Origin of the sequence: Siphonobacter sp. BAB-5405, from assembly GCF_002872335.1 — a bacterium.
Lineage (GTDB): Bacteria > Bacteroidota > Bacteroidia > Cytophagales > Spirosomataceae > Siphonobacter.
In genome coordinates this window covers 230,685-342,356 of record NZ_NJAG01000045.1, presented here as the reverse complement: position 1 = coordinate 342,356, position 111,672 = coordinate 230,685, and the positions used below count along the sequence as shown (strand labels likewise).

The 111,672-nt window shown below is 48.9% G+C and carries 90 protein-coding genes, 4 pseudogenes and 1 riboswitch (1 of these 95 cut by a window edge); of the genes and pseudogenes, 47 read left to right on the top strand and 47 right to left on the bottom strand.

Annotated elements, in window-relative coordinates:
- Positions 1 to 450 precede the first annotated feature (450 nt).
- The 9 genes from cas2 to cas6 form a co-directional block, all read right to left on the bottom strand.
- Complete coding sequence (gene cas2 / locus BWI97_RS24120) at positions 451 to 714, bottom strand: CRISPR-associated endonuclease Cas2 (protein WP_094816049.1); 264 nt, start codon at positions 712 to 714, stop codon at positions 451 to 453.
- 72 nt (positions 715 to 786) lie between these two features.
- Positions 787 to 1,797: a type I-B CRISPR-associated endonuclease Cas1b gene (gene cas1b, locus BWI97_RS24115; RefSeq protein WP_094816047.1), complete on the bottom strand. Its 1,011-nt coding sequence runs from the start codon at positions 1,795 to 1,797 to the stop codon at positions 787 to 789.
- Positions 1,798 to 1,837: 40 nt separating this feature from the next.
- Positions 1,838 to 2,344, bottom strand: coding sequence for a CRISPR-associated protein Cas4 (cas4, locus tag BWI97_RS24110; protein ID WP_102203131.1), 507 nt, complete (start codon positions 2,342 to 2,344; stop codon positions 1,838 to 1,840).
- A 9-nt stretch (positions 2,345 to 2,353) separates the two neighbouring features.
- On the bottom strand, positions 2,354 to 4,681 hold the full coding sequence (locus BWI97_RS24105) for a CRISPR-associated helicase/endonuclease Cas3 (protein ID WP_102203130.1): 2,328 nt from the start codon (positions 4,679 to 4,681) through the stop codon (positions 2,354 to 2,356).
- Entirely contained in the window at positions 4,665 to 5,348 is a 684-nt protein-coding gene (gene cas5b / locus BWI97_RS24100; RefSeq protein WP_102203129.1) for a type I-B CRISPR-associated protein Cas5b, read from the bottom strand. The genes BWI97_RS24105 and cas5b overlap by 17 nt, the downstream gene beginning before the upstream one ends.
- Positions 5,348 to 6,277 carry a type I-B CRISPR-associated protein Cas7/Cst2/DevR gene (gene cas7i / locus BWI97_RS24095; RefSeq protein WP_233208001.1) on the bottom strand — a complete coding sequence of 310 codons (930 nt, stop codon included), beginning with the start codon at positions 6,275 to 6,277 and terminating at the stop codon, positions 5,348 to 5,350. Before cas7i ends, cas5b begins: the two co-directional genes overlap by 1 nt.
- Positions 6,226 to 6,420: a hypothetical protein gene (locus tag BWI97_RS28120; protein ID WP_199182084.1), complete on the bottom strand. Its 195-nt coding sequence runs from the start codon at positions 6,418 to 6,420 to the stop codon at positions 6,226 to 6,228. Before BWI97_RS28120 ends, cas7i begins: the two co-directional genes overlap by 52 nt.
- 8 nt (positions 6,421 to 6,428) lie before the next feature.
- Complete coding sequence (cas8a1, locus tag BWI97_RS24090; protein WP_102203128.1) at positions 6,429 to 7,850, bottom strand: type I-B CRISPR-associated protein Cas8b1/Cst1; 1,422 nt, start codon at positions 7,848 to 7,850, stop codon at positions 6,429 to 6,431.
- Positions 7,851 to 7,899: 49 nt separating this feature from the next.
- Positions 7,900 to 8,694, bottom strand: a complete 795-nt coding sequence (cas6, locus tag BWI97_RS24085) for a CRISPR-associated endoribonuclease Cas6 (protein WP_102203127.1) — start codon at positions 8,692 to 8,694, stop codon at positions 7,900 to 7,902.
- 129 nt (positions 8,695 to 8,823) lie between these two features.
- On the opposite strand from cas6, the gene BWI97_RS24080 reads away from it, so the two are divergent.
- Positions 8,824 to 9,822: a YafY family protein gene (locus BWI97_RS24080; protein ID WP_158242832.1), complete on the top strand. Its 999-nt coding sequence runs from the start codon at positions 8,824 to 8,826 to the stop codon at positions 9,820 to 9,822.
- A gap of 74 nt (positions 9,823 to 9,896) precedes the next feature.
- Here the strand turns inward: BWI97_RS24080 and BWI97_RS24075 are convergent, their stop codons facing one another.
- The 4 genes from BWI97_RS24075 to BWI97_RS24060 all read right to left on the bottom strand — a co-directional run bounded on the left by BWI97_RS24075 (position 9,897) and on the right by BWI97_RS24060 (position 13,125).
- Positions 9,897 to 10,421: a DUF3997 domain-containing protein gene (locus BWI97_RS24075; RefSeq protein WP_102203125.1), complete on the bottom strand. Its 525-nt coding sequence runs from the start codon at positions 10,419 to 10,421 to the stop codon at positions 9,897 to 9,899.
- Positions 10,422 to 10,509: 88 nt separating this feature from the next.
- A complete protein-coding gene (locus BWI97_RS24070; RefSeq protein ID WP_094816026.1) occupies positions 10,510 to 11,118 on the bottom strand; it encodes a hypothetical protein in 609 nt (202 codons plus the stop codon).
- Positions 11,119 to 11,512: 394 nt separating this feature from the next.
- The gene (locus BWI97_RS24065; RefSeq protein ID WP_102203124.1) at positions 11,513 to 12,757 is read right to left on the bottom strand and encodes a DUF4153 domain-containing protein; all 1,245 of its coding nucleotides are present in this window, start codon (positions 12,755 to 12,757) and stop codon (positions 11,513 to 11,515) included.
- 29 nt (positions 12,758 to 12,786) lie between these two features.
- Positions 12,787 to 13,125, bottom strand: a complete 339-nt coding sequence (locus BWI97_RS24060) for a potassium transporter KefB (RefSeq protein ID WP_102203123.1) — start codon at positions 13,123 to 13,125, stop codon at positions 12,787 to 12,789.
- Positions 13,126 to 13,993: 868 nt separating this feature from the next.
- Here BWI97_RS24060 and BWI97_RS24055 point away from each other — a divergent pair.
- The 6 genes and pseudogenes from BWI97_RS24055 (at position 13,994) to BWI97_RS24030 (ending at position 22,306) form a co-directional block, all read left to right on the top strand.
- Positions 13,994 to 16,252: a S9 family peptidase gene (locus BWI97_RS24055; RefSeq protein WP_199182083.1), complete on the top strand. Its 2,259-nt coding sequence runs from the start codon at positions 13,994 to 13,996 to the stop codon at positions 16,250 to 16,252.
- Positions 16,253 to 16,280: 28 nt separating this feature from the next.
- A pseudogene (locus BWI97_RS24050) lies at positions 16,281 to 17,992 on the top strand (DUF885 family protein).
- A gap of 36 nt (positions 17,993 to 18,028) precedes the next feature.
- Positions 18,029 to 20,746 (top strand): DUF5695 domain-containing protein, encoded by a 2,718-nt coding sequence (locus BWI97_RS24045; protein WP_199182082.1) that lies wholly within the window; start codon positions 18,029 to 18,031, stop codon positions 20,744 to 20,746.
- 138 nt (positions 20,747 to 20,884) lie between these two features.
- A complete protein-coding gene (locus tag BWI97_RS24040) occupies positions 20,885 to 21,217 on the top strand; it encodes a helix-turn-helix transcriptional regulator (RefSeq protein WP_102203121.1) in 333 nt (110 codons plus the stop codon).
- Positions 21,214 to 21,687: an SRPBCC domain-containing protein gene (locus tag BWI97_RS24035; RefSeq protein WP_102203120.1), complete on the top strand. Its 474-nt coding sequence runs from the start codon at positions 21,214 to 21,216 to the stop codon at positions 21,685 to 21,687. Before BWI97_RS24040 ends, BWI97_RS24035 begins: the two co-directional genes overlap by 4 nt.
- 52 nt (positions 21,688 to 21,739) lie before the next feature.
- Positions 21,740 to 22,306: a DUF4256 domain-containing protein gene (locus BWI97_RS24030; protein ID WP_102203119.1), complete on the top strand. Its 567-nt coding sequence runs from the start codon at positions 21,740 to 21,742 to the stop codon at positions 22,304 to 22,306.
- A gap of 258 nt (positions 22,307 to 22,564) precedes the next feature.
- Here BWI97_RS24030 and BWI97_RS24025 read toward each other — a convergent pair whose 3' ends face one another.
- Positions 22,565 to 24,919: a glycoside hydrolase family 127 protein gene (locus BWI97_RS24025; RefSeq protein ID WP_102203118.1), complete on the bottom strand. Its 2,355-nt coding sequence runs from the start codon at positions 24,917 to 24,919 to the stop codon at positions 22,565 to 22,567.
- 522 nt (positions 24,920 to 25,441) lie between these two features.
- Here BWI97_RS24025 and BWI97_RS24020 point away from each other — a divergent pair.
- From BWI97_RS24020 to BWI97_RS24005, 4 genes are all read left to right on the top strand, one after another.
- Complete coding sequence (locus BWI97_RS24020; RefSeq protein WP_102203117.1) at positions 25,442 to 27,118, top strand: arylsulfatase; 1,677 nt, start codon at positions 25,442 to 25,444, stop codon at positions 27,116 to 27,118.
- Between the two features lie 328 nt (positions 27,119 to 27,446).
- Positions 27,447 to 27,926: a hypothetical protein gene (locus BWI97_RS24015; protein ID WP_146011011.1), complete on the top strand. Its 480-nt coding sequence runs from the start codon at positions 27,447 to 27,449 to the stop codon at positions 27,924 to 27,926.
- A gap of 334 nt (positions 27,927 to 28,260) precedes the next feature.
- The gene (locus tag BWI97_RS24010) at positions 28,261 to 29,220 is read left to right on the top strand and encodes a bestrophin family protein (protein WP_102203115.1); all 960 of its coding nucleotides are present in this window, start codon (positions 28,261 to 28,263) and stop codon (positions 29,218 to 29,220) included.
- Positions 29,221 to 29,323: 103 nt separating this feature from the next.
- Positions 29,324 to 29,632 (top strand): hypothetical protein, encoded by a 309-nt coding sequence (locus tag BWI97_RS24005; protein WP_094815999.1) that lies wholly within the window; start codon positions 29,324 to 29,326, stop codon positions 29,630 to 29,632.
- Between the two features lie 128 nt (positions 29,633 to 29,760).
- On the opposite strand, the pseudogene BWI97_RS24000 reads toward BWI97_RS24005, so the two are convergent.
- Positions 29,761 to 31,511 (bottom strand): annotated as a pseudogene (locus BWI97_RS24000) (glycoside hydrolase family 15 protein).
- A gap of 191 nt (positions 31,512 to 31,702) precedes the next feature.
- Between BWI97_RS24000 and BWI97_RS23995 the strand changes: the two are divergent.
- Positions 31,703 to 33,823 (top strand): alpha-amylase family protein, encoded by a 2,121-nt coding sequence (locus BWI97_RS23995; protein WP_102203114.1) that lies wholly within the window; start codon positions 31,703 to 31,705, stop codon positions 33,821 to 33,823.
- Positions 33,824 to 33,989: 166 nt separating this feature from the next.
- Here the strand turns inward: BWI97_RS23995 and BWI97_RS23990 are convergent, their stop codons facing one another.
- Together BWI97_RS23990 and BWI97_RS29335 are read right to left on the bottom strand one after the other, a co-directional pair.
- Complete coding sequence (locus BWI97_RS23990) at positions 33,990 to 34,838, bottom strand: iron-containing alcohol dehydrogenase (RefSeq protein ID WP_369826660.1); 849 nt, start codon at positions 34,836 to 34,838, stop codon at positions 33,990 to 33,992.
- A 13-nt stretch (positions 34,839 to 34,851) separates the two neighbouring features.
- Positions 34,852 to 35,148, bottom strand: coding sequence for an iron-containing alcohol dehydrogenase (locus BWI97_RS29335; RefSeq protein WP_369826654.1), 297 nt, complete (start codon positions 35,146 to 35,148; stop codon positions 34,852 to 34,854).
- 467 nt (positions 35,149 to 35,615) lie between these two features.
- Between BWI97_RS29335 and BWI97_RS23985 the strand changes: the two genes are divergently transcribed.
- The 12 genes and pseudogenes from BWI97_RS23985 (at position 35,616) to BWI97_RS23940 (ending at position 51,001) form a co-directional block, all read left to right on the top strand.
- Positions 35,616 to 36,308 (top strand): YetF domain-containing protein, encoded by a 693-nt coding sequence (locus BWI97_RS23985; RefSeq protein WP_094815991.1) that lies wholly within the window; start codon positions 35,616 to 35,618, stop codon positions 36,306 to 36,308.
- Positions 36,309 to 36,327: 19 nt separating this feature from the next.
- The gene (locus BWI97_RS23980) at positions 36,328 to 37,026 is read left to right on the top strand and encodes a DUF421 domain-containing protein (RefSeq protein ID WP_102203113.1); all 699 of its coding nucleotides are present in this window, start codon (positions 36,328 to 36,330) and stop codon (positions 37,024 to 37,026) included.
- Positions 37,027 to 37,064: 38 nt separating this feature from the next.
- A complete protein-coding gene (locus BWI97_RS23975; protein WP_094815987.1) occupies positions 37,065 to 38,666 on the top strand; it encodes an alpha-amylase family glycosyl hydrolase in 1,602 nt (533 codons plus the stop codon).
- 55 nt (positions 38,667 to 38,721) lie between these two features.
- Entirely contained in the window at positions 38,722 to 40,569 is a 1,848-nt protein-coding gene (gene treZ, locus BWI97_RS23970) for a malto-oligosyltrehalose trehalohydrolase (protein WP_102203112.1), read from the top strand.
- A gap of 286 nt (positions 40,570 to 40,855) precedes the next feature.
- Positions 40,856 to 42,984, top strand: a pseudogene (glgX, locus tag BWI97_RS23960) (glycogen debranching protein GlgX).
- Positions 42,985 to 42,986: 2 nt separating this feature from the next.
- Entirely contained in the window at positions 42,987 to 44,831 is a 1,845-nt protein-coding gene (gene treZ, locus BWI97_RS23955) for a malto-oligosyltrehalose trehalohydrolase (RefSeq protein ID WP_102203111.1), read from the top strand.
- Positions 44,824 to 47,652, top strand: a complete 2,829-nt coding sequence (gene treY / locus BWI97_RS23950) for a malto-oligosyltrehalose synthase (RefSeq protein WP_369826653.1) — start codon at positions 44,824 to 44,826, stop codon at positions 47,650 to 47,652. Before treZ (BWI97_RS23955) ends, treY begins: the two co-directional genes overlap by 8 nt.
- A complete protein-coding gene (gene malQ / locus BWI97_RS29330) occupies positions 47,568 to 48,935 on the top strand; it encodes a 4-alpha-glucanotransferase (protein WP_369826659.1) in 1,368 nt (455 codons plus the stop codon). The genes treY and malQ overlap by 85 nt, the downstream gene beginning before the upstream one ends.
- A gap of 243 nt (positions 48,936 to 49,178) precedes the next feature.
- Positions 49,179 to 49,418, top strand: coding sequence for an SMI1/KNR4 family protein (locus tag BWI97_RS29325; protein ID WP_369826657.1), 240 nt, complete (start codon positions 49,179 to 49,181; stop codon positions 49,416 to 49,418).
- Between the two features lie 458 nt (positions 49,419 to 49,876).
- Entirely contained in the window at positions 49,877 to 50,335 is a 459-nt protein-coding gene (locus BWI97_RS28550) for an AraC family transcriptional regulator (protein WP_233207996.1), read from the top strand.
- A 97-nt stretch (positions 50,336 to 50,432) separates the two neighbouring features.
- A complete protein-coding gene (locus tag BWI97_RS27460; RefSeq protein WP_146011010.1) occupies positions 50,433 to 50,666 on the top strand; it encodes a hypothetical protein in 234 nt (77 codons plus the stop codon).
- Between the two features lie 2 nt (positions 50,667 to 50,668).
- Positions 50,669 to 51,001: a hypothetical protein gene (locus tag BWI97_RS23940; RefSeq protein ID WP_146011009.1), complete on the top strand. Its 333-nt coding sequence runs from the start codon at positions 50,669 to 50,671 to the stop codon at positions 50,999 to 51,001.
- Here the strand turns inward: BWI97_RS23940 and BWI97_RS23935 are convergent.
- Both BWI97_RS23935 and BWI97_RS23930 read right to left on the bottom strand, forming a co-directional pair.
- The gene (locus tag BWI97_RS23935) at positions 50,998 to 51,909 is read right to left on the bottom strand and encodes an AraC family transcriptional regulator (protein WP_102203109.1); all 912 of its coding nucleotides are present in this window, start codon (positions 51,907 to 51,909) and stop codon (positions 50,998 to 51,000) included. The genes BWI97_RS23940 and BWI97_RS23935 overlap by 4 nt on opposite strands.
- A 2-nt stretch (positions 51,910 to 51,911) precedes the next feature.
- Entirely contained in the window at positions 51,912 to 52,730 is an 819-nt protein-coding gene (locus tag BWI97_RS23930) for an SDR family oxidoreductase (protein WP_102203108.1), read from the bottom strand.
- Between the two features lie 599 nt (positions 52,731 to 53,329).
- Here BWI97_RS23930 and BWI97_RS23925 point away from each other — a divergent pair.
- The 6 genes from BWI97_RS23925 to BWI97_RS23910 all read left to right on the top strand — a co-directional run bounded on the left by BWI97_RS23925 (position 53,330) and on the right by BWI97_RS23910 (position 57,217).
- Positions 53,330 to 53,872, top strand: a complete 543-nt coding sequence (locus tag BWI97_RS23925) for a hypothetical protein (protein WP_133163412.1) — start codon at positions 53,330 to 53,332, stop codon at positions 53,870 to 53,872.
- Positions 53,873 to 53,952: 80 nt separating this feature from the next.
- On the top strand, positions 53,953 to 54,198 hold the full coding sequence (locus tag BWI97_RS23920; RefSeq protein ID WP_102203106.1) for a hypothetical protein: 246 nt from the start codon (positions 53,953 to 53,955) through the stop codon (positions 54,196 to 54,198).
- A 263-nt stretch (positions 54,199 to 54,461) separates the two neighbouring features.
- Complete coding sequence (locus BWI97_RS28545; protein WP_233207995.1) at positions 54,462 to 54,857, top strand: hypothetical protein; 396 nt, start codon at positions 54,462 to 54,464, stop codon at positions 54,855 to 54,857.
- The gene (locus BWI97_RS28540) at positions 54,842 to 55,027 is read left to right on the top strand and encodes a hypothetical protein (RefSeq protein ID WP_233207994.1); all 186 of its coding nucleotides are present in this window, start codon (positions 54,842 to 54,844) and stop codon (positions 55,025 to 55,027) included. The genes BWI97_RS28545 and BWI97_RS28540 overlap by 16 nt, the downstream gene beginning before the upstream one ends.
- Positions 55,021 to 55,521: a 3-oxoacyl-[acyl-carrier-protein] synthase III C-terminal domain-containing protein gene (locus BWI97_RS28535; protein ID WP_233207993.1), complete on the top strand. Its 501-nt coding sequence runs from the start codon at positions 55,021 to 55,023 to the stop codon at positions 55,519 to 55,521. The genes BWI97_RS28540 and BWI97_RS28535 overlap by 7 nt, the downstream gene beginning before the upstream one ends.
- Positions 55,522 to 55,609: 88 nt before the next feature.
- A complete protein-coding gene (locus tag BWI97_RS23910; RefSeq protein ID WP_094815965.1) occupies positions 55,610 to 57,217 on the top strand; it encodes a Na+/H+ antiporter in 1,608 nt (535 codons plus the stop codon).
- Between the two features lie 58 nt (positions 57,218 to 57,275).
- On the opposite strand, the gene BWI97_RS23905 is transcribed toward BWI97_RS23910, so the two are convergent.
- Both BWI97_RS23905 and BWI97_RS23900 read right to left on the bottom strand, forming a co-directional pair.
- Positions 57,276 to 58,412: an acyltransferase gene (locus BWI97_RS23905; protein ID WP_102203105.1), complete on the bottom strand. Its 1,137-nt coding sequence runs from the start codon at positions 58,410 to 58,412 to the stop codon at positions 57,276 to 57,278.
- A gap of 238 nt (positions 58,413 to 58,650) precedes the next feature.
- A complete protein-coding gene (locus tag BWI97_RS23900; protein ID WP_199182081.1) occupies positions 58,651 to 59,004 on the bottom strand; it encodes a helix-turn-helix domain-containing protein in 354 nt (117 codons plus the stop codon).
- A 118-nt stretch (positions 59,005 to 59,122) separates the two neighbouring features.
- Between BWI97_RS23900 and BWI97_RS23895 the strand changes: the two genes are divergently transcribed.
- The 3 genes and pseudogenes from BWI97_RS23895 (at position 59,123) to BWI97_RS23885 (ending at position 64,135) form a co-directional block, all read left to right on the top strand.
- Positions 59,123 to 59,866, top strand: a complete 744-nt coding sequence (locus tag BWI97_RS23895; RefSeq protein WP_233207991.1) for an SDR family NAD(P)-dependent oxidoreductase — start codon at positions 59,123 to 59,125, stop codon at positions 59,864 to 59,866.
- A 624-nt stretch (positions 59,867 to 60,490) separates the two neighbouring features.
- Positions 60,491 to 62,841: pseudogene (locus tag BWI97_RS23890) on the top strand (GH92 family glycosyl hydrolase).
- 196 nt (positions 62,842 to 63,037) lie between these two features.
- Positions 63,038 to 64,135 carry a serine hydrolase gene (locus tag BWI97_RS23885; protein ID WP_102203104.1) on the top strand — a complete coding sequence of 366 codons (1,098 nt, stop codon included), beginning with the start codon at positions 63,038 to 63,040 and terminating at the stop codon, positions 64,133 to 64,135.
- Positions 64,136 to 64,358: 223 nt separating this feature from the next.
- On the opposite strand, the gene BWI97_RS23880 is transcribed toward BWI97_RS23885, so the two are convergent.
- From BWI97_RS23880 to BWI97_RS23870, 3 genes are all read right to left on the bottom strand, one after another.
- Positions 64,359 to 66,635 (bottom strand): response regulator, encoded by a 2,277-nt coding sequence (locus tag BWI97_RS23880; RefSeq protein ID WP_102203103.1) that lies wholly within the window; start codon positions 66,633 to 66,635, stop codon positions 64,359 to 64,361.
- A gap of 211 nt (positions 66,636 to 66,846) precedes the next feature.
- Entirely contained in the window at positions 66,847 to 67,458 is a 612-nt protein-coding gene (locus tag BWI97_RS23875) for a peroxiredoxin (RefSeq protein ID WP_102203102.1), read from the bottom strand.
- A gap of 505 nt (positions 67,459 to 67,963) precedes the next feature.
- Positions 67,964 to 68,506 carry a T9SS type A sorting domain-containing protein gene (locus BWI97_RS23870; RefSeq protein WP_102203101.1) on the bottom strand — a complete coding sequence of 181 codons (543 nt, stop codon included), beginning with the start codon at positions 68,504 to 68,506 and terminating at the stop codon, positions 67,964 to 67,966.
- Positions 68,507 to 68,664: 158 nt separating this feature from the next.
- On the opposite strand from BWI97_RS23870, the gene BWI97_RS23865 reads away from it, so the two are divergent.
- Entirely contained in the window at positions 68,665 to 69,018 is a 354-nt protein-coding gene (locus tag BWI97_RS23865; RefSeq protein WP_102203100.1) for a helix-turn-helix domain-containing protein, read from the top strand.
- 240 nt (positions 69,019 to 69,258) lie between these two features.
- Here BWI97_RS23865 and BWI97_RS23860 read toward each other — a convergent pair whose 3' ends face one another.
- The 5 genes from BWI97_RS23860 to BWI97_RS23835 form a co-directional block, all read right to left on the bottom strand.
- A complete protein-coding gene (locus tag BWI97_RS23860) occupies positions 69,259 to 70,302 on the bottom strand; it encodes an LLM class flavin-dependent oxidoreductase (protein ID WP_199182080.1) in 1,044 nt (347 codons plus the stop codon).
- A 1,129-nt stretch (positions 70,303 to 71,431) separates the two neighbouring features.
- The gene (locus BWI97_RS23850) at positions 71,432 to 71,764 is read right to left on the bottom strand and encodes a hypothetical protein (protein WP_102203098.1); all 333 of its coding nucleotides are present in this window, start codon (positions 71,762 to 71,764) and stop codon (positions 71,432 to 71,434) included.
- A gap of 678 nt (positions 71,765 to 72,442) precedes the next feature.
- Positions 72,443 to 72,907 (bottom strand): MarR family winged helix-turn-helix transcriptional regulator, encoded by a 465-nt coding sequence (locus tag BWI97_RS23845; protein ID WP_102203097.1) that lies wholly within the window; start codon positions 72,905 to 72,907, stop codon positions 72,443 to 72,445.
- The gene (locus tag BWI97_RS23840) at positions 72,891 to 73,337 is read right to left on the bottom strand and encodes an EVE domain-containing protein (protein WP_102203096.1); all 447 of its coding nucleotides are present in this window, start codon (positions 73,335 to 73,337) and stop codon (positions 72,891 to 72,893) included. Before BWI97_RS23840 ends, BWI97_RS23845 begins: the two co-directional genes overlap by 17 nt.
- A gap of 10 nt (positions 73,338 to 73,347) precedes the next feature.
- A complete protein-coding gene (locus BWI97_RS23835) occupies positions 73,348 to 73,710 on the bottom strand; it encodes a VOC family protein (protein ID WP_094815939.1) in 363 nt (120 codons plus the stop codon).
- Positions 73,711 to 74,083: 373 nt separating this feature from the next.
- Between BWI97_RS23835 and BWI97_RS23830 the strand changes: the two genes are divergently transcribed.
- Complete coding sequence (locus BWI97_RS23830) at positions 74,084 to 74,707, top strand: alpha-ketoglutarate-dependent dioxygenase AlkB (protein ID WP_102203095.1); 624 nt, start codon at positions 74,084 to 74,086, stop codon at positions 74,705 to 74,707.
- Positions 74,708 to 74,971: 264 nt separating this feature from the next.
- Here the strand turns inward: BWI97_RS23830 and BWI97_RS23825 are convergent, their stop codons facing one another.
- Together BWI97_RS23825 and BWI97_RS23820 are read right to left on the bottom strand one after the other, a co-directional pair.
- The gene (locus BWI97_RS23825) at positions 74,972 to 75,766 is read right to left on the bottom strand and encodes a DUF2490 domain-containing protein (RefSeq protein ID WP_102203094.1); all 795 of its coding nucleotides are present in this window, start codon (positions 75,764 to 75,766) and stop codon (positions 74,972 to 74,974) included.
- Between the two features lie 430 nt (positions 75,767 to 76,196).
- A complete protein-coding gene (locus BWI97_RS23820) occupies positions 76,197 to 77,036 on the bottom strand; it encodes a helix-turn-helix domain-containing protein (RefSeq protein ID WP_158242831.1) in 840 nt (279 codons plus the stop codon).
- Between the two features lie 220 nt (positions 77,037 to 77,256).
- Between BWI97_RS23820 and BWI97_RS23815 the strand changes: the two genes are divergently transcribed.
- The 7 genes from BWI97_RS23815 (at position 77,257) to BWI97_RS23785 (ending at position 87,994) form a co-directional block, all read left to right on the top strand.
- Positions 77,257 to 78,888, top strand: coding sequence for an alpha-L-fucosidase (locus tag BWI97_RS23815; RefSeq protein WP_102203092.1), 1,632 nt, complete (start codon positions 77,257 to 77,259; stop codon positions 78,886 to 78,888).
- Positions 78,889 to 78,896: 8 nt separating this feature from the next.
- A complete protein-coding gene (locus tag BWI97_RS23810; RefSeq protein WP_102203091.1) occupies positions 78,897 to 79,241 on the top strand; it encodes an L-rhamnose mutarotase in 345 nt (114 codons plus the stop codon).
- A 432-nt stretch (positions 79,242 to 79,673) separates the two neighbouring features.
- Positions 79,674 to 82,034 carry a SusC/RagA family TonB-linked outer membrane protein gene (locus BWI97_RS23805; protein WP_199182079.1) on the top strand — a complete coding sequence of 787 codons (2,361 nt, stop codon included), beginning with the start codon at positions 79,674 to 79,676 and terminating at the stop codon, positions 82,032 to 82,034.
- Positions 82,035 to 82,077: 43 nt separating this feature from the next.
- Entirely contained in the window at positions 82,078 to 82,803 is a 726-nt protein-coding gene (locus BWI97_RS28115; protein WP_199182078.1) for a hypothetical protein, read from the top strand.
- A 23-nt stretch (positions 82,804 to 82,826) separates the two neighbouring features.
- The gene (locus BWI97_RS23800) at positions 82,827 to 84,461 is read left to right on the top strand and encodes a RagB/SusD family nutrient uptake outer membrane protein (protein ID WP_102203090.1); all 1,635 of its coding nucleotides are present in this window, start codon (positions 82,827 to 82,829) and stop codon (positions 84,459 to 84,461) included.
- Between the two features lie 215 nt (positions 84,462 to 84,676).
- Positions 84,677 to 85,699, top strand: coding sequence for an aldo/keto reductase (locus BWI97_RS23795; RefSeq protein WP_102203089.1), 1,023 nt, complete (start codon positions 84,677 to 84,679; stop codon positions 85,697 to 85,699).
- A gap of 798 nt (positions 85,700 to 86,497) precedes the next feature.
- Positions 86,498 to 87,994 (top strand): TlpA disulfide reductase family protein, encoded by a 1,497-nt coding sequence (locus BWI97_RS23785; protein ID WP_102203087.1) that lies wholly within the window; start codon positions 86,498 to 86,500, stop codon positions 87,992 to 87,994.
- A 425-nt stretch (positions 87,995 to 88,419) separates the two neighbouring features.
- Here the strand turns inward: BWI97_RS23785 and BWI97_RS23780 are convergent, their stop codons facing one another.
- The 5 genes from BWI97_RS23780 to BWI97_RS23760 all read right to left on the bottom strand — a co-directional run bounded on the left by BWI97_RS23780 (position 88,420) and on the right by BWI97_RS23760 (position 96,693).
- Positions 88,420 to 89,850 (bottom strand): sulfatase, encoded by a 1,431-nt coding sequence (locus tag BWI97_RS23780; RefSeq protein ID WP_102203086.1) that lies wholly within the window; start codon positions 89,848 to 89,850, stop codon positions 88,420 to 88,422.
- A 1-nt stretch (position 89,851) separates the two neighbouring features.
- Entirely contained in the window at positions 89,852 to 91,399 is a 1,548-nt protein-coding gene (locus tag BWI97_RS23775) for a RagB/SusD family nutrient uptake outer membrane protein (protein ID WP_233207989.1), read from the bottom strand.
- A gap of 78 nt (positions 91,400 to 91,477) precedes the next feature.
- Positions 91,478 to 94,897, bottom strand: a complete 3,420-nt coding sequence (locus BWI97_RS23770; RefSeq protein ID WP_102203084.1) for a TonB-dependent receptor — start codon at positions 94,895 to 94,897, stop codon at positions 91,478 to 91,480.
- Positions 94,898 to 95,037: 140 nt separating this feature from the next.
- Positions 95,038 to 96,018, bottom strand: coding sequence for a FecR family protein (locus BWI97_RS23765; RefSeq protein WP_102203083.1), 981 nt, complete (start codon positions 96,016 to 96,018; stop codon positions 95,038 to 95,040).
- Positions 96,019 to 96,111: 93 nt separating this feature from the next.
- Positions 96,112 to 96,693 (bottom strand): RNA polymerase sigma-70 factor, encoded by a 582-nt coding sequence (locus BWI97_RS23760; RefSeq protein WP_102203082.1) that lies wholly within the window; start codon positions 96,691 to 96,693, stop codon positions 96,112 to 96,114.
- A 241-nt stretch (positions 96,694 to 96,934) separates the two neighbouring features.
- Here BWI97_RS23760 and BWI97_RS23755 point away from each other — a divergent pair, with 241 nt between their 5' ends.
- Complete coding sequence (locus BWI97_RS23755) at positions 96,935 to 98,107, top strand: hypothetical protein (RefSeq protein ID WP_094815909.1); 1,173 nt, start codon at positions 96,935 to 96,937, stop codon at positions 98,105 to 98,107.
- Positions 98,108 to 98,253: 146 nt separating this feature from the next.
- On the opposite strand, the gene BWI97_RS28525 is transcribed toward BWI97_RS23755, so the two are convergent.
- Both BWI97_RS28525 and BWI97_RS28520 read right to left on the bottom strand, forming a co-directional pair.
- Entirely contained in the window at positions 98,254 to 98,673 is a 420-nt protein-coding gene (locus BWI97_RS28525) for a zinc-binding dehydrogenase (protein WP_233207988.1), read from the bottom strand.
- Complete coding sequence (locus BWI97_RS28520) at positions 98,667 to 99,194, bottom strand: NAD(P)-dependent alcohol dehydrogenase (RefSeq protein ID WP_233207987.1); 528 nt, start codon at positions 99,192 to 99,194, stop codon at positions 98,667 to 98,669. The genes BWI97_RS28525 and BWI97_RS28520 overlap by 7 nt, the downstream gene beginning before the upstream one ends.
- 486 nt (positions 99,195 to 99,680) lie before the next feature.
- Between BWI97_RS28520 and BWI97_RS23745 the strand changes: the two genes are divergently transcribed.
- Positions 99,681 to 100,178, top strand: coding sequence for a cupin domain-containing protein (locus tag BWI97_RS23745; RefSeq protein ID WP_102203081.1), 498 nt, complete (start codon positions 99,681 to 99,683; stop codon positions 100,176 to 100,178).
- 6 nt (positions 100,179 to 100,184) lie between these two features.
- Here the strand turns inward: BWI97_RS23745 and BWI97_RS23740 are convergent, their stop codons facing one another.
- From BWI97_RS23740 to BWI97_RS23725, 4 genes are all read right to left on the bottom strand, one after another.
- On the bottom strand, positions 100,185 to 101,165 hold the full coding sequence (locus BWI97_RS23740) for an AraC family transcriptional regulator (protein ID WP_102203080.1): 981 nt from the start codon (positions 101,163 to 101,165) through the stop codon (positions 100,185 to 100,187).
- A gap of 464 nt (positions 101,166 to 101,629) precedes the next feature.
- A complete protein-coding gene (locus tag BWI97_RS23735) occupies positions 101,630 to 103,732 on the bottom strand; it encodes a TonB-dependent receptor (RefSeq protein ID WP_255403197.1) in 2,103 nt (700 codons plus the stop codon).
- Between the two features lie 79 nt (positions 103,733 to 103,811).
- Positions 103,812 to 104,441 carry a cytochrome c biogenesis protein CcdA gene (locus tag BWI97_RS23730; protein WP_094815899.1) on the bottom strand — a complete coding sequence of 210 codons (630 nt, stop codon included), beginning with the start codon at positions 104,439 to 104,441 and terminating at the stop codon, positions 103,812 to 103,814.
- Positions 104,442 to 104,549: 108 nt separating this feature from the next.
- Positions 104,550 to 104,806, bottom strand: a riboswitch (cobalamin riboswitch).
- 61 nt (positions 104,807 to 104,867) lie between these two features.
- The gene (locus BWI97_RS23725) at positions 104,868 to 105,416 is read right to left on the bottom strand and encodes a hypothetical protein (RefSeq protein WP_094815897.1); all 549 of its coding nucleotides are present in this window, start codon (positions 105,414 to 105,416) and stop codon (positions 104,868 to 104,870) included.
- Positions 105,417 to 106,167: 751 nt separating this feature from the next.
- On the opposite strand from BWI97_RS23725, the gene BWI97_RS29025 reads away from it, so the two are divergent.
- Positions 106,168 to 106,293 (top strand): hypothetical protein, encoded by a 126-nt coding sequence (locus BWI97_RS29025; RefSeq protein WP_255158029.1) that lies wholly within the window; start codon positions 106,168 to 106,170, stop codon positions 106,291 to 106,293.
- A 19-nt stretch (positions 106,294 to 106,312) separates the two neighbouring features.
- Here BWI97_RS29025 and BWI97_RS23715 read toward each other — a convergent pair whose 3' ends face one another.
- The 3 genes from BWI97_RS23715 to BWI97_RS23710 form a co-directional block, all read right to left on the bottom strand.
- Complete coding sequence (locus BWI97_RS23715; protein WP_102203078.1) at positions 106,313 to 107,398, bottom strand: glycosyltransferase family 1 protein; 1,086 nt, start codon at positions 107,396 to 107,398, stop codon at positions 106,313 to 106,315.
- Positions 107,399 to 107,596: 198 nt separating this feature from the next.
- Positions 107,597 to 107,731, bottom strand: a complete 135-nt coding sequence (locus BWI97_RS29020) for a hypothetical protein (protein ID WP_255158028.1) — start codon at positions 107,729 to 107,731, stop codon at positions 107,597 to 107,599.
- 64 nt (positions 107,732 to 107,795) lie between these two features.
- Positions 107,796 to 108,878: an acyl-CoA desaturase gene (locus BWI97_RS23710; RefSeq protein ID WP_102203077.1), complete on the bottom strand. Its 1,083-nt coding sequence runs from the start codon at positions 108,876 to 108,878 to the stop codon at positions 107,796 to 107,798.
- A 536-nt stretch (positions 108,879 to 109,414) separates the two neighbouring features.
- On the opposite strand from BWI97_RS23710, the gene BWI97_RS23705 reads away from it, so the two are divergent.
- Positions 109,415 to 109,825, top strand: coding sequence for an N-acetyltransferase (locus BWI97_RS23705; protein WP_102203076.1), 411 nt, complete (start codon positions 109,415 to 109,417; stop codon positions 109,823 to 109,825).
- Positions 109,826 to 109,883: 58 nt separating this feature from the next.
- Here BWI97_RS23705 and BWI97_RS29320 read toward each other — a convergent pair whose 3' ends face one another.
- Positions 109,884 to 110,030 (bottom strand): winged helix-turn-helix transcriptional regulator, encoded by a 147-nt coding sequence (locus BWI97_RS29320; protein WP_146011008.1) that lies wholly within the window; start codon positions 110,028 to 110,030, stop codon positions 109,884 to 109,886.
- A gap of 190 nt (positions 110,031 to 110,220) precedes the next feature.
- Between BWI97_RS29320 and BWI97_RS23700 the strand changes: the two genes are divergently transcribed.
- The gene (locus BWI97_RS23700; protein ID WP_102203075.1) at positions 110,221 to 111,342 is read left to right on the top strand and encodes an NADH:flavin oxidoreductase; all 1,122 of its coding nucleotides are present in this window, start codon (positions 110,221 to 110,223) and stop codon (positions 111,340 to 111,342) included.
- 234 nt (positions 111,343 to 111,576) lie between these two features.
- Here the strand turns inward: BWI97_RS23700 and BWI97_RS28505 are convergent, their stop codons facing one another.
- On the bottom strand, positions 111,577 to 111,672 hold the end of the coding sequence (locus tag BWI97_RS28505) for a PepSY domain-containing protein (RefSeq protein ID WP_233207986.1). It continues 129 nt past the right edge of the window; 96 of the gene's 225 nt are visible here — the last part of the coding sequence; its start codon lies beyond the right edge, outside the window; its stop codon occupies positions 111,577 to 111,579.

Below are 111,672 nucleotides of genomic sequence, written 5' to 3'. Positions count from 1 at the left end.
GGGTCGAATATTTCAATTCCACTCTGGTACGATTAAGATTTTTAAAGAGCTCGTTGATTACGATACGTTTTGCCATTTCAATTCCACTCTGGTACGATTAAGATTCTTATCCTAACCTTCGTACTTGTCAATGACGACAATTTCAATTCCACTCTGGTACGATTAAGATTACGCTGAAGCTACGGATTCGCTACGTTTTAAACACATTTCAATTCCACTCTGGTACGATTAAGATCCCCAATCAAAAACGTGTAAAAAAGGCCTTTTCAGGCTTCTGCACGCTACTTACTTGCTATAAATTAAATCAAAAAATCGTCGATCTCCAATGGTATGAAAATACCCGTCGATCGACGACTTCTGATAATCAGGGATTTATGTCAGTAGAAGGGTAATTAATGCACGAAAGAGGTAACTGCCAGCGAGCTGTGTAATTCGATCGACGATCCCGTTTTACAAAAAATCGTCGGTTGATTGCCGTTCTATACCGACGATTTGTTTATCCAGCCACTTCTGGTCGCGATTCTTGAACAAAATTAGGCTGTCTTCCTCTTCATTCATGATCCGTTTCGCTTCGTGTAATAACTCCCTCAACTGTACGTCGGTCATCTCACCCTCAAAAACCGAGTTCTGAATCCAGTTTAAGTAACGCCGACAAAGTTTTAACATCTTGCCCACGCGTTTCTGGCCCATGTCGTACACTAAAATGACATACATCTTTTATTGATTTTGAAGAAGAAATCTCCAGAGGGAGCAGTATAAAGAACGAAGAAGTATTCTATAAACCATTCACCACCAGGCTTTAAAGGGTTTGTAGGCGTCAATGCCGAGCAGGTGCTTTTGTAATTTATAGCATTCCAGTTTAATCAGGTGTTTGTAGCTTACACTCCGGCCCAGCGAGCGGTGTTTGATGGTTTCTTTCAGCGAGGTATCAAATTCCTTTAAAAACCGTTTGCGGGCCGCTTCTTTCATGAGACAACCTTCTACTTCCATTCGAAAATCGGAGGGTTGCAACTGCTTTTTATTAACCATTCGAAAAATAAGTCGGTCGATAAGAATGGGTTTGAAAATCTCCGCCATATCCAGGGCGAGCGAGTACCGTCGGGCACCGGGTTCGTGCAGAAAGCTGATCGTCGGATTGAGTTGGGTATGGTAAATCATGCTTAAACAAGCCGAATAACAGAGCATGTTTCCCAGCGAAATCATGGCGTTTAATTCATTTTGCGGGGGCCGCTTGCTCCGCCCTTCCATACAAAAAGTCTCGCCCAGAATCGCATCAAAACAGCTGTAGTACGTTTGTCGAATGTTTCCTTCGATGCCCATCAACGACGGTACGTCCGTGGCCGAATGAATCAGGGTCATTAGCTGCTCGATGGTTAAAATGGCCTCGTTGAGCCCGCCGGCTTTCCGATTTTCGTAGTATTTGAGGACGCGTAAAATGTTAGTGGCCGCTCCTTCGACAAAGGCTTTAGCCAGAATGATTCGCTTCTTGCCGGAGACGTAATGTTTGGTTTGTTCTACCTGCATTTTGCCCGCCAGCAGGTACTCGCGGGGCATGAACGAACCCGTATAGTGTTCATAGTAATCAAAGAAGTGTACGGCGATCCCTTCTTTCCCCAAAAAATTATACAGGGCAGAGTTGGCGTCTAAACTTCCGAACACATACAAGTCGGAAACTTGGTTGACGGGCAGAAAACGCGGCTGTCCTTCGTTGCCGTCTTCATCTACGGGCGTAAACTTGAGCGTATGATCCTGTCGGCTCAACCGACCGGGATTCATCAGGTATTTCGTTTGTTTCATAAAAGGTGAAGGGAAAAGTTATTCGGTGATACGAAAAGGTTTATTCCTCTTCGGCGTAACAAAACTCGAAGTAACTGCACGAACGGCAGCGACTTTTGGCAATTCGTCCGGGACACTGTTCGGATCCTACTATACGTTCAATGTCCGACACCCAATTTTCTACTTGTGAAATGTCTTCCTCGGCGAGGGTTACGGTTTGCGTTTGTCGGAGTTTGGGGTATTCAATTAAACCAGTGGCTCCTTTCACGCCGTTTTTCCAGAGCAGATACAGATAAAACTGCACCTGAGCCACGTGCGAGTGCTCCAGCTTGTCAGACTTCTTGATTTCGTGGACGACTTTGTTGTAAGGGTCGTAGAAATCGATTTTGGAACCGTCGATCAGCATTTCCCGGTAACGCTCGGCTCGCTGGGGATACGACTTTTCGCCAATAAACGAGCCTTCGGCTACCAATTCCGAATTGTGTTCCATTTCAATTTTATGATGGAACAACCAAAGTTTGCGAAAGCAGACTTTGTAGTATTTGATGTAAGTGCCGGTGATGGTCATAGGGTAAAATCAAAGCCAGATAGACGTATCAATCCATTCTTCCTGCTGATCGTAACATAGCCCTAGTTCAGCGTCGTACTTTTTGGTGAGAACAAAGTATTTTATTTCAAGTAGCGTACCATCTTTCTTCTCGATTGCATAAGATTCTGATCGAAGGTTTTGGTCATTTTCTCTTAATAACTGAGCAAACTTGTTTTTACGGATTTGTACTTTAAGACTTTCTGCACCAATGAAATCAAACTGTTTGAGACGTTCAACAAAAGCATCCTTTAGAATAACAGGTAATACTTTTATACCGTCAAATTGCTTGTAAAAGTCTTCTTCACGCAACTTTGATCGATACATGGGAACCAGACGTTCTGCTGATACCGACAAGCTATTGTAAATCAGATCGAATTGCTCCTTTTGCTTAGGTTGCCAGTCAGGATACACAAAATCAATATACTGCTGTAGTCGAGCCTCGTCGATGATTCCGTCTGTTTCTGCAATGATTTCTTCGAATGCCTGGATGGTGCGGCTTACTAGTTCATTCGGATAGATATATTGATCAGTTGCATTAGATGTGCGGAAAACTACTACAGGACTTTGTCCCTTTTCGCGTTTCCGATTGACCCGCCCGAATCGTTGAATTAGTGCATCAATAGGAGCTGGTTCTGTGTAGATGATATCGTAGTCAATATCCAGACTCACTTCAATCGCCTGAGTTCCTACTAGTAACTGAATTGATCCATCTTTTTCTCCTTGCTTCAATTCTAATTCATGACGAGTCCGATCAATACCATTGAATGCACTATGTAACAACACCGCATTACAAGCATCTCTCCGCAACTCATTGAATACAGATTGAGCATTTTTAACGGTATTACATACTACCAATACCTTCGTTCCCGCCTTCAATGCGTTACGAATCAAATCCAGATTCTCCGTTAACAAACCCTCCTGTAATTTGACCCGATGTCGTACGAATTGGCTGTACAGGCTTTCCGACGCTTTTACCTCCGTAAATTCTCCAATCGCCTCTTCCAGCTCTTTTTTTAAAAACGTCGGCATGGTTGCGGTCATGACCATAACCCTTACCTGTAAATGCTTTACGGTATATTGGAGCAGTACTTTGATTTGTGCAAAAACATCGGCACTGTACGCATGGATTTCATCGAAGATAAAATAGCTGCCTACCATTTCAAACAATCCCTGCTCAAAGCCTTTCAGACCAAACAAGTGCTTTAGAAGCTGAAAGGGTGTTACGACTTTAACGGGTGTTACCAGCGTTTTAAATTTATCCTTCAACGCATCAATTTGCTCTTTCTTTTGACTAAGGGAATATTGAAAATCATCGAAATAGTCGTAGAGATAATCACTGAGCTTCCCATGTAACATTCCGACATATTCTGGACCCATTTCCTTTCCCAACCGTTCATACATGGCATTAATGGAAGCCGTAAATGGAAGAATGTAGAAAACCCGGCCTTGTCCGAAGTTTCTCATCTGCTGATGCAGCCATAAAATCGAGCTTTCTGTTTTACCAGAACCAGTCGGCGAAGTCAAGATCAGATTACCGGTTACATTTCCGCAGGCGAGCTGATGATCGTAAAAATCCTTTTTCTTGGTTTGAAGATCGGTACGCTTACGCTCTAGAAACTGAAACTGTGTTTCGGAAAGTTGTAGTAATTCCTGAATTCGGGCGGAACCCAGATGATCGCAATGCTTCAATCCTCCAAACAATAGAAGCAAGTCAAAATAACCAGGATTAGAAGCGTTCATTTTTCCAATCTGAGGCTGAAAGGTTAAGATTACCTGTTCAGGATGTTCAATCGTGAATGGTCTAATCGTGACGTGATACGCTTCTTCGGCTAATTGAACAAGAAGTTGGGTCTTCACGTTTTTTTGAAACTCTTCTTCGTAATCAACCCGTCCTTCAGCACCCGGTATACCAAACATATCATTTTCAGACTGATAAAAATCGCAGATATACCGTTTCCAGAGTTGGTCATAATCTTTGTGATGTCCTGCCACAACTAATCGGATTAGTTCACGAATCCGTTTCTCTTCCTGTAACCCTTCGATAAAAGGAATTGAAAACAATTCATGCCGTTGTTTACGCCATCGATTGGGTTGGTTTTGTAGTAATTTTTGAAAATCAGCATGACCTTTTCCCAGATCATGGCAAACAATAGCCAAACGCAGAACTCGCCAGAAGTCATACGAGAGGGATAGTCTGCTGATTTGAGGAAAGTTTTTTTGTAACAGTCCCCAAATCAGCAAGCAATCATCAACGTGTTGTTGTAAGGTGAGCTGCGGATCTGATTTAGCCAGAATTTCGTCATACGGCTTGGTCATGCTCCGAAAAGTCTAATTGGTGTAGGTAAATATCAGTACCTGCCTTTCCTAAGTCTTTATCGTGAATAGCGGGTAAATTAGCCTTAACGAAAGTGAGGTGACTGATAACCGAGTAAGGCTCAGTGCCAACGTTCTGTCTCGGAAAGGTATCCGTAAAGTATTTAGGAAGGGCCTGAATTTGGCCCGCTAAATAATTTTCCCTGAAGGGAATAACCTGACCCGCTAGGCGAGAAGCGTAAGCAACTTCGGGTAAATCAAGGGTTGTGATCTGCTCGACTGTTGCTAAGTCATTCATTCGCCCAAGAACCAGGGAGTAATAAGGCTGACGAAAGTAATCCGCTAGCTTTTGGTCAGTTAGATAGATTCTCAATCGAGTATTGAACAGAAATTCACGACGAATGATATTGGACTTCGCATTATTAGTGGCTCGTCCATTTGTACTGTCAATCTGATAAATCGTTTCCAGATCAACAGCTTTCGCATCAAACTGGAAGTAATACCCTATTTCCAGCTTCTGATGGTGCAGATATTGTCCCGCCGCTGCATTAAGTAAGCCTAATACGGTACTGACGGGGGGCACTTCCAGCGTAGGCTGAACCCCACTGATCAGGTTAGGGTACCGGAAACTGGCCGTCCAGCTGCTTAAGTCTATCACGTGTACTTGCATCAGGAAAACTGATTTTCAAGTTGAGTACAGTACGCGTCAATGGTCTCATTGATTGTACCCAGCTGAATGGTCGGATAGGCATCGCCAAGGGCAAGCAGCTCTCTAAGTTCGTCATTGTATTCATTTAAAAACCCGCTACGCTTCCCAATGAATACCGTACCAACGATTTGCTCTTTGTAGTCTTTTAATACTTCTTTCAGACCATCCAGATTCAAGGCTACTCTATCCAGATTCATGCCTTCACTCGTTACAATGTGCGAAAAGGGGTGATTACCACTAGTTGTACTAACGAGAATGATAAACTTTGGCGTTACATCACTCATGTTGTTCGTTTGCATGGCTCCGCCAGAGATGGTCTTCAGAGCTTGAATGGTATCCTTAGCCCGTTGCAAGCGTATATTCCTGTTTAATTGAACCAGCTTCTGGGCATTTCCTTTACTATCTTTCACGAAAGGATCGTCAATTTCAATAGCTCCCTGACTTAGAGCATCCGTTTTTAGCTTTTGCGTAATGTTCTTGAAACCGGTTTTGTTATAACTCGCAAAAGTGCCAAGCTGAGCTAGATCAAGCGAGAACATTCCCTTCATGATGGCACTGTACTCTTCTTTGCTGTAAGGTACTGAATCACCATCCTGTCGAGCCATGCTAGACCAGTTTTCAACCGTCCGAGCAGATCCAACCGATACAATCGCTGAATTTTTAAGAGGCGAAACACGGGTTACCGTAGCATCTACTTTCTTAGCTTTTCCTTTTTCGTCCAGCACCTCTTCTTTAACGGCTTTCATATAGCCAAAAACATCGTCATCCGCATATAACAGAGGGTTTGCCTCAGTAAAAGCAATTTTGTTATCCCGCGTAATCGGTGATAAAGACCAGCCTACATTTTTTTGTAAGGCTTCCCGCCACCAGTACCGCCAGGCCTGGCAGATACGTAAGTATAGGTACGACCATTTTTTAATATCTTTTTGGTAGCAACCGCATTTTCAAAATTGCTGGTAGAACTCTTTCCTGCATTATTTAAAGCGACAACATCAACGTCTAGCAGGACAAATCCTTGGGTTTTCAGGTTCATAAGTATGATTAATCTAAAGGTTCAGTTACTTCGTTTTGTTCTTCAAATTCAGTAGCGATGTGCAGGTTTTTTTCGTGAAGTTTTTCGTAAACGGCGATTAATAATAGATCTCTGATCTCCCGCCAGCTTACCGTTTCGGGAAATAAATACTCTACTTCATCGATTTTAAGCAAAGGTTCCTGTGCACCCCCTTTGTAGTTGTCATCAATGAGTTTAAGCAGATACTGTCTCACTTCCTGCACATATTTTGCTCGGTTTAACCTCAGGATAGCTTTCTTGATACTATCCTCATCACGGCTAACGATGAAGCCCGCGATGTCCTTGATTTTTTGTACGGTTCGTTTATCCATCTGGTTTATGTAAATAAGGTAAGTCTCAATGAGTTGAAAAGGAAAGCGATGCGTCCGAATCCATGCTTTGAAGTAAGGCACCAACGTTTGTCCATTCAGTAACCGCTCCAAAATAGGATTACGCCAGGTACTGTATGAATCATAAGCCAGTTCCTCTTTAGGAGACACCCATGTATCTGTACCTTGATTATACTCAGCATCCTTGAACTTTGAGTTTCGATAATGCGATGCTACGAATGGATGCCATATTTCGTAATAGGTGATGGATTGGCAGAGTGCATAAAAGCCAAAAACAGTAGCTGACAACTGGTATAGCACTACCTCGGGCTTGGCTCCAAAATTGGTAAAATGGTATAAACTCAGGCTAGTGTTTCGGGCCTCAACCACATTTTCAGAGGAATTGGCATAAATGGCTGTTTTAATATTTTTTAGGCAGGAATCAACGAATGCAAAAAGAGCATTAGCTGGAATCCCGTAATTTGAACGGGCAACACCGCTGGATAAACCCCGGCCCACAGCATTCAAATGTCCATCAGGTCCGGTCAAGAGTTGCTCCACGTAATAGTTGGCGACAATCGTATTATTACTGCTAATTAGTCCAAGTTTGTCACCTAACTGCATTACCCCCAGCGGGACGAAGAAAAAACGGACGATTATTTCTTTTGATACATATAGTCCGTTCTCAAACCCATGATGAAAATTGATGAATGTGCTCGATCCGGATAGAATATGGTTATCTCTCCCCGCTACAAAAAGGTTGGCTTTGCGTCCTGAAACACGGCAATATCCCATTTTCGAAGGAGCCGTTTCATTCAGTATGCTTCTATAATAGGTAAGCGTTTCCTCCAGCTTTCGCTTACGATCGAAAGCGGGTTGCGTAATTTTCGAGTTGAGAAAGAAGGCATGTAGATTAGCGTTCCATTGATTGATGTAGAGGTTAGCTACGTACTCAATCAACCCTAGAATGTCTTTATCTTTTAATGCAGGCTCTTTCCAGAGGCTTGCAATGACATACCCGCCTGCATCTGCGAAGGGGTCGCCTGTAGGGTGAGTTAAATTTTCCTTTAATACAAGCTCCATAGTACTCTAGGTTAGTAGTGGTATATAAACAACTTGTTGATGGGCCGTTTTAGCTTATTCCCACACATCCAAATCCCTCCGCATTATACCGCCCCATCCCCGCCAAAACGGCTAGTTCCAAAATCTCCTTGGGCCCGGACAATTCAAAAGAAAACCCATGATACCCCCGCACTTTCGTCTCTTCCCGAGAGTTCTCCTTGATTGTGACCAGCCGGGATTTGGGTTCGGTACGGCCCTGAATGAATCGAAACTTCAGTGAATCTTCCGTAAAGTCTTCGTCACTTCCTGCTAGTACTAGCACGCTCTTCCATTTGGCCAGCAGATTCGAAACCAGTAAAGGTCCAAAGGCTTCGTCGGCGGGATGCAGGTATTGATCCATGCCGCGTTCGTCTTTCTGAGCGATGACTACTGGAGAAAGGGTTCGAAGGTGTAGGGTATTTTCTGTAAGGTTGAGGGGAAGAGCTTCTACCCGTTCGACGATGAATTCTGCCCGATGGCAGGGGGAAGCAATGACGCACTTCTGATCCTGAAAAAGACCCATGATGAAATGCTGAGCCGCCTGATCAACGTAGAAACTTACTACCCATTCGATCGTAGGACTATTCACCCATAAGCCACCGGCTCTGGCATCCACACGGGCCTGGGGCATGATCAGATCCGAAAACGTAAAAAGCTTGAATCGCCGGGTTGAGGAATATTCATATCCCTGATTATGTAAGAATTGAGCATATTGAGCATCAGCGTCGGCCAGTACGCTGTAAATGAAGGCACTCAGACGATACGCGTAGTTAAAGGGTACTAACGTCTGAGGGGCAATAGGTCGGAGGGTTAAACGAAATTGCATATCTACTTATCAAAAATTTGGGTCAAAAGGTTAACACGAAGTACAAAATTTCTCTTCGTTGGCCTGACAAAGATTCGTAAGTTGCGTGCGGACTCCATGCACGATGCTGGATTTTTTCATTTTTATTCCATGCCTTTCTCTCAATCGCAACGATTTCAAGCTATTAACGAACAGCTTCGACGCGGAGCCGCCGTCCGTACGGCTGATCTCATGAAGCATTGTGGTGTAGCCGAACGTACGCTTAAAGAAGACATCGCCCGGATGCGGGAGCGGTACGCGGCTCCCATTCAGTATGACCGCCGACGGGGAGGCTACTGTTATACCCAATCATTTGATCTGAAAACGGTCGAAATCGAATTAACGGATCAGGACGTAGCCGCCCTGAAAAATGCCGTAACGACGCTGAATCAATTCCGGGATTTAGCCGTATTCTCCGATTTTCGCGGAACCGTTGACAAGATTGAACAGGCCGTACGTTTCCGTTTCGGTCAGCCTCTACAGTCGCAGGCTCACATTATTTTTGAAGCCGTTCCCGCCGGGCGGGGCAACGAGTTACTCGATACCGTGCTGGCGGCTTGCCTTGGTAAACAAGTCATTGAATTCCAGTATCAGAAATACGGCGAATCGGAGTCCCGCCTACGAACGGTTTTTCCGCACCTGCTTAAGGAACATCGCAACCGCTGGTACATCATCGGGTATGAGCTGGATCCGCCCCAACTAAGGGTTTTTGGTTTAGATCGGGTGGTCACGGGAACGCTTAAGCGGAGCGAACTACCGTTTGATCCCCCACCGTTTGATGCGGACGCTTACTTTCGTCCGGCGTTAGGGGTAGCCGTATACGATCATCCGGCCGAAGAAGTAGTCTTATCTTTTTCGCACCGGGAGGGCCTTCGCTTTCAGGCTCAGCCTTTTTATCCCTTTCGGGAAGAAGATATTTTGCTGGATACACCGGAAGAATTTCGCGTGCAATTGTCGATTATCATCAATCAGGAGTTAGTCTTCGAACTGGCCCGACTGGGCGATTCCGTACGGGTACTCTCCCCACCGGCTTTGATTGATTCGTTGCGGCAGTTTCATGGGCGGGCCGGACAGCAATACGAAGATTTACAGTCCCATAAGCCAAGCTAGCAAACGCTTTGACCCGCTATTTCTACCAATAAACTACCCTAACGATGGCTTTTACTAAAACCGGTTTCCCCTTTTTATTCCAGAACTAAAGAAGCCGGGATGCGTAATATCTGTCTTTGCTGTTGGTACTCGCTTGTAGTGAAAGGTCCGTAACGTTTACCGCTGCGATGATCGATAATCCAATAATTTTCTTTGGCTGATAAGATACGTTGATAGAACGGATCACGGGCTATGATTCGATCAGCCAGGGTACTGGTTTCCATAATATCCGCATAGCTGTTGGCGGCATATTTGTGATTATTTCGCCTTACACTATCAGCAATCATAGTTTGATACTCGCGATATTCGGGTTTTTGTCGAGCGATAATGAAGGTGTCATCATACGCATACTGAACGACTTTACCGCCAATACTTTCCTTGCCTAAAGGAGCTAGAATTGCATCTCCATCACCACCCCGAAAGAGATACCCACCGGGCAGGTCTTCGTAATAGTCCATACCGCCTGCCCCAAGCATGAGTAAGGCTAAAATGGGTAAGAGAATAACCAAGCTTGTCAGGGCTAGTCCAAGTAACAGTTGCCATACTGAACGAGTACGCATGGGAGAAAAAGTGAAGACCTATGGAAGCGAATCCGTTTTTACAAAAGGATGTTAGACGACTACCGGTAAACCCTATACGGGAAAATAATCAGAACAAGCCACAGGGATCAATCTGATTAAAGGCCTCTTGTACTTCAATGACATAGTAGTAAGACTTGTATTTTTTGGCTTTGTAGATATAGTCGTAAAATTGTGACTTGTGGTGAACAAAGTTGGATACCCGATGCACGATATTGATGTACTTATCACGATCCGTTCGGTGTGCAATTCGTATGGTTATTTCTCCATTGCTGCATACTTCATACGATAAAGAATTTTGCTCCTCGGGGGTCAGATAGGTAGCTAACTGGTTCTGAACGGCTTTGGGTACCACCGTGAACGATTGATGGTTTGCTTTTTCTTCGGTGATAAACGTATAACAGCCGTCCGACTCCCTCTTTAACGTATCCTTTAAAACCTCTTCGAGCAAAGCATCCTTTTGCTGGTATAAAAGGTCGATGACTTTGCTGTACCGAGGCATATTGACTTCCACATTTTTGTAATAAGCCGCATTCTGCAACTCCCTTTGCTTTTCTGGCCAGGGAAGAGGTTCCTCGTTACAGGTGGACATGATCAAGGCAAAGACAGCCCAGCTCAGAATGGGCGTAAAAAACAGTAACAGACAAATAATAATCAGGACGATATAGAAACCTTTCATTGGGTAATAAAGGATGAAGGTTGATTACTTGGGTGGTTGATGTTGGATAGGTGAGCAGGTGTAGGGGAAACAGATGCAAGTTTTCAAACCGATAGCCTTCCGGCTGGGAATGCCAGTTTCCCCTCCAGATCGAGGTGACTATAGAAATTCGATGCAGTAATCGGGACGGGTTGTCCGTAGCATTCGCTACGGACTTTTATCCTTCGTAGGCTGTGCCTGCCCGGCTGGTCTGGTTCCCCGCATTTTATACAAGGTCCTACCGGTGTTTGGTGGTTTGGTTGAAAAAAGGACTAGGCTAGTGCAGATTCCCAAACCCGTACCGATTAGTAGAAAAATCCCAGCCTCTTGGTTACAGAAAGGGGCAGATCATCTAAATCCTAAGAATGCCAAAGACTTACTTGAATCCGAAAAACAGGGGAAAAAGGAACGTAACGATCACCGTCCAAACGCTATAGATGGGCAAGTAAAAGGCCATGGCTTTACCTACGTCAATGAGGTCTGATTTCTTGGCGATGACCTTAAAAAGTCGAAGCGTAACGAGTAGTAAGTTAATCAGTATCAAAATATTACTGCCCAGCACGGCCAATCGGTTCGGCGTGATGCCCCATTCTGAAATTCGGAATACAATCGCTGACAGGGCGATGCCATTCACCACGATGGTTACTACCGATAAGAGGGCGAGTATCCAGACCTCAAACATTCGCTGCTGGTTTTTGCTTGTTTCCGCTATCGAAAAAAAGATGAGGGCCATCACCCCAATCAGTAAGGCGTTGAACAGCAGCAGGAATTCGCGATCCTGGTAAGGGTCTTTCCCCGAGTAAAAAATGGCTACCAGATAAATCACCAGCATGACGAGTACCAGCGGACTGAATAGTTTAGCAATCACAGGGGATACTTTTCCAACAATTTGGGGATTAGTCTGGGTGAGGTAAGTTCCCACCAGCGGAGCTGCGGGTAAGCCAAAAATGACTACATACTCGAAATAAAACTTCTGAATATGCAGGCCAATCAACTCGAATAAGCCCAGGGTTAGGCCTGTTAAAATGCCCCCCGAAATCAGAATCAGCGTCGTCATAACGATCAGATCGCCATTATATCGTAAATAGCTGAGCCGTTTTTCAGCGTCATTTTTTACACTTCCTATAAACGTAAAGCCAAGAATCGACCAGAGAAATAACAGCAAATGAATGCACGACAAGACGAGTGTATCACTTTTCGGTACATTCGGAAAAAAATTGATGAATCCCAAGCCCGCCAGACACAGGGCGACGATGCTCATGATTTTGCCCGCAGACAATCGATGCTTCCAGGCAAAATAGGCCAATAAAGGAGGAAAGGCAATGAAACCGATATTCCGGGAATAGAAGAATTCCTCGTCGATGCTGAAGATAGCGGGGAATTTAGCAATCAGTCCTGCCAGAAAAGCCGCCAACCCGATGAATAGTAACTCGCCCCGGCTGCCCCAGTGCAGTTCATCGCCTTCGTACTGAAGCCGTTCATACCAGAAGTCGGCCAGGGGATTACCCCGAAGTTCGGGATAAAGACTGTTGAATTCCCGTTTAAACGATCCTTTGTTGGTCCGGTACAAGTGTTCGAGTTGCCGGGGATCGTGCAGCTGACTACGGATTTGCTCTTTCATGGAAGCTTTTCTTAACGCTTATCGAATGATTAATTCCACAAAGTGCCATCCAGGCCCACAATCGTACCCATCCATACGGCTACCAGGTAACCCAATACGCCGATCAGCGTAGCCACTACTTTTTTCCAAGTTTCGTGTTGTCCCCATTGTCTGACCATGTAAAAGAAACCACCACCCAGAGCCCCCGCGACGGGAACCAGTACCAGCGGACGAACCATCCAGTACGCAGGCCAATTTGGATTAGGATGCTTCACACCCGCCAGAAAAAAGGAAATCAGCAGTAGAGCAAGCGTGGTTCCCACGACCAGGTGTTTGACGAAAGAAACAGTAACGAAAGATGGGCTGGAGAATGAGCTGATCGGTGTCATGGTCGTTGCGTATTGAATCGATTATAAAATTAGTTAAAGTACTTTGTGATGCAAAGTGAGCGAATAAAAAAATAGGGTTTTACGGTACTATTAAGCATTCACGAAAGATTACGCTTTCAAAATCAGAAAATACGTTCAAGGTAATCGATCAGTGCTTTAATAATTTTCTAAAAGTACTTTGTGGTTCAAAGTTATTAATGGTTTTTATTTTCACAAATACTCAATCCATTTTCTGCGAAAAAATTTTACTTCCTCTGCTGGAGACGCCTATCTAAAGGTTACAAGCAATTTCTACGAGATCATTGCTCAGTAGTAGCATGCTCAACGCTCGGGCAAAGCAGTTCGGGGCATTCGTCAGTAACCGCTAAAATTCTGTAGTAAGTCGCCCTTGTTTCTGGTACGGTATAAGTTCAGACAGGCTTTAATGTAGTGATAGGGACGCGAAGTAAGTACGTAAAATTGAATGTATTGACGCAACGTACGTATATCGCTTGATTTCAATCCGTTTCTACAATATGAGCCTAGCTTACGACTCTTGCCCGCAAGCCTTGGCAAACTTCCCAGAGCCATTGGCTCGACCAATCATTAAAAGTTGGTTTTCAACCCGGCCCATCTTTTAATGGATTTCATTTCAAGTTACGATCCGATATTCCTTTTTATTGGTAACAAATCATCCAGTACTGATAAATATTTGGCAGATATTCTAAATAACCCTAAAAAACTAGTGAAAAAAGTATCAAAGCCTAGTAAATATTGGGAGTTAGTCTAAGAGGTGGTTATCTACCTTTGAAGATACGCAAACGGATACGAGTAACGAAACCGTTTGCGTCCCGTATTACACTAACCTCATTTGTATCCGACTATGTTTATGCGATACCTCTTCATCGGGCTCCTTTGCTGTTCACTCACTACGGCTCACGCCCAGGGAACTTTACGCGATTATCAACGAAGCGAAACGCTAAAAAAGCAGCTCGCTGACCGGGCTTACCACATTCCCCGACAGATCAACTGGCAGGAAAACGGTACTGGCCTGGTGTATATGATCCAAACTACGAAAGGCAGGGAGTATATCCAGGTGGATGGTCAAACGGGCAAACGTAGCAATGCTTTCGATCAGGAGGGATTAGCCAGACAGCTTGAACAAGCCCTGAGCAAAACCATTCCCGCGTACCAATTGCCCATCCAGGGACTGAAACGCACGGCTACGGGTTTCTCCTTCGACGCCGAAGGCTCCCAATGGACGTACGACGCCGGACAACTTCGCAAGAAAGGCAGTATGTCGGCTATGAATCGCTACTGGGGCGATCGTTCACGTGGTGAGCAGGTTCGACGCTTGTACACGCCCGACAGTAGTCATTCGGCCATCATCAAAAATTACAACGTCTACGTTCGTAACGAACGCAGTAAAGAGGAGTTTCCGATGAGTTTCGACGGCTCAGAAGGGGAGTACTACAGCAGTGATCTTCGCTGGTCGCCCGATGGTACGAAGCTGGCGGGAACGAAAACGCGTAAAAACACGCCGCATCTCATTTATCTGATTCGTTCCTCGCCCACGGATCAGCTCCAGCCCAAACTGGAAACCCGTAACTACCTCAAACCCGGCGATGCCCTGCCCATTCAGGAACCCGTGCTGTTTGATATCGCCTCGCGAAAGCAGTTGCCCATTGCGATGGATATGATCGCCCAGCAGTACGAACTGAGTGATCCCGACTGGCGGGCGGACAGCAAAGCGTTTACGCTGGAATACAATCAACGCGGCCATCAGGTGTACCGGGTGCTGGAAGTAGAGGCCGGTACGGGTCGCATCCGTCCGCTGATTGAGGAAAAAAGCAAGACCTTCATCGATTACAGCGGCAAGCGTTTTCGCCACGATACACCCGATGGCCGGGAAATCATCTGGGCTTCCGAACGCGATGGCTGGAATCATCTCTACCTCTATGACGCGGCCAAGGCTCAGGTCAAAAATCAGATTACCAAAGGAAATTGGGTCGTTCGGAATGTCGTCCACGTGGATGATGCGAAACGGACCATTCTGTTTGCCGCCAGTGGCCAAACGCCCGGCGAAGATCCGTATTACCTGCATTACTACCAGATTAATTTCGATGGGAAAGGCCTGAAAGCCCTTACGCCCGAAGCAGCCCAGCACGAGGTTACGTTTTCGCCGGATTTTTCCACCTTCGTCGATACGTATTCCCGGATCAATCAGGCACCGGTTACCGTGCTTCGCAAGACTACCGACGGGTCGATTATCACAACGCTGGAAAAAGCCGATCTTACCGAATGGGAAAAAGCGGGCTGGAAGGCTCCCGAACCCTTTGTCGCCAAGGCTCGCGATCAGCAGACGGACATTCACGGCATCATCATTCGACCCACTAATTTTGATCCTTCGCGGAAATACCCGGTCATTGAAATGATCTACGCGGGTCCGCAAAGTGCCTTTGTGCCGAAAGCTTTTTCGACCAATACGGCCATGCACGAACTGGCGGAACTGGGTTTCGTCGTCGTACAGATCGACGGCATGGGGACTTCCAATCGCTCCAAAGCGTTTCACGATGTCTGCTGGAAAAATCTGAAGGATGCGGGTTTCCCGGATCGGATTCTGTGGATGAAAGCCGCCGCTCAGAAGTATCCGTACCTCGATCTGGAACGGGTGGGCGTGTATGGGACATCCGCCGGAGGTCAAAATGCCGCGGGAGCCGTCCTCTTCCAGCCCGATTTTTACAAAGTAGCCGTAGCTTCCTGCGGCTGTCACGACAACCGCATGGACAAAATGTGGTGGAACGAGCAGTGGATGGGTTATCCCATTGGCCCACAGTACGCCGAATGTTCTAACGTCACGCACGCCGATCAGCTACGCGGTGAATTACTGCTCATCGTGGGTGAAATGGACGATAACGTCGATCCTTCCTCTACTTACCAGCTAGCCGACGCTCTGATTCGGGCGAATAAAAATTTTGAACTGGTCGTCGTACCTAACATGGGCCATTCGGCGGGTGGTGACTTTGGCGAACGCAAACGCCGGGACTTCTTCGTACGTCACCTGCTGAACGTACAGCCGCCCCGCTGGAACGCGGCCCCGGTAGCAACGGAAGAAACGCCCGGGAAAGCGTCCCGATCTGAGCGTTAGTACTGACCACTCTTAACCGTTCCCGTTTATGCACGTTCGGCGTATCACTTTTCTTCTTCTCATGAGCGTAAGTACCCTTGCTACGGCTCAGGGTCCCACTGACCCGACTAAACTTAGCCAGCACATTATTCAATACGAGGCCGACCTGGGCAGTCTGCGTCGGTTTTATACCATTGCCAATTCACCCGAACGCCGCCAGCGGTTCAGGGAGCTGAATCAGCAGTACCTCTCGCAACTGGATAAGCTCGATTTCAAAACCTTGACGCCCAACAATCAGGTTGATTTCTTATTGTTTCAACGGGATTTGAAAGAAGACCTGCGGCTGTATACCGTGGCCGATCAGGAATCCGAACGCATCAAAGGCTGGTTTCCTTTTGCTGAACCGATTTACGCGTTGGAGAAAAAACGTCGGCGAGGACTGGCTCTCAACGCCGAAACACTCGCCCAGGATTTCAGTACCTGGACGGCTCAGGCCGCAAAGGCCGAAGAAAAACTGGAAAAGATGTCCAGTATGGACCCTGTACTGGCTAGCCGGGCGGAAGAAACGGTGAAAGGACTGGAACAGGCCATTAAAAGTGTATTCGAGTTTTATAATGAGTATGATCCCGCCTTTACCTGGTGGATGGCCAAACCGTACCCGAAACTCATTGAACAATTACAGAAACTCACCCGATCCATTCAACCGCGGGCCCAGCTGGGCGAAAAGGCCAAGGACGGCAGTGGAATTGTAGGCGTGGCCGTTGGACGCGAGGAGCTGATGCGTCAGCTGAAGATGGAATACATTCCCTACACGCCCGAGGAGTTACTCACCATTGCCAATCAGGAATTCGCCTGGTGCGACCGGGAATTACTGAAAGCCAGTCGTGAAATGGGTTTTGGCAATGACTGGCGGGCGGCTCAGGAAAAAGTCAAAAACAGTTATGTACCCGCCGGAAAGCAACCCGAACTGATCCTGCGACTGTATCAGGAATCCGTGGACTTTCTCAAGCAGCACAACCTGATTACAATCCCACCGCTGGCGGAAGAAACCTGGCGAATGGGGATGATGACCCCCGAGCGGCAACTGATCAATCCCTTCTTTCTCGGCGGCGAACAGATTCTGATTTCCTACCCAACCTCCGGGATGGAACACGCCGATAAACTGATGAGTATGCGGGGAAACAATCCGCACTTTTCCCGCTCGACGGTGCACCACGAACTCATTGCCGGCCATCACCTGCAAATGTTCATGAACAACCGGTATCAGACGCACCGCCGTCGCTTTTCGACGCCCTTCTGGATTGAAGGCTGGGCTTTGTACTGGGAAATGGTACTCTGGGATAAAGGATTTCCGCAGTCACCGGAAGATAAAATCGGTATGCTGTTCTGGCGAATGCACCGCTGTGCCCGGATTATCTTCTCGCTTAATTATCACCTCGGCAAATGGACACCCCAGCAGTGCATTGACTTTCTGGTGGACCGAGTCGGGCATGAGCGGGCCAACGCCGAGGGAGAAGTTCGCCGTTCCTTCGTGGGTGGTTACGAACCGCTGTATCAGTTGGCGTACATGACGGGTGGCTTCAGTTCATGGCCCTCCGCCGGGAGCTGGTCGATTCCGGAAAAATGACGGATAAGCAGTTTCACGATTCCATCCTTCAACTCAACGAGTTGCCCGTGGAGTTCATCCGGGCCTTGCTGACCCAACAGCCGCTTCGAAAAGATTTTCAGACCAGCTGGAAGTTTTATTCTTTTGCTAAATAACCCCTGAACAACTACTTCACAATGAACTTGAAAACGATGACCCATCGCGTGTTAGTAGTGAGTGCACTCGCTCTTACTACGCCGCTCTGGGCTCAACAGTCTCCCTGGAAAAAACTGGAGGAAAAACCATCCACGCTCCATCTGGAAAGCGGCTATATAACCTTGCCGGGCCCAGCCCTGGAGCTGCGTCTGGTAAAGGCCTCGCAAACGGTGGCTTCGCTGAAACCTAATGCAGAAAAAGGCTTTGATTTTACTCCCGGTGATCGGCTCAAGGTTCGCAGTAGTGATGGACTCTATCATCTGGGAGATATTAATCTACGGCTTCGTACCCCGGGGCAGTCGGACTGGCAGGCCTATTCTTCCGCTCAGAAGCGAGGCGATGTCAAGACCTTACCTGCTACCAAACCGGCAGCGGCTTCCGCCGATTTGTCGCCTAGTTTTCCCGCCGAATTTCCCCTGGAAGTCAAACGAAGCTGGGAACAGTCGGGTAAAGGCTGGGTGGTACGGTTCACGCTGAAAAACAAAAGTACGCAGCCCGTAGAAATCGGATCACTCGGGTTTCCGCTGATTTTCAACAACATTCTGGAGGGAAATACGCTGGAGCAGGCCCACGACCGCAATGTGTTCTATGATCCTTACATTGGCAAGGAAGCCGGATACTTGCAGGTAACCCGATTGCACGGCAAAGGTCCGGTATTGCTGGTACTGCCCGAGGGGAATACGCCTTTTGAAGCGTACAATCCTTTACTTGATGACCCCACCCCCCGGGGTATTACGTTTGAAGGGTTTCACGAGTGGATGGTTCACAGTAAAGCCCACGCGGAAAAAGACTGGTCGAAAGCTCAGCCCTGGAATCAGCCGACGTCACTGACGCTACAACCCGGCGAAAGTAAAAGTTACGGTCTGAAGCTAGTTCTGGCTCCGGCCATTCGCAGTATTGAATCGACCCTGGTGGAACAGAAGCGGCCCGTGTCAGTGGGTATCCCCGGTTATGTGGTTCCGCAGGATGTGAACGCCCAACTTTTTCTGAACTACCCTTCGGCAGTGAAATCCGTGCAGGTAGAACCCGCCGGAGCTTTGAGCTGGCAGGTTGATCTGGCTACCAAAAACGGCTGGAAAGCGTATCTGATTCGCGGCAAACAATGGGGACGGGCTCGTTTGACGATTCAGTATCAGGATGGTTTGACGCAAACCATTCATTATAAAGTAGTGAAGCCCGAAGCCGAAACGATTGCTGATTTCGGGAATTTCCTGACAACGAAGCAGTGGTTCGAGGTACCAAAAGATACGTTTCATCGCAGTCCCTCGGTGATTAGTTACGACTACGAAACCAAACAGCAGGTGACGCAGGACAGCCGGGCCTGGGTGGCGGGTCTCAGTGACGAAGGCGGGGCCGGAAGCTGGCTCGGAGCGATGATGAAACAACTAGTGGTGCCTAATCAGCAGGAAATTCAGAAACTGGAACGCTTTGTCAACCAGACCCTGTGGGGCAATATTCAGCACAACGAAGGTCCGGAAAAGTACGGCGTTCGGAAGAGTCTGTTTTACTACCAGCCCGATTCCATGCCGCCGAATACCTACAGTACGGCGGTCAATTACAAGGGCTGGTCGGCCTGGCCCCGCAAGGAAGCCGAATCGCTGGGTCGTTCCTACAACTATCCGCACGTCGCCGCAGCTCACTGGGTCATGTACCGAATGGCCCGTAATCACCGCGATCTGGTAACGCAGCAGGACTGGAAATTTTACCTGGAAAACGCCTGTCAAACGGCTCTGGGCATGGTGAAGCTGGCTCCGTACTACGCTCAGTTCGGACAGATGGAAGGCACCGTTTTCTTCCTGATTCTGAAAGACCTGAAACGCGAAGGACTTACGGCACTGGCTTCCGAACTGGAAGCGGCCATGAAGAAACGGGCCGACCTCTGGAAATCGCTGGCGTATCCCTTCGGCAGCGAAATGCCCTGGGATTCCACGGGTCAGGAAGAAGTCTACATCTGGTCGTATTACTTCGGCTACCGCGACAAAGCCGAGGTAACGCTGAATGCGATTCTGGGTTATATGCCCACGCTACCGCACTGGGCTTACAACGGCAACGCCCGTCGGTACTGGGATTTTCTGTACGGTGGAAAAATCTCTCGGGTCGAACGGCAAATTCACCACTATGGCTCGGGTCTCAACGCCATTCCGGTACTGACGGCCTACCGCGATCAGCCGGACGATTTCTACCTGCTTCGCGTGGGCTACGGTGGCCTGATGGGAGCGATTGCCAACATTACGGAAGACGGATTCGGACCCGCCGCTTTTCACTCGTTCCCCTCTACGCTTGAGAATGACGCTCTTTCGGGCGATTACGGCTGCGGATTCTTTGGCTACGCGGTGAATACGACCGCTTTCCTGACGCAACATCCGGAGTTTGGCTGGCTGGGTTTTGGCGGAAACGTGACTAAAAGCAAAACAGACGTGACGCTGACGCCTACCACAGCGGCTCGGACCAGCGTATTTCTGGCGAGTGTTGGGCTGGATATCAGTCTGGATGCCGGAAAAATTGAAAAGGTAACGCTTAACCCGCAAACGAAAACCGTTACGCTTAGCCTTCAACCCGCTACGGTCACTACGCCAACGGCTTATCTTCGATTGAAAACGGGTAAACAGTCGTATCATCCGAAAAAAGCATTTGCCCAGGAACGGGAAGCCTACGTAATTCCCCTGACCAATCAAACGCAGACGATTACGCTGGTATCGTCAGCGAAGAAATAAGCAACCTACCTTCAGGTACGTTTAAAAACCCTGGCCCCTTAAGTGGCCGGGGTTTTTCTTTACAAAACCAGCTTTTTATGGGAATAAATTTGCGTAGCTACTTAGCTACGCTTTTATTTGTAGTCAAATGACTACGCAATGAATTTAAGACGAGATGTATTCCAGGCAATTGCTGATCCCACGCGAAGAGCAATCCTCTTGCTGGTGGCCGCTCAAGCTCTGCCGGCGGGAGCAATTGCTGCCAATTTCGATACGGCACGACCAACGGTTTCCAAGCACTTACAGATACTGACGGAATGCGAATTACTCAAAGCCGAACCCAACGGTCGGGAGATATACTACCAACTGAATCCAGAAAAGATGAAGGAGATCGCTGATTTTATCGAGCCTTTCCGTCAACTATGGGAGGAGCGGTTCAACACGTTGGAAGCCCTTATGAAAGACTATTCCTCAAAAAGCAAGGAGTCATGACCCAGAAAACAAAGATTCAGGCCGAAGCTGGTAAGCAGGAGTTGGTGATTACCCGGGAATTTGACTTACCCGTAGCCTTACTGTTTAAAGCTCACGTAGTTCCCGAACTCGTGGAGCAATGGATGGGCACCAAGGTATTGAAGCTGGAAAGTAAACCCCACGGTAGCTGGCAGTTTGAAACGACGAATCCCCAGGGAGAAGTCGTATTTCGGGCCAATGGTGTCATTCATGAATGTATGCCAGATCAAAAAATCACCCGAACGTTTCAAATGGAAGATTCTCCTTTCGACGTACAACTGGAATTTCTGGAATTTGAAGCTTTGACCGACACTACGAGTAGACTTACCATGCACCAGGTATTTCGTTCGGTTGCCCTGCGGGATCAGCTCCTTCAATTGCCTTTTGCCAAGGGCTTAAACTGGGCTCATGATCGGTTACAGGAAGTGGTGAGCCAACTGATTGAGCACTAAGTAGAACAGGCGAACGCCTGCGTATCTGTGAAAACTTAACCTTACAAGGGTGATGAATAACTCCTCTAAATCTTTGTCTGCTGAAGAGCAGGAAGCCTTATTAAACACGCTGAAGGCTCGTTTTGCGAAAAACCAGCAACGCCACCCGGGGCTTGAATGGCCCACCGTACAGGCCCGCCTGGAAGCCTACCCCGAAAAACTCTGGTCGCTTCAGTTGATGGAAGAAACGGGCGGAGAACCTGACGTACTGACTCAGGATGCCAAGACGGGAGAATTCCTTTTTTACGATTGTGCCCCCGAAAGTCCTAAAGGTCGTCGCAGTCTATGTTATGACCGACAGGCACTGGATGCCCGAAAAGAATATAAACCCGAGGATAGTGCCCTTGATTTGGCAACAGCCATGGGCATTGAACTACTCACGGAAGAAGACTATCGGGAGCTGCAGAAACGCGGAGCGTTCGATCAGAAAACGTCCAGCTGGATTAAGACCCCCGCCGAAATCCGGAATCTCGGCGGGGCCCTGTTTGCAGATTGCCGCTACGGGCGGGTCTTTGTTTACCACAACGGAGCTGAATCGTACTACGCCGCCAGGGGCTTTCGGGGTTCACTACGCGTGTAAGCCTTCGTATAAAGGGTAGGGGTGCCGTTTTATCGACCTCTGGTGCCTTTAAAAAAGCTGGAAAGAATCCAGATCAGTCCCAGGAAAAATGCGAGACTCAACAACATGAGTAGTATTTCCGGTCCGCCAATGCTAAATAAGAACATAGGATAGGGTTGTTTAGTGAGACGGAAAAATACGTAGTTATTTGTTGAAGGTGAGAACTTTGTGACCAATGGTTTGCCGCAGCTAAAGCAGGTTATTGGGTCCGGTGGGTTCCTATTCCTTCAGCATCCGAATACCATATACCGGCCCCGCCTGATTTCCTTTTTTTGCCTGAAAGGTGAGGACAACGGACGTTTTGCCGCTAGTCATTTCAGCGGGTAATGCGTAGGAAATATCATAGAAGCGGCTCTCTTTGTATTGGTTGAGATCCTCGCTACTGAGCTTTTTGCCATCCACCAGAATGTCAAACTGGCGACCCCGGTTATCCATGCCCCAGTACGTAGCAATCAGCGTATTTTTCGCGTTGGGAGCTACTTTCATGGTGAATTGAAAGCTACCCCCCTCATTGGCTACCCGGAATTTCCGCGTATGCGACTCACCCGTTTCCAGCTTGTCGCCCGAAAAGTCGTGATCGCGTTCGGGCTGCATTTCACCCACGCGAAGGTTGTCTACGGTGCGAAGCTCCAGTTCACGGGCCTGGCGGCGTTGCTCTTCGTAGCGTTTCTGCTGTTCTTTCCAGGTCTGGCTGTTGAACACATCCCAATAAACGCTGTAATGATCATCCTGCAGGGCGTAAAACGGCTGTAAGGTCACCGTACCTTCTTTGCCCAGGGCCGTCGTCTGGAATTCCAGGGGTCGACCCGTTGGCTTGATCCAGTGATTAGGATTGGAGTCATTGCTGACAAAAACGGGTACGCCCTGAGCCGGATCAATTTCCTTGGGGCCCAGATTGCCCGCCAGAATCAGCGGACCGTAGAAATACGCCTTCCGATCCGGATTATCAGGCATGGCTACCGAATAGAGTTGCGTGGGTAGTTTGAGTTCGAGTACATCGCCCGTTTTCCAGGTTCGGTCAATCACTAGATATCCCGCTTCTTCGTTGACCTGTGAAAGCGGTTTTCCATTCAATAGTACTACGGCTTCCGTAGCCCAATGGGGTTTGCGGATACGTACGGGTAAGGAAACGGCTTTGCGAGTAGTAAAGCTCAGCGATAGGGTAGAGTCGGCGGGGAGGGTAGTTTGTAAAGTTACGCCCAGCCCTTTTTCCGCCCAGTTGAGTTGGGAGGGAATGAACAGGTTGACGTACAAACTGCCGTCATTTCCGTGAAAATAAATGCTTTCGTTGTATTTCGTGTGGTTTTCCATGCCTGAACCCACGCAGCAGGTGAAATCGTCGTACCGACTGCTGAAGGGCTTCCGGGCACCCATCCGCAGGGGAACGAAGTAACACATCATACCCGTGGTATGGTTTTGCGAGGCCAGAATGTGGTTGTACAGGCCGCGTTCGTAATAATCCATGTACGTCGCCGAAGGTTGCAGAGCGAACAAATGCCGGGTAAGCTTCAGCATATTGTACGTGTTGCAGGTTTCCATGGTATTCTCCGTCAGCTTGTCGTTGAGCTGATCAGGAGTGCTCAGGTACTCGTAATTGCTGTTGCCACCGGTCGCGTAGGAGTGATGGTTGACTACGGTATTCCAGAAAAAAGAAGCACTTTCGAGGTCTTCTTTGTTTCCGGTTAACTGATAGCGACGAACGGTACCAATCAGCTTGGGAATCTGCGTATTGGAGTGTTTGCCGGGGAGAATGTCTTTGTGATGGGCCAGTGAATCCAGAATCCAGCGGTCGTGAAATTTGTAGGACAGGTCCAGAAACTTCTTGTTCTTCGTCAGAGCGTAGGTATTCACCAGTACATCATTCATGCCGCCGTACTCGCACAACAGCATTTTCTGAATCTGCTCGTCATTGAGGTTTTTCAGCGTCTGTTCGACCCAGTTTGCCATCCCGACATTGATAGAGAGTGCTTGGGCGTTGTCGCAATACAGGTACGCATCCAGTAAACCCGCCATGACTTTATGCACGGTATACCAGGGCGACCAGGCTCCGTTGAGGTCAAAACCCCGGGAGCGAATGTCGCCGCGGGCGACTTCCGTAAAAACCGTATCTTCTTTGGGGATGGCTCCGATGTATCCCGTTTTGCGGGATTTCTGGCATTCCGCCAGTTCATCCACAATGTAATTTACCCGCTTAAGGTATTCCGGATCTTTACTGCTGGCGTAGTGCATGGCACAGGCGGAGAGGTAATGGCCCAGCGTGTGTCCCGCCAGTCCGGAAGATTCCCAGCCGCCGTACTTTTCAGCTTTGGGTTTGAGGCCCGAATGACTGCGGAAATCCGACAACAGCCGGTCGGCTTCCAGATCTTTCAGGAAAGCCACATCGGCCTGCATGGCCTGACGGAAAGGACTGTCGAGTAGCTGGACCTGACTCAACGGGAAACCGTATGCCCGGATCGGTACAACGGGCTGAACTTTTATCTTAGCATTCGTTCGCTCAGGCATGATGGACTGTCCAAAGACAGGCAACGTAACATTACCCAAAAGAATGACTGCGGTAAACAGGAATCTTTTCATGAATCAATACGCGTTATAAATGACTGGCAAATCCGTATTCCACCGGAGAACCTTTGCAAATTTGCTCGAAAGGCCATGAAATCTTAGGCCTGCGTTTCGCGAATACTGATACAATTCTAACCTTTCAGCCAATTGGAGAATACCGGGGCAGAAAAAGAAAAAAGCAACCTAAATGATTTGGTTTGTTGCAGACGGTACGTTCAAATAGTTTAATGTAACCTAACTACTCTTAACTGGTACTTGTCTTGTATAACACTAGAATTACTAGATAAGCTGTAAGGAATAAACGAATGATAGTTAGCATGTAAAATGTTATATAATTGACCTTATGTTAAATAGTAAAAAGTAAGCCATGAAGGTATCTGTGGTAAATAGCTCCTCGCCCACCCTATTATCGAAGATCCTGACCCGTAAGCTTTCGTAGAGAGCCCTGTGTTCAGGAATAACGCCCTCAGCAAATCAGGAATGCGTAGTAGCAACAACCTGAAAATGCTATATTTTTGACCCAAACCTCTATACGTCATGAAGATACTGTGTAAGCTCACCCTGGCCCTGGGTATGGTGGGGATAATGCTTGGAGCCTGGAAAGCGAAAACACCCTCCCGCAAGTCACCCAATATTATCCTGATACTCGCCGATGACCTGGGCTATTCAGACCTGGGCTGCTACGGTAGCGAAATTCACACCCCTAATCTTGATTTCCTGGCTCAGCATGGTCTGCGTTACCGGCAGTTTTATAATACGTCCCGCTGTTGCCCTACCCGAGCCGCTCTGCTGACGGGTTTGTATAATCATCAGGCAGGCATTGGCAAAATGACTGATGCCGAGAACCAGCCCGGTTACCAGGGGCATATTACGGACCAGACGGTTACGCTGGCGGAAGTATTGAAATCGGCTGGCTATCAAACGGCGATGACCGGAAAGTGGCACGTATCGAATACACTCGTGCAGCCGAAAGGAACTGATCAGCAAGCCTGGCTCAATCATCAGAAAGATTTCGGTACCTTTTCTCCGCTGGAACAATATCCAACCCGTCGGGGATTCGACAAATTTTTCGGTACCATTTGGGGCGTAGTGGATTTCTTCGATCCCTTTAGTCTAGTCAATGGTACCGAACCCGTGCGGCAGGTGCCCAAGGATTACTACCATACCGACGCCATTAATGACACGACGGTGTCTTACATTAAATCCTTCGCGTCTTCGGAAAAACCATTCTTTATCTACGTTGCCCAAAATGCTCCGCACTGGCCTTTACAGGCCAGACCCGAGGACATTGCCAAATACGAAAAAACCTATCAGGCGGGCTGGCAAGCCATTCGACAGGCCCGCTACGAGCGAATGGTCAACATGGGACTCATCCGAGCGGATCAGGCGAAACTTGCCCCGACAGATTTACCCGACTGGCAAGCGAATCCGACCAAAGATTGGGACGCCCGGGCGATGAGTGTACATGCGGCCATGATTGATCGGATGGATCAGGGCATTGGCCGTATCATTCAGGCCCTTAAGCAGACGGGCGAGCTGGACAATACCCTGATCGTTTTTCTGTCGGACAACGGGGCCAGCTCCGAAAACTGTGCGGCCTACGGACCAGGATTTGATCGTCCGAGCGAAACCCGGGATGGCCGGAAAATTGTGTATGCCACCGAGAAGCAGGCATTGCCCGGCCCGCAGACCACCTACGCTTCCTTGGGAAAACATTGGGCAGCGGTGGCGAATACTCCTTATCGGTACTGGAAAGCAGAATCGTACGAAGGCGGAGTTAATACGCCATTCATTGCGTTCTGGCCGCAGGGGATTACTGCATCCAAGGGTTCGTACAGTGATCAGGTGGGACACGTTATGGATCTAATGGCTACCGTATGTGAACTTTCGGGAGCCAGGTACCCAACGCAGATCAATGGTAAAGCCATTCCTGTCAGTACCGGCCGAAGTCTGGTTCCCTCGTTTAAAGGCAAGTCCGCCGACTGGCCAACGGAGCTTTTCAATGAACATTTTGGGGCTCGATCCGTGCGGCAGGGTTCCTGGAAACTGGTATCCACAGCTTCAGATTCCACCTGGCATTTGTATAATCTAAAAACGGATCGAACCGAGACGCTGAACCTGGCCGCTCAGCATCCTGAAAAAGTGACCGAACTGGCCCGCCTCTGGCAACGCTGGGCGGCGACGCATCAGGTATTGCCTAAACCAGGCCGTTAAACAGAAAAGCCCCTTGCCGTACAAGTAAGGGGCTTTTTTTGTACGAAATGAGCTTCATTCCAATCGTTATGCCTACCATTCCCTACGCCGGAACTATGGTTTTGATGCAGCGTGTAAAGCGATCAATCTATTGGGCGTATGCAAAAGTCAAAACAGTCTGGTTAGGTCAGGTAAGGAGTACAGTTCAGCAGGCAATCGATGACTTTCAGCAGAAGTTCTCAGCAGTTGAACCGGATTGACCTGGTGAAAGGTCCGCTTTGAGGCTAGGTTGCAGGCGAAACAACCGTTTTCCTTCAATCAAATGATTTCTTCGTTCAAACCGTTTTTGATGCTCGTATTCATTCTTCATACAACGAGCGTATGGGCCAGTTCGCTTCCAACGGGTAAATGGAGCTATGGCCGCTTCTCACCCACCAGTTTCTGGAGTACAGATGGCAGTTACAAGGGAGCCGCTAATGAACAGGCCATGGCTCTGCACGTACAGGCCAACGGCACGTTTGAAATGTATGTACTCAATTCAGCAACCTATTACAATTGCCGCACGAGTTCCTATACGTACTGGAAGGGCACCATGCAGCCGGGCAATCAAACGTTCACACTCACGCCTCAGCAGGGAACGTACCGGGGTGAGTACAGTTGTTACCCCGGTAAAAATTTCAAAAGGCCGGCCAATAATCAGGAGATAGCCGCTGCTCAAAAACAATATCGCTATGCCTGGGAGAAAGACCGCGAAGGTCGAACAGCTTTGCGTATTTTCTTCGGAGCAGATGATCAACAAGGTGCTTTATTTACGCCGGGCCATTGGTAACATAGCTATTCAACCTTGTGTGATAAAATAACGCAGAAGGTTGAATACTTTGTATAGTTAAATAGGGTAGATATATAAGAATACTGACTGATAGTTGTACCTATTATTTGACATTATAACGTAAAAAAAACGTTATAATAATTATAAAATTTTATAGCTGTGTAATATACTTCCCTATGTATATATTCATCATTGCTTACCTGACAAAATCAATTTTTCTTCCTAAGAACTTCCAAAAACTTTTAAGTTCTTTTCGGGTTAATATCCTGCATTAAACTTTTCTAATGCTGAAAATTCTACACCACACACGTTCGCTCTGGCTTCCCTTCATCCTATGTTCATTGATCGCAATCTTGGCTGGAAAGTTATCTTCCATTATACCTGGAAAGGGCTGATTTACTATACCGTGCTTTCCGTAACGGTCTATCTGCTTCACGATTATTACAACCTTTTTCATTTACACCTTCCCTTCACAACCATCACAGCGATTAGTACGGCACTCTCCATTTTCTTAGGCTTCAAGAACAATAATGCGTATGACCGCTGGTGGGAAGCCCGCCAGATCTGGGGTTTGTTAGTGAATTACAGCCGGGCCTGGGGACGGGAAGTACTCATTATGATCATCCCCGAAGATCCGGCAGAAGCCGCAGAAGTTCGGGAACTGCAACATCGCATGGTATACCGACACATGGCCTTTGTGCATGCCCTGCGGGTTTTCTTACGGCGACCCCAGGCTTACAATCGTACTAGTCAGGACGAAATCTACGAAGAACGCAATGAGTATTCAGATACTGAATCGTTTCTATCCTCGCAGGAATACAAGGTCTTTTGTAAGAAGAATAACCCACCCAATTATCTGCTTAACCTGCAGGGGGAAGATTTGAAACGGGCTTACCAGAGAGGCTGGCTATCGGATTATCGTTTTACTAAAGTGGAAGAAATTCTGGTTGAATTCAATAACATCCAGGGTCGCTGCGAACGCATCAAGAATACCCCCTTCCCCCGGCAGTATAGCTTTTCCTCCCGCGTTTTCGTATTCATTCACGCTTCCCTCCTCCCCTTTGTCTTTGTCGAGGAAATCGGCTGGGCCAGCATGCCTGTCTCCGTGATTATTTCCTTTGTATTCCTGTGTCTGGATTTACTGGGTGAACGCATTGAAGATCCTTTCGAAAATCGGATGGAGGGTATCCCGATGACGGCCATGAGTCTCACCATTGAAACCAACCTGAAAGAACACTGGGGCGATAAAGATCTGCCTAAACCGCAACCTGCCGTGAAAGGTGTCGTATTATAAGTAGGCCTTCGCTCGAACAGCAGACCGCGAAAGAAAAATAATTAACGTTGCCATGGCGTTATGACAATTTTAGTACCTTTAGAGCTCACTGACCATTACGCCTATGCCCCGTTTAAGCAAGGAAGGATTCAAGCATAACGCCAAAATCTTCGAAAAAACCTGCCAGTGGTGCGGTACGCCCTTTTTCGCCTCCCGCTCAACGGCTAAGTTCTGTTCATCTACCTGCCGGGCGTATTCGCACCAGGCGGATACACTCGATACCGCTGCTCCCTGGCAGGAAACCGAACGGACCGTCGATGCCCTGCTACACCAGATTGCCTTTTTGAAATCACAGATTGAATCGCTCTCGCGGGACAACCTGCAATTACGGCAGGCTTTGGAGAAGCAAAATCAGCCCCAGCCTGAGGCATAGGTTTTAGCTTCTTTTATTAGTTTCCGGAAGTTAGCTACGGCGTACGTTTTCCATACTAAGGGGCAACCCTTTGATTCGTTGATCAGGCGGTCAGGCTTTACCTAGCCGCCTGATCCATTGCTGGTGGTTTAGCTTCCCAGGTTTCGGTCCAGTTCAATGGCTGCTGTAATCAGAGCCAGATGGGTCAGGGCCTGGGGATAATTTCCCAGCTGTTCGCCCCGTTTACTGAGCTGTTCCGAAAACAGGCCGAGGGTATTGGCGTAGCAAGAATTTTCTCGAAGAAATTACTGGCTCGCTCAATCTGTCCACCCTTGGTTAGACACTCCACGAACCAGAACGAACACATCGTAAACGTCCCTTCTTCCCCGTCCAGTCCGTCAATCTGCGTTTCTTCGTTGCGGTACCGGTAAATGAGTACATCCAGTTTGAGTTCGCGTTCGATGGCCAGCATGGTTTTCTGCCAGTGGGGTTCATTGGGCGTGATGAACTGAACCAGGGGCATCAACAGTACGGAGGCATCCAGGGCATGTCCGCCGCGAACCTGTACGAAAGCTTCTTTTTCCTCACACCAGAATTCCTTGAAAATGAAGTCGTAGATTTCATCGCGTACCCGGTACCACTGTTCCCGTGGGTAGGGGAACGAGCGTTCATCCCCAATGCGAATGGCCCGATCCAGGGCTACCCAGCACATCATGAATGAATGCAGGAACTGTTTTTCTTCCCCCCGAATCTCCCACATCCCGTGATCGGGGAGTCGCCAGTGTCCGCAGACAAATTCGACTTCCTTGCTGAGTTTTTTCCAGAACTCGTACGTAATGTGGCCGCCGTATTTGTTGAACAGGTAGATGGTATCAATCAGCTCCCCGTAAATGTCCATTTGACGTTGCGTAGCTGCACCATTACCAATCAAAACCGGTTTGGAATCTTTATGACCCGAAAAATGACTGAGTTCTTCTTCCTCCGGCGGCGTTTGGCCGTCGATGGTATACATCAGTTTCAGGGATTCGTTGAGGCAGTGGTGTTCCACCCAATCCATAAACCGCCGGGCTTCATCCAGAAAACCCAGTTTCAGAAACGCAAACATGGTAAACGCCGAATCTCGTATCCAGGCGTAGCGGTAATCCCAGTTACGTTCTCCGCCCAAGCTCTCAGGTAAACCGAAGGTAGGGGCCGCAACTACCGAGCCGTGTTCGTGCGAGGACATGAGTTTCAGCGTAATGGCGGAGCGAATCACAATTTCCCGCCAACGCCCCTTATAAGTAGACTGCCGGGTCCAGGTTTTCCAGAACGCATGGGTGGCGTCGTAGTACGTTTTACATAAATCAGCGATACTGGATTCGGGCGTTTTGCTTTCCTCACAAAGCTTACTCTCATCGCATAGAATAAAACATAGTGTTTGGCCTTCCTCCAGTCGAAATCGCGATACGACGTCTGATTCGGATAGCTCCAGCGGAATTTCGCTGTATAACTGTAACTCCTGACCGTCCGCATCGGTAAACCGGATTCCCATTTCGTTCGCCTGAGCTTCGTGGCTGATTCGACCGTACGAAAAACGGGGCTTACACTGGATTTCAAACTCGATGTTTCCCCGTACAGCCATTAGCTTACGAATGACGGTCATCCGGGAACCCTCTTCGTGCACGGGCATGAAGTCCGTTAGTTCGGCAATGCCGTAATCGGAGAAAAAGCGGGTCACCAGTATAGCCGTATCCGTTAGATAAAGCTGCTTGTACGTTAAATCCGAAAACGTGGGCCGGATGGAAAAGTAACCGCCCTTTTCCGAGTCGAGTAGCTGGGCAAATACCGTGGGTGAATCAAACCGGGGCAGGCATAGAAAATCAATGGTTCCGTTGCAGGAGACCAGAGCCGCCGTATTCATGTTTCCGATTAAGCCGTGTTGATCGATGGGTGTCTGATTCATACGAATAGCGACGAACGCGTGGGTTCGTTCCGAGGGGATTGGCAGATGATAAGTGTCAACTGGTAGCGGGCGGGTTTTGTTTTTGGGTCAGCCGGAAGCAGGCTTTGCTGATTTTCCGCTATTTTCGTCGGAAACGCTAACCTCTATACATGCTAAAACGATTCATTCCTCTGATCCTGCTTCTCCTGGGAAGTATGGCCTACGGTCAATCCCATACGGACTGGCCACGGTCGATGCCCTGGTGGAAAGCCAATAATCTCCGCGTAATTCAGTTCAACATGCCCGCTTACGAAGCCGCTACGATGCATCCGGATTCCATCGTGGAAGATTTGCAGCGAAGTTCGGCCAATACGCTGTTGATCAACATTGGGGGTATTATGGCTTTTTATCCCACCAAGCTGGATTTTCACTACCAGAATCCTTACCTCCGCTCACCCACGCTGATGGATGATCTGATTCGGAAGTGCCACCAGCAGGGCATCCGGGTGATGGTACGCTTTGATTTCAGCCGGGTGCACGAAAGTATTTTCAAGGCTCATCCCGACTGGTGTTACTTGTCTCCCAAGGGCGAACGGGTGTACAATACCGATATGGTAATGGTTTCTATCAACGCTCCCTACGTACAAACTAAAGCCTTTGAAATCATCGCCGAAGTGATGGACCGCTTTCCCATTGATGGTATTTTTCTGAATATGCCGGGGTATCAGGTTAACAATCCGTATGAGGGCGTGTACCACGGAATTGACCAGAATGAACACGACCAGAAGCGATTTGCTGCCTACAGCAAGGGACTACGCTTACCAGTAAAAGAAAACAAAGGGGATTCCGTTTACAAGGTCTACGAAGCCTTTAAAAAATATACCGTCGATGACTGGACCAAACGCCTGCACGAGCTGATTAAATCCAAAAATCCACAGGTGGCTCTTTGTACCTACATGGATGAATACGTGGACATCATCCGCCACGAATCCCAAAGCTCGACTACGCTCCCGTACTGGCCCTATACGGCATCGGATAATGTCAACAATGCCGTTCATTCCTATCCGGATCACATCATCAGTAACGCCAGCATTCAGCAGATTTCTTTTCAGTCGCGGTACAATGCTGTGGAACCGGAAGAGGTCAGAATCCGCCTTTACGAAAATATTGCCAACGGTTCAGGACTGGATATCAGCATGATGGGTGACATGCGGGGCTACGAAGACGAACGAAATTTTAAGGTCATCCGTCAGGTCTACGCCCATCATAAAGCCTACGAAAAGTATTTTGGTCGCTACCGTTCCGTAGCCCGCATTGCTCTGATTGCTCCGGGTTCCTGGCCCAGCGGTTTACCCATGCAGGAGTACCGGGGCCTGCAACTCATGCTCAAGGAAGCTCACCTGCCTTTCGATATTATTGAAGATTCGCAGCTTGCCCGACGGGTCCAGGACCTGAAAAAATACCGGGTGTTGCTACTTCCTGACCTCACCTATCTGAGTCCAGGTTCGGTGGAGGCGTTAAAACAAATCAGTCAGCAGGGGACCAGCCTGCTGGCGACGAACCGCACCCTTTCTGATCATCCAGTGGCCTTAGCCGAATTATTCGGGGCGAAAGCAGTTCAGAGCGACCACGACGGCAGCGGTTTTTACCTGAGTCCCGAGCGGCAGGCACCGTTTAAACGTTTTCCGGGACAGAAAATGCTCTTCTGGAAGTTCAATCTGGGTCTCTACGATTTTTCGGCAGCCGACACCACCTACTTGCCCATTTTGGCGAAAGGACGACCCGGTCCGCCCGAAATCATTGGCGGCCACGACCCCACGGGCTACTATGCCATGGGGCTAAAAACCTACGGCAAAAGTACCAATGCCCTGTTACCCATTCATCTCGGTCGCCTGTATTACCAGCACGGGTATCAGCAACACAAAAACCTCCTGCTTGATGTGCTGGACCGGCTATATCCATCGGCGGGCCACCTTGTCCAGACCAATGCTCCCGATCGGGTAGAAGTCATTGTCCAGGAATTTACCGAAAACACGCCCCAGAAAATCCAGCAATCGGCCAGCGATGGCTGGATTGTACACCTGGTCAATCTGACCGGTTTTAGCGGTAACACGTATTTTACACCCGTACCTCTTCAGCAATTGCGTTTCCAGATGGCCTGTCCTTTCAAACCCAGCCGGATTCATATACTGGGTCAGCAAGGCTCGCTTCCTTTTTCCTACCAGAAAGGTACCGTTGCATTTACCCTGCCCTCGCTGGCTTCGTTTGCGGGTATTGTACTGGCTCGGTAAATGGTTGAGTGAAGTATCAAGTTTGATTTAGAGTATCAGGTTTGATTTTATGCATCGGAGGCTTCTTTCACGGGGCTTTCCCTTTAGAAAAAGGTACTAACACAAGGGCCCGGAAATTTTAATTATCCGGGGCCCTTGTGTTAGGTATCAAGTTTGATCCTAAACCTTAATAACTCATTTCCACGATGGCTCGTACATCCTGAGGCGTTAGCGATTTATGTTCGCCTAGTCCCAGCCAGCCCCGTTCCGTAAAACGGTCCTCAATGCGTTCAGCCGTACCTTCGTAGTTTTCGGTGTACTGCGAGAGTTTGGTTTTGATGTCGAGGGAGTGGAAAAATTCTTCCGTACGACCAATGGCCCGGATGGCCACTTCCTCTGGAGGCCCCGTCAAACCCCATACGCGTTGGCCGTACTGAGTCAGTTTTTCGCGTTTGGTGCGGAAGTTATACCGATAATGACTCGGAGCGATGATAGCCAGCGTTCGGGCGTGATCAATATTATAGAGAGCCGTAAGTTCGTGGCCCATGGCGTGCACGGCCCAGTCGGTCGGTACCCCTTTCTGAATCAGTCCGTTAAGGGCCATCGTACAGCAATACATAAAATCACCAGCTGCATCGGTATCAGACGGGTTTTGCATGATCACGGGAGCGATTTCAATCAGCGTTTGCATGATGCTTTCCGCAAAACGATCCTGTAAGCGAGCCCCGACCGGATAGGTCATGTATTGCTCCAGTACGTGCGTAAAGGCGTCGGTAATCCCATTGGCCAGTTGTCGCTGCGGTACGGAGCGAACCACTTGAGGGTCCAGAATCGAAAACGCTGGAAACAGCCCCGGTCCCCCCATGGAGCGTTTTTCCTGCGTTTCGGCCCGGGTGATAACCGCTCCGGAGTTCATTTCCGAACCCGTAGCCGGTAAGGTGAGTACCGTACCAAAGGGCATGGCGTGTTCCGTACGGATTGACTGACTCAAAATATCCCAGGGTTCAGGGCCGGTGTAGTACGCTGCCGAAGCCAGAAACTTCGTCCCATCAATGACCGAACCACCCCCACACGGCCAGTAAATACGTAATGGATTGTTCTTTAATGATCGACAAGGCTTTCAGTAGTACTTCGTATTCGGGGTTGGCCGGAATCCCGCCAAATTCAACGACTTCGTAACTGGCAAGTGCCGCTTTAACCTCGTCATAAATCCCGTTGATTTTAATACTTCCACCACCGTACAACAGCAGTACGCGGGCATCGGTTGGTATTTCCTGGGGTAACTGGGCAATTTTTCCCGTTCCAAAAATAAGTTTGGTTGGGTTTTTAAACTCAAAATTTAACATGGCTTTACCGGTTGATTGGGTAACTAACTGGCTGGGTAACGGCGGCCTCTGAAGGATTAGTTCCAAAGCCGGGGGGCTTAAACCGAAGCGGAGCGGTCATCAGGACCGCCCCGCCGGGTGTTCAGGGTTGAAGGTTGAAAAGATAAAGGTGTGGGTTAAAACAAGCAGCTCTACTGGTTTATCACCCCAAACCCCGAAAGGTTATCACTTTTAAAAAGAAATTTTCTGTTTTTTTCACCTATACACTTTTATCGAATGAGGCTCGTCTATAGGCATCGCTATGGCTCAGGGTTCGGGGTACTTTTACCACATCCCCTTGAAATTTGGGAGTCTCATTTTAGGCCTTTTTCCTTGGTTGCATGCATAGATCTTTCAACTTGTTTCCTTTAAGCGGACTTAAAAGCTCTACTGGACTGGTGGGCATTCTTTTTTTTAGGCCTTGCTCACTACGTTTGACTCTACTTTCCATGAAAAAGAGTGACATCCAGCTCGACGACTGGAACCGAATTCTGTGGGGCATGGCCCCGCCCATATTTTTTCTGGAAGTTCTCTTTCGGACCCTGATTATTTATTTTTTCCTGCTGGTGATGATGCGGTTGCTGGGTAAACGCATGAACGGGCAACTTTCCATTACCGAAATGGGCGTCATGCTTACCACCGGGGCCATTCTCTCCCCGTCCATGCAGGCCCCGGACCGGGGCATCGGGCTGGGTATTTTCGCCATGATCTGTGCATTGCTGTACCAGCGACTAACTACCCTGTGGGGATTCAAAAACAAAAACGTAGAAATGCTCATGCAGGGCACCACTACCGTTCTGGTCAGAGACGGGGTTTTAGACGTTGGAGAACTGATGAGAAACCGTATTTCGCACCAGCAGCTCTTCACTGTTTTGCGAACTGAAAAGTATTATAACCTCGGGGAGGTCAAACGGGTGTATCTGGAAGCCAGTGGCCTGTTTAGTATTTATCCTGAAAAAGAAGCCCGACCGGGTTTATCTACCCTGCCACCGAACGTCAGTGATACCTCCATTCACGCCATTCAGCGGGAAGTAGTAGAGTACGTTGTTTGCTGTAATTGCGGAAAAACCGTCGAAAAAAAGACCCATCCCGGCCCGTGCCCCCACTGCCAGGTCGAAGACTGGGGCACGGCTATTCTCTAATTCTTTCTTCCTGCCTCGCATGAATCCAGATGATATTAAAATTGACGACTGGCTCCGGATCTTTTACGGTGAATTACCCGCCAGTTATTTCATCGAAGTCATCATCCGGATGACTTTCGTGTACCTGCTGCTCATGGTTTGTATCCGAATCATGGGGCGGCGGATGGCCTCCCAGCTCAACCGCAATGAAATGGCGGCGTTGACCTCTCTGGCCGCTGCGATTGGTATGCCCGTACTCTCGCCCGACCGGGGATTGTTGCCTGCAATCGCCATTGCGATTATCATTGTGGCCGGGCAACGCTGGATTTCTCGTATCGCTTCCCGAAATGAAAAGTTTGAGGCGATTACGCAGGATGATATGGAGATTCTGGTGAAAGATGGGGTGCTTGAACTCAAAGCGATGCAACACTCCCGCATTACCCGCGAACGTCTCTTCGCCGAACTTCGGGCCGCAAGTATTCTGCATCTGGGTCAGGTTCGACGCCTGTACATTGAAGCCAACGGTAAATTTACACTCATTGAAAACGAAAACCCGAAGCCGGGTCTCTCCGTAATTCCCAATGAAGATCCGGAACTTATTGAGGAGCAACCCAAAGCAGACGACCGGCTTGTCTGCAAGAATTGTGGGAATACCATGTTTCAACCCCTGAAACCCGAGCATGAGTGTAATCGTTGCAAAGACGTGAACTGGATACCTCCCATCAAGCCGGAAGCATAGTTTTTTTACAGCCTTTTCCTTCAACCAATCCCTAATTTATGAACGAAGCCAATCCCCTTTGGTGGCAATCAGGTATTGTGTACCAGATTTATCCCCGCTCTTTTCAGGATAGCAATGCCGACGGTGTCGGTGATTTACAGGGCGTAATCAAACGCCTTGATTACTTAAAATGGCTGGGCATCAAAGCCGTATGGCTTTCCCCCATTTACCCTTCGCCCATGGACGATTTCGGGTATGACATTGCTGATTATCAGGGCATTCATCCCTTATTTGGCAACATGGAGGATTTTGACGCCTTACTCAAGGAAGTGCACGCCCGGGATATGAAACTGCTGCTGGATCTGGTTCCCAACCATAGCTCCGATCAGCATCCCTGGTTTCAGGAATCCCGTTCTTCCCGCGATAATCCTAAACGCAACTGGTACATCTGGAAAGACGCCCGCCCCGATGGCTCCGAACCGAACAACTGGCTGAGTGAATTTGGCGGGAGTGCCTGGCAGTGGGATGAAGCAACGCAGCAATACTATTATCACGCCTTTCTGACTTCCCAGCCGGATTTAAACTGGCGGAACCCGGAAGTACAGCAGGCGATGTTCGACGTCATGCACTTCTGGCTAAAAAAAGGCGTAGACGGATTCCGCGTGGATGTGATGTGGCACATGATCAAGGACGAACAGTTCCGCGATAATCCCATCAACCCTGATTATCAGGCCCATGAATCGAATGTTAAAAAGGTTCTGGCCGTGTATTCAACTGATCAGCCCGAAGTACACGAGATCGTGCGTAAAATGCGGAGTGTACTGGACCACTACAAGGAACGCATGATGATTGGGGAAATCTATCTCCCCATTCAACGCCTGATGACTTATTACGGCACCGATGGCAACGGGGCTCACCTGCCGTTTAACTTTCAACTGCTCACGTTGTCTTGGGACGCTCCCCATCTGGCCGCTTCCATCAGTCAGTACGAAGGGGCCTTACCTCAGTATGGCTGGCCCAACTGGGTACTGAGCAACCACGACCAGCCCCGCATTACCAGTCGCGTGGGTATTCAGCAGTCCCGGGTGGCAGCGATGTTATTACTGACCTTACGCGGTACGCCGACGATCTATTACGGGGATGAAATCGGGATGCAGGATGTACCCATTCCCTTTGACGAGGTACAGGATCCCCAGGGTCTGAACATGCCCGACAAAAATCTGAGTCGCGATCCGGCCCGTACGCCCATGCAATGGACGGAAGGCAACTTCGCGGGCTTCAGTACGGCCAAACCCTGGCTCCGGCTGGCCAATACCTACCGCCGCGTGAATGTGGAGACGCAAAAACCAGATCCGTACTCCATGCTTACCTTGTACAAACGGCTGATTGAACTCCGGCAGTCCGAACCCTCGCTGATGTGGGGTTCATACATTCCCGTTTATTCCGATCAACAGTTACTGTCCTTTATCCGTCAGGCTTCTACGGGTTCCCGTTTTCTGGTAATCCTCAACCTGACCCACCGACCTGCGTACTTCAAAGCAGAACATATTACGCTGGATGGGGTTGTGGAAATTGCTACTTTCCCTGAAGACGAAGGGCAACGCATTCACGATACCATTGCCCTCAGTGGCGATGCCGGTTTATTGATTCGACTCGATTAATTCTTTACTTCACACATCCACCTTCACCGATTCTAGACGACGAATCCCCGCAGTCATGAAAAAAATTGGTTCTGATTATCAAGGTGATAATCAATGTACATTTACGGTATGGGCTCCCGACAAGCAACGCATGCTGCTCCAGGTAGTCCAGCCTCAGCCCCGGACGATCGAGATGCAACCGCAGGCGGAGGGTTATTTTTTCGCTGAAGTATCCGATTTACCGCCGGGTTCGCAGTATTTTTTCCGTCCGGATGATCAGGAGTCTTACCCCGATCCCGCCTCGCGTTTCCAGCCCCTGGGCGTACACGGTCCTTCCGAAGTAGTCGATCAGGCCGCTTACGCCTGGCAGGATGCTACCTGGCGGGGTGTACCTTTTCCGGAAGTGGTGCTCTACGAACTGCACGTGGGTACGTTTACGCCGGAGGGTACGTTTGAAGCCATCATTCCGCGATTACCGGAATTAGCCGATATGGGTATCAATGCCCTGGAAATCATGCCAGTTGCCCAGTTCCCGGGCCAGCGGAACTGGGGGTACGATGGCGTCTTTCCCTACGCCGTGCAAAACTCCTACGGCGGTCCTGAAGGGCTGAAAAAACTCGTGGATGCCTGCCATGCCGCAGGTATTGCGGTGTACCTGGATGTGGTGTACAATCACTTGGGCCCGGAAGGAAACTACCTCCCGGATTTTGGACCTTATTTTACGGAAAAGTACTGCACGCCCTGGGGTAACGCGTTGAATTTTGATGATGCTTATTCGGACGGGGTAAGGGATTTCTTTGTGGGTAATGCGTTGTACTGGATCGAGGAATTTCACATGGATGGACTTCGCTTCGATGCCATTCACACCATCTTTGATCAGGGAGCCGTCAGCTTATGGGCTTACCTGTACAGTAAAGTGCATCAACTGGAATTAAAGCTCGGGCGTACGGTTACGCTGATTGCCGAAAGTGATCTGAACAGTCCGCATATTCTTAAGAAACCGGAAGCGGGTGGCTTCGGATTTACAGCTCAGTGGCTGGACGATTTTCATCATTCCTTCTACGCCGTTCTGGATGAAAAAGAAGGCAAGAAACGCTACGGCGATTTTGGCCGCATGGATCAGATCGCTAAAGCCTATACTGACGGTTTCGTGCACAGCGGGGAATACGTCAGCTTCCGGAAGCGTAGGTACGGGGCCTCATCGGCGGGCATTCCGGGCGACCAGTTTATTGCCTTCATGGACAATCACGATCAGGCGGGCAATCGGCTGCTGGGTGAGCGGCTTTCCTCACTCATTGATACCGAACGTTTGAAGGTAGCGGCAGCGGCCCTGTTGCTGGCCCCTTACGTTCCCATGCTGTTTATGGGCGAAGAGTACGCCGAGCGGGCTCCTTTCCTGTATTTCATTCATCATTCTGAACCGGAGTTAATCAAAATGGTGCAGGAAGGTCGAACGAAAGATTTCAAATCATTCAATGACGGGGATGAGCAAGTACCCCCGGATCCGCAGGAAGAACAAACCTTCCGCGACTCCATCCTCCATTGGGAAGAACGAACCCAGGGCAAGCATGATCTCATCCGGCGGTGGTACAAAACCCTGATTGGCCTGCGGCGGGAAATTCCGTTGTTACAGAATTACTGCAAAAACGATATACGGGTTCAGGTCATCGATGAATCGGGTTTTGTATTATTCCGGCAGAATGATTCCGGACAGGAACATCTCATGGCCGTTCTGAATCTCTCCGGTGAGGACATTTCGTTTACCGTGCCGGCCATGGAACAGACCTGGAATAAAATCCTGGATTCAAAAGAAGAGCAATGGCTGGAGAGCAGTCAGCCTACTCCTGCCGTGGATCACGTATACGACAAAACGTTACTAACTGTTACCCCCTGGAGCGTAACGGTCTATCAAAGCGAGTCCTAGTAGTACCTTCATTACTGAAAAGGGTCGTAAGCGTGCATAATCGTGCTTACGACCTTTTTTTGTTGCTTTCCATACATTTACCTACCCGAAATCCCACCCAGCCATATATAGGTATTTTTGCCGCATTCTCTCCCCATTTTTCCTCAATTTGCGTATCGGATACTTTTTTTAAAAGAATGTGATGGTTTATGGCACTCCATTCTGCCCCCTTGTAGCTGCAGAAAATAAATCGCTCAACCAGCACCGGAGTACCGTACGACCCATACACTAACACCCATATTTTCACATGAAGTCCACTACTACGTATCCTGGTGATCCCTTTCCACTAGGCTCAAAATACGATGGCAAAGGTGTCAATTTTGCCATTTTCGCCGAAAATGCAACCGGTATTGATTTATGTCTTTTTGATGAAGTTTCTAACGCCACTGAAACCATTCGCATTCCGCTGGAAGAACGGGCCTATCACATCTGGCACGTGTACATACCCGGTTTAAAACCCGGTCAGCTTTACGGTTACCGCGTTCATGGCCCGTATGAACCCGAAAACGGACATCGGTTTAACCCTAATAAGTTACTCATCGATCCCTATACCAAAGCGTTAGCCGGTACGGTAGAATGGGATAATTCGCTGTTTAGCTACAAGATCGGTGAGGATGATCTTTCCTTCAACGAAGAAGACAGTGCTCCGTTTTTACCCAAGTCGGTAGTAATCGATTCAAGCTTTGACTGGGAAGATGATGTAGCACCGAAGGTTCCGTATAATAAAACCGTTATTTACGAAACCCACGTGAAAGGTTTTACGCAGTTGCATCCGGATATTCCTGAAGAAATCCGCGGCAGTTATGCGGCCCTGGGTCACCCGGTTACGATCAAATACCTGCAAGACCTCGGTATTACTTCCGTAGAGCTGATGCCGATTCACGCCTTTGTCAAGGACAGTCACCTCGTTGAAAAAGGGCTGACCAATTACTGGGGCTATAATACCATTGCTTTCTTTGCTCCGGATGCGGGTTATTCCAGCAGCGGCGTCCAGGGCCAGCAGGTTACGGAGTTCAAAACAATGGTAAAAGAACTCCATAAAGCGGGTATCGAAGTCATTCTCGACGTAGTGTATAACCACACCGCCGAGGGTAACGAAATGGGTCCCACGCTTTCGTTCAAAGGAATCGACAACGCTGCCTATTACCGACTGCACGATGGCCGGTATTACATGGATTATACGGGTACGGGTAATACCCTGAACGTGATGCAGCCCAACGTACTGCGGCTCATCATGGACAGCCTCCGGTACTGGATTCTGGAAATGCACGTGGACGGATTCCGTTTTGACCTGGCTTCAACGCTGGCCCGGGGTCTGCACGAAATTGATAAACTCAACTCGTTCTTTGACGTCATTTATCAGGATCCGATCATTTCACAGGTGAAACTCATTGCCGAGCCCTGGGATGTGGGTGAAGGCGGCTACCAGGTAGGTAAGTTCCCTCCGGGCTGGGCTGAATGGAATGGCATGTACCGTGACTGCGTACGCGATTACTGGCGGGGAGCTGACAGTAAACTCGGCGAGTTTGCCCAGCGTTTTCTCGGAAGCCCCGACCTGTATCAGGAAGGTACCGCAGTCCGACGGCCAGTATCAACTTTATCACGGCTCACGACGGCTTTACGCTCAACGATCTCGTTTCGTACAATGATAAACATAACGAAGACAACGGGGAAGACAACAAAGACGGAGAAAGCCACAACCGCTCCTGGAACTGCGGAGCCGAAGGTCCTACTGAAGATGCGGAAATCGTAGCCCTGCGAGCCCAGCAGAAGCGAAATTTCATCACGACTCTCTTCCTTTCGCAAGGGGTAGCCATGCTGGTAGCCGGAGACGAAATGGGCCGTACGCAGCAGGGAAACAACAACGCTTACTGCCAGGATAACGAAATTTCCTGGGTAAACTGGGAGAATGCTGATCACGAATTGCTGGAATTTACCCGCAAGGTGATTCGTTTCAGCAAGAGCCACCCGGTATTCTGCCGGCGGGGCTGGTTTAAAGGTCAGCCCATCAAAGGTACGGGCCTGGAAGACATTGCCTGGTTCTTGCCCGAAGGCACGGAAATGAGCGACGAAGACTGGCAAAATGGTTACGCCAAATCCCTGGGAATTTTCATGAGCGGACATGCCCTGCGTTCCGTTAGTGCCACGGGTCAACGTATTGTGGATGACACCTTTTACGTCCTCTTCAATGCTCACTATGAATCGATTGATTACAAAATTCCACCTAAAAAATGGGGCACGACCTGGATCAAGGTACTCGACACGAGTACGGCTCTGGTAGACGAAGAGGGCGATACGTTCCAACACGGTGATACCATTACCGTTGCGGCCCGCTCCGTCGTGGTGCTCAAAAATCCACTTTCTACGCACAAGTAAGTATGCAATCTATTAACCTGAGTTCTCGCACGCTCGGGGTTAATTTCAGTCCTTCGGGGGAAGCTCACATTGTTTTGTGGGCTCCCCTGCTGGAGCACGTTTCCATCCATCTGACCAAATCCAATACGATGTACCCGTTGGTAAGAGATGATTTTGGTTACTGGAAATTAACTACTACCGAGCTTCAGCCGGGTGACACCTACCAGTTCGTGTTAAACGATGGTAAACATCTGCCCGACCCGACTTCTCTGTCGCAGCCTGAAACGGTCCATAGCGTATCCCAGGCTGTTGATTTATCCGACTACGACTGGCACGACCAGCACTGGAAAAACTTACCACTCGCCGATTACATTTTTTACGAATTACACGTAGGTACCTTCACACCCGAAGGCACCTTTGCCGCATTAGAAGAAAAACTTGATTACCTGATTTCGCTGGGTGTAACAGCGATTGAACTCATGCCCATTGCCCAGTTTCCCGGGAAACGGAACTGGGGCTACGATGGTGTGTATCCATTCGCCGTTCAGCACTCCTACGGAGGCGTACGCGGGCTGCAACACCTGGTAGACCGCTGTCACGAAAAAGGGCTGGCCGTGGTACTGGATGTGGTGTACAACCACATGGGGCCTGATGGCAATTACTTTGGTCAGTATGGCCCGTATTTTACCGATAAATACGCTACGCCCTGGGGAGACGCCCTGAACTTTGATGATGAACACTGCGATGGCGTGCGGCAGTATTTTATAGAGAACGTTCTGATGTGGTTTCGCGATTTCCACATCGACGGCCTCCGTCTGGATGCCGTACACGCCATCCGTGATTTCAACCCCTGTCATATTCTGCAGGAAATCAAACAGCACGTAGACGCGTTGAGCGAGCAAACGGGCCGTAGCCACTACCTGATTGTGGAGATGGACCTGAACGACACCCGTTACATCAAACCCATGGAGCAGGGTGGCTTCGCCATGGATGCCCAGTGGAGTGATGAATTCCACCACGCCCTTCGCGTAGCGGCCGGGGAGGAACGGACGGGTTATTACGAAGAAATGAATGGCATGAATCACCTGGCGAAAGCCTTCCGTGATGCTTACGTATATACGGGTCAGTACTCCTTTCGCCGTCATAAGAAATTTGGCGTGCATACGGATCAGATTTCGGGTGAAAAATTTGTGGTCTTCTCTCAAAACCACGACCACGTCGGGAACCGTATGATGGGCGAACGTACGAGCCAGCTGGTAAGCTTTGAAATGCTTAAATTACTGGCTGGAACCGTACTATGTAGTCCTTACCTGCCCCTGCTGTTCATGGGAGAAGAGTGGGCTGAAGAGAATCCCTTTCTGTATTTTGTCGATCATACCGATCCCAAACTTTCAGCGTTGGTACGGGAAGGTCGCCGCAAGGAGTTTGCCTACTTCCACAGTGGTGAAGGAGAAGCTCCCGATCCGACCATTGAGGAAACCTTTCAGCAATCCAAACTGCAGTGGTCCTTACTCGAAAAAGAACATCACCAAACCTTATTTCGGTATTATCAGGCACTGATTGCCCTTCGCAAGACTCATCCGGCTCTCAAAAATCTGGATCGTAGTCAAATGGAAGTGGTCGCAGACGAAGACCGGGATTTACTGATTATTCGTCGCTGGCACGAAACCCAGGATGTTCTCATCCTTTTGAATTTCTCTAAGCAGCCTCAGGCCGTACCCGTACCGGAGGCGAAGCTGGCCTGGCATAAACGCTGGGACTCCGCCGATGTTCGCTGGAACGGCCCTTTAGGTGCTCCTGAGGTCATTTTACCTGATTCAGGGCTCACCATTCAACCGGAGTCGATTCTCCTATACATCCATGAATAACCCCATCGCTACCTATCGATTTCAACTTCACAAGGCGTTCTCCTTTAAGGAACTCGAAGCCATTATACCCTATTTACAGAAACTGGGCATTCAAACGCTGTATGCCTCGCCCATTTTTGAATCGACGCCCGGCAGTACGCATGGGTACGATGGACTGAATCCCCACCGGATCAATCCTGAAATTGGTACGGAAGCGGATTTACTGCGGATTCAGTCTCAATTGCAGGAAAAAGGCATTGGCTGGTTGCAGGATATTGTACCCAATCACATGGCTTACACCCCTTCGAACCTGTGGATTTGGGATGTTTTTCAGAAAGGCAAACGTTCGGTTTACGCTTCATTTTTTGACATTGACTGGGATAATCCCGTCAGTCCGGGCCAGATTATGGCTCCCTTCCTCGGGGAATCGCTGGAAGAGGTAATCCAAAAGGGCGACTTGAAAGTTGCCTACCACAACAAGCAGCTGGTGCTAGTGGTGAATGAAATGGATTTCCCCTTGAGTACACCTTCGGTTGGCCGCGTACTGGAAGCCTTGCCCCAAGCGGCCTCCCTTTCGAAAGCCTTTCAGCAACTGGAACGTATCGAAGACGATGGTCTGTACGGCGTGACACTCGTTGAACAGGTCTGGACACCTTTAGCCGAGCAAACGGAGCTGCATGCGGATCTGGAGGAGTTACTGGAAAGCTGGAACAAAGACCCGGAAAAAATTCAGCAACTCGCCGATGAACAGTATTACCGCCTCTGCTTTTACGCGGAAACCGATACGCAAATCAACTTTCGGCGGTTTTTTACGGTAAATGGCCTCATTTGCCTCAACATCCAGCAACCCGAGGTATTTGAGCATTTTCACAAGTACATCCAGACGCTGGTGGATACGGGCGTCTTTCAGGGCCTCCGTGTCGATCACATCGATGGGCTGTACGATCCGACCGCGTACCTGCAACAACTGCGTGAACTGGCCGGGCCGGAAACGTATCTGACGGTAGAGAAAATTCTTGAACCGGGTGAAGAGTTGCCCGAGTACTGGTCCATTGAAGGCAATACAGGTTACGATTTTCTTTCGTACGTCAACAACCTGTTTACCAATACCAATAGTGAACAAGCATTTACCGAGTATTACGAGAAATTGACGGGCGATCGTACTCCTATTCTCGAACAGATTCACCGCAAGAAAGCGGCCATTCTTTTCGACCATATGGCGGGCGAGTTGACCAATCTGGTACGGCTATACGGTCAACTGGATCTGCCTGAGTTGCCTGAGGAAGAGCTACGGGAAGCCATTGCTCAATGGCTGATTTATTGCCCGGTGTACCGCAATTACGGTAACCAGTGGCCCCTGGAGCCCGCTGAACAGGAAGCGATCCGTGCGGTATTTGCTGCCATTGAAGCGGATCAGCCGAAGTTGAAAAAGACACTAACGGCTTTGCAGGATACGCTGTTTAATCAGGATGAATCTCTGCCCTTCTACCAGCGGTGCATGCAGTTTTCGGGACCGCTCATGGCGAAAGGCGTGGAAGATACGCTGCTGTATACCTATCACCGCTTTATTGGTCACAATGAAGTGGGCGATTCCGTTGCCGAATTCGGACTTAGCCCGGAACATTTCCACCAGCTCATGCGGGATCGGCAGCAGAAGTGGCCTCTGTCGCTGAATGGCACCTCCACGCACGATACCAAACGGGGCGAGGACGTCCGAGCCAGACTCAACGTACTCACCGATTTACCGCAGGAATGGCTCAAGACCGTGGAAGAATGGTCAGCGGCCCATCGCCACGCGGAACTGGACCCCAGCGATCAGTATTTTATTTTTCAGACCGTACTTGGGGCGTACCCCATGCCGGGGCAGGACGAAGATGAATTCCCGCAACGGCTCAACGAATACCTGCAAAAAGCCTTACGGGAAGCTAAACTTCACTCCAACTGGACCAAGCCTAATGAAGACTACGAGCAGGCAGCTCAGGGTTTTGCCGGACAATTGCTGGATCAGGAAGGGGAATTCTGGACTGCGTTCGAACCTTTCCACCGGAAAATAGCCGACTGGGGTATTGTCAATTCCCTGGCTCAGACGCTATTGAAATTTACTGCTCCCGGCGTACCGGACGTGTATCAGGGTACTGAATCCTGGGATTTGAGCTTAGTAGATCCGGACAACCGCCGCCCCGTTGATTACGAGCTTCGTCAGCAGTGGCTGGATGAACTGGACCGCGTTACGGTAGCCGATTTATGGAAACGTCGCTTTACCGGACAAATTAAACTCTGGTTGACGCATCAGCTCTTCCTGAAACGCGGCGAACACGCGGAAACCTTCGCGGAAGGATTATATCTGCCCTTGCAGGTGACCGGAGCATACGCCGAGCACGTCCTGGCTTTTGCCCGCCGGTACCAGCAAAACTGGTTCATCGTAGCTGTACCACTACACGCGGCCCAACTCGGAGAAAAGCAGAAGTGTTCGGTACTGGAAATCGACTGGAAGGATACGCAGATTGTAATACCCGAAGAAGCTCCCCAAACCTGGCTCAATTTGCTGGGAATGCCGGTCGAATCATTACGCGTACAGGATTTGTTCCACCAGTTACCCCTGGCTTTATTACAGGGCGAACCGGAAATGCTGGACCGCAATGCGGGTATCTTACTTTCCGTCACTTCGTTGCCTTCCAACTTTGGTATTGGTGATCTGGGACTCAGGCCCATGCCTTCGTGGATGCCCTTTCCCGTAGTAAACAAAGCTACTGGCAGCTGTTACCGCTCAATCCAACGGGAGTCGATCAGGCGTATTCGCCGTATAGTTCCATCTCAAGCCGGGCGGGCAATCCCCTACTGATTAGTCCGGAAAAATTACTGGAACACGGCTGGCTGAAGGACCTGGAGCCGTATCAGCTTCCGGCTCAGTCGCAGGTCGATTACGAGCGGGTGAACGAGCTGAAAACCCAGATGCTCGCCAAGGCGTATCAGAAATTTCAACAATCGGCTTCCATTTACTGGCGAAAAGCCTTCCGTGAATTTTGTCAGCAGGAATCCGAGTGGCTCGACGACTATGCCTTATTTGTGGTGCTGAAAAATTATCAGCAGCAAAAGTCCTGGTCTGAGTGGCCGCAACCCTACAAAATGCGGGAGTCGGGAACCCTGATCGCGTTTGCCTGCGAACACGAAGCGGAACTTACCTACGAAAAATGGGTGCAGTTTATCTTCTTCCAACAATGGCGGGAGTTACGGGCGTATGGTAACCAGCAGAATGTACAATTCCTGGGCGACTTACCTTTTTATCCCAGTTACGATTCTGTGGATGTCTGGGCTAACCCGGAAATTTTCCACCTGGATGAACAGGGTGAAATGACCTGCGTAGCGGGCGTACCACCCGATTATTTCAACGAAGAAGGGCAACGCTGGGGTATGCCTTTGTACCGTTGGGACGTGCTGAAAGCCCGCCAGTACGACTGGTGGATTGATCGGATTGAAAAGAACATGGAATTGTACGATCGCCTGCGATTGGATCACTTCCGGGCTTTCGCCAGTTACTGGGAAGTACCCGCCGAGGAAAAAACGGCTAAAAACGGAGCCTGGAAACCCGGCCCCGGAGCCGAATTTTTCCAGATTTTACAGGAAAAACTGGGAAGCCTGTCGCTGATTGCTGAAGACCTGGGTGATATTGGCGAGGATGTCTATCAGTTGCGGGATGAATTTATGCTGCCCGGTATGCGGGTCCTGCATTTTGCCTTTAGCGACGACATGCCGCGTTCGGTCAATATTCCGCATAATCACCTGCCACTGAGTCTAGTCTACACGGGTACGCACGATAACAACACGACGAAGGGTTGGTTCCGGCAGGATTTGTCCCCGGAAGAACACCGAAACCTGGAAAAATATGTGGGCGGCTCCCTGTCCGAAGAGACAATTCATTTCGTCATGATTCGGCTGGCCTATGCTTCCGTGGCCCAAACGGCCATCTTACCCTTACAGGATGTACTGGGACTGGATGAAAAGGCCCGGATGAACACGCCCGCCGGTAACAGTGCCTGCTGGAAATGGCGACTACTGCCCGAGCAGTTTACCGCCGTTCACGAAAAGCAGCTCCGAACCTGGGCTGAGATTTATCACCGGGGATAAGGGGGTAATAAAGACCCGTGCACATAAAGTGAAGGAGCCCGACACCAAATCGGGCTCCTTCACTTTATATGGTTTTAGAAAGAATATGTTAGGATCTATTATACTTACTATCTTTCCGTTATTGTATTGGTTTATTTAAGTGCTTTTTTCTACTATGAAAAAGGAATGGTTTGATAAGATAGGGCAGTTACATCAAGAAAGCCAGAAAGGAGGAGTACGAACCTACGAGGGTCTTCTTTCAAAATTTACTATTCGGAAAAAGCTCACGAACAGGAACTCATAGCTTGTGGATCTTACTTCGACTTCAAATTACCTATTGATTTAGTAGCTTTTCTACGGAAATATAATGGAGTTACTTTTTATGAATTCGAAGATACAGGTGGATACCGATTCCTAAGCTGCCAAGAATTAGTAGATGAAAACAGGTTTCAACAAGAGAACTTTGGTGACGACTGGGACGAGCATATGCTTCTGTTTTGCTAATCCATTGGTGAGGCAGAGTATGTAGGGATGAAGATTATAAATGATGATATTTACGCTACGCATCAGCAGCCTATTGACGTGATGCCCCGGCCGTTCTGACTCCGGTCATACAGCAAATTTTACCTGATTTCGATAAAACAGGGCTTGAGTTAGGCAGCCATTCGCTATGGACACACTTCCTACGATTTCACGAAGGGGTCCTCAGCTTTCTGGCACCCGGACAGGGATGCTGGCTGGCCAATGCGGAGGAACTTGCTGAAATCTTTGAAAGTCTGAAGGGCTGGAGCCTACTGGTTCATCCCGACCTGCTGGCTAAATACTCCTTGGGTCAGAAAATCATGCGTTATGGTTTCTTTTCCTACGCGACCAACAAGGCCCTGCACTTGTCGGCTGCCGAAGAAGCTACGCTTAATTAGCTCATCAATACCATTCGGGCGGAAGTTGAGCGGCCCATTGATTTGTTTAGTCAGGACGTGCTCGTCGCTCAGAGTGACCTGTTGCTAACCTATGCCAACCGGTTTTATCACCGTCAGTTTCTAACCCGCCGGACCCCTGAATCCAATCGGGAGCCGGATTCACTACTGATGCGTTTTGAGTACCGCCTCGCGGCTCACTTTACCCAACCCAGCGAGCATTCCATTCCTACCGTACAGGAACTAGCCGATGAGCTGAATGTATCACCGGCTTACCTGAGTGACATGCTTCGTACGCTCACGAGTCAGAATACCCAGCAGCACATTCACCACGCCCTGATTGAAAAAGCGAAACGATTACTCCTGGTCACCTCCGCATCGGTCAATGAAACGGCCTACCAGCTTGGGTTTGAATATCCGCAGTACTTCAGTCGCCTGTTCAAGAAAAAAACGGGTATGACGCCCGTCGGATTCCGACTATCGATGCAAATTGCTTCTCCTTAGCAAGGAAGGTATTGAATAAAACGAGGGACCTCTCGTTGAGGATTGAGTCTTTTAGAAACGTTTTATTGTACACCGCAATCTTACCGAGCCAGCTTGTATGCCTGATGCTTTATATACGCTTTTCGAAGCGGATCAGAACGAACGGATTCCTTATCCAGAGGTGGGCACCCCGGCGTACGAGACCTTACGAACCAGAGATCGCGAGCGACGCACACAGGTTCAGACCTTAATCAACGAAGGGCGAGTTATTACCGCTCAGGATTACACCACGCGGCTCTCATTTTTCAGCACGGAGATAGCATCGACGAAATCTGGTCGGCTCACCAATTAGCCTTGACAAGCGTAGAACTGGGTAATCCGGCAGTAGAATGGTTAGCCGCAGCCGCATTGGACCGCTGGCACATGTACCAGGGTCAGCCCCAAAAATATGGTACGCAACTCGTTTCGGATGGGGGTCGGTACCGCTTGTGGGACATAGATCCGGACACGACGGATGAAGAACGAGCCCAGTGGAATGTACCCGCATTAGCTGAAATGGAACGTCGGGCCAGCCAGCTCACCCTGGAAAATAAGGCCCGTCAGAAAGCCTCTTTTCGGACTCACCACCACCACGGTTTACACCGAATAGTTCATCCCTTCGTATGGGTAAATAACGGTCCCGCCTAATTATAAAACGCCCTGAATTCCAGCGGGGTCTGGTTGGTTTTGGCTTTGAAAAGTTTACTAAACGACTGCGGATACTCAAACCCTAACTGATACGCAATTTCACCCACGGAGAGGCTGGTCGTCGATAGCTTTTCTTTGGCCTGCTCGATGAGTCTTTCGTGAATTAACTGCTGGGTCGTGCTGCCCGTCAATTGTTTCAGGCAGTCGCTCAGGTATTTAGAGGATAGATGCAGGCTCTCTGCCAAGTACTGAGCGGTGGGTAAGCCCTTATTGGATTCCTGGGAAGCAAAGTATTCGTCCAGTAGTTTTTGAACCTTATCCAGTAACTCACTGCTGACGGCTTTCCGGGTAATAAACTGCCGATTGTAATAGCGATTGCAATACGTTAACAGCAGTTCCAGGTGAGCAATCCAGGCATCCTGACTAAAGTGGTCAATGGGAAGCCGGGATTCTTCCAGCATTTGAAGAAAGATGATTTCAATCCGGCGTTGCTCTTCTTCGGAGAGAATCAGGGCTTCATTGACCGAGTAATCGAAAAATCCATAGTTTTTGATTTTGCTGCCCAGCGGGTAATTCCGCAGAAAATCCGGATGGATGGAGAGTTGCCAGCCCGCCGTAGCGAAGGCAAAATCCTGATCGATAAAGTTTACCTGTTTCGGAGCAAAGCAGGCCATCACCCCCTCGTCAAAATCAAACCGGCTTTGTCCGTACTGAATCTTACAGGGACATTCCTTTTTCAGGGTGATCTGGTAACAGTCCGAAATCAGCCGGGTTCGCTGTTCAATTTTTATCGCAGGGAAATCTTCAAACCGAATCAGGCTCACCAGCGGATGGCGGGGTTTGGGCTGCTCCAAAAGCTGGTGCAGCTGCGTGATGGACTGAATATGAACGGTGGGCGTCGTTTCCATGCTTACGAAGGTAGTGATTGTTGAGCTAGTTTTTTCCGGTACGAACGGGCCATGTACCGGGCAATCGTAGGATGAGGTATTAAAGCGACAAGACGAAAGCCCAGACGGTTTCTACTACCGGAGATGTAAAACTGTTTTTTCGCATCCCAGGCTTTCAGTAACTCATCCGCCACTTCATCGGCAGTCTGATGCACCGCCGTTTGATAGTCCGAGTTTAGCCCAATGGACTTTTCATTATTGATCCCGGCGGATTCGTTGAAATTCGTTTTCGTTAGTCCGGGAGCAAAGAGCATCAGATGGACCCCATCAGGCTGGCATTCCTCGGCGATGGCTTCGGTAAAGGAACGCACAAAGGCTTTGCTGGCGGCGTAGGTAGCCATGTAAGGGATGGGAGCAAAGGCGGCCATCGACGCCACGTTGATAATCGTGCCGCGTCTGCGTTCACGCATGGGTTGCAGAAAGAGGTGCGTCATCGCTACCAGCGAGGCGTTGTTGAGTTGCAGCAAGGCCAGCTCCGATGCCAGCGAAAGCGTAGCAAATTCGCCGCCGGACCCAATCCCCGCGTTATTGACGAGGGCCTCAATTTCCCAGTTTTGCTGCTGCGTTTCACGGAAAATCTGTTCCGGAGCATCTGGCTTGGACAAATCGGCTGCGATGAAAGCTACCTGAATCCCATACTGCTGCTGAAGCTGTTTACGCATCTCAGCGAGTTTTTCGGCATTTCGGGCGACGAGTACCAAGTTGTGTTTTCGCTGGGCTAATTTTCGGGCCAGTGCTTCGCCAATGCCAGCGGATGCTCCGGTTACAAGTGTGTATTTCATTGGTTCGATGACTAATGTTTAGGCAAAGAACGGCGGCAGGGGCGAGCCGCTTGTAGCCAAAAGTCGGCTTGTTGTATCCAGGATTCGATTCCCCACACCAATCCTATCTTTTACGCCAGAATACTCCCACGGAACGCAGTTCACCCGCTTTTCAGGCCCCGCCCTACCGAAGCGGATTAATTTCTTTTGCCCCAAAAATGAACCGGACCGGCAGTAATCCAGTTAGGATACTAGAATGAACCTGCGTTTGGAATCATTTTTCTTAGTCAGGGTTCTGTTTTTCAGACCTTTCCAGGTCTGTTTTCTTCACGTACTGCCTCGCTTTGGGTTAGCATCCTGATTCGGTTCGGTTATTCCCAACGATCATGTTTACGTTCAAAACGAGCATTCGCCGCCTTTTTACCTCATTTCTTTCTCAGGCATTTATGCCCTATTTCCAGTACGTCCCGTTCTAGAATTTCCGGTATTAACTGCCGCCCCTTAAGGAAACGTTAGGTACAGCCAGTACCTCGTTTTTTGATTCTTGGTTTATACCCTGGATAAATGATTCTTCTTTCTGGCCATTCCATTTCCTCTTTTCACTGACTACCCCTCGTACTATGGACACTTCTCATATGCTTACTCGTTTACATACCTTACTCGACAGCCCATCCTTTGCTCCTGATTCTTTGGAGGAGGGCCCCTGGAAAAAAGATTTTGCCGAACTCATTACACTTACCCATGACCTACTAACCAGAGCCGAGGAACGAGGTCACCGCATTGATTTTAGAGAAGGTGTTGGCGTAGCGGGTAAAGTGCAGGACATAACCTCCCTGGTGGAATGGATGCAAAAATGTCTTCCGGACGTATCTACGGAATTAGCCGGCGACATACCCGCGAATCGACTCAATCGTTATTTCAATGCGGGTACCGGTTATTTCTCGAATGGCTCATTCTTCACCGTTGAGCAGGACCAGGAGCTTGGTTTCTTTATCGATAATCAGCGAATTTATCTGAATAAACACCTGAAACGGGTGGCCGTGGAATTAGGCGATTTCTTCGGTACGTCCGATAATCACCCCGTGGGTGGTTCATCCCCGAAACGTCAAGAGCTGTACAGAAACTGGCGGCTCTTTTCTGCTCCTTTCAATTCTAAAGCCTAGTCTATAATCATTCGACTAACAGGCTTGTTGCTTTTCATTTCCCGGACTTCAGCGTCTAGTCATCCTTATCTACTTATACTATGAAACCCAATAATCAACAGATCAAAAAGACGATTTCTTTACTTCGTGAAAAACTCAAAGATATTCGTACTGCGGAACAGGACTCCGAAGGCTTTCAGGAAGCTTTATCCATTCTGATCGATGGCCGGACAACGTACCGCTCTATTCCCCTGTTGCAAACCCGACAAGGTCGTGCCATTGCTCTGTTAGCCATTGATTATATGAACGGAGCCTGCGAGTCGCGTACCTTGTTACGGTTCAACTAAGCCTGCGTTTTAGTTCTCAATTTCCGGCTACTTGTAGTCAGACCTCGTCAAACCGGACGTTTGCTACGCCCTTCATTTCAAGGCTAGAGCGTTTTTCTCCGTTGTAAGCTTGCCTTTTCAGGAAGCGTACGAATGGACCTTGTGTGAAGCAACCATTCGATGCCCCTTTTCTGTGGCATCGAATCCTTTTTTATTCCTAACTAAATTTGTTTTCCGCCAGGACTTGTTTTTAGATTTTCTGGAACGTTAAGAAGCATTATGTTATGATTCGATCCCTCATTTCAGGCACGGGTGCCTACCTCCCCCCGCTGACGGTTACCAATGACGCATTTCTGACGCATGAATTTTATGACAGTAATCAAACACCCCTTCGCCAGCCGGTAGAAACCACACTTAAGAAATTTACGGCCATTACGGGTATTGAACAACGGCGGTACGCTACCCCGGGGATGACAGCATCGCTAATGGGTTTGCAGGCCGCTCAGCAAGCCATTAGTCAAGCACGGATTGACGTAGAAACCATTGATCAGATTATTGTCGCTCATAATTACGGCGACATGGCGTATGCGGGGCACCCCGGGATCAGGTACCATCGCTGGCCTCGCGGATCAAACAGGGTCTGTCTATCAAAAATCCGTTCTGCGTGGCGTATGACCTGATCTTTGGTTGTCCGGGCTGGTTGCAGGGGCTGATTCTGGCGGATCAGGCCATTCGAAGCGGAGCGGCCTCGACAATTTTAGTGATTGGTACGGAGACGCTATCCCGCGTAATCGACGCCAGTGATCGGGATTCCCTGATTTTGCCGATGGAGCCGGAGCCTGTGTGGTGACCAAAAGCCTGAGTGATGAGGGCGGTATCCTGCATGCGGTGGTCCGTTCGGACACGCTTACGGAAGCGGACTATATTTATTCGGGTAAGGCCAATGCCGATCAGGAAGGCTCACCGCAGTTTATCAAGATGCACGGGCATAAAGTCTACGAATACGCTCTCACGCAGGTTCCCGGAGCGATGAAGAAGTGTCTCGATGAAAGTGGCCTTCCGCTGGAAGCTCTCAAAATGATCTTTATTCATCAGGCCAACGAAAAGATGGATGAAGCGATTCTTCGGGAATTTTACCGCCTGTACGGACAGACGCCTCCGCCCGCCATCCTGCCCATGAATATTCGCTGGATGGGCAATAGCTCCGTTGCTACAATTCCTACGCTGCTGCATCAGGTCATGCAGGGTGAATTGCCGGGGTATTCCCTGCAAAAAGAAGATTATATTTTACTGGCCTCCGTGGGAGCTGGGATGAATATCAATGCATTGATCTATCAGGTGTGATCCTCCGCAAACCTGGATACTCCACTTACCCCAATCCGTACCTATCTGACTTTAACCCATTGTTTTAGTTCAATGACTCCACTGGCTAATGATCCATGAAAATCTATTACTGATTTTATCCCTGTTTTTTATTATGGCGTTGCTCTACATGCTTAGTCAACGCCTGAACATATCCTACCCCATTTTTTTAGTGATGGGTGGTCTGGGGATCAGCTTCATTCCCGGTATCCCTTCCATGACCATTGACCCGGATCTGGTCTTTTTGATTTTTCTACCTCCACTACTTTTCGAAGCTGCCTGGGAATCTTCCTGGACGCAGCTCTGGAAGTGGAAACGGTCCATCCTTAGTTTAGGCTTCGGCCTGGTTTTAGCGACTTCACTGGCGGTTGCCTACTTCTCCACCGCCCTGATTCCTGGCTTTACGCTCGCTCTGGGTTTCTTACTTGGCGGCATTATTTCGCCTCCTGATGCCATTGCGGCTACCTCCGTACTACGCGGACTGGATGTACCCAAACGGGCCCAAACCATACTGGAAGGCGAAAGTCTGGTAAACGATGCGGCCTCACTGACGGTCTTTCGCTTTGCCCTGGCGGCCTTACTGACTGGAAACTTTGTATTTCAGCAGGCTATTGTAGACTTCCTGGTGCTTTCCGTCATGGGTGTATTCGTAGGGTTCAGTATCGCTTTTCTGCTGTACTGGATCATGCGTTACTGGGGAGGCACTTCCCGCATCATTACACCCATTACTCTGATCGCTCCGTATTTGATGTACTTGGTTGCCGAACAATTTCACTGGTCCGGCGTATTGGCCGTTGTTAGTGGCGGCCTGTTACTCTCGGCCCGTTCGAGTAAGTTTTTGAATTATCAGACCCGCCAGCAAACGCAGGAAGTATGGGCTACGGTAGGTTTTCTGCTCAATGGATTTGTATTTACGATTATTGGATTACAACTACCCCTCATTATTCAGGGTTTGGAAGAGTACACAGTTCTGCAGGTGATCTACTACTCGTTGCTGATAAGCGGCATGGTCATCATTATTCGGATAGTATTGGTATATCTTTCTTTTTTTCTGCCCCGTTTGTTGGCGGCTGGAAAACCCTACTCCGAACCTCACCCTGGTCTTAAACTGTCCCTGCTCATTGGCTGGGCGGGTATGCGGGGGGTTGTTTCACTGGCATCAGCCCTGGCCATTCCCCTGACCCTGCTGGATGGCATAAATCCGTTTCCGCATCGAAACCTGATTCTTTTCATCACGTTCGTAGTCATTCTTATCACGCTCGTATTCCAGGGCCTTACGCTTCCATTGTTCATGAAATGGCTTGGTATTAAAGAAACCGAAGAACAAATTCCGGCTCAGGAGCAAATTGAATCACTTCGGCAGGAACTCACTCAGCTTTCCCTGGAACATCTAGACACGCACTATGCCTATGAAATGGAACAATACGAAGTGGTGGGGCGTATCAAGGCTCAACTGATCTCCCAGGTTTCAGTGACCAAGAACGCCTTACAATCCAATGATCAGTCGTCCGGGTTATTGACCGTTCAGGACCTCTACCGTAAAGTGATGCTAGACCTCGTCGAAGTAAGGAGATTAGCTTTGGAACGCCTGAAAAAGGAAAGCCGTTTTGATGACGAAATTCTGCGGGCGAAAGAAAGTGAACTGGATTATGAACAAGCTCGCTGGTCGAAAAAGTAAGGGATGAACGAACTCTGAAGAAACGTTCGTTCATCGTTTATAAGATGCCTTACGGATACTATTTTCCTACGCGTAGCAGACGATTCGTCAGATACCGGCGGACGCGTTCATCGTACAGCTTCAGGCATCCATACGCCAGGATTACCGAACCCACGACCAGGGCCAACGCTCCGGGCAATGATTGTTCAAAGGTGAGCTTTTCATTTTTCACCCAGGCGAAGTACAGGTAGATGAAGGGGTAATGAACCATATACAAAGGATACGAAAGGTCCCCTAAAAAGGTACATAGTCGAGTCATACGTTGACTGATCGTGGTTTCGGAAGCTCCCAGATAAACCAGTGCCGGAAAGACGATCGTTACGCAGAGGGTATCGTATAAACCATTCATCCACAGGTATTCACTACCACCAATGCGTGGGATCGCCGATAAAACGAGTATGGCCAGACTACCGATCCAGAACGTTCCTTTGACCGCGATCGGTTTGAATACGCGGGATAGGAGTAAACCCGCCGCGAACGAAAACAGCAGGCGTAACGAACCGCCGAGCATGTTGTCACCCGTTATCGAAAAACCCACGCACAGGTCACCGTAGGGTCCAACCATCGCAAAGGCGGCCAAACCGAACGCTGTGAGGACAACCAGAACGGCCAATGCTTTCGTGGAAAGCTTACGCAACCAGAACGCGTACAGGAGATTACCGATATACTCGAAAAACAGCGACCAGCTTGGCCCATTTAAGGGAAACATTTCGCCGACGCCCCGAATTTCAAAACCAGGTGTCGCGGGAATAAGCAGGGCGTTGATTAACGTCGCTACCAAAAGCATCGAAATGGATACTTTGGATACGTCCCATACTGAACAACCCTGCGTATAAAACATAATCCCTCCGATAATGGCTCCTAGTACCACCATGGGGTGCAAACGAATCAATCGGCGTTTGATAAAGTCCAGGACCGTCATCTTCTCCCAGCGATCATCGTACGCATAGCCCACCACGAAGCCCGAGAGAATAAAGAAGAAGTCTACCGCCAGATAGCCGTGATTAATAATCTGGTCTAAGTGACTGGTAGCAAAGGCTTCGAACACGTGAAAACACACCACGCTCAAGGCCGCTACGCCCCGTAATCCATCCAGAATGTGGTAATGGGGTTTGGCATCCGCAAAGGCGGTACCGGGAATTTGGGAATTTGACATGGATACTCCTTGGGTTATCACCTCACTAGCTACACGTCTCCGTATAGGCTGTTCTCAGGTACCAGCAAAGCCTCAAAATTACCACCCGTACAAGCGTGATCCTACCGCCGGGCCATCGAAAAATTTGTTTTTCCCCTGAACAGCGGTGTACTACGAAAGCATACGGAAATAGATCGGATACTACCAACGCTTACTCAGTAGCAGACGGAATACAGTCAGCGTAACAACAACCAAACCCCTAGCTTTCAAAAATCTTCTTCCGGTGCTCGACGCCCCAGGTAGTCAGGTTCTCAATAATGGTCCTCAGCGACCAGCCGTGATCGGTCAGTTCATACTGGACGGTTACCGGCTGGGTATCCAGCACCGTTCGCTTGACGAGCTGATTGATTTCCAGCTCTTTGAGTTCTTTACTCAGCATTTTGTTCGAGATCCCGTCCACGTCGTTTAGAATGTCCGAAAACCTCCTTTTGCTGTAATAGCAAATGGATGAAATAATGGCAATTTTCCACTTTCCATTGAGTACGTGCATGCAGTCCTGGACCGCCCGCATCTCCTTTTTGTGTTCGTCGCTTTTACGGGGTTCGCACGTCATAGGTTACTTAGTTACTTCGGGGTTACTGTTACTTTTAGTTACAAAGTTACTAAAATAAATCAAGCCGCTCTAGCTTTGCTGCCCAAACAATAAATGAGCAGTAACCATGCGTAAGTTAATGAACAAAGTGACCCTGGTGACGGGTGCTTCCAAAGGTATTGGTGCCTCCATTGCTACCTATTTTGCGGCAGAAGGAGCTAAAGTAGTTGTAAACTATGCCTCCAGTAAGACCGGAGCGGACCAGGTGGTCCAGACTATCACCACCAACGGTGGTACCGCCATTGCTGTCCAAGGCGATGTATCGAACCCAGCCGATGTGAAAAGATTGTTTGAAGCAACCAGAGAGGCATTTGGTACGCTGGATATTCTGGTCAATAATGCAGGAACTTACATCTACGAGCCTATTGAACAGGTCTCCCCCGAAACGTTTCACAAACAGTTCAACATCAATGTACTAGGTTCCATTCTTACCATTCAGGAATCGTTGAAACTGTTTGGAGAGGAGGGAGGTAGCATTCTTAACATCAGTTCCGGTGCCAGCCGCATGCCTATACCGATGGGCTCCGTCTATTCGGCCACCAAAACGGCTCTGGATGCTCTTACCGTTGCCTTGTCCAAGGAATTTGCCGGACGAAAGATCCGCATCAACTCCATTTTGCCCGGTTCGGTAGAAACGGAGGGCACCCATGCAGCGGGCTTTAGCGGCAGTGATTTCGAGAAGAACCTCATTGCTCATACCCCACTGGGTCGCATCGGGCAGCCCGAAGACATTGCCCGCGTAGCGGTATTCCTTGCCTCCGAAGAGGCGGCCTGGATTTCGGGTGAAAAAATATCCGTTTCGGGTGGTCTTTACGGTTTGTAAACGGGTATCTCTGTCTGAATTTATTTCAAGGTGAATCCGGGTACCATCTTAAGATGCCCAGGAAATGCAGTCATCGACTCGCTCAGTCGAAGTCGATGAACCGGCTACGAATGCTTCCCTGATGCGTGGCGTACAACCCTATTCATTAGATGAAGCCATTGCCCGGCAATGCTGGGCATGATCCGAATACTGGAAGAGTATCTCCTCTCACCTGCCATGATTGGCTGTCAGGAAAAGGTATTCTTTCTATTTTTAACGCTTTTATAGTCCAGAATAAGGTAGTTTTACTCCCTTGCTCTGGACTATTTTTTCTACTAACCCCTTAATCGTCAGTACCTTGTTCGAGTACGAACTATTCGAAAGTATAAGCTTCCTCGTGATTGAAATAAACTCATATCGTCAACTCAGCCAAATTTCAATTCGCATTTACGTATATCAATAGACGAATCGTAAGCATTTCTTTGCAATTTCGGCCTTTGGTGTAAGTCTGCCCTCCGATCGGCAACCTACGTTAACCCAATCGAAAAGCATACGAAGGCGAATAAGCTCGTCCGGTTGAATCTCGCTCTCGTAACGTATACGACCTCAAAAGGGCGATTGCCCGCTTATTTTATTAGATCACGAATGAATTACGCGAAGCTTTTAAGTAGCATGGTGCTGGCTGTCCTGCTAACCTCCTGTGCAGCCAGGCGTCCAGACGTTCTCCGCTACGTGGACCCCAACATCGGTACCGCCCACAGCCGGTGGTTCTTCTATACTCCCGCGGCCGTACCTCACGGAATGGCCAAGCTGGCTCCATCCACCAACGGGCACTACGGCAACAAGCAGGGCTGGGAAGCCGTGGGGTACGACACCCGGCATCAATCCATTGAAGGCTTTGTGCATTTTCACGAATGGCAGGTCGGTGGCGTAAGCGTGATGCCCGCCACGGGAGCCCTTAAAGTGAAACCGGGCGATCTGGATAACCCCGACAGTGCTACCGCTCCCGTTTTGACCGAAAAAATCAACTGGCTGAACCCGGTTATTACAAAGTTTTGCTGGACGATTACCGGATTACGGCGGAACTGACGGCTACGACGCATGTCGGTTTTCACCGCTACACGTTCCCTAAACATGATCAGTCAAGGATTATACTCGACATTGGAAATGTACAGGGCGAAAGTGGCGAAGTAAGGAAGGCCGAAGTACGCATGACCGACGCGACCCACTTTGAAGGATTCGTTACTACCTATCCCAAGTACGTAAATACTTACGATCCAAAGGGCCTGGTTTCCATGTACATCTGGGGTGAAGTGAGCAAAGCCCCACGGTCAGTAGGAGCCTTTACGGATGCGGGCATTCAGGCTCAAAGTAACGCGGCTCAGGGCAAAGGAGCCGGGCTTTTCTTGGAATACACGACCAGCGATAACGAGGCTATTGAATTGAAAATAGGCTTATCCTACACCTCCATTGCCAACGCCAGGGCAAACCTGGACGCTGAGGCATCAGGACTTTCGTTTGAAAAAGCCCGGCAACAGGCTAAGAACACCTGGCAAAAGGAGTTGGGCAAGCTGACCGTCGAGGGTGATCAGGTGAGCAAGGTTAAATTCTACACCGGCTTATTCCATGCCTTACTCGGACGGGGCGTAGCCAACGACGTAAACGGCTCCTTTCCCCGGCACGATGGCTCCATCGGTCAGTTGCCCCGCGACACAAACGGGAAATTCAGTCATAACTTTTACAACACCGACGCCATCTGGGGTGCCTACTGGAATCTGACGCAGCTCTGGGCTCTTTCATACCCGGAGCGGTACAGCGATTTTGTCCATACCCAGCTGGAAATTTATAAGGAACGGGGTTGGTTTGGCGACGGCATCGCCAATAGCAATTTCGTGTCGGGTGTAGGGACCAATTTCGTCGGTCTGGCCATTGCGGCGGCTTATCAGGCGGGCATCCGGGATTATGATACCGATCTGGCCTTTCGGGCCATTCAGGCGAACGAATTGAGTGGTCGCAACCGGCCCGTTGGCTCGGGCAAGCTGGATGTGGAAGCATTTGTGAAGCAAGGCTTCGTTCCCTATCTCGACGCCGACAAAACCGATTCGACCGGCTCTCACTTTTCGGCCTCCCATACGCTGGAGTATAGTTTCAGTACGTTTGCAGCGGCCCAACTGGCCAGGGCCATGGGTAAGCAGCCGGAGTACGAGCAGTTGATCCGGCTCTCCAACGGCTGGAAACTTCTGTATGAACCGAAGCAAAAACTGGTTCGTCCCAAACGAGCGGATGGTACGTTCATTGACACGTTTGACCCTTCTGAACCCTGGCGGGGCTTTCAGGAAGGGAATGCCATCCAGTACACCTTCTTCGTTCCACAAAATCCGAAAGCTCTCATTGAAGCAATCGGTAGAGATGAATTCAATACCCGGCTCGACGACATCTTTACTACCGCTCAGAAAAATGGTTTTGGCGGTGGAAAAGAAATCGATGCCTTTGCGGGCATCAAGTCACTGTACAACCACGGTAATCAGCCCAATTTACACGTCAGCTGGCTCTTCAATTTTTCCGGAAAGCCCTGGCTCACCCAGAAATGGACCCGTGCCATCTGCGATGAATTTTACGGTACGGAGCCTATTCATGGCTACGGATACGGTCAGGACGAAGATCAGGGCCAATTGGGTTCGTGGTACGTCATGGCCTCCCTGGGTCTGTTCGACGTGAAAGGTTTTACGGACCTGAAACCCATCATTGAATTAGGAAGCCCCGCTTTTGACCGGGCTACGATTCGGCTGGGCAATGGCAAACAACTCCGCATCGAGGCTAAAAACAATTCCGCAACGAATGTATACGTACAGTCGGCGACGTTTAACGGTAAAGACCTGCCCCATTGCTGGCTCTATCGCGACGAGCTGATGCAGGGAGGCAAGCTAACCTTTGTGATGGGAAGTCAGCCTAACACCACCTGGGGTACGCAGACACCGCCACCCTCGGCTCAGTAAGTAGCGATTCAGCGACCAGGCTACATACAGTAAGACTTAAACCACTCTTCTACTAGTAGTCTGGTTGGCAGATTATTACTTTAGAAAAGATCCAAACAAAATTAAAAAGACGGAATAACTAAAAATTTAGTTATTCCGTCTTTTTCTTTGTATCCTTGCTACCACTAAGCTTTTACACCTTCTGACTCTTTACCTTATGAAAAAGCTGCTACTGCTGCTGGGTACGCTCCTGTACCTGAGTGTGCCGAGTCTTGGCCAAACGAAACCTGCCCAACTGGACAGTCTGTTTACCGAATTGTACCGTCAGGGATCATTTAATGGGAATGTTCTGGTTGCCGAAAACGGCGTTCCGATTTTTGAAAAATCCTACGGCAAAGCGGATGAGCAATCGGGTCGGCCGTTGCATGCGGAATCCGTTTTTGAACTGGCCTCTTTATCCAAAGCGTTTACGGCCATGGGCATTGTACTCCTCCAACAACAGGGCAAGCTTCGCTACGATGACCCGATCGCAAAATACCTGCCCGAACTGGCTGGTTATGAAAAGATTACCATTCGACACCTCCTGCATCATACCAGTGGCCTGCCCGACTATACGGATTATTTTATTGAACACTGGGACAAAAGCAAGTTTGCAACCAATCCCGACCTGATCAATGCCTTTGGCCACGTTCGTCCGCCCGTTCTTTTTCAGCCCAACGAGCGATTCAGCTACAGCAATACCAATTACGCTTTTCTGGGAACCATCCTAGAACGGGTATCACATCAATCCTACGCTGATTTTCTGGCCCAGTCTATTTTTAAACCCCTGGGCATGAAGCGATCTCTGGTATACCAAAGCCGGTATAAACCCCAGAAGGTTGAAAACTATGCTCTCGGTCACCTGGTTGATAGTACCGGTCATAAGGTGCAACCGGATGCGTACGGCAAAACGTTCTTCACGTATTTTCTGGATGGAATTACGGGGGATCGTACGGTGAATTCCAGCGTTCGGGACTTACTGCTCTGGGACCAAGCCCTATACTCGGATCGATTGATTAATGATCAAGAAAAAGATGAGGTTTTCAGCGGCGTTACATTGTTGAATGGTCAGACAACAGATTATGGCTTCGGATGGATGCTCAAACAGGATCCGACCTACGGAAAGCTCGTCAGTCATTCAGGTAGTTGGGCGGGCTATATTCACTACATCGATCGGCATATCGATTCGAAAAAAACCATCATCATCCTGCAAAACATGGATAATTTCAACAACCGGGTGGCGATGGACCGCGTACGAAAAATTCTGTATCCCTGAGACCTGATTGTACAGAGAAGCCCGCCGAACGCAAACCTGTGTCGCATTCGGCGGGCTTCTTTTCGTCTCCTCAGGATGGGCTATCCCGCTCCCTTTTGCTTCCCTGCGTATCTGGAAATAAACGCTTCGAATCAGCTTAAGGGAATTATCCTTTATTGACAGAGTAAGCCTGACTTTCCGTCTCAAAAAACTACTGAGGATAGTGCCCGTGCCTTTCCAGACCTTACTCGATCGTAGTGATTACTTTGGGGTGCCATTTTTCAAGCTTACTGATCAATTCTTCCAGTTTAACCGGTTTGGCCAGGTAATCATCCATACCCGCCTCCAGACACGTTTGTTCGACCCCACTCATGACGTTAGCCGTCAACGCAATGACGATGGGCTGATGCGACAGGGTCTGGCGAATGAGTAGCGTAGCTTCCAGGCCATCCATTACGGGCATTTGCATGTCCATCAATATCAGATCATATTTTTTCTGGCTGGCGGCTTCAACCGCCTGCTGACCATCATCGACCAGATCAGGCTCGTACCCTAGTTTCACCAGAATAGTTTTGATAACCCGCTGATTAATCGCATTGTCCTCCGCCACCATCAGGGTCAGGGGGTATTGTTCGCTAACCTGGGTACTCAGTTTACCCGGAACCGCGGGTTGCTTCGGAACCGACGCCTGCCAGTGTAGTGCGTCCAGCAGGTGCTTAATCAGTTCGTGTTGCCGGATGGGTTTGCTAAGCGTCGAGACAAACAACTGCCGTTGTCTGTGATCCAGCTCTTTCCCGATGGAACTCAGCAAAATGATCGGCAGATGAGGCATTTGCCTTTTGATTTGCTCCGCCAGCATCACTCCGTCCATCACTGGCATTTGCATATCGGTAATGACCAGATCAATGCCTGGATGAGCCGCCAGTACCTCCAGGGCCATCTCACCCGAAGAAGCCAGCATTGGATGAAATTTCCAGATCTCAAACTGCCGCTTCAGAATGGTCAGATTGGTAGTGTTGTCATCGACCAATAATACCTGCTTGCCTTCCTGCCCTTCCATCTGGTGCTGGGCCTGAGGCATCAGCGACCTGGTACTGTTCTGGCACTGCATAGTAAACGAAAACGTCGAGCCACAACCCGGCTGACTATCAACCCTGATTTTGCCGCCCATTAAATCAACCAGTCGGGCAGAAATGGCTAGTCCCAGACCCGAACCGCCGTACTTGCGGGTCGTCGTCGAATCTACCTGTGAAAAGGACTTGAACAAACGCCCTATCTTATGGCTGGGAATACCAATCCCCGTATCCCGCACCGAAAAGTGAAGCTGGATGACGGAAGGATCTTCCGTGACTCCGAGTGATACAGACAGGCAAACCTCCCCTTTTTCGGTAAACTTGATGCCGTTTCCTACCAGATTGACCAGAATTTGCTTCAGCCGCAACGAATCTCCGACAATCTGTACGGGTACATCTTCTTCGATCTGATAGATCAAATCGAGTTGGGCCTCCATGGCCTTGGTAGCGAAAATATCCAGCACATCTTCAATGCACTGGCGAAGGATGAAATCCTCCTGCTCGAGTTCTAAACTACCGGATTCAATCTTGGAAAAATCAAGAATGTCATTAATCACATTGATCAGGGAATCGCCGCATTTAACGATGGTTTCCGTGTAGTCGCGTTGCTCGGACGTCAAATGCGTTTCCTGAAGCAGAGCGGCCATGCCAATCACGCCATTCATGGGCGTGCGAATTTCATGGCTCATCGTGGCTAAAAACACACTTTTCGCCTGATTTGCTTTTTCTGCTTCCGCCCGGGCTTTCTCCAGGGCCAGATTAGCAGCTACCAGCCGACTGTTGATTTCTTTTTGAATCAGTTCATTGCGTTGTCGCTCTCTGGAAAGGGTGGCTTCTTTCTCCAGATCGGCCATTTTCTGGGCCTGAATCCGTTGCAATTCGCTGTATTTTTTCATCATGTACGCCCACAGACCACCAATGAAAAAGATAACGGCCGCCAGAAAGATGTGAATGACAAACGTTAGCAGGTCAAAGTAATCCAGCCGGGTAAAGTACAATTGGGAATAGCCGGTATTCTGCAAATAACCAAAAATGGCATGATGGACCAGCACCACAATCATTATGGGTATCTGTAATTGCCATTTCTGATAGGTAATCAAAATAGCACTGCCAATGAAGGCGTAAAAATGCATCTCAAAGAGGCCGTGCATCTGGTAGATGTACTGGGCCATGAAAATACCCAGCACTGCACTCAGTACATACTGATAAAGGTCCGAGTTGGGCAATGCCCGTTTGGTCGAGTAGTACGCCAGTAGCGAAAGTCCTCCAACGCCCAGGGCGATCAGCCAGGTGTCGTAGAAAGTAGCCAGTACCAGTCCTATTAAAAAGTAGCCGATCAGGAAGTAATTCATCAGGCGGTCCGATCGCTCTTTGACGGAGGAGATAAAGGCCGGTTCTGTACCTGATGATAAAGGCGTTTTGGCGGTTTGAATAGATTCAGGAAGCATTGATTATCAAGAGCTAAAATAAAAGGCGGGGCACTGGGTACGCGTAATCAGTATAAGGGATTCATTCGAAGGAAGAGGGAATGAACATTTTCAGGAGCCTGGAGCCAGCAGGATCGGCATGCGGCTGGGCTAATCAGGAATTCAGCTCTCTCGGGCTGGGTAGTAATGTTTTTTCAGTGTTTTCAACGCAAACTTTCGGACCCAGAACCAATCACTCGGGCATCTGGCAAACGGGCAGGACACAGCCGTACGCTTTCAACGCCAGAGCATCAAAGTCTCCTGCCACCCGATGGTTCACTAGTTTCGCAAGGGCCATTTTGGCGTAACTGGTTTGTTCATCCGTGCAGTAGCGACTGCGATTATAATTACCCCGGTAAAACAATTGCTGCTCAGACGTCAGTAAAACCGCTTGCGGCGTTGAATAGACCCCGCACTGTTCAGCCACTGATTTTTCAAACAGAACAGGCAAGGTAAGGCCGATCCGTTCCTGGATCGCGGCTATCGAATAGTTTTTACTGCTCATCACGACAACCACAAAATTAACCTGCGATTGATAGGCTTTGACCAACGATCGGAAATGCGTCAGGTTAAATCGGGAACAGGGGCAATCCGGGTTATAAAAGTGAAGAAGCGTAGGCTTGTGCTCCGGGGTAAGTCCCTGTATTGAAAGCACCGATCCTACCGGAACCGGTTTATAGTTTTGGGGAATGGGAGTGGGAATCAGATATACCCAGGAGTTATACCAAAACAGAATTCCTATCGCTGAGAATAACACCAATAGCCAAACTCCAATCATCCATTTTCTTAGCGTGTAGGTATTCATTTAGTTTTGGTTCTTAACAAAACACAATATTAATTATATTTCTATGAATAATGAATTTCTTCGGGAAAACACTGCTAACTCGTTTGAAATGGCTGTTTAACCGGAAATTCTGGTTCAAATTTCGTTTTTGAACGCAAGGGTTCGATGGACCTAAGTACCCGCTGTGGATGGAAGCTCCGTAATCATACCGCCTCCTATGCTTTCGTACAAGCCGGATTTTGCGGGTACCATAGACGTAGAGACAATCAAAGAGCGAATGCCACAAAGCCATTCAATCCCGCTCGTAATCTTCAGGCATCGGAGTCTCTGTACAACTCTGCAGTGAACGAAAAGTTTGCACCGCGTATTCCCGCGTTTATTCAACGAAGTACCAGAGCAGAAGTTAAAAGGATAAGCTAACAGAAAAAACAGGCCTACTTAACAACCTATTCCCTGCTTACAGGCAGCCTTGTTGCTTCTGCAGCGTTGAACTTAGCCCATGCATGAATACCACGCAATAGCCTGATTAGTGACCAATAATGACCTTATAGCTCCTGGCAAACCCACTGTGCTCGATAACCGTGAGTAGATAGGTGCCTTTAGTCACTTTCCGAACGTTTATACCCCTGGCTGGGCAATCAGACGACCGGAAGAACACTACGCCACGCAGGTCCTGTAGTACGACTTCCCGCACCAGAGTTGCCTCTACGTTTTTCAAATAAAGCGTTTCTGCTACAGGATTGGGATAGACAATTGCCGTTCCCCGGGCCATCTCCACGCTTTGAGCACGCGTATACGTAAAAGTGTCATCCTTGTCCATCATTTTCAGTCGGTAATAATTAATGCCGCGTAACGGATACTCGTCCACAAAGCGGTAGTTAATCAATGACTGGCTTTCGCCACGAGCTTTCTGCGTCCCTAATACATTCCAATGTTCTCCGTCCTGATTCCGCTGTACCTCAAAATGACTGGTGTTTTTTCGGAAGCCATTTGCCAGATAACCAGCACCGAAGACTCTTTTCCGACGCCTGCAAAGCGTTGCAAACGTACCGGAAGTGCTCGCTGACATTCAACTGCGAATGCCCACCCATGTGCGACCAACAGTACCGGATCGTATGATTCCTATTTCCTTACGGATGGAGATGAATTGTTTTGCAAAACCAGACCCCTATACTTTCCTTTGTATAGCACTTTCCTTTAAGAAAGCAACATATTTACAAGCAGTACATGGAAACTAAAAAGGGCTATTGCAATTGTCTGGAAACCATCAAACCCGTTCGGGATACGCTGGATGTAATTAATGGCAAGTGGAAACTGCCCATCATTATTTCGATTACCGTTGGTAATGAGCGGTTTACCGATATTCAGAATAGTATTCCGGGCATCACGCCCAAGGTGTTGGCCAAGGAATTGAAGGAGTTGGAAGAGCACAAACTCATCAAGCGAATCATTATTGAGGGGTATCCCGTGAAGATTTCCTACCAGGCCGACGCCTATGCTGATACGCTAACGCCCATTATTTACGCGTTGAAAGACTGGGGGCTTAATCATCGAAAGAAGATCATGCAGGTAGATGTTTGAAGAACAGTAGCCCGGCTTTTTAGTGGGTAAGGCTCGTGCTAGCGGGGTTGGGGCAGTTCCGGTTAAGATCCATCACTACCTGGGCAGGCACCCGTATCATTCACACGATGGGTTGAAGAAAGAAAAACGGGCGTAGATTTCTTACGCCCGTTTCAATGGTTCTTGTCAGGACTAATCAGATCAAACTACCCTGATTTTGAAGACTTCCCCGCTTGATTATCAACAACCCGTACTCCTGATTTACGAGACCAATGCATTACTTGCTACCGTTTTGCTGGCATTGATCTCCTGCATTACCTCTGCAAACAACCGAATCGACTTTATCCGGTCTTCAAAATCATAGGTAGTGGATACAGCAATCAGTTCATTAACCTGCGTTTCGGTTAGAAATGCCTCAATTTGCCTTTTTACGGTTGCCTTACTACCCACAAACGAATATTTCAGCATTTGATTCAGGGTAGGATGTTTCAGAATTTGCCGGAATTCGTCCGTCATTTCAGTCGGGGGCTGCAATGCATCTTTTGCCCCCGTCAATACCCCCAGAAACATGCGGATAAGAGTCGTGTATAGTTTTTCTGCTTCTTCATCGGTATCAGCAATCAGTACGTTGACGCCAGCTATTGTGTACGGCTCACGCAGAAACGGAGAAGGCTGGAATTCCCGGCGGTAGATAGCCAGGGCGTTCAATAAATGCGTAGAAGCAAAATGGCTGGCAAACGCATAAGGCAGTCCTTTTTTGGCGGCCAGGTGAGCACTATCGGTACTCGAACCCAGGATATACAGCGGAACTTCGGTGCCCTCGGCGATGGGAGCTCGTACTTTTGACCCCTGGTTTTCACTGGAAAAGTACGTTTGGATTTTACTTACCTCCTGCGGAAAGGACTGGGCCGCTTCCATGAAATCAGATCGAATGGCATGAGCCGTCTGACCATCCGTCCCCGGGGCTCTTCCCAGACCCAGGTCAATGCGGTTGGGATACAACTGAGCCAGGGTACCAAACTGTTCGGCGACAATCAGGGGTGAATGATTAGGAAGCATGATCCCTCCCGACCCGACCCGAAGCGTACGGGTGTTTTCGGCTACATAACCGATGAGGATGGAAGGAGCATTACTGCCAATATGCTCTGCATTATGGTGTTCGGCAAACCAGTATCGGGTAAAGTTTAAGGCCTCCGCTTCCTGAGCCAGAGCCAGGGAGTTGTTCAGCGTCTCTTTGATGGTAGTCCCTTCCGGAGCCAGAGCGAGTTCTAAAAGCGAGTAAGCTATATTCTGATGATTCATCATGACTTTGTATTAATGGCGTGCCTACTGCCCGGATGGAACTTTTCTGATGTAAGAAATTAATTTCCGGCAGTAACGAGTCCGTAAATGTAACCAGACCTGCTTTCTTTTGTATAGTACTTTCCTAAAGGAAAGCAGAATCTGTTTCAGGAAAGCGATTCACTTTGAAAAGAGTGGCCGTTGACTTGACTCTTTTTCGGACTACGCTTTCTACACATCTCTGGTAAACAAAAACGGCTGCTGATCGTTTCCTGTCCCGTCGAAAACCCCTTTTTCAAAAACGCCGGGCAGCATTTTGTATGGCTGAACTACGTACGGGTTCAGGTCTTTTAGTCCTTTTCAAATCTGCATTAAATAGCTGTTAATCAGCATACTGAATACTTTCTTTAAATCTTGAATAACAGAAACCAGCGTCTATACCTGGAGGCTTTAAAATGAAATAGATAGTATTTATGTAAGAATCGTTTCCGTATGGACCACGACGGAAGCCCCACTAAACGGTGGATCAGTACGCATGAAGTTTGCCTGCCTGAGCTTTGGTTGAGGGGTACTGAACCCAACTGGAGTCTATCCCCACTGGAAAGCATCGAGGAACCGAGGATTATTGCCCAGAATAGCCAAAGTCTGAGCAAAGCCCTCCCACGTAACGGCCTGCATTACTGCCTGCATTTCAGAACTATGGATGCAAGAAGCGAATTCAATCCGTAAATCATACAAGCCGTTGAAGACAAACTTTGACCGAACGGCTTTCTTCAAAGCCTGTAAAAAGGTCTTTGGCTAATCAATCCAGAAACGAGAAGGAAAGCTATGGAGAAATACTATCGCTGACGGAAGCTGCATCAGCACCTGAGCTAAAGCCTATCTACTAAAAACCTACTGTGAAGCCAGGATTAAGCTTCGGTTATGAATGGACCTGCCGGCATTACTTGATTATAAAATTTCTTTTTTAAGTGGGAATGGCGACACTTTTTGCTAATGCTCCCAGCTATATTTATCTACCTTTTTAAAGCCGCCAACACTTCCTTATCGCTTATTACGATTAGTTGATTCGTAGCCAACCTCGCTCCCACTGCTCCGCCAGGCAGTGGGAGTTTATTTAAATCCAGACCTAAATTGCCTGCAAAGCCTTTGCTCAGTCCGTTTCTGCTGCGGGATGAACCCCATCAATATGAAAGTACAAACGGATGTGATCTCCACTAAAAACCCGTTTTACGACGGCCAGTTCCTGATCGGCCAAAAGCTGATCGGCTATTTCGTACTGCTGTAATTCGTCTTCCTCAGTAGCATCCACCCAGAAATCCGGAGGATCAACAAACGTTGTTACCTTAAAGTCGAGGTGATCGCCTACCTGAGGCACCAGTTCATGGGGTAAGTCCAGCTCTAAACCAGCAAAGGCACTCAGCACTTCGTACCATTCTTCAGGAAAGTGGTCGTCCACCATAAATTCGACCGTAATTTTCATCATACTCGGTATATAGGAAAGTAGTACTTAGAATAAGTGTTTTATTTCGTCAATTGATGAGGAGTTTGGCCCCCTCTTTTTATTAGATGTATAACTACTCCTATGGTTAAACTATCTATCCGTGCCTTTTTATACTTACCAGGTACAGCAGCACCGTGTTGACTCGATGCAGGCACGTGCTGCTCTTGATTCCCTGCTGGTTTCAGTACGCAAAGAATAAAAGGAATAATTCCGCAGAAATACCTGATTCCGATTCGTTCCCGTATCCCTTCATGTACGAAGCGAATTTGAGTGAGTCAGGCCTGTAAATCATCCAGCAACGATGGACCGACAGCAATGGTATAGGGATGGATCATGATGGTGGTGCCGTATAGCGTAGCGGTGATCAACCGTATAAAGCACTGATCCTGTGTTAATGTTGTATTAATTTTTTAGCCAGGTTAGGATTGTTTTGCCTGCTTTGGACAAACGGGGAAGGGAAGCTGAGTTAACCAGAGTACTTATTTTTTAGCCAAGGGGATTAAAAGACTCCCTGGGATCTTTGCCGTTTATTCAGGGGAGATTAACGGACAACCGACAATACAGTGTCTATCTACAAAAAAACTAGTGGTGAGGGGCTTGCGTCTAACCAAACCATTGCGTAAACTTTTCAGGTTCAACTGAGCCCGTCACCGTTTGAGTTTACGCTTCTTTCGCATTTTCTTTGATCAGTGCTGCCATGGTTGCATTGAACGTTTGTACATCGGTTCCTATCTGATTGAAGAACTCCAAATCGGCCGTTTCTACGCTGACAATGGCTTTTTGCAGTACCCGTTCTCCCTCCGGAGTCAATTTGATTGTCTTCGCCCGGGTATCGGTCGGATGTTCCTGACGGGTAATGAACTGCTTCTCTTCCAGCGTCCGCAGTACTTTCGATACCATCATCCGATCCGCATTGCTCTGCATGGCGATGTCAACCTGCGTGACCTGATCACTTTCCCTCGACAGCCAGGCCAGAGCACAGAGCAGGGCAAACTGCGTATGCGTTAGGTCCAGAGGATCCAGGACCCGCTTTTGTTTCCGCTGCCACAGTAGGGTCAGTTGCCCCAGAAGAAAACCCGGACTGTCTTCGGGGTTTTTAAAATGAAATTCAATGCGTTGGGACATCGTCTTCGGTTAACATGCGTGAAGCGATCCATTCGAAATCATGCCGATCAATTTCGAAAAAACCAAAACGGAATGGATAGCCCCAGCTTTTCTTATTTTGGATAAAATTCAATCCCGAAAGTAAGGGCAAAATGGAAACATCCCTACCCGGCAAAAATTCAATGGTACGTCTGGAGGAGCAAAAGTCCTCGGATACCCGGACCTGATACACTTCGTCATCCACAACCTTACCGATGGCAGTAAATTCCTGGCACGCTTCGGGTCTTCCCATCGTCTGCTTTCCCGAATAATAAATCAGGAAATCATCCTTACGCATTCTTTTCAAAGGTGACGCCTTACCATGACAGGCCTGAGCAAAGCCCCCGGCAAGTCCGGTTTTGACATGATCCTTCGATGCTACGATGATCCAGTATTTGGGTTCGCTGTTCATACCGATCAGGCTAGTTTGCTTTCAGAAAGGTGATGTTGTATCCATCGGGGTCGCTGACAACCAGGATTTTCCCGAAAGGCGTTACCTGAATCGGTCCCAGCAGGGGCACATTCCTGGCTATTAACTGAGCCTGGAGGTCTTCAATTGCTTCATCGATGGCGAACCAGAGGGAAGTACCGATACCCAGCTCTTTTCCTTCCAGATTACTCAGGGGCGTTCGGATGGCAAAGCTGGCCTCGCCCTGGTTATAGCGAAATACACAAGCCTGAGGGTTAGGAATTCCAGCTTCTTCAAACCCTAGTTGGGTGATGTAAAACGTTTTGGAGATTTCCAGATCCCTTACCTGAAGGGAAGCAAATGCTAATTTTCTCATTGCATTGATTTTTGTTGTCACAAATATATTATATTCGACAACAATATGGCAATTTTTCTGATTTTCCTTCATTGGCATCGAAACTGGCCTGTTTGCCTGTTGATCTGGCGTACTCCATTCAATCAGCCATCTTTTCCGATTTTCTGGAACGAAGTCCCGAAACCACTTTACCGATCAATAGCGTATGGACTTGCCATAGGCAGACCGTACCCCTGTCCAGTCCCCAGGCACAGCTAGTGGTGGGGGGTGCAACTTCATCCGTACGCTATGGGAACAGTTCTTTATCATTCGTATCCGGGAAGCGAGAGGCTTTACGTCATACCTGTAGCTTAAAAGCAACTCTATTTTTTCAATTAGAAACCTTAGCAAGTACATGGAAACAGCAGTGCCCGGTTTATTTCTATACCCTGACTTCATTGATGAAGCCAGAGAAGCACAATTAGTGCACGAGATTGATCATCAGACCTGGATTGTGGATTATAAAAGAAGACTGCAGTACTACGGCTACCGGAATGAACTCGATAAACCGTATGATCTGATCAAATTTCCGGTTGAAATGCCTTCGTTGATTTACCAGCTATCCAAGGAAATTGTTGAACAACACATCCTTCTGCACCAGCCCGATCAGGTTATCATCAATGAGTATGAACCCGGCGAAGGCATCAAACCTCACAAGGACCGTAATTACTATGATAACCAGATCTGCGGGGTCAATCTGGGCAGTGGCTGTATCATGCGGTTTATCAGAGGAAAGAATCTGGAAGTGATCGATGTAGAAATCCCCCGCCGTTCGCTGTACGTGATGCAGGACGAAGCCCGGCTGAAGTGGAAACACGCCATACCCCCCCGGAAAAAAGATGTGGTTGATGGCCAGATACAGCATCGCGAAAGACGGGTATCTATTACCTACCGGAAAGTAAAACCGCAAAAAGTCAAGCCGATGGACCCCGAGGGTAAAGTGGCCCAGCTACTGAAGGAGCAATTTGCTGCTGTTTAGACAGTTCTCTTTTTAAAACAACATTATAATTGATAAACAACAGATTATTCGCTATTCATTGGGTACTATTCGTGGTAAAGCAATTAACACCGTGTACAGCCGTACTATTATAAAAGTCCACCCTGATCGTGTGAGCGGATAGGTACAGTCTTCAATCCATGCGTTTATGAGCTACCGAGCAATGGGCATAGCCGGAATACTCCTGCACGAATGTTAGCAGCTGTTTTGAAAGCAGGGCAACCCGATCTCCCGACTCATGAAAACTTACTTATCAAGCAGATTTTCCAGGTACACAAACAGGTGAAGTGCGTGGTTAAATCGGTAAATCCGTAATTCTTCATCCGGTATTCGCTGAACGGCAAACTGATTTAAGTACCCGACTTCCACCCGAAGGTTTTTCTTTACGTACCTGCCCATCGCCAGGTACGTTCGGTTTTGATCGAAGTGAGTAATGGAAGGAGAAATCACCGCCATTGGCTCTACGCTGACATGGGTGTACCACTTTTTGTTCAGCGGATTGATCCAGCGAGCCATGGCCCGTAAGCGAACATTGAATCGGTCGGCCAGTACTTCCTGAGATTCGCCGTCCGACAGAAAGATATAGGAAGTTGCCAGGGTATCCGTGTGCGAGGGCCATCGTAGTTCCGCCCGGTATCGCTGAACAAATTCACCCTTTTTCAAAGGCTTGGTGATCTGTAACTGAGGAATAACCCGAATTTCCTGAAAGAAGGTAATCGGCTGGTACTGATTGGTTTTTCCCCAGTTCCACCATACCCCGATGGGGGAAAGCGACAAACGGACGGGTTTTGAAAGCTGGTAATTAACCCAGGGCCTGAACACCTGTAAAAGCGGATGCCGGAATACGTTAAGATCGCGACCATGGTCATCGGCCTGCCGACGATACTGATGATCTAACTGCAAACTCCACCTGGTATTGATTTTATAAACGTAATTCAATTCAGTCCAGAACACGGCCCGGTGACGCACCTCATTTTGAAACGATTGTCCGTACGCCTTTAATCCTAAACTACAAAGTATAACCAGTAAATACCGACTCATTTCTATCCAGTGATACGAGGCTGACCCTCCTGCCTGCCTATATAACTCAGGCCTGCTGATAAAGTTACGGTTATGGAAGCAGCAGACGCCGTCATTCACCCTGTGTCGGATGCTCTGATTCCAGGATGCCGTTGCAGCGTATGAACGATCGTTCCTCTGACGATGTACTTTCCTTTCACCAAGTGTTCCTTACCTATTCAGAGCAAATGATTTAACTAAAACCGATCCGTTAAGAGTCCTGAGCATACTTCTCTCTTTGAAACTTACGTTTCCTAAAAATTTCGCCTGTCCATTCCGCCACTATCACTTACCAGTACAAACAACTGTAAATCAGAATATTATATATGTTTTTTGAACACAGGTTCTCCTTTGTTGTCTTACAAACCTTGCCTACGGTCCTACTGTAAAAACCACCATTGGTCTCCTCTACTTAAAACATATTCGCCCGGCTGTACTGACTGGCACTTTGTCCGGTAACCTTTTTAAAGCTTCTGGAAAAGTAAGACAAGCTCTCAAAACCCGTTTCAACCGCGATTTCCGATAAGCTCAGGGGGGTCGTGAGCATCAAAAACTGAGCTTTCTCGATTCTTTTTTGCAGCAAATATTCCAGGGGACGCTGACCCGTTGCCTGTAGAAACAGTTTAGAAAAATAATGGGCACTCTGACTTACCTGATCGGCTAATATCTCGACGGTTATTGTATTGCTTAACTGCTGCTGGATGTAGTTCATGGCCTGCTCAATTTTAGCCGGTATCCGGGTTTGCTGCGAGGATAGCCACTCCTCGTTTCCCAGAAAACGCGACAACAATTGCAAAATCAGGCCATTGGTTTCTACATAGGCGGCAAAGGGAATCTCATTATTTCGCTGTTTGAAATCCTTCAGCAAGGGTTGATTCTGATATTCTCTGGGGTCATCACTTCTTCTTAAATCCCGCCCGGGATTTAATTGTAACAGCCGCCTGAAGAGAATCAAATCTTCCGGAATCGATTTGATTTTGATCACCCGACGGCTGGAGGCGAACAGCGACAATCCAGCCGGATTCTCTTCCAGAATATGCACGTAATATTGACTGAGCCAATCGTTGCAGGCGTGATCGCATCGGGTGAAGCTGGGAATCAGATACAGGTGCCCCGCTTCCAGTACCAGGGACTGATCCGTATCCCCGAGCGAACCCAAACCGCCATCAATGAGATAAATCCGATAGAAAGGACTCATCACGTCCCGATAATTCCACGATTTGTTCAACTGGACATAGTCGGTATGTAACAAGGAAAATGTGGTTTTAAAGCCTGTATTATGCATAAGTCATTGATAACTAGATCGATTAACTTTCTACCTGAATTTCTGCCAAATTTTCAAACTTACACAAAAACCCGATTTGTTAAAATTAAAATCCTTTTTGTACAATTCAAACATTTTATTATACTATACATTTGTATTATCAATTAGCTGTTTTAAAGGCGTCTTACGCTAGCCTAAGCATTCACCTATGAATCGTAGATCCCTCCTTAAAAGTACGCTTGGTTTATTACCCACGCTGGCTCTTTCCAATCCTTTGTTGGCTGAACTGGCCAGAACCCGGAAAGGCCCGTTCTTACCCACCTGGCAATCGCTGGAACAGTTTCAGACGCCGACGTGGTTTAAGGATGCTAAATTTGGGATTTGGGCTCACTGGGGGCCGCAGTGTCAGCCGGAAGCCGGCGACTGGTACGCCCGGGGCATGTATCAGGAAGGCAGTCATCAATACAAATATCACCTCAACAAATACGGGCATCCTTCCAAATTTGGCTTTAAGGATGTGATTCATGAGTGGAAAGCCGAAAACTGGAATCCGGAAGAGCTGGTGGCTTTTTATAAGCAGGCGGGAGCTCAGTATTTTATGGCCATGGCTAATCACCATGACAACCTGGATCTGTATAACAGCAAACACCAGTCCTGGAATTCAACGAAGGTAGGTCCCAGGAAAGACATCATCGGCGGCTGGGAAAAAGCCGCTCGCCGCCAAGGCCTTCCCTTTGGAGTCAGCGTGCACGCGGCCCATGCCTGGAGCTGGATGGAAACGGCTCAGCGGAGCGACAAACAAGGGCCTCTGAAGGGCGTTCCTTACGACGGCAACGTGACCAAAGCCGATGGAAAAGGCAAGTGGTGGGATGGCATGGATCCTCAGGAATTATACGCCCAGAATCACCCCCTGAGTAAAAACAGCTGGGACGACGGCATGATTCACAGCCAGTGGAACTGGGGCAATGGAGTGGCTAAACCCACCAAAGCATACTGCGACAAGTTTTTAAAGCGAACCATTGATCTCATTGATCAGTACAATCCCAAATTCATCTATTTCGATGATACGGCTCTGCCGCTGTGGCCCATCGATGACGCTGGGCTAAAAATTGCCGCTCACCTTTACAACAAAAACATAGACAAGCAAGGGAATCAACAGGCGGTCGTGTTTGGCAAAGTGCTCGACGAACAGCAGCGAAAATGCATGGTCTGGGATATCGAAAGAGGACAGAGTAATGCCATTGAACCCCTGCCCTGGCAAACCGATACCTGCATTGGCGACTGGCACTATAACCGGGCGGTATACGATCGGAAAGGGTATAAATCGGCTAAAACGGTCATTCACACCTTAATTGACGTAGTCAGTAAGAATGGAAACCTGATGCTTAATATTCCGGTACGGGGCGATGGCAGCATTGATGAGCAGGAGCGGGCGGTGGTGACCGAAATTGGTAACTGGATGAAAGTCAACAACGAAGCCATCTACGGCACGCGGCCCTGGAAGGTATTTGGCGAAGGCCCGGCTCAGGAAGGAGCCGCCCCCCTGTCAGCTCAGGGCTTCAACGAAGGCAAAGGCAAAGCGTTTACCGCCCAGGACATTCGGTTCACGGCCAAAGGTGACGCCTTGTATGCGACCGTCATGGGCTGGCCCGAGAACGGCAAAGTGGTGATTACTTCGCTGGCCACCGATAAGGGCTTACATCCGACCCCCGTTCGCCGCGTTTCGCTGCTCGGAGGCAATGATTCGCTGTCGTTTGAGCAAACCAGTCAGGGACTCGTCGTGCAGATTCCCGCCAACAAACCGGCTCTGCCCTATGCCAATGCCCTGAAAATTGTTTAGACCCGTGTATGAAAAAGTTCTGCCTTGCCCTGGATCTAAAGGACGATCCTGAGCTTATCCAGGAATATGAGCGATACCATCAATCCGAAAATGCCTGGCCCGAAGTAACGCAAAGCATCCTGTCAAGTGGCATCACGGGTATGGAAATCTATCGAACCGGTAATCGCCTCTTCATGATCATGGAAACGAAGGATGACTTTGATTTCAGTCTAAAAGAGGAAATGGATCGCAACAATGCCAAAGTAATGGAATGGGAAGCCCTCATGTCGCAATTTCAACTTCCGCTCAGCTGGTCCGCTGAAAATGAAAAATGGGTACCCATGGATCGCATCTTTACCTTAGTTCCTGCTTAACCTCTCTAGTAAAACACAGGATTGGGTATCCTACCTTTCTAATCACCAAAACGTATATTTATAAGCGTTAAAAATATGGTTTAGTGAGTGGCCGGGATGTGCATGCTTCGGGTATCCTGAAGTGTGCTTCCCAAGGACCCGCCAACTGAATTACCGAATAGCTCACCCCAAAACAATTCATTGATTTAATATTTCACCCTTAAACCTCTAGTAGTGAATGGCCGGGTGCCCGCTTCCTCATAGCTGAAGTGGCACCCAATAGCCTTTCATCTACTGCATTTTTACGGTTAGTCCTAAACGTCTAGTACCGAATCGCCAGTACGCGTTCCTTATTTCTGAAGCATACGCTTTCCCTTAGCCCTTTTCAAACCTAGTAACAGCTCCTGTCCCGGAGCTGCCGGAATCTTATTGTCTTCATGCTCATTACATCTTATGAAAAACCTATTTTTACTACCTCCTCACCAGCGAATGGTCCAGCGGGCGGTGCTCATGGGATGCCTGCTGATTGCGGGCGTTTCAAAGGCGGAATCCAATCGAATTTCTGCTTTCCTTACTCCCAAAACGCGAATCCCAGCGGCTTCCCCGCAGGAAACAAGCATCGCCTTCAGTATCACGGGTAAGATTACGGATGAGAAAGGAACGACGGTTCCGGGAGCTACGATTCGCCTCCAGGAAAACGCGAACATCGGTACCACTTCCGATGCTGACGGAAAATTTTCGCTTAGCATTCCCACGGATGCGGGGACCTTACTGATTTCTTCCGTTGGTTACATCAGCCAGAGCGTTGCGGTCAGCTCCAGTAAGACGGCGGTAGACATTGTGCTTCAAACCGATACCAAAGCCCTTACCGAAGTCGTCGTGGTAGGATATGGTACGCAGAAAAAAGTAAACGTAACGGGCTCGGTTTCCAGCATTTCAACGAAAGAAATTGAGAACCGTCCCATCACGCAGGCTTCTCAGGCCCTGGCGGGTTTGATAACGGGAGCGGTCGTCTCACAGGGATCGGGACAGCCCGGCAATAATGGAGCCGGGATCACCATCCGGGGCATTGGTTCCTACGGGGCCGGTGGAGGTCCCCTGATTCTGGTGGATGGGCTAGCCACTTCCATCAACGACGTCGATCCCAACAACATCAAGAGTATTTCGGTCCTTAAAGATGCGGCCTCTGCCTCCATTTACGGAAGCCGGGCCGCCAATGGAGTGATCCTCATTGAAACCAAACGGGGCCAGAGTGGCAAACTTCAGGTAACGTATAACAATTACCTGGGCTGGCAAAAGCCCACCGCCCTGCCCGAATTCGTGGATTCCTGGGAATACGCCAAACTCCGCAATGAAGCGAATGTCAATGCGGGTCAGTCGCCCTCCTACACCGACGCTCAAATTGAGACGTTCCGCAACCAGTCGGACCCCGATAACTATCCCAACGTGCCGCATTTCAAAAACCTGCTGACTTCGGGCAGTGGTTTTCAAATGTCCCACGCTCTGAATTTTGCGGGCGGTACGGAGCGGAGCCGCAATTTGTTTTCCGCGAGTTACCTGTCCCAGGACGGCATTGTGGCCAAAAACGGATACACTCGTTACAACTTCCTCTTCAACAATGATAGTCAGCTCAGTGATAAGCTGACGCTGAAAGTGAGCCTGCAAGGCTACACATCCGAAAATCATTCGCCTAACTCGAACGGCGGTGGCATGAACAGTATTATTAACATGGCCGTTCGTCAGGGGCCCATCTACGCCGGACGCAAATCCGATGGCACTTACGGCTACCAGGATAATTATAGCCCGGAAGCCTGGTTATCCAGTAACTCCTTTTATAAAGGCACCAATAAATACTTTTTAGGTGGTGCCGAAATGAACTGGAACATTCTGCCTGGACTAAATTTAAGCGGTAAAGTCGGCTATAACTTCTGGAGCAGTTACAACAAGACATATGCTTCTGATTTCCAGTTCGATGCCAATAAATACGTTGGTCCCAATAACCTTAATGTCTACTCCGGACAGGGTACGCAGGTAACCCTCCAATCGCTGCTTTCCTACGCTAAAGTCATTCAGGATCATTCCTTTACCATTCTTGGGGGTGTCTCGCAGGAAGAATACAATGATTCCTATATTTCCGGCTACCGCCGAGACTTTCCTACCTCCCTGCTGTACGAGCTGAATGCGGCTTCGGCCACGGGCATGAGTGTTTCGGGCTCGGCTTCTTCCTGGGGCATTCGATCGGTTTTCGGGCGGCTTAACTACGCATTTAAAGATCGGTATTTACTGGAAGCCAACCTGAGAGCCGACGGTACCTCCCGCTTTCCGGCCAAAGGTCGCTGGGGCGTGTTCCCCTCCTTCTCCGCCGGCTGGCGTATTTCCGAAGAAGAATTTCTTCGCTCGGCTTCCTGGCTGGACAACCTGAAACTGCGGGCTTCCTGGGGGATATTGGGCAATCAGAACGTAGGCACGTACCCATACCAGAACCTGGTAAGTTTGGGTCAGAACTACTCTTTCGGCGGGGCTCTGGCTACGGGAGCTGCGACGACCCGACTTAGCAACGGCGATATCACCTGGGAAGAAACGGCGATTTCCAACCTGGGGCTGGATGTAACATTGTGGAAAGGGAAGTTAAGTATGGTTCTCGACGTATTCGATAAGAAAACGACCGGGGTTCTCTATACCGTTGCCACCTCTTCTACGCTGGGCTTAGGTACGTCATCTGTGAACGTAGGAAGCGTAAAAAATACGGGCTTTGAAGCTCAACTGACGTACCGAGGCAAAAGCAACGGGGTGAACTGGGCCAATTTCGCCTAACTTCTCTTACATCAAAAACCGCATTACCGGCTTAGCCGATGGCTTGCAGCAAAACATCGGCAGTGGCTTATTCGTAGGACAGCCGATTGGCATTTTATACGGGTATGAAGCGGACGGCCTGTTCACGAATACGGATGACATCAGCACATACCCGGCCCAGCCCTACGCCGCTCAGCCCGGCTTGGTTCGTTACAAGGATATCAGCGGTCCCAACGGGGTTCCCGATGGGAAGGTCGATGCGACCTATGACCGAAAAATCATTGGCAACACCGTTCCAAAATATACGTTCGGAGCGAACCTAACCCTTGATTATAAAGGCTTTGATTTCTCTGCGTTGATTCAGGGACTGGCGGGTTATCAGAAGCAAATCGGTTCGTACTCAGCCTTTGCGTTTTATAATGGCGGACAAATTCAACGCTGGCAGGTGGAAAATCGCTGGACGACGGATAACCCCGATCCCAACGCAAAGTACCCCAAGCTGACCAGCCTTCAAATGGGCAGTGGAACGATTCAAACTTCTACCTACTGGAATCGGGATGGTAGCTTTGCCCGCCTGAAAAATATACAGCTAGGTTATAGCCTTCCTTCCGAAGTACTGCAAAAATGGAAGATCAGCCGGCTACGCCTGTATTTCAGCGGTGAGAATCTTATCTCGCTCAATAAGTTCTACAAAGGCTGGGACCCCGAAATGACGAATGATCGCGGCGATGGCAGTCAGTTCTACCCCATTACCAAGGTCTACACCTTCGGCATTAATCTCAACTTATAGTACGCACAAACGATCAAGCATCGATGAAAAATATACTTTTCCCTACCACTCGAAGAATCGTTACCAGTTTACTAACGCTTCTCACGGCTACAATTGTACCGAGCTGCAAGTCCGATTTTTTCGATAAGCAACCCCTGGATGCCATCTCGGATGCCACCTTCTGGAAAACCGAAAAAGATGCCAACCTCGCCTTGGTGGGCTGTTATAATTTTGGTTCGGGATGGGCTTCGGGAGATTTCTTTGGCGGCATGTCCATGATCTACCTCGATATGATGGCAGGCCTGGGTTCTGAAAAAGAACTCATCCCTGATGCCGTAACCAATGGTACCCTGAACTCCACCTACTGGCTTACGGGTGCTTTCTGGAGTAATTCGTACGTGACCATTGCCCGCTGTAATAATTTCCTGGATCGCGTCAATACCATTACCATTAATGAGACGACCAAGGCCATGATGGTAGCCGAAGTAAAAACGATTCGGGCTTACTTGTACCTGAATCTGGCTACGTATTTCGGGGATGTTCCCATGCCTACTAAAACGCTTACCATCGCGGAGGCAAACAGCATCAGGCGAACCCCGAAAGCGGAAGTATGGGCGTTTGCTGAAAATGAACTGAAAAGCAGTTTCCCCAATCTTCCTTCCACGCGTCCGGTCAGCGACCGCGGCCGCATTACGTCCGGGGCCTCATTAGCCATTTTGGGTCGTCTGCAAATGGCCGAAAAGAAATGGAGCGATGCCGCCGCCACCTACAAACGGATCATCGATAGTGGCGTTTACAGCGTGGATCAGGCTGGCTTTGCCCAACTCTTCCGACAAACGGGAGAAAACAGCAAGGAAGTCGTGTTTGCCCATGAATACCTGGAAGATTTTCTGAGTACCGTCATGCTGCAATACCTCTACCCGGAAGCCTACGGCGGGTGGCACCAGTTCTCTCCGTACAACGAACTGGTTCAGTCGTATGAATGCACGGACGGTAAAACGGTGGAAGAATCGCCGCTGTACAACGCCAACGATCCCTATGCCAATCGTGATCCACGTCTGGATTATACCATCATGATTTCCGGACGTACGACGTTCAAAGGGATTACCTACGAAGCCAGTCCAACGTCTACGTCTCCCGACCGCATTACCCGTTACAACTGGAGTGGCTATTGCATTAACAAGTTCATGGACCCGTCGTTTTCGGGAAGCCTGACCAATTACGGGGGGAACTTTCCGCTCATTCGGTATCCGGAGGTATTGTTAAGTTATCTGGAATCAAAACTGGAAGCCGGAGAGGCGATCGATCAGGCCCTGCTCAATGCCACCATCAATCAGGTCCGGGGACGCAGTTCGGTAGCCATGCCCGCCGTTACCACCACCAACCCCGCCAGCCTGCGAACGATCATTCGCCGGGAACGGAAAGTAGAATTTGCCTTTGAAGGCCTGCATTACTTTGATATTCAACGCTGGGGAACGGCAGCGGCGGAACTCAATCGCCAGTTTACGGGTATGAAACTGACCAATACACCGGCCACCTATACGGCTTTCCCGGTCGATAGTCAGGGCTTTTATTTGTACCAGAAACGGAATTTTGTAGCGGGCAGAAATGAATTATGGCCCGTGCCGCAATCGGAACGGGATATTAACCCCAACCTGACTCAAAATCCTGGGTATTAAGAAACTACCTTAACCCCCTCAAACGTAGATACAACTTTCTGCGGTTGAGGGGGCTACAGGAAAAGGGTGATTTCTTCACTTATTCCCTTCGCTTTTGTAGGTTCCAACAATCCGGATAAAGTCTATTGTTTAAGCGGCCGTTACTGTTTTGTTTTCATTTTTCGCTGGCCCTTTTTACTTTTCCAGTCTAGTATTCGCTTCCTAAACGAATTTTCATGCAAACCCTTTCTTCAACAGGTATCGATCTTCCCCCCGTCATTTTCGGAACCAGTTGCCTTGGTAACATTTATGAAGCAACGCCTTTTGAAACCAAGCTCAGCATTGTACAGGCCTGCGTTGAAAACTCACCCGGCAAGGCCGTTTTTGACACCGCAGGCAAATACGGAGCGGGATTAGCCCTGGAATCCCTGGGGAAATGCCTGGAAGAATTAAAGGTTGACCCGAAAGACGTGCTCATCAGTAATAAGCTGGGCTGGTATCAGGTGCCGCTTACCACGCCCGAACCCACGTTTGAGCCCGGCGTCTGGAAGGAGCTCAGCCATGATGCGGTCCAGCGGATTAGCTACGAAGGTATTTTGGAATGTTTCCACCAGGGCAATGCCTTGCTGGGCTCGTACAGCTCCCAACTGGCTTCCGTACACGATCCCGATGAATACCTGGCCCGTGCCACCAGTCCGGAAGAAGAAGAACGCCTCTACCAGGATATTCTGGACGCATACCGTGCTCTTGCCGAGTTGAAAGCGTCTGGACAAGTGCTGGGCGTAGGCGTAGGAGCCAAACAGTGGCGAATCATCGAACGACTTTCGAAAGATGTACAGCTGGACTGGGTGATGATTGCCAATAGCCTTACCCTGCACGATCATCCGGCGGCACTGATTGAATTCATTGAGCAGTTGCACCAGAAAGGAGTAGTCGTCATCAACTCAGCCGTGTTCAACGGTGGTTTTCTCATTGGCAGTGACTACTACAACTATCGTCCGGTAGCTGCTGACACGGCAGAAGGCCAAAAGCTGCTGGAATGGCGAACCAAATTCTGGGCCGTATGCGAACAATTTGCTATTAAACCCGCCGAAGCCTGTTTCAATTTCGGGTTTACCGTGCCCGGTGTGAGCAGTGTAGCCCTGAGTACGACCAAGCCGCATAAAGTGAAGCCTAATATTGAAATGGCCACCAAAACCATTCCCCCTGCTTTTTGGGATGCGTTAGTACAGGAAGGGTTAATTGATAAAAGGATTTAATAAAATAATTCCTACTGGTTAACATTCGTATCCTAAGATAGTAACCCCAAAGTGACTGCTATACATCAGACGCTTTGGGGTCACTCTTTTTTCGTACTAGTTACACTTCTGTTTGGTCTATTTCACTGAATTGACTCAATTGATTTATGCCAACCATACACATACAGGATTTCTAAAAATGAGGTTACTTTTATTCAAAAGACCCCTATCAGAACAAGTCTTTGCTTTCTGAATCCATGCCTTACGCTTATTATTCTTTATTTTCTTTTTACTTCTATCATTTCCGGACAAACCAGATTATAGTCCGATACATCTATTACTCCATCTTCGCGTTCCTCTGAAAAACATCTTTAAACAGCAGGAGTCTAGAGGAATTACAGCCAACCTAGGTAACTGACCCAGAACCGCGTGCATACAAAAATTACTTGATCTGCCTGGACGAAAATACATCGACTAAGGTTGCAATGGCAGATTTCTTTCGCAAGCTTCTTCCGGCTTATTTTTACAGAAATTCAATCATAGGTCCGGTTGCAGCAGCCTAATGAGCAGATTATTTTTATTAATTAAAGGGAGCTTTATCAAGTAATTTTTCGGCAAAAACTGACGAATAAAAGCTATTAAAATCACATACCGTAGCTGTATTTACCAATCGTAATCCCTGCTTTGTTTGAAATAAAATCAGTAGCTTTTTTTCGTAAGAATACAGATTAATTATAAAAGAATGAACGTATACTAACTGCGGATAGCTTACGTTTTCATGGCAAGTAAAAAACACACCTTCTAAACCCTATTTGTACCATGAGAATCCTTTCTTTGCTGGTATTGCTTTCGTGTACCGCCGCTGCTCAACCCGCAGTTATTCAGTTTACGAATGCTCATCGCTTCGATACGAGCTTCCGTGTTGATAAAAGGCCAGCTATGCAGAACTCATTTGTGATTAACTGGCAGGATTCCACTTCCTTTCGATTTTATGAAGCAAAAGCGGGAACCCGTCCGCAGCAGATGACCCTGGTACCGGAATCGCAGGGAGCCATTTTTAAGCATTTTACTGACCCCTTTAGCTACACTGATTTTCCCGTTTTTCGAGGTGATACCCTAACCCTCACGTATACGCCTACGGGTGTTCTGGCTAAAAACCAAAAGGGCGAAACGTATCCCGACGTTTTTGCGGGGGATACTTCAGCCGATGGCTTTTCGGCCTGGGGTACGTACCTCAATTACACGCCCATGATCCGCAAGCGGATCACGGCTGACTATCCGAACTGGACGGCCATCCCGTCCGAACGAAAGGAAGTAATCAAGCGGCAATACAAACAGAAATTGCGGCGGGAATTGTACGAACGCGTGAAGATACAGATGGTCCTCGCCGAACGCCGGAACGACTCCCTGCAGCAAAACCGGCAAATTCCCGCTCTGCTCTATACATTCAATACCCACAAGATTGCACAGATTCGCCGGATTATCGATTTTGAACAGGGGCTGGTGCCTGATTCAACCCTGCAAGGCTGGTTCCGTACATACACCGCTCCAATTGCGGGGCTGCACGATTATTACTATCAAACCTTGCTTGAAACCGTGGTTGAATCCAGGATTACTGCCTGGGCGGGTTACATTTCTTCGGGCGGTGCTACGCTGGTCGATTCCCGGGCGGTATTCGATCACCTCACTACTTCCCCACTCTTTCCGGCTCGGGAACGGGATTGGCTGCTGACGCGTCAACTGGCCACCATCCGGGAAGATTTCTCCCGCGATATGTTTCTGACCTATTACACCAAATTAACGAAGGTAGCCGCCGATTCGCTGCTCCTGACCCGGGTACGCGGCGAATATGCCCTGGAGTTTGATCCCGCCCGGATTAACACCAAGGGCCTACTTCTTCAGAATGCTTCCGGCAAACGAACGGATCTGGCGACCCTGCTCGCCCAGCAAAAAGGCAAGGTAGTTTACGTGGACTTCTGGGCCAGCTGGTGTGCTCCCTGCCGGGCCTCGCTGCCGGCCTCCCGTGAATTACGTCAGGCCCTGAAAGATGAGCCGGTTACTTTCCTGTACTTATCCATGGATGAGAGCATGGGCAAATGGGACAAAGCCGCCCAGCAGGAGGATTTGAAAACGTATACGCATAGCTATCTGGCTCTCAATCCAGCCAGCTCCGCGTTTATCCAACAACAGAAAATTGCTTCGATTCCCCGCTACATGATTTTCGATAAAAAAGGGCAGTTGACGTATCCGAACGCTCCCTGGGTGGAAAGTAAAGAACTTGGCTCGCTGCTGAAGAATCTGGCCGCGAAACCTTAAACTGATTTCGACACACCCTGGGGCCTTTCAGCTTTTCCTGATTCCCTTCTAAAGGCTTCGTCTTTAAAAGATTGTTATTCACCTAGACTGGGTTTGGTCCTCCTTCAGTGGCTGGCTGGTAGCAGGTGAGCCTTCCATGCGGGAGAGGTTTTCATTCGCTTACAAGAGTGGATGGTTGATAGTCTTTAATTGTTAAAACCAATCGAGCCTATTCATAAACGGCTTAGCGTCCGTATGCAATCCATGCGGGGCATGCGATGGCCCGCATGGATTGCATACGGACGAAATAGAACTATTGTCACGCCAGGTGATAGGTATTGGTACTACTCCTGGACGTACTACATAGGTACCTAAGCTAATACCTGCCTCATCGGGACAAAAAACATACCTGTTACACTAGCAAACAACCGATCTATAAATTTCTCTTACTTCACCGTTCCTACGGCTCGCCGGTTTTTGCCTTCTTTCTTTTGTAAATCATCTCCCAGGTCTTCCCGGGCTCTTTCCGCGATTTTCTCTAATTCTGCCACGATTTCCGGGTGTTGTTCCAGGACATTATACCGCTCGCCCGGATCCCGGGTGAGATCGTAAAGTGCTTTGGGGAATTCGTGGTTTTCGGAGGTAGGGCCGGGTTGGCCGTCTTTCCCCGGCAATGACACTTCATAACTCCGGCCCGGGTGAGCGAAGATTAACTTCCAGTTATCCTTTCGTACCGCTTCCAGGTTATTTTTTCGGTAGTAGTACAGGAATTCCTGTCGTGGCGTTTTCGTCTCATCGCCCTTCAGTAAATCAACGAATTCAATACCGTCAATGCGTTCCGCCGGTAGTTTTGCCCCCGTTAGTTTCACAAGCGTTGGCAAAATATCAAGGGTAGAAAGCAATTTATTCGAAACGCGGCCCGCGGGAATCACCCCCGGCCAACGCATGATCGTCGGCTCGCGTTGGCCGCCTTCGAAAGAGGTGCCTTTGCCCTCCCGAAAACCGCCCGAGGAACCGGCATGATCCCCGTAGTTCAGCCAGGGGCCGTTATCACTCGTGAAAATGACCAGAGTATTCTGATCCAGTCCCTGTTTTTTCAGTTCTTTGAGAATCTCGCCCACTGACCAGTCCAGCTCCATCAATACATCCCCAAAAATCCCTTTTTCACTTTTCCCTTTGAATCGCCTGGACGCGGCTAGCGGTACGTGCGGCAGAGGGTGCGGCACGTACAGGAAGAAGGGTTTGTTTTTATTTTTCCTGATAAACCCAACCGCTTTTTCCGTAATCGTGGGGGTGAGTTCACTTACTTCCTCCAGCGTTTTGATTTCTTTTCCCGGTGTATTATTCTCGATCCAGTGCAAGGCGGGGTAGTTCGCCTGTTTTTGCCAGGGATGCAGCGGCCACATATCGTGCGAGTACGGAACGCCGTAGTACTCGTCGAAGCCCTGTTGCAGGGGTAGAAACTCCGGTCGGCTGCCCAGATGCCACTTCCCAAAAATCCCGGTGGCATACCCTTTCGCCTTCAGTAATTCGGCAATCGTTTCTTCTTTGGGGTTTAAACCTATGAGCGATTCAGGCCCCAAGGCTCCGGAAATGCCCACCCGATTGGGGTAACAACCCGTGAGTAAGGCCGCTCTGGAGGCACTACACACGGCCTGTGCCGCCATAAAGTTGGTAAAGCGGGTACCTTCCGCCGCCAACTGATCCAGGTTCGGCGTTTTGTAGCCCAGTGCTCCGGTCACGGACAAATCGCCGTACCCCAAATCATCAATAAAGAAGAGTACGACATTGGGGGTTTTCTGACCGACTGCCGTCAGGGCGGTGACAAGTCCCCAAAGGATACCGGGAATGAAAGCGAAGCGTTTGATACGACTCATGTTACCAGCCTGGATTTTGCGTTAATGAATGATTCAAATCTATTTCCTTCTGCGGAATGGGCCACAGGTAATGACGATTAGGGTCAAAAACTTTATTGACAGCCACCACCTGAACGGTACTCACAACGCCATTTGGGTTGGTATACGTAATCCCATAGACCGGACCTGGAATGACTTTCTCGGCAATTTTCCAGCGACGGATGTCAAACAATCGTTGCCCCTCAAAGGCCAGCTCCACGGCTCTTTCCCGGCGAACGATTTCCCGCAATTCCGCCTGGGATGTACTGGTAATGGACGGTTGTTTGACGTCACTTCTCCCATTCCGAACCGTATTAAGGGCCGTCAGTACCTCCGCATCCAATTGATTCAGCTCAATTTTTGCTTCGGCGTAGGTTAATAAAATTTCAGCGTACCGAAGCAGAATGATGTTAATTCCGGAATTAGTGGGGTTCGCGTAATCCTCAGTGTTGATGTACTTCCTGATATTGAACCCCGTAGTCGAAGCAATGTACGTACTGCCCACGGCATCAGACGTACCACTGTTCGGTTGCGGTTTAAAAACGGTGCCGCTCGGTAATTGATCCCCTTCCAGATAAAAGGAAAACTTCAGGCGGTTATCCCGATTCTGGTACGGCTGGGCGGGGTTATAGCCGCTACCCGCAATCGTAATCAATGTTCCCGAAGAAGTTTCGTATAAATCAGCAAGGGCCTTGGTAGGCACATAGCTACTGCCCCCGTTTTTCTGACTATAGGGAGCCAGCGTCTGAAACACGGTGTTTGGATACGTATCCTTGATAAACTGCCGGTCGAGCAGCACTTCTTTGTTATTCTCAGCGGCATAACTGAACAACTTTTCGTAGGATTCGTACAAGCCGTACACCCCGAGTTTGATAACTTTATCGGCAGCATCGGCGGCTTTCTGATACCGTCCAGCGAGCAAATTGGCCCGGGCTAACAGTCCCAGGGCAGCCCCGCGGGTTACTCTGCCTTTATCCGACGCCGCATACGTGACGGGTAAGAGTGGAGCGGCTGCGTTGAGTTCCTGATCCACGAAATCCCAGATCTGGGAAACGGGCGTTCGGGTCAGGCTCCTGCCTTCTTCAATGCTGATTGGAGTAGTTACCAGCGGCACATCTCCGAAAAAACCCGCCAGCTTGATGTACTGATACGCCCGCAACACCTTAGCCTCTCCCTTCAACTGGTTTATCAATGCCGTATTCGTGGTCGTTACTTTATCGACATTAGCCAGAAAATAGGACGCCGCCCGAATCCCTTTGTAGGCATTGGTCCATTCGGTATAAATCCTGGAGCTGGTCGCATCGTACGAACCCAGCTCAATATATGCCTGAATATCAAAGTTCTGATTGGTATGAGCAATATCCGTCAGGGCATCCCAGCTTAACACATTGACGCCATCCAGATCGGCATACAGGGCATTGACGGCTAGTCTGGCATCGTTTTCGGTGTGCCAGAATAAGCTTTCCGAGAGCCGATCATTGGGAAGCGTTTCCAGCAAATCCCGATCGCAGGCAGGCAACGTTAGGCTCATCAGGGTTACCCAAAGGATTAGAATCCGTTTTGTAGTTGTTATTGGTATCATTGCTTGAGTTCGATCAAAAGGTGATGCTTAGAGCTGTAGGTTTATTCCCGTCGCGTACAGAGCCGTTTGCGGATAGTACATCGCCCGACCCGAAGGCGTTTCCGGGTCCAGATTCCATTCATTCAGTTTGGAAAGCGTAAAGAGGTTAGTGGCTGAAATGTATACCCGAACCCTTTTGAGCGAAGCTTTCCGGACGAGTGCCGTGGGTAAGCTATACGCCAGCTGTATATTCTTGAGTCGCAGGTAAGAGGCATCCAACACCAGGCGGTCCGAGGTTGCTACGTTACGCAAATCAAACTTGACCGGACGTGGAAAACGGGCACTGGGATTTTCGGGCGTCCAGTAATTGTTCGTGTAGATGGTATGCGTAAAGCCTTCCTGATTTCCCATTTCCGCCAGAGCCCCCGCCAGCCGGGTACTTACGCTGGCCGCTCCCTGGAAGAGAATGGACAGTTCGAAATTGCGGTAAGAGAAGTCGGTATTAAAACCGAAGGTGTACCGGGGAAACGAGTTACCCAGGCTGGTCATATCGTTGGCGTTGATGATGCCATCGCCATTGAGATCGACGTACTTGACATCCCCGGGCTTCGTATTGGCTACGTAGGTAGCTTTATACGCCGCTATTTCCTGTTCATTCTGGAATAAACCGTCGGTTTTGTAGCCCCAAAGCGTGTTGATGGGTAGTCCTTTTTTAATAATGTAGCGTGGATCAATGTCGGAACCCGTAATGTACGGCCCCGTACCTTTCAGATCCGTTACCCGGTTATCATTGATACTGAAGTTGGCTCCCAGGTTGTAGTGAAGACCAGGAGCTTTCGCAGCTCCCCGATAATTCGCACTAAACTCCCAGCCCTTGTTTTCCACGGAACCCGCATTCTGAGCCGGAGCCGTCAGTCCAATGGTTGCCGGAATATCAAGGTTAAGCAGGATGTCGTTGGTACGCTTGCGGTAGTAATCAATGGTAACGTTTAATTTCCGTTGAAAGAACGCAGCATCCAGCCCAAGATCCAGCTGCGTGGTGGATTCCCAGCCCAAATCCGAGTTGGCCAGTACGGTTTGCCGGTATCCCTGCACGGGCAGTCCGCCAAACGTATACCCACTGGCCGTAAGAGCCGCGTAGTAGCTATAGAGGTCCACCGACTGATTCCCCGTGATCCCCCACGAGCCTCTCACTTTCAGGTCATTAACGGTCTGTGAAAGCGTATTCCAGAAGTTTTCCTTCGAAATACGCCAGCCCCCTGAAAAGGAAGGAAAGAAACTATACTGCCTGGCTCCGGTGAATTTCGATGATCCGTCGTAACGTCCGTTTACTTCGAAGAGGTACTTATGGTTATAGTCGTAGTTGATCCGGCCAAAATAGGAACGAAGCCCATATACGGCATCGCGGCCATCGTTGGAACGCGTACCGTCATTAGCTCCCTGCCCGATCGACCCAATATCATTGTTGTAGAAACGCTCCCGGTACGCCGAAAGGAAAGTCTGCGTATTACCAATCTGTGAATAACCGACTAAAGCTTTGAAATTGTGGTTTCCAAGGCTTTTGTCATACGTCAGTAGACTATTCAGCGTATACTCCCGCAGGTTGTTTCTTACTTCCGTCAGGCTATTATTGGCAACGGTTTTGGTCACGTTATTCAGCTTATCGGTATTCGTGTAGGCGTTGGTAAAGTTTTTCTGCTGGGTAAAAAGGCCCCGGCCCGCGATTTGGGTGGAAAAGGTTAAGCCTTCCAGAATATCCCATTCCCCTTTCACGTATCCCGCCAGGTAATCGGTTTTTTGCCGGGACTGCCCCCCGATTTCAATAAACATCAGCGGGTTATTGCCCTGCGAGCTTAAGCCATACGTTCCATCCGCGTACTTCGGAACGGCCCATAAACTACCGTGAAAAAAATTATTGAGGGGAGCCGCTGCATTCGTCGTTGGACTTTGATTGCTACTATACCGATAGTTGACATCCGCACTGATCCGGATTTTAGGAGAAACGGTATAATCCGAGTTGAGGCGAATTTCACCAATCTGATTGTCAAAGTTTTTAATCACCCCCTGCTGATCCTGATACCGAATGCTGAGTCGGGTTCGTAAAACATCATTTCCTCCGGCCACGGATAGACTGTGATTTTGCTGGGGTGCTGGTCGTAGCAGCGTATGGAACCAGTTATTAGCGAGCGGGTACTTTTCCCGATCCGTCGCGTTGACGTACGCCTGAATGGACTCCTCGGTAAAACGGGCAGGAAGCGTTGACCCCGCGTTGGTATACGCAGCGACCTGAAGTCGCATGTAGTCTTCCAGACCCATCATCTGAGGTACGTTGATGGCTTTCTGAATGGCGTAATAACCGTGATAATCCACCTGTACCTGATTATTTTTCGCTCGTTTGGTAGTAATCAGCACTACCCCATTCGTGGCCCGGGAGCCGTAAATAGCCGTAGAGGCCGCGTCTTTCAGGATCGAAACCGTTTCAATATCATCAGGATTGATGTCACTTAATTGCTGTTCGATGCCATCCACGATGATTAGGGCGTCGTTTTTCACGAGGTCAAACCCACTCGTACTACTGCTATTGATGTTGAAAGTCGTAATGCCCCTGACCCGGATCGTAGCGTTGGATTTGCCCGGCGAACCGCCCAGATCACTGACGGTCACCCCCGGCATCAATCCCTGAAAGGACTGCTGGAGGTTGGAGACGGGTCTTCGGGTTACTTCCTCGCCCGTAATCTGCGAGACTGCGTTCGTCAGGCTATTCCGCTTCTGAACTCCGTAGCCAACTACGACTACTTCATCCAATACACTCGGATCGGGTTGCAGCGTTACTTGCAGACTGGTCTGGTTGCGGATGGGTACTTCCTGCGTTTTATAACCGACGAATGAAAAGACAAGAACATCCTGCTCCGATGCATTGATCTGAAAAGCACCCGTAACATCCGTCGTAACGCCCCGTTGTGTGTTTTTTACCGTCACATTTACGCCGGGTAAGCCCTCGCCTTTTTCATCCGTTACGGTTCCCCGAATGATGCGTTCAGAACTTTCTGAAACGGAAACGGACTTCGTTTCTGCCGGGGCCGGTAGAGCAGGCACCACTGGTCTGGGCTTCGGTTTAATCAGGATATAGTTTCCTTGCCGTTCATACTGCAGCTGATTAGGATCCAGAATCCTCTTGAGTACGGATTTAAGCGGTTGCTCTTTCGCCTGAATGGAAACCGTACTGGCCTTTCGGACGATATCGGACCCAAACATAAATTTCACCCGGGTCTGCATAGAAAGCTGATCCAGCACCGAGGCCAGGGATTGGTTACGGGCCGTTATACTTATATTCTGATCCATAAACCCCTGACCCAGAGCTGGATTTGAAAATGTAAGGGCACGGGCCATTTCCATGATCAGCAGCAAAATCAGCGTCATAGGCAAGGCTATACCATAGGATCGTTGGGAAAACGATACAGATTTCATAGGTTATTCATTAAAAGGAAGGAGTGTTTGTGAAGGCAACTGAGCGATAGGCCAGGCATGATCTGGGCGGTTTGAGGGGTACTTCCCCACTCGCTCAGCGGGGAGGTTTTTCAGGGGGTGCTCGCATGAGGGATGGTAGATTAACTGGAAGGGCAGCCCGACCCGGTTATCGAATAGCGGGTACCCGATTTTTGAAGTTCTGCCCCGATCAGGTACGTGAGGGCTTTCAGGGTACTTTCCACGGGCTCAGTACCGATTTTTGCGTAAATGCTACAGTCTTCCAGCCTCGGATCCAGTCTGATTTCAATGGCGAACCGGCGTTCCAACGCGGCGGCTACTTCGCGAAAGGGCTTGTTTTTGAAGTTCAGTATTCCCTCCATCCAGTCGGTTTCCTCATTCCCTTCTACGGTTCCTTTTCGCAGGACTCCGGTAGATAAGGCGTAGGTTACTTTTTGCTGAGCCGTGAGCAGAATCCCCGGATGAGTGTTTTTTTGCGGATCACTCACCTGCACTTTCCCTTTCGTAACCGCTACCTGCTGCTCCGCATCCTGCGGATAGGACCGAACATTAAACTGGGTTCCTACTACCCGTATGTTCAGTTTTGAAGTCTGTACCTGAAAGGGTTGTTTCGGGTTGCTAACCACGTTAAAAAAACCTTCCCCTTGCAGTTCAACCTGACGGGTAGTTCCTTTGAATTGACTGGGATAACGCAGCATACTGCCCGCATTCAGCGTGACGTGCGTACCATCGGCAAGCGTAACTTCGGCGATTTGTCCAGACTTCACGCGTAGCTCCGTATAGGCAATCGGATTTACGAAACCCAGGAGCGTATCCCGGTAGAGATAAGCCATCCCGACTGCTCCTATGCTTGCGATCACGCTGGCTACGCGAAGGAAGGTTCGTCTTTGACGCAGGCGTTTGAGCTTCGGATCGTTCTGAATCGTCGTCTGAATGCGACTGAATAGCTCTTTCCCTAAGACTTCATTAACCGGAGACGGAAGTCGGGGTAACGACGGGTCGTCGAATAACGCGTCGTACTGCTCCAGAAATTGCTTTTCTTCGGGTGTAGCATGGCCTGCCAGCAATCGTTTGATCAGGGTAGTAAAAGACTTTGCATTCATTAATCTATTAGTCTATATACTAACTAGTCAATATCAACTTGAAATGTCCTACGCTCTTGTGAAAAAAAATTAGTTCTGGTGGGCGAACAGGCCTTAATGTGGCCCGTTGATGAGCAGAATCAGCAGGGCAGTCAGAATCTCCCGGATGGAATCCAGGGCCTTAATAAGCTGATTTTGAACAGTCTTCTGTGTAATATTGAGTTGAGCCGCAATTTCTTTCGTCGAGAGCCCCTCTACGTGACGTAAGTCGAAAACTTCCCGTCTTTTCTTGGGCATTTGTTCCAGAATCTGTTTGAACTGCTGCTCCAGCTCCGTATACAACACGAAGTAATCGGCCGCACCGGACGATTGATCCAGCAGCGACAGGTATTTAAAGTAGGTATCGTTTACCTTCTGAAGAGCAATGAGATTATATACCCGGTAACGAACGGCGGTCTGGAGGTACGCTCGCAGATGCTGAATATCCAGCGTTTCCCGCTGATCCCATAGTTTAACAAAAACGTCCTGTACGACATCCATGGCCTGGTCTTGATCACCCAGCCGCTGATAGGCCGTTTCCAGCAACAATTGCCAGTACCGATCATAAATTTCCGTAAACGCCGCTGCATCGCTTTGAGCTAAAGCGGTCAGCAGCGTGTGTTCGGATGCGGGTATGGCTGTCAGTCTGTCGGGCATTAAGACGACAAAAATAGTAATCTATTTAATATATAGACTATATTGTATATAATTGATAAGTCTTTTTGGCTAAAGAAGCATTACGTTGAGTGGGTTTATTTAGTCTGCAAACAACCTGACATTGTCCTGTGCTTTCAATATCTCCAATTCACACCCACGACAACTAATTTTTAAGTTTATTAACTATTATTTTAGTTGTTTGTTTTACCTTAGACGGCACAATCTCTAACCCTTTCCGTCTATGCACTATACGCGTTACATCTGGACCTCACTGTTCATTGGTGTGTTTACCCTTCCCCTGGTACAGGCTCAGTCAGAAAACAGCTATGTAAATGGTCAGCAGATTCAGGCTACGCTTCGCGATCGCTCTGAAATGAGTTATTACATGGCCGCCTGGAATTATTCCTTTATTGGTGAGTACAGGAAGTCGCTGGCTGCCTTTGACCAGGCTCTCAGGGCTGATTCTTCTTCTGAGGAAGCGAAAATTCCCCTCCCTCCCAACACGGTTTTTACACCCGCTGCCCCGTACATTTTAAAACAAAGTCAGGGAAAAAGGCTCGTCATCATCAATGAGGCTCATCATCAGCCCTTACACCGGGTCTTCACGGAATCGTTACTGGAGGGTTTGTATGCCCAGGGTTTTCGGTACCTGGGCCTGGAAACGCTGGCCGAAGACTCCCTCCTCAATCTTCGCAAATGGCCGCTGGTGGAAGACGGCTATTACTCGCGAGAGCCGCAATTTGGCAACCTGATCCGTAAGGCCCTGAGTCTGGGTTTTCGGGTATTTGGTTACGAAGCGGATAGTAGCGGTACGGTTCGTGAAAAAGGACAGGCCCAGCACATTTACCGGATTTTGCAGAAAGACGCTACCGCCAAAATCCTCATTCACTGCGGGTTCAGTCATGTAGTGGAAGGCCCGTATCCCGGCTGGGGAAAGGCCATGGCAGGCGAGCTAAAAGCTTTATCGGGACTAGATCCCCTGACCATTGACCAGCAGGAACTCACCGAGCACCACGAGCCGATTTGTGAATCTGCCTATTATAATCCTGGCCAGCTGACTTACTCAGCGATTCTACTTAATAAACAGGGTCATCCGATCCGGCTGGATGGGGAACGTGAGCTAACGGATCTTCAGGTAATGCATCCCCGCACGCCGTTTGTGCGGGGAAGGCCCCGCTGGCTACTCCGAAACGGCTCCTGGCAGGAAGTCAGCCTGAAAAAATTTCGGTTTCAGGTTGCTTTTCCCTGTTTGATTAAAGCTTATTATCCTGGTGAATCGAACAGTGTGCCTTTGGATCAGATTGAACTCCGGAATCCGGCGGAACAATCACTCATCCTACCACAGGGCTCGTTTGTACTGGAATTAACCGATTCTCACGGAAAGACCCAGAAAGACACCCTTACGGTAAGATAGACTATGGATGGACCCGGACTTGTTTTTTATTCAAAGAATTGTTACCTCCGTCACTGCTTTCATTTTTCAGAGCTGGTATGTGATTGATCATTTCTTGTCTCTTTTTTGTATCAGCTACCCTAACGACTCAATGGCTGGGTGAAAGATCAGTCCAGCACAATAACCGACTTCCCGATACGCTTCCGGTGACGGGCTTCCGCATACGCTTCCCTAACATTGCTCAGGGTATATGTGTTAGCCACTTCAATCTGTAATCCCGCTCCGGCAAGATTCGTCAAGGTCGTAAGCCGTTCCACCGTCGGTTTCAAAATCAGAATTTTATGCTTTTTCCCGGAGAAGAGATTAGTCACGAACGAGGATAAAAGCGTCACAGGCGAAGGAAGTGTACTGACGAAGACCGATCGCGGTTTCATCAATGGCTTGGCCTCACCCAAGGATAACTTGGTGGATAAATCAATCAGGACATCGAAGCGTTGCGTGAGCTGGTTGATCGGTTGTTTTGTATAGTCGATGACCGTATCCGCTCCCCATTGGGTGGCTGCGGTAACCGCATCGGTGCTTACCACGGCCGTGACGTGGGCTCCGCGTTTTTGGCAATCTGTACAGCAAACACGCCGATTCCACCGCTGGCACCGTTGATTAATACCTCTTGTTTGGGCCTTACTGCGGCTAGCTGATCCATGATTTGCAGAGCGGATAATCCGGTTACGGGCAAAGCGGCGGCTTGCTCAAATGAGACCAAAGCCGGTTTTCTGGTAATATCTTTCTCTGTAACGACTACGTACTCGGCTAACGCTCCGCCTTTGAATGCGTCCAGCAAACCCATGACCGCATCTCCTTCTTTAAACCGTGTTACTTGGCTACCCGCTTGTTCGACCATTCCCGAGAAATCAATGCCCAACGATTTAGGAAACCGGGAGCCTGACATCAATTTCATTTCTCCCCCGTAGACCTTCCAGTCCAGCGGATTAATCGATACGGCTTTGACCCGGATTAGTAGCTGATCGTTCTGGATAGCTGGTACGGCCTGCTCTGCCAATTCGAGCACACGTTCATCACCAAATTGGTTGTAGATTACTTTTTTCATGATGGTTTCATTTGATCACATTCAGGAAACTGAGGTTCGTCTTTTTGCTCCGGATCACGTGTGAGCGAAGTGTTCACCTGGTAACCCTGGTTTTAGTTAAGTTACTAGCTATGAGTAAGCAGTAGGACTATTTCTCAGGGACGACATAAAACTGAACTCTGCCCCGTCGCATGCGGGCCATGACTACGTGCTTTTCAACCGCAGTTCGCCTTTGGCAAAAGATAACCGTACTCTTTTCATTGCTGTATGTTTGACTAAGTATACAGCAAAGGTGTCGGAATTTCAGAATTATAAATAGCACGAAAAGCCGGAAAAACAGTCGAATGCGACAGAGCTGCATCGCTGCCTGATGACTTGGGTACGTTTAGTTGGAATGAATGGAAGGTGTTAAATCGAGTTTGTCGGATTCGACTAATTTACCGTCCTATCGGGATATTTTCCATCCTAAAATCGCCTGAGCTTTGTGGGGTACTTAAAACCGTTGGTATGGAAAATCACATCAAACCATTGACCATTACCCCTGAAGCAGGAAACAGCATTTCCGTAGCGGGTAACAACTATCGAATCCTGGTTACCGGGAAAGGCACGGGCGGAGCTTTTGCTACGATTGATATGCTGATCCCTCCGGGTGGTGGCCCCGGACCACACGCCCATGCAGACTTTGAGGAATCCTTTTATGTAGTAGCGGGCGAAGTAGAATTCAAATCCGAGTTTGGTACGCACGTAGCTACGCAAGGATCGTTCATTAGCATTCCCAAAGGCGGCGTTGTGCACGGCTTCAAAAATAAGACCCAGCAGACGGCCCATTTGCTTTGCACGGTAGTACCGGCCGGTCTGGAGTTATTCTTCGAAGAGGTGGGTCAACCCGTAGCAACGGGGCAGTTTCTCCCGCCACCCGTACTCGATGCAGCTACGTTAAAAAAGCTACAGGGTATTGCCGGGAAACACGGGCAGCACCTGTTTCCACCCGATTATCTGGGATAGTTTGATTCAGGAATATGAGTATCGCTTTGGATTGAGGCCGTAATGCTTTTCAAACAGCCGACTGAAGTGGCTCAAATTGGAAAAACCCAGCCTGTATCCCACCTCGCCTACGGAATGTCTGCCCTGTTTGAGCAGAAAGGCCGCCTCTTCCATCCGGGCTTGCTGGTAATAATTGTAAATGGTTGTACCAAAGGTTTGCTTGAAAAGCTGTTTTAGCTTGGTTTCGCTCATGGCCGCCCCCTGAGCCAGGTCACGAATGACGGGCGGTACACTCAAATCATTGATAATCTCATAGCGGATCTGCAGGAGTCTTTCCGCATCCACGCTATTGATGGTTTGGTAGGTGGCGTTCTCGCGTAATGACAAAGTATGGAACACCTGATACAGCAATTCCTGTGCTTTGATCTGTACGTAAAAGTTACTGAGGTGATCCTCCATGTCCACCGCGGCCATAGTCTTCAGTAGTAACTTGGTTTCAGCGGTCATACGTTCGAAAAACAGAAAAGAATTGCTGCTGCCCGTAATGGTTTGTAGTACCGGGTTGGGCTCGCTGACGGCTAATAATCCATGCAAACGAGGCGGCGTAATGGCCACGACTACGTAATGAATCTGCTGATGGGCCGGAAAGCGGATCGTTGAGCTAAGATCATTCGACGTCACCTGGATCGCTGATTCGTCCCGCTGCGAAAACAGTACCTGAGTATCCTCATTATAAGCGATTTCCAATGCCTGCTCGTTGTTGTAAAAAAAGACGGTAATCAAGTCATTTCCCTGGCCGGAGGTATTCCGGTGGATGACTAAATCTTCCTTTAACAAATACTGGTGAATGGTAATTTTAAAGTCGGCCCCGAAGGCTAATTTCCGGATTGACCCCTGCCCCAGATTATCCGGAATGATTAATAAGCCGTTCTGTACCGTTGCCTGAATATGACGGGCAAAGTACGTCATGAAATCAAAATCGGGGGTAGCGGTAAAACTGAAGATCACGGGGATAGACGCTTAGGTTGGTTCGTAACGATTATACTGATTCTGAGAGAGTGCATTAACTGTACTATAGGTTTTCAGGCATTTTTTCACTGTCAGTCTTCTTTACGCCAGAGAAATAAACGGGAATTCAACAAAACTAGTCGGAAATGCCTTCCCCTGTTAATAACGAGTCGCCTACCTAAATTGCTGATCCGGCTCAATCCCTAAAAAGTATCTCTTTATTTCAGCAATCTGATCTGCCTACTGAACCATAAAACGTTTTAGAACAACATTCCTTTCTGATACGTTAAAACAGGCATCGCTGGAGGCTATACAAAAGATTTCATTAAAAACATAAGAGCCGGCCACCTGGGCAGAAGGGCCCGACAGGCCTTGCTCCTAAAGTTATTAGTGGTTCAACAAAAATCCCTCAACCCGTTAGTTACCGGTTGAGGGATTTGTAGTAATCAAGGTTTTACCGTTGCTTAGAACGCCAGCGTGTACCGTAATGAAACCGTACGGCCCGGTAAGTTATACCCCCGTTTTTCGTAGTAATTTTCGTCTGTCAGGTTCGAAACGGACAGGGTCAGTCGATGTTTCTGCTGGAACGAATACACGGCTACGGCATCGAGTACCATGAAGGGAGCGTACGTGATCTCCGGATTGGCGGCATCGGTATAGTCAATGTCCTTGCGGGAGCCTACGTAACGTCCGGTCAGTCGCAGACGAACATTGTTGATCGGACTATACTCCGCCCCATAAGAAACCAGATTCCGGGCTACGTTGGCAATATCACGGCTGGTACGTGAATCATCGGTACCTACAATGACTTCTTTGGCTTCAAACATGGACGTCAGATTGGCGTATACCTTCCAGACGCCTTCCTTCCCATACCCCGCTTCGGCTTCCAGACCGTTCATATCGGAATCGGCAGCATTCACAAAACGGGTCCGCGAAACAATGACATCACCATTCCCCACAGGTTCGTTCACCGCCGTCACCAGTCGGGCAATCCGGTCTTTCACCTGCGTAGCAAAATAGGTGGCATTGGCGTAGAAGCCACTTTTTTCGAAGGAAATCCCTACTTCCTGACTCCAGCTGCTTTCATTCTTCAAATCGGGATTACCGCTCGTCACCGCAATTTTTCCAGCCGTCGTACGAGCTTCGGAGTATCCGGCTACGTTGTAGGCATCCGGCGTAACAAAGGCTCGTCCTACGCTGGCTTTTATCCGTAAATTCTCCAGAATCTCGTACCCGGCGGCTACACTCGGACTCAGAAACGGGTTCGTCTTTTTACCCGGCTGGTAGGCAGTCAACAAGGGCGTGGTCTGTACATCAAAGGTAATCTGATCAAATCGCAGACCGGGTTGAAGCGTTAATTTGCCCCATTTCAAATTAGCCTGAGCGTAAAAGGCCGAAGAAATCAACGCGTAATTCGGCTGCGTAGGAGCCCGTTCCGTGGTTAAGTCTGCCCAGCGACGGCCTTTGGTCGAAGCCTTCAGGTAATCGTAACCTACGACCAGGGAATGCTGCCCCAGTGTCCATACATCCTTGACCTGTACGCCCGTCCAGGCGTTGGCGGTACGGTTGGAACGGTACGGAACCACCGGTTTGCCGGAAGCATTGAGGGTATAATTCGTGTTCGATTCATCCGCGGTGAACACTTTCAGACTCGGCTGATGGGCCCCCAGATTCCCCGACAAAGCGACTTCACCCGAGGCCCGCTCGACGTCCTTACTGCTGGATTCCGTGATGCCGTAAGCAATATCGCCGGGCGACTGTACATTTCGGGCCTGAAAGGTTTCGCCGCGAACGTCCAGCCTCCATTTCGAACTCAGTTGATAGCCCAGTCGCAAGGCTCCGGTATAGTAACTCAGCTGCGTATACGGTCGGGTTTGACCATCGCCAGTACGGTCATCGACCTCCACATCCGGTTGGTTAGCGTAATGTTTGACCGCATTGCGAAAATCGAAGGCATTGCGTAACCAGTTATTCTTCCCGATTTTATAATCATTGGCCCGCTGAAAGTAGGCAAAGGACAAATCGTAATCCAGCTGTTTGGTTAGATTGCCACCCGTTTGCAGACCCGCCTGCAGGGTTTTAAAACTACCGTACTCCACATACGCGGATCCCTGAGGCGTTCCCTGAGATCGGCGGGTGATGACGTTAATTACGCCGCCCATGGCCTGCGATCCGTATAGAGCCGAGGCGGGGCCTTTCAGTACCTCGATGCGTTCAACGCCATTGAGAGAGATCGTCGAAAGGTTAGTAGCCCCCGCCGGGCGGCCATCAATCAGTAACAGCGTGCGTTGATTCAATCCCGAAAACTGGGGCCGAAAACCGCGAATTCCGATACCCGAAGAAAGGTTCGGATACTGAATGACGTGTACGCCAGCGGTTTTCTTGGCAATATCCGTCAAATCGTTGGCGGGAGTTAAAGCGATGTCCTGACGGGTAATCACGCGTAAACTGCGGGGCACCTCGGCTAAGGTAGCCTCCGAGCGGGTCGCCGTCACCACGATGGGTTGAAGGGCGTACACCGAGTCCGCTGGTGTTTGAGCGTAAGCCAGTCCAGGCAATAAAAGCATACTGGCCCAAAGGGCTTTTTTCTGGGGGGAAGAAAACATGAATGAGTAATAGAGAGTAAACGAATACGAAAGCAATAACCTAGAATGAGTCAATTAGCGTGAGGATGCCCACTGCAATCGAAAAAAAGCCAATGACATAATTCATCCAGCGAAGCACACGTTCCGTTCGCTGGGCTACTTTTTGTAGTGAAAAGGCAAAAACGCAACCATAGACAGTCATAGCCAGCAGAATACTCAGGCTTTGAATGATGATGATCCAGACAGCGGTAGAAGCGTCTTTAGCTGCCAGCGTAAGGGCAACTGTACAGGCCCCTCCGGTACCCGCCAGTCCGTGAATCATTCCCACGCCGAAGGAGCGGTTTAATGGCGTAGCTGCCGCGTTGGATGCATCCGTTGGGCGTACCAGGTCATTTTTGAAGTTTCTACGAATGGCAACAATGCCCAGATAGATCATTAATGGCCCTACCACGTATTCAACCCAGGAGGCAACTTCCAGAGATAGCTGGGATTTAAGCAGTAAGATCAGGCAGGCAAAGAGAATGAGTGAAAAAGCGTGCCCTAACGCCCAGTGCGAAGACCGCCAGGCTACCCGCCACAGCTGACCTTTCTTTTTTTCACTGGTCAGGACGGAAACAGCCGCCAGGTGGTCGGGTTCGAAGGAGTGCTGAATGCCCAGTACGAACGAATCGAGCAGTAAAGGATGAATCATGTCGTTTTCCCGGATGGATTCTATTGCTTACGGGAAAACAAAGCTAGAGGATGACGCAAGCGTCTCCTCACCGATTAGGCTAGCCTCCTGCTTTTCTTCCCGAAAGCACGTTGGTATGATTTCAATGGCAGGTCTTCTGGCTCGTTCCTTTCTCAACCCCTTCCCATGCTCGAAGGCACAGTGGTTTGTATCGTTGAGAAACGTTGGGAGTTTTGAGTTTGGGGTTTAGAGTTATTTTGCACTCTAAACTCAAAACACTAGACTCGTTCGGAACTTACAGCAGCGGGTACTGCTCCGGAGTTACACCGGATTCCCTTTTAAGCCCAATGAGTGATCCACTGGGCACCAATTGAGCCGCGAAAGTACGACAATTTGCAGGATTCAACAGAGCCAAGCCTATTTTTTCCGCTCAATATTACTTCAGGGTTACGGGTTCATCCGTTTCAGACGGACCGGAACCGTCGTTGTATAACGAAGATCATTGCTGCTGGAGAAGGCACTTCCACGTTCGGTGATATACCGGAACGTAAGCGTCAGGGTCAGGGCTTCAGATTCCCAGTTACCGCCTTCCTCTGCAGTCATCAGATTAAAATTATTACGCAGCCGGGTTTGTTCGTCCTGAAATAAAAAGGTAATACGGTTCAGGGTCTGCTGCTTTGTATTCCGGATGACCCCTTCAACGCGGTATTGTTCCATACCCAGTCGGCTTTTTACCCGGGCCAGTCCTTTAAAATTTTGATCATTTTTCCGATGGCGTCGCCGATACAACCAGTCCACTTCTGGTTCAAAAATTTCCAGCTCAAGTGTTTTTGGAACGCCATCGGGATCTTTAAACGGTCCGAACCAGTGCCCTACCAGCCGGGGCGTTGCCGAGTCGTAAGCCCAGGGCCGTTGCCAGCGATGATAGACGTATTGAACGCCGTATAGGAGTCCCAGCAAAAGAAGTAATCCACCCCATAAACGAAACGCTTTCATAGGCATCAAAAGGTTTCTTTACCAACCTTTATAACAAGGTAACGGAATAGTTTTAAACCGGGAAGTAACCGGGGGAAATAGAGCTGAATTTAGACGTTGTAAAGGGGGAATAATCCCGTTATAACCGTACCGCCCCTGGCCACTCGTAATCCCCTCCAAACGCTTAACGAGCAGAAGGTACGATTGGAAGCAAAAAGCCTGCGATTCGTAGAATAAACTGCTGTTTAAGGGCTGTAGACTGTACTTTTGAAGTAGATAGGTTGAAGGTTGAACACAAAACTCTCTCGTGCTTCATGGGGGAGTTTTTTTTTGGTTTACTACTTCTATTTTCTACACACTTTTCCTAATGATAAACCCTAACCAGAGACCAGTTAGGGTTTACTATAACCAAAGTTTCGCGGCACCCTTTATTAAACCGCTAGGGCCCCGAACGTAAAGTGTTTACGCCACCAAATAGCTAGCTTTTTTATTACAAACCTAATCTTTAGATCGCTAAAGCTTTCTTTTGATAAGTAAGCGACTGATTTTACGAGATTTAGTACCAGTATTAATCTAAAACCCCAGGTTATTGACGACTATTCGGGTCGTTTTCCCGGGTAATAAAAGGCCTTACCTATCTCGTTCAAAAGCAGTGAAATCGCAGAAAAAGCCCCAAGAAATCAATTTTTGGCCTTTCGCATTAAAAAGCGGGGCTTATATTGCGGGGTCGAATGTCGCGTCTGTCGCTACGTTTGTTACGCTGCATGTACGAATGAAAAAACTATTTGAAAAGATGTCCTCCTGGAACTGGGCGTGGATTATCACCTACGCGGTGATTGTAATCCTGGCCTTGATCTGGGGCTACTATCTGAGTGTGTGGATTCGCCGGGCCATCTAATCAGCCTCCCGGCGAATCATTACCGAAGTATCTCCTTATACAACGCCAGATACGCCTGAGCAGCTTTCTCCCAGGAAAATTCAGTCACCCGATCCCGAGCCAGTTGAATTTTATTCGAATACGGAAAATCGGTTAGTCCCTGCTTCACTACTTCACTCATGCGATCGGGGTGAAAACTGTCAAAGTAGTACGCCGCTTCCCCCCCTACTTCTGGCAAGGCCGTATGCGTGGATAAAAACGTGGGCTTTTCGTAGCTAAAGGCTTCGAGAACCGGCAGTCCAAAGCCCTCAGCAATTGAAGGAAACACAAAAGCACTGCAGTGCTGGTAGTACCAGTGTTTATCAATCTCTGACGTTTCGCCCAGCAGATGCACGCGTCCGGGGGCAATCCCAAAGCGTTCACACTCCCGTTTGATCAGTTTATAGTACTCCAGACTATGGTCGTCGATTCGACCGGCTATGATCAGGTCGTAGTCCAGATTAGCCAGCATGGCTGGCAAAACATGGAAGTTTTTCTTCGCCATCACCGTCCCGACGGTGAATAAAAAAGGGCGTTCAGGCCGGAAACCGGGCTGGTGCCAAGCCAGCTCTTCCGCCGGGATAGTCGATACGTTTACGCCATTATAAATGACCCGAATCTGATCAAGTGGGTACTGCAGGTGTTCGGCAATATCACGGGCCGCGTACTGAGAAATGGTGGTAATGGCATCCACCTGATCCAGGTACCGGCGAGTTTGAGCCTGAAAATGCCGGTAAGGAGCCGAATCAACGGGATATTCGTAGCGATAATTTAAATCATGAATGGTCAGGATTTTCCGACCAATGATTTTATGGGGCTTGAGCAGCGTCGGATTTTGCTGCGTAAAATGTATCAGATCAAACTCCGGAATACTCTTCCACCGCAAATTCGTAAGCACACCCCGGGTTCGGTAATGGGCCTCCCCAAAGGGCTTTATTTTCGTAAATGACCGGGGGATCAGGTATTGTAAATCCAGCTCGTCGGTCTGATGTACCTGAAGCTGTTTAATCAGTTCGAAGGCAAAATGATACAAACCTGTGCTCGATGTAGCAATCTGATCGGCGGTAACTAAAATTTTTCTACTCATCCCTTCTGTGGGTTTCTTCCATACCCGCCCTGGAACACGATTGAACTCAAAAAAAAAGCAAGGTAGTAAAAAAACGCCACGTGGGCTTTTTATTGGCCTATGCCCAGCTACGGCGTTCTGGTTTTCGGGCAAAAAATAATCCCGGTCCGTACAAGAGGTTACTCCTGCACGAACCGGGACATTACGCGACTATAGCTGCTATTTATTCCAGCTCATCCGGATGCGATCCGGAATGAGTACGGGTCGGAATGTACGCTCGCGAAGACTATTCCAATCCATCTTTACAAGCAGATAAGCAACAACACAACCTACGGACTGGGCGATTTGTAACATGGTTTTTCATTTATAGGTGAGCAAAAAATCCCTACGGCAGGGTCAGGCTTCCGCTGGTACGGGATCAGGCCGGACGCCCTAGTAGTTTTAGTAAACGGTAATGGGAGTGCAAGGCCGAAAAGAAGCTTCGATTTTCCAGATACGGCAGGTCAAAATCTGCGGCCGTTTGCTTAACCAGATGAGTAAGAGCCGGATAATGAATGTGACACACTTTCGGGAACAAATGGTGTTCAATCTGACGGTTCAGGCCACCGCAGAAAAAGGCAGCCACCGCCGAACGTGGAGCAAAATTCGCCGTGGTGCGTAACTGGTGAATGGCCCAGGCCTCTTCAATCGCTCCTTTGTCTGAAGGAACGGGGAAGGATGTACCTTCCACAACGTGGGCTAACTGAAAGACTAAGCCCAGCACGATTCCTTCAACCAGATGCATAACCAGAAAGCCAATACCAATTTGCCACCAGCTCAGCTCAAGAACCAGATAGGGTAAAATCAGGAACAGGAAATAGTACGCCAGCTTGGCAGCAAACAGCTTGACGTATTCGCGTTTCGGGTGTGACTGGTTTTCATGGTGACCAATCTGCTTTTTGAAAAACTTGATATAATCTTTCCGAAACACCCAGGACAAAGACGCCAGTGAGTACAAAGCAAATGCATACCAGTGCTGATACCGTTGCCAGGGCCGTACGGGCTCGTCCGTATCCACCCGGATCAGACCGGGAGCAATTTCAATATCCTCATCGTGGCCGGGAATGTTGGTATAGGTGTGATGGACAATATTATGCGTAATCTTCCATACGTACGGATTTGCTCCGACCAGATAAAAACTGGCCCCTAAGATCCGGTTTACCCAACTTTTGGAAGAAAAAGCACCGTGCAAAGCATCATGTGAAATATTAAAACCGATAAAAGCCGCAAACATTCCCAACCCCACTGCAAAGCCCAGCATCACCCAGACGTTAAACTGGTTGGAAAGCAGGAGTCCATACAGCAGGAAAAACCCGCCCAGAAAGAAAATCGCTTTCCACCACATGGCTGAATTGGCATGAGGTGAAATTCCGTTGTCTTTAAAGTAAGTATCCACGCGTTGACGAACGGTAGCAAAAAATTGCGAACGATTCGTATTGGTAAATTTTAACTGGTTTTGCATAAGGATAGCATTAGCCTAACCTTTCGATGAAAGGGATCTGATGTCTTAGTAAATCAGGTAATTCATCCGCATGCAAAGTTTAAGCGGAGGTTAGGTACATTAAATAGATCGTAAGAGGTAACGGTGCTGAATCCTTTGAACCAGTACACCAGTATCCATGAAGGGAGATAAAGATCTTGGATTAACCGAAGCGAGTCAGGTTGCCAACCCAAGCCGAAGCAGTGTAAGAACGCAATAGGCCATTAAAGGCAATATACTACTAGCCCCTTTTCTCGTTTGGAAATTCGCTAGTGTAGTAGTAAAACGAGTAACTACTACACTAAGTTCATAAAACCCTTAAATAAAACGGCAGGATCAGAAATAGTTCGTTTGTACGAGGGAGAGCAAGCGTAAGTCTCAAGCCTAGCTATGCTTCGTTGAATCACCCGCTGCGTACAGACGAAGCTTGTCGTGTGTACCTTTGGGTTTAGTTATTTTTTAATCTTAAACGTGTGCTCTATTCGATTACTCCCCTCCAGCCCCACGAGCCTTTACCCATGGATCTGCTTTTGTTAGCGGATGAAAACCCGCAACTAATTAGGGAATACTTGCCATTGAGTCAAATTTATCTACTGAAACTTAAGGGGGAAACACAAGGTGTGGGGTTATTACAAGTTCAGGAGCAAAAAGCTGAAATTGTCAACCTGGCCATTGCTCCGTCCTACCAAGGCCAGGGATGGGGTAAAATGCTGCTGCTCCATTTGATAGAAGTAGCCCGCCAACAAGACTGCCCTCGAGTACTCATTAAGACTGGCAATTCCAGCATTAATCAGTTCGCTCTCTATCAGCGAGTGGGCTTTGATCTCATCGACGTCCGCTACAACTATTTTCTCGAAGCCTATCCTCAACCGATTTGGGAAAACCAGATTCAGTGTAAACATCAACTCATTTTAGAATTAAGATTCTGAAGCGGCCTCTTCCGGGCATGGAGCATTTTCCCTTCCAAATTTTTTCAAACGCCTGCTCCTATTGAAGACCCCAAGCATTAAGTACCCGGCGACTGGCCTGCGGTATGCTCCGCTGTAATTCACTGGGTCGCCGAAGTTCCCCACTCAGGCAAAAAATAATTGCTGGCTTCCACTTACCATCAATAATTTCTCCCGTAACCGCCATCCGCAGGTGTATTGCCTGGGATCCTTGCGTTCGTACACACCTTTTTGTGTATGGTGACAAATTTGTCACTAGCTAATTAAACTATCCCTACTTGCTTTCAGGAACCTATGCATCCCGTTTTGCGTATTCATTAGCCCCACAGGAAACTGTGGGGCTAATGAATACGCCTAGATATTAACCGTACATTCCCATGAAAACCCTTGCAGACCTTGAAAAGGTAGAGGCCCTGTTTCGCCCTTTCGATCTTAAATCATTACACCTGCGGAACCGTATCGTTATGGCTCCCATGACCCGGGCCTTTTCGCCCCAGGGTGTACCAACGGATGACGTCACGGCTTATTATCGCCGCCGGGCGGAAGGAGAAGTTGGTCTTATTCTTTCGGAAGGTACGGTCATTGATCGTCCTGCCTCCTCCAACGAACCCAGCATTCCTCATTTTTACGGTGACCAAGCCCTTGCTGGCTGGAAAAAAGTTATTGATGGCGTACATCAGGCCGGTGGAGCCATGGCTCCCCAGCTGTGGCACATGGGCGTGATGCAACCCAGCCAGTCGGGTTGGTTGCCTTCCCAACCCTTCGAAGGTCCTTCAGGCTACGTTATGCCGGGTCAGACGGGCGGGGTCGCCATGACCGATACGGACATTGCTGATACCATCGCCGCTTTTGCTAAGGCCGCGGCGGAAGCCAAGCGGCTGGGTTTCGATTCCCTGGAAATTCACGGAGCCCACGGCTATCTGGTCGATCAGTTTTTCTGGGAAGGCCTCAACACCCGCACGGACGTTTTTGGTGGAAAAACCCTGGCCGAACGGAGCCGCTTTGGTGTGGAAGTCGTGAAAGCGATGCGGGCGGCCGTAGGCGATGATTTCGCCATCATTTTGCGATTATCGCAGTGGAAACAACAGGATTTCACGGTTCAGCTGGCTAAAACGCCCCAGGAACTTGAAGCCTGGCTGAATCCGCTGGCCGATGCCGGTGTAGATATTTTTCACTGCTCACAACGCCGTTTCTGGGAAGCCGAATTTGAAGGTTCAGACCTGAATTTTGCCGGATGGGCAAAGAAAGTAACGGGTAAAGCCACCATCACGGTAGGTTCCATTGGCCTGAACAGCGACTTCATGGGTGCCTTCCAGGGTCAAAGCTCTCAGGCCAGTTCGATTGATGAACTCCTTCGCCGCATGGATCGTGGAGATTTTGATCTGGTGGCTATCGGACGTTCGCTGCTTTCAGATCCCACCTGGGTGAAGAAAGTTCGGGAAGGACGCCTGGATGAATTAAGCGGTTTCAATAATCAGTCGCTGGCTACGCTGGTCTGAGGGGTTTGAGGTTTGAGCGTTGTTTCAGATTTGAGGTTGAAAGCACTCTGTCAGGTATGGACAACATCATGTCGGTCAGCTCACTCCGTATATAGGTTAGCTTAAGCATCTTATGGAATCCATCGGCTCTTTCTGAGGGTTGGTAAACGAAAAAGCCCCTCCGGTACTTGAACCGGAGGGGCTTTTGTGCTGCAAACGACTAGCTATTTTCTGGAAGTGTCTGGCGGGTATGGTTCATGACGGGTTTAAACGTCGGCCGGCGGCCGGGGTGGCATTCGCCGGACGCAATGTACGGTCACCACTCGCTTTTTTCTTACCCTTCCCTTTACC

What these genes read in the sequence shown, in the direction of transcription:
- treY (WP_369826653.1), top strand. Translation starts at nt 44,824, where the DNA reads ATGAATAACCCCATCGCTACCTATCGATTTCAACTTCACAAGGCGTTC.
- BWI97_RS24070 (WP_094816026.1), bottom strand. Translation starts at nt 11,118, where the DNA reads ATGAAAGGTTTCTATATCGTCCTGATTATTATTTGTCTGTTACTGTTT.
- BWI97_RS24105 (WP_102203130.1), bottom strand. Translation starts at nt 4,681, where the DNA reads ATGACCAAGCCGTATGACGAAATTCTGGCTAAATCAGATCCGCAGCTC.
- cas5b (WP_102203129.1), bottom strand. Translation starts at nt 5,348, where the DNA reads ATGCAAGTACACGTGATAGACTTAAGCAGCTGGACGGCCAGTTTCCGG.
- cas1b (WP_094816047.1), bottom strand. Translation starts at nt 1,797, where the DNA reads ATGAAACAAACGAAATACCTGATGAATCCCGGTCGGTTGAGCCGACAG.
- BWI97_RS23780 (WP_102203086.1), bottom strand. Translation starts at nt 89,850, where the DNA reads ATGAGTCGTATCAAACGCTTCGCTTTCATTCCCGGTATCCTTTGGGGA.
- BWI97_RS23980 (WP_102203113.1), top strand. Translation starts at nt 36,328, where the DNA reads ATGAATCCAGATGATATTAAAATTGACGACTGGCTCCGGATCTTTTAC.
- BWI97_RS29020 (WP_255158028.1), bottom strand. Translation starts at nt 107,731, where the DNA reads ATGTTACAAATCGCCCAGTCCGTAGGTTGTGTTGTTGCTTATCTGCTT.
- BWI97_RS23745 (WP_102203081.1), top strand. Translation starts at nt 99,681, where the DNA reads ATGGAAAATCACATCAAACCATTGACCATTACCCCTGAAGCAGGAAAC.
- BWI97_RS24080 (WP_158242832.1), top strand. Translation starts at nt 8,824, where the DNA reads ATGCCTTTCTCTCAATCGCAACGATTTCAAGCTATTAACGAACAGCTT.
- BWI97_RS23905 (WP_102203105.1), bottom strand. Translation starts at nt 58,412, where the DNA reads ATGTCAAATTCCCAAATTCCCGGTACCGCCTTTGCGGATGCCAAACCC.
- BWI97_RS23795 (WP_102203089.1), top strand. Translation starts at nt 84,677, where the DNA reads ATGCAAACCCTTTCTTCAACAGGTATCGATCTTCCCCCCGTCATTTTC.
- cas6 (WP_102203127.1), bottom strand. Translation starts at nt 8,694, where the DNA reads ATGCAATTTCGTTTAACCCTCCGACCTATTGCCCCTCAGACGTTAGTA.
- treZ (WP_102203112.1), top strand. Translation starts at nt 38,722, where the DNA reads ATGAAAAAAATTGGTTCTGATTATCAAGGTGATAATCAATGTACATTT.
- BWI97_RS23975 (WP_094815987.1), top strand. Translation starts at nt 37,065, where the DNA reads ATGAACGAAGCCAATCCCCTTTGGTGGCAATCAGGTATTGTGTACCAG.
- BWI97_RS23875 (WP_102203102.1), bottom strand. Translation starts at nt 67,458, where the DNA reads ATGAATACCTACACGCTAAGAAAATGGATGATTGGAGTTTGGCTATTG.
- BWI97_RS24065 (WP_102203124.1), bottom strand. Translation starts at nt 12,757, where the DNA reads ATGAAAGAGCAAATCCGTAGTCAGCTGCACGATCCCCGGCAACTCGAA.
- BWI97_RS23755 (WP_094815909.1), top strand. Translation starts at nt 96,935, where the DNA reads ATGCACTATACGCGTTACATCTGGACCTCACTGTTCATTGGTGTGTTT.
- BWI97_RS23800 (WP_102203090.1), top strand. Translation starts at nt 82,827, where the DNA reads ATGAAAAATATACTTTTCCCTACCACTCGAAGAATCGTTACCAGTTTA.
- BWI97_RS23785 (WP_102203087.1), top strand. Translation starts at nt 86,498, where the DNA reads ATGAGAATCCTTTCTTTGCTGGTATTGCTTTCGTGTACCGCCGCTGCT.
- BWI97_RS23885 (WP_102203104.1), top strand. Translation starts at nt 63,038, where the DNA reads ATGAAAAAGCTGCTACTGCTGCTGGGTACGCTCCTGTACCTGAGTGTG.
- BWI97_RS23810 (WP_102203091.1), top strand. Translation starts at nt 78,897, where the DNA reads ATGAAAAAGTTCTGCCTTGCCCTGGATCTAAAGGACGATCCTGAGCTT.
- BWI97_RS28520 (WP_233207987.1), bottom strand. Translation starts at nt 99,194, where the DNA reads ATGAAAAAAGTAATCTACAACCAATTTGGTGATGAACGTGTGCTCGAA.
- BWI97_RS23825 (WP_102203094.1), bottom strand. Translation starts at nt 75,766, where the DNA reads ATGAGTCGGTATTTACTGGTTATACTTTGTAGTTTAGGATTAAAGGCG.
- BWI97_RS23865 (WP_102203100.1), top strand. Translation starts at nt 68,665, where the DNA reads ATGGAAACTAAAAAGGGCTATTGCAATTGTCTGGAAACCATCAAACCC.
- BWI97_RS24075 (WP_102203125.1), bottom strand. Translation starts at nt 10,421, where the DNA reads ATGCGTACTCGTTCAGTATGGCAACTGTTACTTGGACTAGCCCTGACA.
- BWI97_RS29320 (WP_146011008.1), bottom strand. Translation starts at nt 110,030, where the DNA reads ATGGCGGTTACGGGAGAAATTATTGATGGTAAGTGGAAGCCAGCAATT.
- cas2 (WP_094816049.1), bottom strand. Translation starts at nt 714, where the DNA reads ATGTATGTCATTTTAGTGTACGACATGGGCCAGAAACGCGTGGGCAAG.
- BWI97_RS24005 (WP_094815999.1), top strand. Translation starts at nt 29,324, where the DNA reads ATGCCCCGTTTAAGCAAGGAAGGATTCAAGCATAACGCCAAAATCTTC.
- BWI97_RS23815 (WP_102203092.1), top strand. Translation starts at nt 77,257, where the DNA reads ATGAATCGTAGATCCCTCCTTAAAAGTACGCTTGGTTTATTACCCACG.
- BWI97_RS23920 (WP_102203106.1), top strand. Translation starts at nt 53,953, where the DNA reads ATGAAACCCAATAATCAACAGATCAAAAAGACGATTTCTTTACTTCGT.
- BWI97_RS24010 (WP_102203115.1), top strand. Translation starts at nt 28,261, where the DNA reads ATGTTCATTGATCGCAATCTTGGCTGGAAAGTTATCTTCCATTATACC.
- BWI97_RS23935 (WP_102203109.1), bottom strand. Translation starts at nt 51,909, where the DNA reads ATGGAAACGACGCCCACCGTTCATATTCAGTCCATCACGCAGCTGCAC.
- BWI97_RS24045 (WP_199182082.1), top strand. Translation starts at nt 18,029, where the DNA reads ATGACCCATCGCGTGTTAGTAGTGAGTGCACTCGCTCTTACTACGCCG.
- BWI97_RS23770 (WP_102203084.1), bottom strand. Translation starts at nt 94,897, where the DNA reads ATGAAATCTGTATCGTTTTCCCAACGATCCTATGGTATAGCCTTGCCT.
- BWI97_RS23700 (WP_102203075.1), top strand. Translation starts at nt 110,221, where the DNA reads ATGAAAACCCTTGCAGACCTTGAAAAGGTAGAGGCCCTGTTTCGCCCT.
- BWI97_RS29025 (WP_255158029.1), top strand. Translation starts at nt 106,168, where the DNA reads ATGAAAAAACTATTTGAAAAGATGTCCTCCTGGAACTGGGCGTGGATT.
- BWI97_RS29335 (WP_369826654.1), bottom strand. Translation starts at nt 35,148, where the DNA reads ATGTTAAATTTTGAGTTTAAAAACCCAACCAAACTTATTTTTGGAACG.
- BWI97_RS28545 (WP_233207995.1), top strand. Translation starts at nt 54,462, where the DNA reads ATGATTCGATCCCTCATTTCAGGCACGGGTGCCTACCTCCCCCCGCTG.
- BWI97_RS23900 (WP_199182081.1), bottom strand. Translation starts at nt 59,004, where the DNA reads ATGACGTGCGAACCCCGTAAAAGCGACGAACACAAAAAGGAGATGCGG.
- BWI97_RS24030 (WP_102203119.1), top strand. Translation starts at nt 21,740, where the DNA reads ATGAATAACTCCTCTAAATCTTTGTCTGCTGAAGAGCAGGAAGCCTTA.
- BWI97_RS23995 (WP_102203114.1), top strand. Translation starts at nt 31,703, where the DNA reads ATGCTAAAACGATTCATTCCTCTGATCCTGCTTCTCCTGGGAAGTATG.
- BWI97_RS23830 (WP_102203095.1), top strand. Translation starts at nt 74,084, where the DNA reads ATGGAAACAGCAGTGCCCGGTTTATTTCTATACCCTGACTTCATTGAT.
- BWI97_RS23925 (WP_133163412.1), top strand. Translation starts at nt 53,330, where the DNA reads ATGGACACTTCTCATATGCTTACTCGTTTACATACCTTACTCGACAGC.
- BWI97_RS23760 (WP_102203082.1), bottom strand. Translation starts at nt 96,693, where the DNA reads ATGCCCGACAGACTGACAGCCATACCCGCATCCGAACACACGCTGCTG.
- BWI97_RS23705 (WP_102203076.1), top strand. Translation starts at nt 109,415, where the DNA reads ATGGATCTGCTTTTGTTAGCGGATGAAAACCCGCAACTAATTAGGGAA.
- cas8a1 (WP_102203128.1), bottom strand. Translation starts at nt 7,850, where the DNA reads ATGGAGCTTGTATTAAAGGAAAATTTAACTCACCCTACAGGCGACCCC.
- BWI97_RS23895 (WP_233207991.1), top strand. Translation starts at nt 59,123, where the DNA reads ATGAACAAAGTGACCCTGGTGACGGGTGCTTCCAAAGGTATTGGTGCC.
- BWI97_RS23930 (WP_102203108.1), bottom strand. Translation starts at nt 52,730, where the DNA reads ATGAAATACACACTTGTAACCGGAGCATCCGCTGGCATTGGCGAAGCA.
- BWI97_RS23725 (WP_094815897.1), bottom strand. Translation starts at nt 105,416, where the DNA reads ATGAAAGCGTTTCGTTTATGGGGTGGATTACTTCTTTTGCTGGGACTC.
- BWI97_RS23910 (WP_094815965.1), top strand. Translation starts at nt 55,610, where the DNA reads ATGATCCATGAAAATCTATTACTGATTTTATCCCTGTTTTTTATTATG.
- BWI97_RS23730 (WP_094815899.1), bottom strand. Translation starts at nt 104,441, where the DNA reads ATGATTCATCCTTTACTGCTCGATTCGTTCGTACTGGGCATTCAGCAC.
- BWI97_RS23985 (WP_094815991.1), top strand. Translation starts at nt 35,616, where the DNA reads ATGAAAAAGAGTGACATCCAGCTCGACGACTGGAACCGAATTCTGTGG.
- BWI97_RS23845 (WP_102203097.1), bottom strand. Translation starts at nt 72,907, where the DNA reads ATGTCCCAACGCATTGAATTTCATTTTAAAAACCCCGAAGACAGTCCG.
- BWI97_RS23840 (WP_102203096.1), bottom strand. Translation starts at nt 73,337, where the DNA reads ATGAACAGCGAACCCAAATACTGGATCATCGTAGCATCGAAGGATCAT.
- BWI97_RS23835 (WP_094815939.1), bottom strand. Translation starts at nt 73,710, where the DNA reads ATGAGAAAATTAGCATTTGCTTCCCTTCAGGTAAGGGATCTGGAAATC.
- BWI97_RS23850 (WP_102203098.1), bottom strand. Translation starts at nt 71,764, where the DNA reads ATGATGAAAATTACGGTCGAATTTATGGTGGACGACCACTTTCCTGAA.
- BWI97_RS24040 (WP_102203121.1), top strand. Translation starts at nt 20,885, where the DNA reads ATGAATTTAAGACGAGATGTATTCCAGGCAATTGCTGATCCCACGCGA.
- BWI97_RS23880 (WP_102203103.1), bottom strand. Translation starts at nt 66,635, where the DNA reads ATGCTTCCTGAATCTATTCAAACCGCCAAAACGCCTTTATCATCAGGT.
- BWI97_RS24055 (WP_199182083.1), top strand. Translation starts at nt 13,994, where the DNA reads ATGCGATACCTCTTCATCGGGCTCCTTTGCTGTTCACTCACTACGGCT.
- BWI97_RS24060 (WP_102203123.1), bottom strand. Translation starts at nt 13,125, where the DNA reads ATGACACCGATCAGCTCATTCTCCAGCCCATCTTTCGTTACTGTTTCT.
- BWI97_RS23735 (WP_255403197.1), bottom strand. Translation starts at nt 103,732, where the DNA reads ATGCTTTTATTGCCTGGACTGGCTTACGCTCAAACACCAGCGGACTCG.
- BWI97_RS23715 (WP_102203078.1), bottom strand. Translation starts at nt 107,398, where the DNA reads ATGAGTAGAAAAATTTTAGTTACCGCCGATCAGATTGCTACATCGAGC.
- BWI97_RS27460 (WP_146011010.1), top strand. Translation starts at nt 50,433, where the DNA reads ATGCCTGATGCTTTATATACGCTTTTCGAAGCGGATCAGAACGAACGG.
- BWI97_RS23870 (WP_102203101.1), bottom strand. Translation starts at nt 68,506, where the DNA reads ATGTCAGCGAGCACTTCCGGTACGTTTGCAACGCTTTGCAGGCGTCGG.
- BWI97_RS24035 (WP_102203120.1), top strand. Translation starts at nt 21,214, where the DNA reads ATGACCCAGAAAACAAAGATTCAGGCCGAAGCTGGTAAGCAGGAGTTG.
- BWI97_RS23805 (WP_199182079.1), top strand. Translation starts at nt 79,674, where the DNA reads ATGAAAAACCTATTTTTACTACCTCCTCACCAGCGAATGGTCCAGCGG.
- BWI97_RS23860 (WP_199182080.1), bottom strand. Translation starts at nt 70,302, where the DNA reads ATGATGAATCATCAGAATATAGCTTACTCGCTTTTAGAACTCGCTCTG.
- treZ (WP_102203111.1), top strand. Translation starts at nt 42,987, where the DNA reads ATGCAATCTATTAACCTGAGTTCTCGCACGCTCGGGGTTAATTTCAGT.
- cas4 (WP_102203131.1), bottom strand. Translation starts at nt 2,344, where the DNA reads ATGACCATCACCGGCACTTACATCAAATACTACAAAGTCTGCTTTCGC.
- BWI97_RS28120 (WP_199182084.1), bottom strand. Translation starts at nt 6,420, where the DNA reads ATGAACCTGAAAACCCAAGGATTTGTCCTGCTAGACGTTGATGTTGTC.
- BWI97_RS23775 (WP_233207989.1), bottom strand. Translation starts at nt 91,399, where the DNA reads ATGAGCCTAACGTTGCCTGCCTGCGATCGGGATTTGCTGGAAACGCTT.
- BWI97_RS24025 (WP_102203118.1), bottom strand. Translation starts at nt 24,919, where the DNA reads ATGAAAAGATTCCTGTTTACCGCAGTCATTCTTTTGGGTAATGTTACG.
- BWI97_RS24020 (WP_102203117.1), top strand. Translation starts at nt 25,442, where the DNA reads ATGAAGATACTGTGTAAGCTCACCCTGGCCCTGGGTATGGTGGGGATA.
- BWI97_RS23710 (WP_102203077.1), bottom strand. Translation starts at nt 108,878, where the DNA reads ATGCAAAACCAGTTAAAATTTACCAATACGAATCGTTCGCAATTTTTT.
- BWI97_RS24015 (WP_146011011.1), top strand. Translation starts at nt 27,447, where the DNA reads ATGCTCGTATTCATTCTTCATACAACGAGCGTATGGGCCAGTTCGCTT.
- BWI97_RS23765 (WP_102203083.1), bottom strand. Translation starts at nt 96,018, where the DNA reads ATGAATGCAAAGTCTTTTACTACCCTGATCAAACGATTGCTGGCAGGC.